This is a genomic window from Chryseobacterium sp. S90 (genome assembly GCF_047444895.1).
In the GTDB taxonomy this organism is placed as follows: Bacteria; Bacteroidota; Bacteroidia; order Flavobacteriales; family Weeksellaceae; genus Chryseobacterium.
The window spans coordinates 115,344-230,686 of record NZ_JBLGCX010000002.1; the positions used below are offsets into that span (position 1 = coordinate 115,344).

Here is a 115,343-nt window from a genome sequence, read left to right on the forward strand (position 1 = left end):
GATGGTGTAGTGATGGTGGCAGCAGATGTATTATTGTTAAAGTTCCAGTAATGAATCAGTGTCTGCCCGAAAAGCCCGCTCTGAAAAAAGAATGCGGCAATCACAGACCCTTTTAATAGGTAGTTGTTGATCATTTTTACTTTAATTAGTTAAATGCAAAAATGAACTTTATGTTTCGCAACTATTTTAATGGAATTTTAAGAAATGTTTAAAAAATAGGTTTGTTTCCGATAAAAGATAGAATAATGTTCAAGTGAGAGATTTGTAGGATGAAATTATTTCCCTGATTTCCCTGAAAAATTTAAAATTGTTCCTGATTTATTCCCTTCCAATGGATGTTTCTGCATATAAAAATATCCTGAAACAGCAGTCACAAGCAAGAGTACAAAAATAACCAGAACAATTCTTCTTAACATGTCTCTCATATCGCTAAATTTTTAATATCTCTAATTTCTAAAGTAGATGTAGGGTACCATTTTTGTGTCACATTGATCATTGCTCTACCCACTTCCTGTAAAGTTAATGATTTTGATTGGAAAAAAATAGGAAAAATCCAAATAAAAGGTTTAAAAAACCATTTTACATTCAATTGACCCTCAACTGGTTTCATAAATCCGGGACGGAAATTGTAAGCACCTTTGAAATTCATCTTTTTCAAATCATTTTCGGTTCTGCCTTTTACCCTTGCCCACATCATTTTTCCACTCTCTGTGCTGTCAGTGCTTGCCCCTGAAACATAGTTGAAAACCATGTCCGGATTTTGGTTCAAAACAGCTTTTGCAAAATGCAGGGTTGTATCGTAAGTGATTTTGGTGTAATCTTCTTCATTCATTCCTATGCTGCTGATTCCTGCACAGAAAAAACAGGCATCATAACCTTTCAGTTTTTCATCATGAATGTCTACGGATAAAAAGTCCGGAACAAGATATTCTTTCAGTTTGGGGTGTGATTTTCCGGAAGATTTTCTGCTTATGCTGAGAATTTCAGAAACATGAGGATTCTCAAGACATTCCATTAAAACGCCTTCGCCTACCATCCCTGTAGCCCCTGTAATAATTATTTTGATTGGGTTCATTACTTTGCTATTGATAATAGTGTGACGGATGGGGATGAGGTTTTACTTTAAAAATTCAGAAAAATTTTATTAAAAGATAAAAGATAAAAGATAAAAGATAAAAGATAAAAGATAAAAGATAAAAGATAAAAGATAAAAGATAAAAGATGTTGTCATTAAAATTCAATAGGGGTGGGTTTTAACCCATCTGATATTAAAAGATTCATCTATTGGCTTTAGCCAAAACTTAATAACAGAAAGAGAATATAGAGATTGCTTTGCTTCGCTCCTCGCAATGACATTGCGGGAAATGGATACCAAAATAAAAAGCCAGCTCAATGGCTGGCTTTACAATATCGTTATTTGCTGTTACTTTTTGTGCTGTAACTGACTGTAAATATTATGGATTAATCCATCTGCAACAGATATTTTAGGAACAAAGATCCTGTTGATATCAGACCAGGACATTACATTATTGAAAATGCTCAGAGCATGTACCAAGACATCGGCACGGTCTTCTCTAAGGTTGTAATTGGTCATTCTTTCTTGTACAGAAAGCTCATTGAATTCTTTATATACCTTTTTCAGGTGGGACAAAGACATTGGTTTTCCGTCTTTGGTTTTGCTCATGGAGAATACTTTATTGATATTTCCTCCTGATCCAATGGCTACAATTGGTTTTTTACTGACGATATTTTTCTTGATTTCGTCCTTCATCTCTTTCCAGTTATCCATCGTAACCAGGTTGTTGAGAAGACGGATTGTTCCGATATTAAACGATTTTTCGTAAACCATTTTCCCGTTTTCGTAGAAAGTAAGTTCTGTAGAACCTCCACCAACGTCGATGTATAAGTAAGCGAATTCTTTGTCAAGACCTTCTGCAACATGATTTTCATAGACCAGCGTGGCTTCTTCATCACCGGAAATAATTTCGATGTTGATTCCTGATGTTTCCTTTACGATGTCAATAATTTCATTACCATTGGCAGCATCACGCATCGCACTGGTAGCACAGGCTCTGTAATGATCTACTTTGTATATTTTCATCAGGTCACTGAAGATTTTCATGGAATCAATAACCATTTTTTCTCTTTCGGGACCTATTTTTCCGATGGTAAAAACATCCATTCCCAGTCTCAGAGGAATTCTGAGAAGGTTGAGTTTGATGAATTCAGGTTTTCTGTTATTAATCTTAACCTCATTGATAAGAAGGCGGGCTGCATTACTCCCTATGTCTATCGCTGCTATCTTCATTTTTTGCTTGTTTTAGCTTTTAAATATTTATAGGTTTCTATTTGTGAACGGCATTCTTTTTTATCATTTCTTATATACTCGTTGCTGAGTTTTTTATCAAGAATTCTGGCTTTTACATTATCCCTAAGCTGAATGTCAAGAATATCTTTTAATTCTTTCTTAAGGATCTTGTCAGTGATTTTAGCCGCAGCTTCAATCCTGTAATCCAGGTTTCTGGTCATCCAGTCAGCGGAAGAAATGTACATGTCTTCTGTTCCTTTATTGTAGAAATACATTACTCTGGTGTGCTCCAGGTATTCATCTACAATACTTATAGCTTTTATTTTTTCTTTAAACTCTTTCTGGTTTACAGCACAATAGATTCCTCTTACGATAAGCCTGATTACCACACCAGCTTTGGCTGCATCATATAGTTTTTCTATCAACAGTCTGTCGCTCATAGAATTTACCTTGATGATGATCTCTGCTTTTCGGCCTGCTTTGGCTTCTTCGATTTCTTTATCAATATGGTGAACAATCTTTTCACGCATAAATTGAGGGCAAACTAATAAATTTTTACAAGTTTTCAAAATCGGAATAAAATCATCCTTCGGTTTTTTCAGCACATTGAACACTTTGTTGATATCTGCCATGATACCGCGGTCGGCTGTAAGGAGCAGATGATCACCATATATTCTTGCTGTTTTTTCATTAAAATTTCCGGTACTTACAAATCCATATTGGATGGTTTTATTATGGGCTCTCTTTTTGATAACACACAGTTTAGCATGTACTTTTTTGTTGGGAATTCCCACAAGAACAGTAATTCCTTCCGGTTCCAGCATATCTTTCCATTTCAGATTGGATTCTTCATCAAACCTTGCCTGAAGTTCCAGCATTACAGTCACTTCTTTACCATTTCTGGCAGCATAGATGAGCGCGTTGATGATTTTTGAGCTGCTTGCCATACGGTAAGCGGTGATCTGTATAGATTTTACATCCGGATCCATTGCTGCTTCACGAAGAAGATCAATCACTGGGTTGTATTTATGATAAGGGAAGGTAAGAAGCACATCTTCTTTTAAAATAACATCCGTTACTCTTTCACCATGTTCAAATGCCTGATGCGTAAACGAGCTTCTTTCCACAGGTCTTTCATACGTTTCAAAAACATCTGGAAAGTCCATAAAATGCTTGAAATTATGAATTTTTCCTCCCGGAATAATACTGTCTTTTTTCGTTAAATTCAGTTTTCTGATAAGGAGCTCTAGTAGTGCTTTATCCATATCTTTATCAAAAACGAAACGGGTAGGCTTTCCTTTTCTTCTGTTTTTGAGTCCTTTTTCTATTTTTTCTGCGAAGTTGGTTCTGATATCATTATCCAGATCAAGTTCGGCATCTTTTGTTACTTTAAAAGCATTGGCAGAAAATTCATCATATCCGAAATAAGAGAAAATGTGTGGAAGGTTAAACGTAATCACGTCTTCCAGTAACATTACATTTTTTTCTTCCGGATCTTCCGTCGGCAGCAATACGAATCTTCCCACAAAACGGGAAGGAATTTCAATAATGGCATAATTACTGGAATATTGCCAATCTTTTTTTCTCATGGCCACTCCCAGATAAAGACTTTTGTCTCTCAGATAAGGCATAGGAGTATTTTCATGAAGAAGAATCGGGATCACATTGGATTCTACCACTTCATCGAAGTATTGTCTGACAAATTCTTTTTGTCCTGCTGTCAGGTTTTTGGCATTTTTAATGAAAACTTTATGATCAGCCATTTCAGTCTGAATCTTTTTCCAGGTTTTATCAAAATTCAACTGCTGTCTCATCACCACTTCATTGATTCTCTGAAGGATTTTGGAGGGCGGCTGGTAGAAAGATTCAGCAATCACTTTTTCCTTAAAATCCATGGCACGCTTTAATCCGGCAACACGCACTCTGAAAAATTCATCTAAATTGTTGGAGAAAATTCCGAGAAAACGTATTCTTAAATGTAAGGGAACTTTTTCATCCATGGCCTCCTGCAAAACTCTTTCATTAAAGGCAAGCCATGTAATATCTCGTGGATTAAAGTGTATTGACATTCTAAATGTGTATATTTTATCAAAAATAATCATTCGTAAAGATTCTTCCTCTATTTCTTAGGTTAAACTTTGATTAATTTTTAAAGGATAGTGAATTAAATTGTTTTGCTGATAACAAGTCTGTTGGTAATCAGTTGGTTTAAGTAAAATTAGAGTTATAATGATTTTACTGTAAATTACTCATTTATTCCATAATCTTGTTGTGAGAATGGTTATATTTGCGGACTATTTATACTATTTAGATGAAAAAAGTTTTACTATTGACAGCCGGCTTTCTGATGGCTAATGCATTTGGTCAGAGAGAATGTGCCACTGATTTGAAAATGAAGGAATTTTATGCAAGAAACCCTCAGGCTCTGGCAAAAAAAGAAGATTTACGAAATTATTTAACCAGTAAAAATGCCGCTGCCAGTACAATGGCTAAAAACGGTCAGACTGTGATTACAATTCCGGTTGTAGTGCATGTTCTTTACGGTAGCGCTGCTCAGAATATTTCTGAAGCTCAGATTGCATCGCAGATTGCTATTTTGAATAATGACTTCAGAAAATTAAATCCTGATTTCAGTTCTGTCGTTCCTGATGCATTCAAGCCTTATGCTGCAGATATGGAACTTACATTTTGTATGGCAACAAAAACGCCTACAGGCGTTGCTACTACAGGTATAGAAAGAAAATCCGTTGCTTCAAATTTTGATTTTGCCAACCAGTATTATCTGGCATCTGGACTTACAGCCTGGGATCCAACTAAATATTTAAATATCTGGGTAGGAAATATGCCTAATCCTTATCTTGGCTGGGCTTATCTACCTGATGCTGCCGGTTTCCCGGAGGACGGACTTGCTATTGGCTATAAATATTTCGGAACTTCAGGAGCAGCTGTGGCTCCTTATAATGGAGGACGAACTGCTACGCATGAGATAGGACATTATTTTGGATTGCTTCACCCATGGGGAGAAGATGGAAGTGCATGTGGAACACCGGATAATGATGATGGTTGTGCAGATACTCCTGCCATTAATGATGCTCATTACGGTGGCAATGTTTTTCCTGACAATGGCTTTATGTGTAATCCTACTGCAAATGGTGCCATGTTCATGAATTTTATGGATTATGTGACAGATACAGAAATGGCATTTTTTACGAATGATCAAAAAACAATCAAAACCAATACAATGGCGGGGCCAAGAGCGAGCCTTCTGAATTCCAATGCATGTGCATTCTTATCTGTAAATGATGTGGAAAAAGTAAACTCTATCAATCTTTTCCCTAATCCTACTACACAGTATATTTCAATTGCTTCTCCTTTAGCACCTATTAATGAAGTAGAGATTTTCAACGCTGAAGGAAGGCTTGTGAAAAAAGCATTTATTAAAAATGAAACAGACAAAATTGATGTGAAAGATTTTGCCAGTGGTGTTTATTATGTAAGAACTTATAATGGCAAAGACTTCGTAAAATCTATGAAGTTTATCAAAAAATAATGAAAATATTTCCATATTAAATGATACAAAGCCTCGATTTTATCGGGGTTTTTATTTTTATTGTGTCATTTTGTCATAATTCTTCGAATGGTACAGATATTGAGAAATTGAGAGTGTAAATTAAATTAAAAATAGAAAAAATATAAAATATTATGAGTAAAATAATTGGAATTGACTTAGGAACAACCAACTCTTGTGTTGCTGTAATGGAGGGTAAAGACCCTGTTGTTATTCCTAACGCAGAAGGTAAGAGAACTACTCCTTCTATTGTAGCTTTTACAGAAGACGGAGAAAGAAAAGTAGGTGATCCTGCAAAAAGACAAGCTGTAACGAATCCAACAAAAACTGTTTACTCTATCAAAAGATTTATCGGAACTCACTTTAAAGATGATGCTTCTGAAATCACAAGAGTACCTTATAAAGTAGTTGCTGGACCAAACGATACCGTAAAAGTAAAAATCGACGATAGAGAATATACTCCACAGGAAATTTCTGCAATGACTCTTCAGAAAATGAAGAAAACTGCTGAAGATTATCTTGGACAGGAAGTAACAAGAGCGGTAATCACTGTTCCTGCATACTTCAACGATGCACAGAGACAAGCTACTAAAGAAGCTGGTGAAATCGCTGGTCTTAAAGTAGAAAGAATTATCAACGAACCTACAGCTGCAGCGTTAGCTTACGGTCTTGATAAGAACCATAAAGATCAGAAAATTGCAGTATATGACCTTGGTGGTGGTACTTTCGATATCTCTATCCTTGATTTAGGAGATGGTGTATTTGAAGTATTATCTACAAACGGTGACACTCACTTAGGAGGTGATGACTTTGATGATGTGATCATCAACTGGATGGCTGATGAGTTCAAAGCTGAAGAAGGTGTTGAATTGAAATCTGATGCGATTGCATTACAAAGATTGAAAGAAGCTGCTGAAAAAGCTAAAATTGAATTATCTTCTTCTCCACAGACAGAAATCAACTTACCATATATCACGGCTACTGCTACAGGTCCTAAGCACTTAGTAAAGACTTTAACAAAAGCTAAATTCGAGCAATTATCTGCTGATCTTGTAAGAAGATCTATGGAGCCTGTTGCTAAAGCATTAAAAGATGCTGGTTTATCAACTTCTGATATTGATGAAGTAATCTTGGTAGGTGGTTCTACAAGAATCCCGATCATCCAGGAAGAAGTAGAAAAATTCTTCGGTAAAAAACCATCTAAAGGAGTGAACCCGGATGAGGTTGTAGCTATTGGTGCAGCAATTCAGGGAGGTGTATTGACAGGTGATGTAAAAGACGTATTACTACTTGACGTTACTCCACTTTCTTTAGGTATTGAAACAATGGGTTCTGTATTCACTAAATTAATTGAGGCGAACACTACGATCCCAACTAAAAAATCTGAAGTATTTTCTACAGCTTCTGACAACCAGCCAGCTGTAAGCATTAGAGTAGGACAGGGAGAAAGATCAATGTTCAACGATAATAAGGAAATCGGTAGATTCGATCTTCAGGATATTCCACCAGCACCAAGAGGAGTTCCTCAGATTGAAGTAACTTTCGATATTGATGCGAATGGTATCCTAAGTGTATCTGCTAAAGATAAAGGAACTGGTAAAGAGCAGTCTATCAAAATTCAGGCTTCTTCAGGTCTTTCTGACGAAGAAATCGAAAGAATGAAGAAAGAAGCTCAGGAAAACTCTGCAGCGGATGCTAAGAGAAAAGAAGAAGTTGAAATCTTCAACAAAGCTGACGGATTGATCTTCCAGACTGAAAAGCAATTGAAAGAATTCGGTGAAAAGCTTTCTGCTGACAAAAAAGCAGCTATCGAGGCAGCTCATGCAGAATTAAAAACAGCTTTCGAAGCTAAAAATGTTGATGACGTAAAAGCTAAAACTGAAGCGTTAGATGCAGCATGGATGGCAGCTTCTGAAGAGTTATATGCAGCGGGTCAACAGCCAGGTGCTGATGCAGGTGCAGGAGCTCAGAATGCAGGTGGAAATGCCGGAGCTGAAGATGTACAGGATGCAGACTTCGAAGAAGTAAAATAATAAATGTAAACACTAACATTTAATTATAAATCAACCCCGCAGTAATTTATTTACTGCGGGGTTTTTATTTAGACTGATATTCAGATTTTATACATCAACTTTTAAAGTATTTTTTTTACTTTCTAAAATGGTTTTGCCCCAATCATTAATATGATTTAACAAAGGAATAAATGATAATCCTAAATCTGACAAACTATATACAACTTTTACGGGAGGCTTTGTTCCAAATACTGTTCGTGTTATTAATTGATCTCTTTCCAATTGTCTCAGCTGAATACTTAAGGTTGTTTCAGTAATAAAAGAAAGCTCTTTTTTTAGTTCACCAAACCTTTTATCACCATTTTTTAAGTGACAGAGAATAACCGCTTTCCATCTTCCTCCAATGAAATCCATAACAAAACTTACTGCACAGGGATATGATTTTTGATCAACATTGATGTATAAGGTCTTACATTCTTTTTCCATCTTTTTTATAGTATCTAAATTGATAGTTATTTTATGCTAATAGTACAAGATCTATTTTTACACAATATTAATCAGAATAAAAGAAATAAAAAAATGTACCAGCTAGCACAAATTAATGTTGCCCGAATGATAGGAGCTAACATAGAAGATCCGGTAATGAATGAGTTTGTCAGTCATTTGGACTCAGTAAACCGATTGGCAGAGGAAAGCGATGGATTTATCTGGAGACTGAAAGACGATGAAAATAATGCTACAAGTTTTAATCCGCTTAATGATGAGAAAATTATTATCAATATCTCTGTATGGAAAGATATAGAATCGTTGGAATATTATACCTATAAGACATTTCACGTTGATTTTGTAAGAAGAAGAAAAGAATGGTTTCAAAAATATGGAAAGGCCTATTATGCTTTATGGTGGATTAAAGATAATGAATATCCAAGTATTGACGAGGCATTAAAACGTTTGGAATATTTGCAGGAAAAAGGTTCATCTTCCTATGCATTTAATTTTCAATCTGTTTTTCAAAAGCCATAGCTAAATATATAATGATAAAAGAGAACAACTTTAATACACTATAAATGCAGTATATTAAAGTTGTATTGTTATTGTATTCTTTATATGAAGAATTAAATGCATATATTTTTTTATTTTAAGTTAAAATAACTTAAACATTTTCAAAAACTTACTTTTTATTTAGAATAATTATAATTAATTTTGCAGTCTAAATATTTTAAGGGTGAAATTATCGTTATTAGCAGGTGCTGTTTTTCTAACAGCAGGCGGATTCCTGTCTGCCCAAAAAGTAGAAATTTTTCACAATGGACAACGCAAAACGGGAGAACTTGTCAGTGGTGGTTTGAAAGAATGTAAACAATTGCATAAAAATGGCAATTCTATGATTCTTAAAGGAAAATGTCAGATCACTTTTCTGAATGACAATAATAGAGAAGAAACCATTATAATAAAAGAAGGGGAGGAACTGAATCTGCAGATTCTATCACCTAAAAGTTCATCTCGTGAAAGATCAGAAATCCGAATCGAAGGTGTACAGCTTACAGCAAGAAAAAAACAATTTTCTGAGATCGTTATTCAACAGGAAGCACTTCAAAACCTCCAGTCATTTTCAATTGGTGACGTATTGCAGCAATTACCCGGTCAATATGTACAGCAATTTGACAATACTCAATTTAAAAATATTGTATTCAGAACTGCCAGTGGACCTTCAATCACAGGCTCCGGAACAGTTCCGGGAGGTGATGATTTTGGAAACAGGGCATTTGGAGTACAGTTGATGGTCAATGATATTGCCTTGTCTAATAACGAAAATATGCAGAGCTATGATTCTGCCAACAGCGGTCCTTTTGGAATAAGCTTTAATACTTCTACCAAAGGAGGAAATTTAATGCCCGGACAGCCTAACTATGGGGTCGATTTAAGAGAAGTTCCTACAGAAAATATAGAAAGTATTGAAGTTATACAAGGAGTTCCAGATGCCAAATATGGTGATTTAACTTCCGGATTAATCAAAGTTACCACAACGGCGAAGGCATCACCATTACGATTGGATGCCTCTCTGAGAGAAGGAACTTATCAGGTTGGCCTTACCAAAGGTTTTAAAATTAATCAGAACAATGCCCTGAATGCTTCCGTTGATTATATGAATTCGCTTTCAGATCCCCGAACCAGTCTTGTAGGGTATGACAGAACAAATGTCAATCTTCTTTGGTCAAGTAATAAAAATGGCTTTAGAAATAAGCTTTCTGCTTCATTTTCTACCAATAGCAGCAAGGGAAAAAGAGACCCGGATGATGTTGACGGAATGATTATCAATGTCGAAAACAAAAGCTTTTCATTAGGAAATAATATCAGCTATTTTTTTGCACAGAATGGTAAAAAAACATTCTTCAAATCAATCAATGTCGATATGGGGATAAGCTATGCAACTCAGCTTACAGAACGCAGATATTGGCTGAACCAGGGAGCCCGGCCGTATGGAAACTCTACGACAGATGGTGTTTATTATGCACCTTATACACCACCAAGTTATGAGAATCAGGCATTTTCGGATGGTAAACCTCTTAATATTTACACCAATTTTAGTATTAACGGAATAAAATTAACTTCTTCGAAATGGGCTCATAACTATAGTATGGGTGCTAACTTCCGCTATGGAGATAACTTTGGAAAAGGAAGATACGGAACTGCAGGTCAGTTTACTACGATAAATGCAGCCGGGCAAGGGTCCAATGGGATGAGAGATTTTAATTACAGGGATAATGTATTTTCCAGTAAACAATATGCACTGTATATTCAGGATAATATTACCAAAGTCTTTGCTAATAAACACATTTTTAAAACAAATCTGGGTCTTCGTTATGATCTGCAGAATTCATATTCTACCTATTCGCCAAGGGTAAACACATCTTATCAGATGGGAAAATTTTCTGTGAGAGGAGGGTTTGGATTAACATCTAAAGCACCTTCACTCAATCAGCTCTATACATCACCGAGATATTTTGACTTTTTGTTAGGGGATTATCGTTTGCCTGGATATTACTCAGCGGCGATTATGCAAACAGTAGTGACTCCAGGAGATAATGCAAGCCTTAAACCTTCAAAAAGCTGGAAAACGGAAATAGGAGTTGATTACAGATTTCCTTTCGCAATAGTTAACCTTACGGCATATTACAATAAGTTGGTTGATGGTTTTACCACATTGAGTGTTCATAAGATTATGGATAAAGCCAAAGTGGATGTCAATATATCCGGAACAAACGTGCCTACTTTTGAAGTGGTAGGAACTGAAAAATTTAATTACCTCCAGAACAGAATTATTAATGGATACCAGTCTTCAGATAAAGGATTGGAACTGATGGCCAGCTTCAAAAAAATAGAAGCTCTTAATCTTGTGATTGGTTTCAATGCCAGTTATGTAGAAACTTCTGGGCAGAAAGACGACGGGCTTTACAAAATCAGTGCGCCGGAGATCATGGATAAGGATTTCCAATACGGGATTTATAATGATATTAAAAATAAAAGATCCATGGCCAGAGCGAGTTTCAGTTTTGATTATCACCTGGCTTCATCAGGGTTAATTATTGGCCTGAGAACGGATCATTTTCTTTCAGACAGATCACTTACAGGAATGAATGACATTTATCCGATAGGATATATAAAACATGATGGAGAAATGCAGATGATTCCTGAAAATGAACGTACCAATCCAAAATACCAGGGATTGTTCCTGAAACCTTCTGAAGAAAAACTTTCAGGGCTATATAACAAAACACTTCATAATGTTCATTTAAGAGTTACAAAAGATTTCTTAAGTGGTTTCAGATTGTCAATATACGTAAGTAATGTTTTCAATTTAAAAGCATATGATGAAAGAGGAAGTGTTTATGGCAACTTTACTTCTACTTCGTTCGGAGGAAATATTTCATACAGATTTTAATAATACTAAAAATAAAAATAATGAAACGATTAATACTATTGTTAATAGTTCCCGTTCTTACTCTTGTTGGATGCAACAGAGATGATGACTTTGGAGGGAATAACGAGATTAAGCCTGTTCCGTTTACTATAAATATTAAATATGATGCTTCCAAATATCCTTCTGTGGCAGATAAAGGAGTAGCGAATGTAACCGTTATTCTGAAAAATACAGCAACAGAAGATCAGATTGTGGGAAAAACAGATGCCAACGGAGAACTGAAATTAGATGCCGTTCTGCCGGGAAGCTACAGTGTTCAGGCTGAGCTTCAACTAAAGCAGAGTGAATATGAACAGCAGCTAGGGGAGGAAACAAGTTATGAAATTGTTCACTTCGGAGGTTTTGATGAAAAAGTAACCATCAATGCCAATACTTCTTCGAAATTGATCAGAATTACCAGTGGAAACCTTGGTGATCTTGTGATTAAACAATATTATTATGCAGGTTCTGATAATAAATTAGGAGCCAATTTCAGAGATCAGTTTATTGAGATCCACAACAATTCAGATCAGACTATTTATGCTGACGGCTTATACCTGGTATTTCTGGAAGGAAATGTGAACAGTAATGTGACGACCTATACTTTATCCAACGGACAGTATGACTGGAGCAAAACTGCTGGAGGAGGTGCATCAGCCAATACAGATTATGTATACTCTAATATACTTATCAAAATACCTGGAAGCGGTAGTCAATATCCTATCTTACCAGGGAAAAGTATTATTGTAGCTCAAACAGCCATTAATCATAAAATGCCTTTCGATGATATTAACGGTACAGGAATAGCGATACAGGAACCTGACAGAACTGTTGACCTGAGCCATGCTGACTTTGAAACGTATATGGGAGATTATAATATAAGTATTGGTAAGAAGCCTTTTGCATGGGATATTCAGAATATTATGGTGCCGGATATGCAGGTTGCTTATTGGAGTATTGCCTCTAATGACTTAATCCTGAATGTGAATTCTATGCTGGGATTGGGAATTCTGAGAGCAACAGATGCAGAAGTGGCAAGCTGGCAAAAAGTAGCAGCTCCTAAAGCGCCTACCGGAACCCTGTTTTTGCAAATTCCTAAAAACTATATCATAGACGGAATAGATATTACAGATAAAGAGCAGAAAGTACCTAAAGATTTCCCTGCAGATATAGATGCTTCAAGAACTTTTATTGTCAACTCACAGGGGCAGGCTGAAGGTACTTTTAGCGGATTTTCTGTCATACGTAAAACGAAGGAAATTATAAGTGGACGCGTGGTATTGCAGGATACAAATAATTCTGCCAATGATTTTGTAACGATTAAAGCAAACCCTAGAGGATATGCGCAATAATAAAAATAAGACAATTAAAGTTTTTCAATACGGAATGTTGGGATTGGCCGTATTAAGCAGCCAGTTTTTCAATGCTCAGACTAGTCATTTAGATAGTATTAACATCAGTTCTGTAGAAAAAGATATTAGAATAAATGATCCCTATATTTCATTTTTCCAGCCTTTGGATTTTTCTCGGACAACTTTTCAGTATTCTTCTGTAAAACAAAATTTTAAAAGAGTACAGACTGCAGGAGAAACAGGCAGTTTTACGTTTCAGTCTGAAGGAGTTTATAAACTGAATAATAAAATTGCCTTATCTGGAAGACTTAGGGCAGACAAAACTACCGAAGAAGACGTTCCCTATATTCTGAGTGATGAAAGAACTACCAATTCTTCTTTTATTTACAATCCTTCGTATTATTGGGTTCCACGTTCGGCAAGATGGCAGAAACAAAACTATTTTATCAATGGACAGTTTGCCTATAATCCTGTAAAACCTGTAATCCTGCAGTTGGGAGGAGAAGGAAGTTATTCCAAATCTTACCGTCAGAATGCAGATCCAAGACCGAAAGTAGATGATTACAAATATAAAGCTTTTGCAAAATTGGGTCTGAAATGGAAGCAGCATGCCATTTTCGGAAAACTGAGCTATGTACATCATTACAAGGGAAATGACATCATGTTTGTCAATATGAAAGGAAATGTACCTGCAAATGACAGCATTTATATCCGTTATAATGAAGGATATGGTAATCAGTATATCGGGAATACCGAGTATAAAACTTCCGAATATAAATTAGGAGGTTATATCTGGGGTGGTGAATATGCTTTTAATAATGAGAATACCCATTTTTCTGCCGGATACGATTATAAAAATCTGATTGAACGTTTTTACAGAGTTTTTGAATATCAGGACGGCAGCTTTAACTGGCATAAAGACTATACAAAATATTCCGGACTGAAAACGGATCTTCACAGTTTCTACCTGAATTTTTTAGGAAATTATAATGGTAAAAAATGGGCTTCCATGATGACCTATCAGGATCAGCTGGATACCAATTACAACTATCCTTTGGAGTACAGATCCTACCGTCTCGAGCAGAAGAATCTTTTCTGGAAGAATAGTGTGGTTTGGTTTAATCATAAAAATGAGGCATTTAAAATTCTTTTTGATGCAGCCTATGGAAAGAATCACGTGAAAGATGCTTCTGTAGTAATGGACAGGAAACTTTCCTTTTTCAATTACCGTTTGGGAGCGGAAAAAGAATTTGCTTTAAAACCTTCCCATAAATTAGCTGTCGGTCTTTCACAAAACTTGTATATTCCATTGGAAAAAGAATTCAATTATCAGCCTTACCAAAGCACAAAAGAGAATATCTTTGCAACTAAAATCGCTCAGCCGGACTTCGCTTATGATGCAACGCCTAAAATTGGTCTTAATTTTAACGCAAGTTATATTTTCGATCAGAATAAAATCAGGTATGAGCTGTTTGGAAGTTTTTCTCAAACCTGGCTGATGAACAGTACATATAAAAATCAAGTGGACTACAATGGCAGAGCTAATCATGTTGCCCTGGTAGGATTGAATGTTTATTATTAAAAAATAAATGAAAGACAGATATCTCGCTTTTCTGGCCATTGCCGGAATAGTATGTTTATTAAGTTATACTTCAAATGACTCTACGGGATATACCGTAGAAGAGCTTCGTACCTTATACAGCAGCGGAGATCAGAACAAATGGCCGGCTGCTCATTTATTTGATGAAGCGAAAGAAGGTTTTCAGGATATAGGACCCTTGTCTAAAATGAAATTTCCTGAAGATAATCCCTATTCCGAAGATAAAATGGAACTGGGAAAAATGTTATTTTTTGATCCGAGATTATCCAAAAGCGGACAGATTTCCTGTGCCAACTGTCACAATCCTGAAATTGGCTGGTCAGACGGAAGCAGAGTTTCCTTTGGGCACGACAGGCAGACGGGAACCAGAAATGCACCTACTTTGGTGAATATCGGATATGCTAAAACATTTTTCTGGGACGGTCGTTCAGCGACTTTGGAGGAACAGGTGAAAGCCCCTATCGAAAATCCGGTAGAAATGAATCTGCATATGTCAATGGCAACAAAAAATATCAGGAAGATTAAAGGTTATAAAACTTTCTTCATAAAAGCTTTCGGGAATGGGGAAGTGACCGAAGAGAAAATTGCAAAAGCTGTTGCTACATTTGAGCGCTCTCTGATAAGTCCGCCATCAAATTTTGACAAATTCGTTACCGGAAAAAAAGATGCTTTAACGGATTCTGAAATTAACGGACTTCATTTATTCCGAACTAAAGCTAACTGTATCAATTGCCACAACACCCCTTATTTTTCTGACCAGAAATTCCACAATTTGGGACTGACATATTACGGAAAGAAATATGAAGATCTGGGAAGATATATCGTTACCAAAAAGAACGAAGATGTAGGAAAGTTCAAAACACCTACGCTGAGAGAAGTTTCTGAGAATAAACCTTACATGCATAACGGACTTTTCCCTGAACTGGCAAACATTGTTATGATGTACAACGCCGGAATGGGAAGGGAAACTCCAAAAGGAGATCAGATCAATGATCCAAAGTTTCCCCACAAATCAGGAATGATAGAAAAACTGAATTTAACAGACGACGAAGTTTTTGATATTGTAGCATTTTTAAAAACCCTAAATAGTTACAAATACAAAATGCGTCCACCGGAATTACCTAAGTCATAATCATTATAATAAAACTCTTCCAGCCCTGGAAGAGTTTTTTATTTCAAAAAATAATAATCGCTGTATTCAATCATAAAACAATTTTCTTAACCGGATATTTCGTTGATAGTAATACTTATTTTGTCAATTTAATATCTGGTTTTGTGTGTTGGATTTGGGTATAAAGTTTGCTTAAAAAGCTCTTTAATTCCATAATAAATATTTAGTTATTAATAATTTATGAAAATTTATTTATGAATTATGAGATGTGATTTTAATTTGTATATTTGATTTTATTTAGAATAAATAAAAATATTGTTTAAAGAAATAATTAATGAATACAATTTTATCCATCTAATCCACAATTTCACTAAAAAAACTATGGAACAACAAAACAAAAGAATCCTCACGCTGGATTTAATAAAAGGTATAAGTGTCATCGGAATGATTATCATACATACCTTGTTGGTGTATGCCAATGTAAAATCACAATATGAAACAGCAATTGGCAGTTTTATTGTTTTTCTCGGAAGAGGAACTTCCATTTTCCTGATCTGCATGGGAATTACCTTTATGACTTCCAGCCATCAAAGTCTTAAGAGTGCTTTGAAACGTGGTGTTTTACTGGTATTTGCAGGCTTGTTTATGAATTTTATGAAGTTTATGATCCCTGTGATTTTTAATTTTGCTCCTGATAATTTTATTCAGAAATATGGATGGCATGCTCCTATAGAGCAGCAATATGTATATCTGGTACAGCTGGGTGATATTTTACAGCTGGCAGGAATGTCTTTGCTGTTTGTCGGGTTTATCAGAGAATATGTTAAAAATAAATACATCATTCTGGCGATAGGTCTGTTCGTTGCATTGATATCCAGAGAAGTTAGTGGAATTAACCTGGACTATCCTGTGATCAATTATATTCTGGATCTTCTTTTTAATACTGACTATCCGGCTTACGTGTATTTTCCTGTTTTTCCATGGATGGCTTTTATCATCATCGGAATGTTTTTCGGAAAATGGTTCCAGGAGCTGAACTACAACAGCAAACAATTATTTAGAAATATGCTGTATGTGGGATTGGTTTTCGTTGCAGTTGGTGCGCCATTGGTTTTTCTGTATGGCGAATACAATTATAACGGTTTCTATCATATGGGACCCGGAGGAGTTGTTTATTTTGCAGGCTGGACGCTGATCTTCCTGTGGATTATCTATACTCTCACGGTAAACAGCAAGGAAAATAAGGCAATTAAAGTTTTAAAATATTGCAGCAGAAACCTGACTTCAATGTATATGATCCAATGGATACTGATCTCATGGGGAAAAGGTATTTTTGGGTACAGACAGCATAGTATTGGTTATGTAATGGTGCTTGTTGTACTGTATATTATTCTCACGTTTTCAGTCCAGACTTTGGTAGATATTGTGAGAAAGAAAAAAACATTAATTGTTTTCAGACCAATGTCAGCGGACAAAACAGTTTTGAAATAATTCCAATCCTTTTTTAATCATAAAAACCACAGTAAACTTACTGTGGTTTTGTTTTGGAATTAAAGAATCTCCACTTCTTCAGGAATTACAAAAAGAATCGTACAACCTTGTTCAGACTTTACTGAATGTTTAAAATTGGGTGGAGTATACAGATAATCTCCTTTTTCAAGTTGGGCTCCTGCAATAGTAGCATCACCTTCCATAATAAAAAGTTCCTCTCCGGCAGGATGATTGTGATAAGGATAGCTGGCTCCCGGTTCAAATTTTAAAAGAATGCTGGTAGAACGGTTTTTCTCCGGATCGAATTTTAAAGATTTTACAAAGATACCTTCATAATGAATTCCTTTTTCAATTAAAGGCTGCCATTCTTTTTGTTCTGTTTTTACGATGTAATCGTGGATGTTGGTGTTCATGATATATAAATTTTAATTGTTATTGTTGTAAAAATTGGTCTAAACTCCATTGATAACGGGAGAAAGTACTCAGGAGAAATGCTCCGGCGCAGAATACAAAAACAGAATAATCTAAAGGCTCTTTAATGCCAAAAGAAATACTCATCGCAACCGCAAAAAATAAAGTAAGAATAGAGGCGCACCGTGCAGTTCCTTTTACCAGATAACCTACAAGAAGCAGAATACCGATTGATAATTCAGCAGCTGTAGACAATACGGCTATTATGGAAGCCCATGACTGCGGTAAAAATGAATTTGTTTCAGCGGTATATTCCACAAACTTTTTCCAGCCTGAAGATTGCGCTCCCCAAAGATTCAGCCTGCTCGCTACGGCAGATAAAAATCCGAATGCCAAAGCTATCCTTAATAAAAAAACGGCGGTGTCCTGTTGCGTTTTCATACTTATAATTTTTAGGTCTTAATTACAGTACAAAGTTCAGGGAAAACCGTTGTCTAAAGAATAGACAATTTTGGGAAAAACATATAATATTTAGAAGGGAGGAGGGAAGTTGGAGGCTGGAAGTTAATATGACGCTGTTGATTTCTTCTTTTAGATTTCCTTTACTGCCTTTTGATAATCTTTAGGGGAACGTGAAGTATGCTTTTTAAAGAAATTTGAAAAGTAGAAAGGATCATTGAAGCCCAGCTGATAAGCAATTTCCTTTACTGATAGTTTTTCATACAGTAAAAGTCTTTTCGCTTCAGAAATAATAAGGCTGTAGATAACATTCTGAGCGGTTTTGCTTGTGTGGAGTTTTGAAACTTCATTCAGTTTGGCTTCAGTAGTTCCAAGGAGATCAGCAAAATGAGAGACCTGATAATTGTTTTTGAAATTCTTTCTGACACTTTCAAGGAATTTTAAGAATAAAGCATCCGGTTTCCAGATTTCATCACCGTTGGCAATTTTACTGCGGTTGATTTCTACCAACAGCAATTCTACCAGAGAATGTGTAGAAATCAGATATTGATAAGGCTGTTCCAGAATTTCTTTTTCAATGGTGTTCAATGTTCCTGAGAAAAATGAAGGATTATGAATCATGATTATCTCATTCATTCCGAAATGACAAAAAAGCCCGTTGTGAAAAATAAGTTCAATATCACTGTCACTTTTAGAAAAGAAGTCCAGAGTAAATTCTAATGCAGTAAGTTCTCCTTGAACTGTTTTTAACTGATGAAACTGCCCTGAAGTAATCGTTACGACCTGATTGGGTTTCAGGATAAAAATATTTTCGTCAATCAAAATTTCAGCACTTCCATGATGACACCAAAATAGCGTGTATCTGATGACGCGTCTTGGCTCAGGATGCCCTGACTGATTAGAATATTTTTTTATTTCAATCATTTTTAAACTTGTTAAAAATTAATGTAACTGAATTGGGTGAAATTTAAATCTATTTGCTATACCAAGAAATTTAGTTTTGTTTTTGATCAATTTTTTTCAAATCTTTCCTTACTAACATGATTTCTTCTTCAGTAAGCTTACCATAACCCATTGCTTTAATTTGCTTAAGTTGTGTTTTTCCTATTTCATCTTGTTTATTATTTTTTAATAACTCATCCCGTAATGAAATATAATCTTGGGCTGAGTAAACTTCATCTTTCAAAAATTCTGCAATATTTTTATTTTTTCCAACACATCCTAGGGTATATTTCATAATTAAAGGATTGCTGGAGTAGAATGTATAGATTTCTAAGAATCTTTTATCATTCCTTTTAAACAGTTCTTTTCCTGAATACACCTTTAGTGCATTACTGCCATTCATCGCAAAATAAAACAGTTCGTCATTAGTCGCTATTTTGGCAACTTTTTTAAATTGATTATAAATTTTACTTTCTTCTCCTCCTGCTCCGATATGAGATGATTCAGCGTAGGAAATATGATCTAAAGGTTTTGCTAGCTTTTTTACCGCATCAGAAACCTGAGCATTATATCCTATACAACTTAAAGTAAGAAGTAAACCGCAAAAATATTTATAACTCATTATTTATATTAATATTTAAAGTTAAATAAAATAACTGAACGATTAAATACCTAAATTCGTGTAGATTTAAACAAAAAATTCAGAATGAAATACTCTAAAATTATTATCGTTGTTACCCTGTTTTTATTTCAGTTAGGTACAGCACAGGAAAAAGCAGATGTAGTTTTAAATACAGCCTTTAAAGAAGCTAAAGCAGGGAAGAAAAATGTTTTACTGATATTCCATGCTTCATGGTGCAAATGGTGCAAGATGATGGAAAAAAATATGGATCTTCCTGAAGCCAAACCTATTTTTGATAAAAGATTTGTCACTGCTTATGTGGATGTTCAGGAAAGGGGCGAAAAGAAAAGTCTTGAAAACCCTGGCGGGCAGGAATTGATGAATAAATATAAAGGTGAAAATGCCGGACTTCCTTTCTGGCTGATTCTAAATCCAAAAGGAGAAGTACTGGCAGATTCTTTTGATGCTAAAGGAGAAAACCTGGGATCACCGGCCACACCGGAAGAAGTAACTGCTTTTATTGCCAAGTTAGGGAAGGCCTCAAAACTGAATAATGAAGAATCGCAGACAATAGAGAAGGTATTTGTAAAGAAATAAAAACTCTTCTATTTATCATAAAAAACAAATCCCCGGAAATATAAGCTCCGGGGATGTATTTTGAATCATTACCAGTGACTATAATTCTTGGTAAGAATATTCAATATTAGTCCATAAAACCTGATCCCCTGATTTTATCATTTCAGAAGGAGTTGTGAAAATATTTCCAAAAATATTTTCGTATTGGGTTGTCCCAAAATGTGCACTTTTAGTAATCAATAGTGCATCATGATCGTTTCTGGGTACTTTTTTAATGTATCTGTAAGTTCTTTTTAAAGTAAACGAAGAGTTACCTTTCTTGAAATCACCAATGTAAGCTGGCTTATTGTTATTCTCTTTGATCAGTACAGAATCATTTACGATTGTAAAACTATAAGTAAAATCTGTAGATGAGGTTTCTGAAATCAATCTGATCGTCTTGTTTTTAAGATCAAGGTTTATTTTTTTCCAGGAAGGTTCCTGGTAGAGGTTCCAGTATTGGCTTAGGTAGGTTTCATCAGGATTAGATTTACTTCCGAATGATCCGGTATAAAGAGTGGTTCCTTTTACCGCATAGCTTTTGAATTCAAACTGATACATTTCTTTATCAATCGGCTTCGGATCATCAATGGTGTTGTCATTATTTCCACATGAGATCAGCGAGAGGCATATCATTGCTGCATAAAAAGGGTACTTCATTGTTATTATTTTTGCAAAAATAGGGGTTTTACACGTATGGGGTGAAATAGAAGAAGGTGTGATTTGTCAGTAACAGAAAGAAAAAGCAAAAAGACGAATTCATTTATTTGCCTTTTTGCTCTTTGTTTTACCTATTATTTTCCAAAATATATCATATCCTGCTTCTGCTGTTCATTATAAATGATCTGGAAGCTTACAGGCATATATTGATAAAGGAGTTTCCAGTGTTGAATCTTTGCGTGTTTCTTGAAACTTTCAAAAGATCTTACAAACAGGTTTTCAATCATGGTTCTTACATAAGAATCCCCATTTTTATAGATTGAGTCCATCAGTTTAAGGTGATGGGCAATAATACTGATTTTAGATTCCTGTAAAAGCTTCTTCAGATAATTCACGGTAGCCTGCATGATTCCAGCGAAATTGTCCTGAACAGACAACTGTGTGATTTCATTGCGAAGTGGCGGATAGAAAAATTTTAAGTATTCAACAGCTATTTTTTGATTAATAGTTTGCATTTGTACTTTCATCATAATTAAGATTTTTCAAACACTTTGTATTGCAGCGAAATGTATACCAAAATTTAAAGGCAGGCTGCAAAAATAAATACGGATACTATCACAGCGATGTGAGTGAGCAATATCTCTGTATTGTGTCTGTTATTCGTGGTTTTCCAGGTTTTCCAGTCTGAAATTCTTCTTATTTTATTTTTCATAATCTATTGATTGTGAGTTATTTTTAATTTTGTTTAATTTAAACACTTTGTAATGAAACGGATAAAAAATGTAATAAAACCTTTATATACCGTGACTGTAAATTTGTCTTGAATATACCTTCTGAAGGTTGGTAGAAATGTGACTAAAAATCACTTTTCTGTATTCTTCACTGCAGAAAGCGGTACAATTGTCCAGAGAATAGATAAAAGTAGTCTCAATTGCATTTTTTAATACAGTATCTCCATCAGTGTAAATTTTGTCCATTTTCTGTAAACTTCTGAACAACAGATTTCTGTCATTCTGACGGATCATATTTTTAATACGTTCTGTAAAAGTGCGGATGATGCTGTATGAATTTTGAATTTTAATTTCTTTCACTTCTTGTTCAAAATCAGGAACCACATCTGTGATTTCCTTTACGGCTTGTAGATAATTCATAATATTATATTTTAATGGTGTTCCAGCATTTTGATAATGGCGCCAAAGATGAAAATGGTTAAAAAAGCAAAAAAGAGCAGATGATAGGGCTTCAGCCACTTTGGCGTTTCAGGTCCTCTGCTTTTTAATCTTCTCAGCTTGTCGAGTCTGTTTAAAGTCTTTAAGTCCATTTTTCTATGTTTTCAAATCATGATGCCAATGGTATTCCGTTGAAAATAAATTTTATTTAAAGTGTTGATAAATAATATTTTGTGATTTTTAAGCTTGATTTTTGAAACAAAAAAGCATGTCAAAATGATAAGGAGTTTATCAATTTGGAAAAATGAAAGGCAAAAATTTTTCTTGCCAGCACAATTACAACGGAATGGCTGAAATTCCCCTCTCTTGGAGGGGTGGCGAAAATTCAAAGAATTTTTGACGGGGTGGTATAAATCTACTTCAATAAAATCTATCTCATCTTATGACATTTTTTAAGTTTCGCAGAAAGAATAAGAATGAATATCTTTGCAGTCCAAATATTCAGAAAAATGTTTTCAAAAATAATAGTACACAGAGTCGGAAATAAGATCAATGGAGATTCCCTGACACTTTCCCAGGAGGAATTGAAACTGGAAGAAGGAATGGCAGAAATGCTTGAAGATTACTTTTTAGGATCTTTTAAATCAGAAGAAACTTTTCATTTTTACAGTGACACTTATCTGGTGAATAATCCGGTTTACAGTGCGGTATCAGAAATTTTTGATGACAAAGCCAAGTTCATCTGGGAATCTGAAAACATTGCAAAACATCTTTTTGAAGCAGCTGAAAACCCAAGAGTTCAGAGTGGAGAACTTTTTATCGTATTTTTTGAAGATGAAAGTGACCGTCCTGATAAAGTGGACAAAATCGGGATCTTCAAAACAGAAAAGAGAGAATCTTTCCTGAAAATCACTCCTTCAGAAGAAACATTTGACATTGAAAAAGATCAGGGAATCGGGCTGTCTAAAATTGATAAAGCTGCTTTGATCTACAACAACAATAAGGAAACCGGATATGTACTTTCTGTAGTTGATAACAACAAAAATGGGGATATGTACTACTGGTTTGAAGATTTCCTTAAAGTGAAACAGCGTGATGATGAATATTTTCACACACAGGAAGCTTTGATGGTGTATAAAGATTATATCACAAAACAGCTTCCTCAGGAATTTGAAGTTTCCAAAGCAGATCAGGCAGATTTCCTTAATAAATCAATTAATTTCTTTAAAGAAAAAGAAGAATTTAAACTTGATGAATTTGCTAATGAGGTATTGGGAGACGAACATGTGATTGAAAGTTTCGTGAACTTTAAAACAGATTACGAACAGGATATGCAGGTGAATATTGCTGAAGAATTCCCGATCAGTGAAGCTGCGGTAAAAAAGACACAAAGACATTTTAAAAGTATTATCAAATTAGATAAAAACTTCCACATTTACATCCATGGAGACCGACAAAAAATCGAAACGGGTGAAGATGATAAAGGGAAATATTACAGACTTTATTTTGAAAAAGAGGTGTAAAAAAGAATTCTCCCATTCAATAATATTATCATAACTTTATCTCACCACACAAAATAATAGTTATGAAATTTATGATCATTTTCTGGGGGATTTTTCTCTTTTTTTTCTGCGTTCCTTTTCCGATTTTCATTTATATGATGAGTGAGGAACTGGCGACAGAACCGAGAAATTCATTAGCTGTGAGCTATGGATATCTCGGTTTTTCTTTGCTCATATGGCTGTATGTTATTGCCTTCTTTGTTAATATCCTTTTTATAAAAACCTTTAAAGAGAAGAATACTATTCAATCCATACTGCGGAACGGAATTCCCAGAGAAGCAAAAATCATCAGCTATAAACTCCTGAAGTATATTCCGAAAACCAATATGAATATCATTCAGATTGTTCTTTCATTTCCTAATCTCAGAAATACCTTGATTGAGCATGAAATGATGTTTCACGATTCTAAACCGCAGCAAAAAAGATTTGATGTCGGAAATAAGGTGAAAGTACTGCTTAATCCCAAAGTTTCACAGGAGCCTTACTTTATTTTAAGTGATCAGAAAGTGGGGTTCAATACCTCAGGAATCGTTTTAAGAATTGTATTTGCTGTATTAATGATTGCTTACATAGGAGGACTCTACTATTACTTCTATATGCGGGAATCTTTTGATTTTGGCTGGAGATTCCTGACCTTCATGCACCCGATTATTTTCAGCGGTGTAATAACGCTTATTTATATATTGGTTTTTCAGTTGCTGATCAGCAAGCTTTTTAAAAATAAAAAAGAAGAACAAATCCTCTTTTCAGGAAGAAATGCTGAAGCCAATATTATCAGCGTAAGCCAGACAGGACTTCTTGTCAATGACCAGCCTCAGATTATGTTTCAGGTAAGTTTTAAAGACTTCAGAGGAACTGAACATATTGCGGTCTACAAGAAAATTGTCAGCCTTTTGAATCTCTCTTCTGTCCCTAAATACGGAACTATTGAAATTATGTATGATGAGAATGATCCAAAGAAGATTATGATCCCTAAAGGGTTTTAGGGCAAAATGAATGAAGTAAAAGCGGAAAAGGATAATAATGTATCGAATTAATCATTTAACATAAACAAAAATAACAAAAAGCATTTTTTAATAAATGCTTTTTGTTATTTAAGTAATATGATAAAACCAATTCAATTTTATACGAAAAATTTTTAAGTGAAAAATATGTTTTTGTCATAAAATCAACGGGTTAACATAATAAAAAATATCTTATAGATATGAGTTAGTTGTATATATTTGAGACCTGATTAAAAAACATATTTTATGAAAAAAATGAAAAAAATGACTCGCGAAGACCTTAAAACTGTAAAAGGAGGAATTAAACAAGTTTGGATTGCAGAATTTTGTGGTCAGACTGCTACTACAACGCAAGATTGGACTCCAGAACAAGCAAATCAGTGGCTTGCTAATCTTGAAGCAAATTACTGTAATTAATATTTGTTTCATATTAATTATTTGCACTTATAACTTTTATTATTAGGTTATAAGTGCTTCTTTTTTTGCAATCAAAAATGATTCTATGTATTACGATAAAAAACTACTCCAATTATTAACCTTATTTTTTAGTGTTTTATTTTTTTCTCAATTACATAAAAAAGATACTCTGCGGGGTGAGTTTACCTATTTATTGAAAGCTAAATTGAATACATCAACTCCTGATTATAGACATGAAGAATTTTTTTCATTACAGATAGATGATAAACGTGCTTTTTTTGCAAGTATTCAATCACTTAAAAGAGATTCAGTATTCCAGGCACTTCCAATAAAAACTTTAGAAAATGGAGCAAAACTGTTAAGCTCGAAAGGAGTGTCAGTTCCAAAAACAAAATTTTCCTTTACCATAATACAATCAAATGAAAATATACAGTATTTTAACTTAGTTGGAATGTCCATACTTACCTATAAAGAGCCGATCATTAAAAATTGGAAATTGAGTAATGATACAAAAATAATAAACACAATTAATTGTAAAAAAGCAGAAGTTACCTTTAAGGGCCGAAATTGGATCGCCTGGTATGCTCCCGAAATTCCTTTACCCTATGGTCCATATAAATTTAGCGGATTGCCTGGATTGATTGTTAAAATAACAGATGATAAAGAAGAGTATGATTTTGAGCTTATAAAATCTATACCTGCATATAAATTAAAAGGTAAGTTAATTAACATAAGAGAAAATCGATATAGTGAAGCTTTTGAAACAACTCGACCGAAATTTGAAAAAGCGTTAAAAGATGCCAATGCGAACTTAATTGGTGTACTTGCAAGTTATGAAACCACTATTATACAAGGGCAGGAAATCATAAGACAAAGACAAAAAGAAAGGGAAGAAAACAAAAAATACGAAAACCCACTAGAATTAGAAAAAGATTAGTCATTACTAATCTTTTTCATTTGTTAATATCTATTCATCTTTTTTGCCTTATTTGCTATCTTTGTTTCCTTAGCTGAATCATATGAAAACAACAATTGTCGATCTGACAAAACCCATCCAATATAATGCAGGTGACCCTTGGTTTATGAGGGTGAAAATCAAACATAAAGCACACCGAAAGTCACATTGGCTGATTCGTTTGGCACTAAGACTTCCAGCAAGGCTTTTTCCTAAAAACTGGACGGGATGGGCAGATGACACGATCAAAAATATGGGTCTGCATGCCACAACTCATATTGATGCTCCATGGCATTATGGTCCTGTTGTGGAAGGAAAACCGGCTAAAACTATAGATCAGATTCCTTTGGATTGGTGTTATGGAGATGGAATTGTGATTGATTGCACTCATAAAGAAGACTTTGTTGCTATCACTGTAGATGATCTGAAAAAAGATCTGGATAAAAACAGAATTACTATAGAGGAAGGAAATATTGTTTTGATCAGAACAGATCGTGACAAGATGATGGGAACCTCAGATTTTGTAGAAAAAGGAACGGGAATGAGCAAAGAAGCTACAGAATGGCTGATTGATCAAGGTGTGAAAGTAATGGGAATTGACCAATGGGGTTGGGATCTTCCACTAAAATATATGGCTCAGAAGGCCAAGGAACTCAATGATCCCGAATTCTTCTGGGAAGGTCATCGTGTAGGCATCGAAAAAGAATATTTACACATTGAACAGCTTACCAATCTCAGTGCATTACCTCCATCCGGATTTAAAATCTGCGTATTTCCGTTAAAAATTGTAGGCGGTTCTGCAGCTCCGGCAAGGGTAGTGGCCATGATGAACGAATAGAAGTAAATTAAAAAAAGAAAGAGCAAACCTGCATGGCAGATTTACCCTTTCAAACATGATCATTTTTAGCGTTCTTCTTTATTGATCTAAGCTTTTTTCCTGAAAAATAGAGCTCTGCTGTACTCAAAATTCATTCTGGCGATATTGAGTACGGAAATTCCTTGCGGGCATTCCACTTCACAGGCTTCCGTATTGGAGCAGTGCCCGAATAATTCTATATCCATCTGAGCCACCATGTCCAGCACTCTTTTGCTTCGTTCTTCTTTTCCCTGAGGCAGAAGAGCCATATGGGTGATTTTTGCTGAGGTAAATAATGCTGCGCTGCCGTTTTTACATGTAGCAACACAAGCTCCGCATCCGATACACGCTGCAGAATCAAAAGCTTCTTCGGCCGTTTGGTGAGTCACCGGAATGGCTGTAGCATCAGGAGCCTGGCCTGTGTTTACCGATACAAAACCTCCTGAAGATATAATTCTGTCAAAGGCAGATCGGTCTACTTTTAAATCTTTCTTCACAGGAAAAGCCTCAGCACGGAAAGGTTCTATCAGAATGGTTTCCCCATCTTTAAAAGACCGTAAATGAAGCTGGCAGGTGGTTGTATTTTTCAGAGGACCATGGGCAATACCATTAATCATCATTCCGCATTGTCCGCAAATCCCTTCACGGCAGTCGTGATCAAATTCTACAGGCTCGCCACCTTCAATGATCAGTTTCTCGTTCAAAGTATCCAGCATTTCTAAGAAAGACATATGAGAATTCAATCCTTTCAGGTCGTAGCCTACCAGTTTCCCTTCACTTTTTCTGTCTTTCTGTCTCCATATCTGAAGATGTAAATCCATAATTTTCTGTTTTTTATTTGTAACTTCTTACCGTTGGCTGAATTTCTTCAAAGGTTAAAGGCTCCTTTATCAGCTCCGGTTCTCCATTTTCACCAGCCCATGCCCATGCAGAAATAAACTGATATTCAGCATCATTTCTCATTGCTTCTCCGTCCGGAGTCTGGAATTCTTCCCGGAAATGCGCACCACAGGATTCATTACGGGTTAAGGCATCGTAGCACATTAATTCTCCTATTTCAAAATAATCGGCTACACGGCCCGCTTTTTCCAGTTCGGTATTCATTTGATCTCCCTGTCCGGAAACTCTTACATCTTTGTAAAATTCCTCCTTCAGTTTTCTGATTTCCTGAATGGCATATTTCAGACCTTCTTCATTTCTGGCCAGTCCGCAATAATCATAGAGAAGTTTCCCTAATGTTTTGTGGAAATAATCAACGGTTTTGGTTCCTTTGATATTGATAAAATCAGTAATCTGGTCTTTAACAGCTTTTTCAGCCTGTTCAAATTCCGGCGTATCAGGAGAAATTTTCCCGGTGTGAATTTCATCTGCCAGATAGTTTGCAATGGTGTAAGGTGCAATGAAATAACCGTCTACAGAAGCTTGTAAAAGAGAGTTGGCTCCCAATCTGTTGGCTCCGTGATCCGCAAAATTAGCTTCACCTAAAGCAAACAATCCCGGAACGGTAGTCATCAACTCATAATCTACCCAAAGGCCACCCATTGAAAAATGGGCAGATGGAGAGATCATCATGGGTTCTTTATAGGCATCGTATCCCGTTATTTTAAGATACATATCAAATAAATTTCCATATTTCTCTTTGATCTTATACTTTCCCTGTTCCTGAATTGCTTTTGAAAAATCAAGATACACCGCATTTTTCAAAGGCCCGATTCCGAAACCGGCATCAATTCTTTCCTTTGCTGCACGGGAAGAAATATCTCTCGGAGCAAGATTCCCGAAAGCCGGATATCTTCTTTCAAGGTAATAATCTCTTTCATTTTCCGGAATATCATTCGGAGGTCTGTTTTCACCTTCTTTTAACGGAACCCAGATTCGTCCGTCATTACGTAGTGATTCAGACATTAATGTCAGTTTAGACTGATAATCTCCGGATTGAGGAAGAGAAGTAGGGTGTACCTGAATCCAGCTTGGAGAAGCCATTAAAGCTCCTTTTTTATGAGCCCTCCAGATTGCGGAACCATTACATCCCATAGCCAGGGTAGACAGATAATAGATTTTTCCGTAACCTCCCGTTGCCAATACTACAGCATGTGCTGCATGTCTTTCAATGTCTCCTGTGTCTAAATTCCTTACAATAATTCCTCTTGCTTTGCCGCCAACGGTGACCAGATCAAGCATTTCATGTCTTGAAAACAATTGTACAGAACCTTTTCCAACTTGTCTCATTAATGCCTGATAAGCTCCCAGAAGTAGCTGTTGTCCCGTTTGTCCTCTGGCATAGAATGTACGGCTCACTTGAACCCCTCCGAATGAGCGGTTGTTCAGATATCCCCCATATTCACGTCCAAAAGGAACTCCTTGAGCTACAGCCTGGTCGATGAGGTTCAGAGAACATTCTGCCATACGGTAAACGTTAGCTTCACGAGCTCTGAAATCTCCTCCTTTCAATGTGTCTACAAACATTCTGTATACACTGTCACCATCGTTTTTATAATTTTTTGCAGCATTTACACCTCCTTGGGCTGCCACAGAGTGCGCTCTTCTCGGGCTGTCCTGGAAACAGAATGATTTGACATTATATCCCATTTCTCCCAAAGAAGCTGCAATAGAACTTCCCGCAAGTCCGGTTCCTACAACAATCACATCCAGTTTTTTACGGTTGGCAGGATTAACGAGTTTTGCTTTCTTTTTATAATTTTCCCATTTATGTTCTAATGGGCCTTGTGGTATTTTTGAATCTAAAATCATGACCGTTCTGTTTAATGATAAGTAAAGAATACATACACCGGCATCAATGCAAAACCTACACAAATGATGATTGAATAGGCGATTCCTATCGTTTTGAACCATTGCACAAACTTAGGATGATAGAGTCCCAGAGTTCTTACAGCACTGTATATTCCATGGATCAGGTGATAGCATAAGGCAATCATTGATAAAACATAAATGATAACATACCACCATTCTTTAAAGACATTCACTACTAAAATGTACAGGTCTTTATTTCCGTTCTCATCCAAAGGCGGATTTCCGAATTTGTAGATATACCAGAAGTTCTGGAAATGAATTACCAGAAAGATCAGAATTAAGGTTCCGAGGATTCCCATATTTCGGGAAGCCCATGTACTGGCTCTTCCACGTCTGTCCGACTGATAACCGCCACCGGACTTTCTGTTTTTTAAAGTAATAATCAGCCCGTCTACAGCATGCAAAATGATACTGGCATACAAAACGTAAGAAACTATTTTGATAATAATATTTCCGGATAAAAAATGCGAATAGGCATTAAATTGCAGGTGCGCCTGTTCTTGTGGCAGAAAAAGCTGAAGATTTCCAAGGAAATGAATCAACAGGAAGAATCCCAGAAAGAGTCCTGTAAGGCACATCAGCATTTTTCTTGACAATGTTGATAACATATTTTTGATTTAAAAAATTAATAATATCCTAAGACTTTCATCCACAATCCTCCTACAACCATATAGATAATTAATAGAACGATTCCTATTTCAAGACCTCTGAGCCACCATGCTTTCAGGTCTACATATCCGCTTCCGAAGAATACCGGAGCCGGACCATGCCCGTAATGGGTAAGTACGCCATAAATAGAACCCATGAAACCCAGCATCATCGCTAACAGCATAGGAGGAATTCCCAAAGAAACACCTACGCCTAGTAATGCTGCATACATGGCCGCTACGTGAGCAGTAGCACTGGCAAAAATATAGTGACTGAAGAAATAGACAACAATAATCACCGGGAAGGCAACCTGCCAGCTCAGACCTCCGATCTGAACTTTGATAAGGTTACTGAACCAGCCAATGAAGCCTAATTCATTTAAAGAACTTGCCATCATTACCAATACGGCGAACCAAACGATAGTATCCCATGCTCCTTTTTCTCCTTTTACATCTTCCCAGGTTAATACTGAGGTCAATAACAATAAAGTTAATCCAATGAAAGCCGTTGTCGTAGCGTCAATAGAAAGAGCTCCACCGAATATCCAAAGGGCTAACAGAATAAAGAATGCTAACAGCATCAGCCATTCATTTCTGGAAATAGGTCCCATTTCTTTTAATTTCTGAGCGGCCATTTTCGGAGCATCTCCTGTTTTTTTCAATTCAGGCGGATATAATTTGTACAATACCAATGGAACGACAAAGAATGCTACTGCACCGGGAATGAAACCTGCTGCAGCCCATGACATCCAGGTAATATCAATACCAAGGTTGGCTGCAAATTTCTGACACATCGGGTTACTGGCAGTTCCGGTAAGGAACATAGAAGAAGCGATGAGGTTCATATAATAGCTATTCAAAGTTAAAAATGAACCTAATTTTCTATGAGTTTCCGGTTTTTCAGGAACGGAATCAAAGCTTATTGCCATAGATTTCATGATAGGATAAATAATCCCACCACCTCTTGCTGTATTACTTGGAATAGCAGGAGCAAGACAAACATCGGCAAGTCCTAATCCGTAAGCCAATCCTAATGAGCTTTTACCAAAAACTCTGATGAATAGAAAGGCAATACGGTTTCCGAGTCCTGTTTTGATAAATCCTCTGGCGATAAAGAATGAAATCCCGATCAGCCAGATTACTTTGTCTCCAAACCCGGAAAGCGCTTTTGTAATAGATTTTCCTGCATCTCCGGGAGCAACTACTTGTGTAAGGGCTGTAAAACCAATGGCCATCATACACATGGTACCCATGGGAGCGGCTTTAAGGATGATTCCTAAAATGGTTGCTGCAAAGATGGCAAACAAATGCCAGGCATTCTCGGCAACACCTTCCGGAGCAGGAATGAACCATATGATCAACGCAACAACAAATGTTATCGCTACGTTTCTGATATTTATTTCTTTCATGATACTAACTATTTAATGGGTTAAAACCTACTTTGCACTTGCACAATGAATAGATTATTGTTGTATTGTGAGGTGTTTTCCACCTGATATTTATAGCGGTCGAACTGAACCCCAAGCTGAATCCTTGCACCATAATTTTTCAGGAATTCCAGTCCGAACATTGGAGTGATCGTTTGTCGTGGATTGGACGCCATTCGGAAATTCGTGTCAAGATATTCATATCGACATGATAGTTCAAAGGCACTGAGATTTTTATGGTTGATTTCATATCTTAAATTCGGAAGGAAATAAGCTCCGCGGATCAGATATTGGTCTGGGTTTTCAGGGCGTAATTCAGGTGCAATAGAATTGTACAGAACATGGTTGGTTGCCTGTTTAGCTTCCAGCTGCATATCAAGACTCCATTTTGGATCAAACTGAATCAATGAACTCAGATCGATTCCCAAAGCATATACTTTTTTGCTGAAAACTTCTCCGGTACCTCCATTCAGACCTACATTGAAGTGATATTTTTTTGATAATCCGAAAACAAGACGGGTAGAATACTGCTTTCCATTATCATTATCGTTGATCTGGTTTTTCCCATTTCCGTTGACTACCGAAACAGCGTATTGGAAGGGAATTTCTCCCAGCTGAAGCTGTCCTGTGACAGACATCCCGATCTGAAAACTCGTCCAGCCCAGTTTTCCGAATTCTGTATACTGATTAGACCAGTCTAAAGATTTAATAATATCAATAGGGTAAGTTTCTTCAATACCAAACCAAGGTCTGAATTGTCCTACTGTAATGGCTAATTTAGGATTGAAAGTATACTTCAGATAAGCATTTTCAAGAACTCTGCTTTTGGGATCATTTTTAAAATCGGCAAGATTGGCCAGGACAACAACTTCTGTGCGTTTACTGATCTGTGCCCGAACCTGAACCCTCATGTATTTAAGCATGAAATTATTATCTGTTCCGGAACCATCCGTATGGTGAAGTCCGTTGACATCAACATCCTTGGACATCCCAACCAGATAACGTGCCTGAAAAAGGCCTTTGATCTGCAGCTGCGGATATTTTACATTGTCTTCTTCCTGTGGAGGAGAGGTGGTCTTCAGAGAGTCCTGATTTTGTGCATAAGCTGATAACCCGCAGGCCAGCATGCACAGGATCAGGCTTTTCTTTTTAATCGAAAAAAAGGCCATATCTATTTTTGTTTTTTTATATTGTAAACTTTACTTTACCACAAGTATCTTTATATGCGCTTGAATGAAAGAAAAGTGTTTTTAACCACCTCTTCAAATCTCTGATTTGACACCCATCCAGGAGAGAGAAATAGTCAAATATTCAATCATAGTTCGTTGATACTTAGTTTTTTTATCTGTAGGGGCAGATTTTTTACTTAAGCATAAGTGGTTTGTGGTGAAATATCTATTTTAATCCTAAGAATGCGAACGGTGCAGATTCTTTAAAATTTGCATTGGATTTACCGTTGTAAGTGTTATTATTACTCAAATCCAGTTTCATCACTTTTCCCTTAGCGCTTAGGTCGAAATCTTTAAGATCTACCCAAAAAGTATTCGGTGTGAAAACCGTTTCAAAATAATATACCAGATTTTTCTGATCAGAAACAGAGCGCCATCTTGTGGATGAAATATTAGGTTCCGTTGCTGAAGTGATTCCGTAAGGCACTGAACAGTTTCTGATGACACTGAAAACACTCGCTATAGCTGTACGGGTATCAGCAGTCTGCGGTATTGCATTCACATAGTAAGAAGCTCTTACAAAGCGGTCTGCAGCACGGTTGGTCCCCGGAAGCATTACCGTTCCCGGAATTCCTTTCCAGTAATTGTTAAGAGCTAACTGTTCTTCAAAAACAGGAGAGTTGGTCATTACCGTATAAGATGGATCATGATGAATAACCAGTTTACCGTCAATATACTCAAATACAGCATTGTCTCCTGAGGCATCGGAAATGGAAAGATGAATTGTCGTAAATCTTTCTGTTCCCGGAATATAATCACTTACAATAACGAATGGCTCTTTTCGTGAAAACTCTACGGCTTCTTTTACTGTGGCGAAATTATCGAGATAATATTGTGCCCATAATGATATGGCAAGTCCCTTTTTACTTCCTTTTCCATCAAACTTTGGATACTGGGATTCTCCTAGCCAAAGAAGGTTGGCAACCAGTCCTTTTTCGTTCATTCCGTCTGCTGATGCAATATCCCATGAAGAGCTGATAAGGCTTCCGTATTTGGAAGACCATTTTACAGATTTAGAGCCTACAAGTCCGTTGCGGTCTATTCCTTTTGGGAAAACCCACAGGTTGGCCGGAATTTCATCACGCCAGTCCATAGAACGGGCTGTAATAACGGTATTCTGAGGACCTTTGTAAACTACTCTTGTACATGCTTCTGATGGATTCCATAATCCTATAGAGAGGACCAGAGAAAATAAAATTAATGGGAACTTTTTCATAATAGTATTATTTGAATTTAAATTTTATATTGAATTTATTGTGAATAATTCAATGAATTTTTGTCATATTCATTATTTGGTGATATAAATTTAGATAAATTTGTTTAAATAAAATAATTATTAAGGTTAATAATGTGTAATTTATGTTATGAATCATGGTTAAAGCTTGATAATTGGATTATTGTTTATTTTTTTGTATATTTTAGAGATATGACACTAAAAGAGGATGAAAATGGAGAATGTTTTAATGTGTTTTTCGACCTTTTCTTTACTTGATTTTTCCCATGAATGCCTGATAGCCTGAAGTTTAAAATAAGGTACCACAAAATAGAAAGCTGTTCGAAAAAAGGCTATATTTGATAGTTAGACTGAAAAGATATATGAATTTTATAGAATGCCATGAAGAGCCTATCCATATTCCGGGTTCTATACAAAGTTTTGGTTATTTGATTGGCATTGATGCAGAGTCCCGTACCATTACTTTTTTTAGCAGGAATATTTCGGATATATTTAAGATCGGGGGTTCTCAGGAACTATTCGGAAGAAAGCTTACTGACTTTCCTGAAAGTTTTCAAAGCATTATTGATTCAGAAATCTATACTTCGCTGGAAAAGTTTACCAGAAGGAAGAATGAAACTTATTTCGATAAGATTTTTATTGGAGATACTGAGTTCCATTTTTCTGTTTTTAGAAGTGAACTCTATATTTTCATGGAGTTTGAAGAGGTTATCATTAATCCCAATAAACGGATTTCGAATAAGTATGATAATTTTTATATCATCGATAATGAAAAGGAGCTCTGGAATCATCTTCTGGAAACCCTGTCGAAGGTTGTGAACTACGACCGTATGATGGTATACAAATTCATGATGGATGGTTCAGGAAAAGTTATCGCTGAAAAGAAAAATGAGAATATGGAAAGTTTTCTCGGACTTCATTATCCGGAATCTGATATTCCCAAGCAGGCACGCGATCTTTATCTGAAAAAAAGAAAAAGAATTTTCAGTAATGTATATGCGGATACAGTTCCTATTTTAAGCAGAAGTCCTGAAAATATTGACCTTACTTTCTCTGCATCCAGAGCAATGTCGCCTGTTCACGGGCAATATCTTAAAAATTCAGGAGCTGCTTCAAGCTTCAGTGTTTCGATTATTATTGATGATCATCTTTGGGGATTGGTAACCTGCCAGAATGTAGAACCTAAACATATTGATCTTGAGGACAGGGTGCAGGCAGGAATTTTCACAGCTCTGGCTGCTAATGCTTATTCCTCTTTTAAATCCAAAAGCGAACTGAACTACCGTTTGGAGCTGAATGAAAAGGTTTCTCAGCTTAAAACGGAGTTTCTAAAACATAATAACCTATTCGACTCTCTTATTGAATGTAAGACGGAAATCAGAAATTTGCCTGAAGCAGACGGGCTTGCTATTGTTTCAGATGAGAATATTATAACAGACGGTAAAACTCCCAATCCGGAAAGTATAAGCCGAATTGTTCAATGGGCACTGGAGAATACCAATGAAAGAATCTATGTGAGCCGTAACTTTCTTAAAGAATATGGTGATCAGTTGGATCTGTCTGAAAATGCTGCAGGAATCGTTATTTATTTTATTGAAAGGGATAAAAATGAAATGTTGATCTGGTTTCGTAAAGAGTTTGATGAACACATCAACTGGGCCGGGAATCCGGAGAAAAAAATAGAGGTCTTTTCTCAGAACGGAGAGGAAAAACAGATGATATCGCCTAGAACTTCCTTCCGTATTTTTACAGAAAATATCAAAGGGAATTCTAAAAGATGGAACTCCAGAAATGTAAGTGCAGTACAGGCCGTAAGGGATTTGATTTTAGAAACCTCTCACAAAAATTATAATGCGATCAAAAGGCTTAATGATGAACTGAAAAAAGTAAATGATGAACTTGACAGTTTTTCTTATACCATTTCGCATGACCTGGGAACGCCTCTTACGGTAATGAAACTGAATGCACAAATGCTTTTGGGAAATCTTGCTGATGATTCCGTGAAAAGCAAAACCAAGATCAATACAATTATTGAGGAAATAGATAATATGGCTGAAATGATGCATGATGTACTGCAGCTCAGTCGTGCCAAACATAGTGAAATACAGCTTGAAAGCCTGAAAACGGCTAATACCATTGAGAAAATATCTCAAAATGCCAAGATGACCTATGGTAGTCCGAACAGTGAAATTATCATTAAGGAATGCCCGGATGTACTGGCTGATAAAACAATGCTTCATCAGGTTTTCCTGAATATCATCAATAATGCTGTGAAATATTCTTCCCATAAAGATCTTCCGAAAGTGGAAATTGAAGGAACGGAAGATGGACAGACTATTATTTACAGGGTTTCGGACAATGGTATTGGTATTCCTGAAGAGGAAAAGCATAAGATGTTTAAAATCTTCAACAGAATGGATAATGCCAAGAAATTTAAAGGAAATGGAGTAGGGCTGTCTATTGTACACCGTATTATGAAAAGGATAGGAGGAAATGTGGATTATGAAAGCAGCAGTGAGGGAACTTCCTTTATTTTAACGTTCAAAAAGCCTTATATTTGAGAAACTTTTAAAACGTTATTATGGTATCAGAATATCTTAAACAGAATACGGCAGAGTATCACGATGCAGCAGAGAAACTTTTTAATTCTGAAAAGATTTTTAATAAAACTTTCACTTTGGAGGATTATAAAAAAATCATTCATACCAATTATCTGATGCTTCTTCACAGTGAAGACAAAATCTTCAGCAGTCTTTCTGATAAGTATGCAGAAAAACTTCAGCTTGAAGGAAGAAAAAAACTTTCCCTTATTGAAAAGGACCTGAAAAGTCTTTCCTTGGAAAATCAATCTGCTTCTCACAACCTTGAATTTAACAATGAACATGAAGCGCTTGGAGCGATGTATGTGATTGAAGGTTCTACGCTTGGAGGAAATGTTATCGCGAAACAGCTTTCTAAAACGGAAGGTTTTGATGAGGTTACTTTCAACTTTTTCGGATGTTATCAGGAAAATACAGGGCCTATGTGGAAAAATTTCAAGGAGGTTCTGGATACGGAAGTCGCTGAAGAAAACTACCATGAAGTGCTTTCTGGTGCGAAAAAGCTGTACACCTTTTTACTGAACGTCAACTAATTTATTTTAATTCTAATTAAATTCCTGAAAAATTGCGCATTTTTTCAGGAATTGTTAAATTTGGGGAGTTTCAAATTTAAACTTAACTAACAAAAAATAATTTTAAAAAGTAACAATATGAAAGTAACTGTAGTAGGTGCAGGCGCTGTAGGAGCAAGCTGTGCGGAATACATCGCAATGAAGAACTTCTGTTCAGAAGTAGTTTTGGTAGACATTAAAGAAGGGTTTGCTGAAGGTAAAGCAATGGATTTGATGCAGACAGCATCTCTTAACGGATTTGATACAAAAATTACGGGTACAACAGGAGATTACAGCAAAACTGCAGGTTCTCATGTAGCAGTAATCACTTCAGGGATCCCAAGAAAACCTGGAATGACAAGAGAAGAATTGATCGGTATCAACGCTGGTATCGTGAAAGAAGTTACTGAAAACTTAGTAAAACATTCTCCAGAAGTAATCATTATTGTGGTTTCTAACCCAATGGATACTATGGCTTACCTTGTACACAAAACTTCAGGTCTTCCTAAGCACAAAATCATCGGAATGGGTGGTGCATTAGACTCTGCAAGATTCAAATACAGATTGGCTGAAGCATTAGAAGCTCCAATTTCTGACGTTGACGGAATGGTAATCGCTGCTCACAGTGATACAGGTATGCTTCCATTATTGAGCAAAGCGACAAGAAATGGGGTTCCTGTAACTGAATTCTTAAGTGAAGACCAACAAAAATATGTAATCGAAGAAACTAAAGTAGGAGGAGCTACTCTTACAAAATTATTAGGGACTTCAGCCTGGTATGCTCCAGGTGCAGCAGTTTCTGTAATGGTTCAGGCAATTGCATGTGACCAGAAGAAAATGATCCCTTGTTCTTTAATGCTTGAAGGAGAATATGGACAAAACGATATCTGCTTAGGAGTTCCTGCTATCATTGGAGCAAACGGAGTAGAATCAATTGTAAACGTAACTTTGACTGCTGAAGAGCAATTGAAATTCGCTGAAGCTGCTAATGCGGTAAGAGAGGTGAATGGAGATCTTAAATTTTAATCATTGCCTGCTTTTAAGCAGGAATTAAAATAGAAAAAAACATGTTGTTCAAAGTGGAAACAGCTTTTTTTGTGGAGGGAAGGTTTTGGAAGGGAGGGAAGGTTTTCGGCGTGTCCTTTGACCGCCCCGAAACTTTTAATTATAAAATTGAGAATACAATATCACTTCGTTATTTTCACAAAGTTGTTGACAGCATTCACAAATTCTTTATTTTTCTCATAATACAAAAGATGTCCGCCATTAATGGAAACTACTTTCTGATTGGGAAATCTGAAGGTTTTATAATGCTGGGTTCCCACTGCTTTATCCTTTTTTCCCGTAATGATAAGAACAGGAACACCAATCTCTTTTGTCATTGGAGCATAATCGGCGTAATATTCCGGAAAATCTTTAGGTTTTGAAATGACGGCCATTCCGAAGTCGATGATACGGGGATGGAGAGAGTCTATTTTATCCGTCTGTTTTATGGTTTCGATATCGTCGGTAAGGAATTTATATCCGATTCTTTTTTTTCTTAGTGCACTGCTTATTTTTGAAAGTTCTGAAGAAAGGCTGTCTTTAGGAACTTCTCTGTTTTTTGCCTGTAAAAGACTGTTTCCATATTCAATCTGTTCTTTGAGAGATTCATCATTCAAAAAATGAAGGGTAACATTGGCAAGGATGAGTCCTTTGGTATGCTGGGGATATTTTTTTGCATAACTGACTGCAATGATTCCGCCAAAGGAGTGAGCCAGCAGGAAAACTCTTTTCAATTTGAGATGCTGTCTCAGTTCTTCAATATCCTGAACCATTTTGTCAAGATGATAATTTTCCGATGTGCCGGATTCCCCGGAACCCCGCTGATCCATATAAACCATCTGCATGTTTTTTTCCAGACTGTTTCCTCCCATCAGCTCAAAAGACGGATAACCCTGCCCGGGACCACCTGGAATATAAATGCACGCTTCTCCTTTTCCGGAGATTTTATATTTGATCTTTACGTGATCTGAGGTTTCATAAAAGCCTTCAGAAGAATTATTCTGAGCTGAAACAACAGTCAGAGTAGTGAAAAAAAAGAGTAGGAGAGCAATTGTTTTCATAGTATTATAACAATTGTAAGGGATTGTTTATTACTAAAATACCAGATTATTTTCCTTTTTTTGCTGTTTCACTTCTTAAGATCATGGTTGATACTGGTCATTGCTGCCAGTTTTCTTTCGGTGTTGATGATTTTATAATGATAGACAATGATTGTTTTACCAGATTGTATAGGCTTTGCATGAGAAGTAATTTTATCTTTTCAGGCTGGGCGAAAAAAGTTAATCTTAAGTTCTATATTGGTAAAGCTTTCTTCTTCATTCATTAATGTAGAGCGGGTTGTTCCGATGACCGTATCTGCCAATTCACAGATTAATCGGTTATGGATAGTTCCTTGCTGATTTTCCTATATTTCACATATGTATTGATGGAGGCTTTAGCTTCTCCCGAAGATCTCGGTTGAAATCCAAGTATTTTTGAAAACTTATCATCATGGACAATTTGATTTTTATATAATAAAGGCTCTCCTGATATTTTAACCCAAAGGATAATAGTTATTAGTATCAATAACTTCAAGTGTAGTACCATTATTCTTATAGCTCACTCTTACACATTTCCTAAATGATCGGTATAATTGTAAATCTACTTATTTTCAGTGAAATCATAACACCCTTCAGAGGAGAATAAGGAGATTACGAATAAATACAGGTTATTAATTTTTTTTTAAAATTATCTAACTTGAACAAGTATATATTATCTTTACCATGGAAAAAGCTTTTATTTGTACTTTCTTTAAAAGAAGAAGAAGAAGAAGAAGAAAAATCTTGATTTACTACCTTTGTTGCTTTATTAAAGCTGTTGAACTTGAAAATATTACTGATCCATAAAAAAATATGAAAAAAATTATCGTACTCTTTTCTCTGTGTAGTATTTCTATTATTTTCGCACAGGTTGGTCCTCCACCGCCATCAATGCCTACCAAAGAAAATGAGGTTCTCATTAATGAACTCATTAAAGTAACTGAGTTTGAAAATTATTTCTACAGCTATTGTAAAAATAAAGTAGAGCAGGTTGCTAAAGAAAACAATTGGGATGATAAGAAAAAGCAAGAAATTATTAAAAGTATAAATTTTGAGAGATTTAAGACAAATACTATTTATAATAATTTTGCTCGTAATACTAAAGAAGATTTGGAAGAGGCTATAACGCTTTTAAAAAAATTAAATCAAAAAAGAAATTTATCTTCTACAAAATTAGTTGTCTCGAATCTTATGATGCAAAGTAATTTAGAAGGATATGTAAAGACTCTTTTAAGAGGAGATTATATAAGTAAAGCTACTCAATAAGTAGCTTTATTTATATAGTTAAAAATAATTCTCCCAGAAATAGCCAGGAGCTGGAATAGAATCTAATTTTCTTTTTACATAAACATTTTTATCAATTTTTTCTTTCAATGTTTTCTCATTATCACTAGAATTTACTGGTATAGAAACATATAATCTATTATTATGTACATTACTATTTAAATATATTACTAAAAATTTTTTATCCATATATTTACTATATTCATCTACAGATAAGTTTCCTGCACTACATACAGATTTATATTTTTTACCTCTAGCATAAAAAGTATAAACAAAATCATGTCCAGATCTTCCAAATGCTTTTATATCCTTCATTGTACCTATCGCGTAATTTCCTTCTTTTTTATACAAATTTTTATAATTATTTATGAAATAATTATTAACTACGTATAGTCCTATGAAGAAAATAAGAAATATTAAAAAAGTATATTTTCTAAAAAAATTCATCGTTATTTCCTTTTTTGTTGATTCTGAATATTACCAGCGTTTATTTCTGAGACTTTATATGCTGTGACGCCAATAAGAAAACTATTAGCATCAACTACTTTCGCGTCTAATCCTGTTGCCCCAGTTTTTGTTATACCATTTAATTTTCCAAATCCTGTTGATAATAAATTAATCGCTGTGGTAGAAGCAGCTTCCTTCACCGACATACTTCCGTCGAAAGCTGTTCTAAAATAAGTAGGATCATTAGTTATAAATTTTTTAACTGAAAACTCGTTCGTTCCTCCAAGAATTTCTCCAATGCCATTTCCCGCAATCATATCACCTGCAACTCCAAACAGATTAACATCCTGACTAGATGTCAACTGTTGTCCTACACTCAATAATCCTTTACCCCAAATAGATGTTCCTCCAGACATAATGTGACCTGGAACATATAATATGGAAGCTAATGCTTTTCCTAACTTATCTGCCTCTTGTGAACTTACATAAGGAGCTTGATCTTTTGCAATAAAAGATTCTCCGTCTACAGTATAATTCCCTCCTTCACCTAAAACAACATCTCTATCCACACCAGTATCTATACCATTACTTGACATTGGTGTTGTATATTTACTATTATCATCCCCACGTCCATTAGCATAACCTACATATCCGGCATCTGAAGCTTGCTGAGCAGATGTTATATCACTTCTGTATTCCCAACCACTCTGACTTGTTCTTTTTACCCAATCTTGTTCTGATCTTCCATCAGGGTCAATAAATCTTATTGGATTATTCACAGCATAGTTGTAAGGTGTAAATCTTCTGTTTTTTTCCGCCAGCGGATCCACCACTCCCCATCTTCCCAAATCAGGCATATACATCCTCGCTCCGTAATCATACATTCCACTTTCCTGCAATTCCTTTCCATTGTACTTGTAATTATACGGAACTCCTCCAAAAGGAACCGGTACAATAGTTCCGTTCTGGTGTTTTAACCCAAAAGGATAGTAATTGTTGGCATCAATAACCTCCAGTGCAGTACCATTATTCTTATAGCTCACTCTTATATTTCCTAAATGATCCGTGTAATTGTAAATATACTTATTTTCCGTAAAATCATAATACCCTTCTGAGGTAGGTACAAATTTCAATACCGGAACGGTGTAAAGAGAGGCTGAAGTATCATAGGCATGTCTGTTATCATACTGGAAACCGTCTAGATAATTGGTTTCTATGGACCCGTTATTACTGTATGTTTTAGAGACTTTTGCTCCGTCTGCCCTGTAGGTGTAGCTGGTTGTAGAGCTATCCATTATCCCTGCATTAACTGCAATACTATTGGGCAGATTCAGGTAATTGTAACTGATCTTCATTTTTTTATCAGGATGATCCGTCATATTCCCATTAAGGTTATAGCCCATGGTTCCCTGCAAAGCATTATATCCTGAACTGTTGTTAATAACACCGGCAGGAAGGGTAATTTTGTCCAGCGTATTACTTTTGTCCCCATTCTGATAATTATAGACCAGATCATCAATCTTCTCTGCGATAGTTCCCCCGGAAACAGGCCATGAAAATCTTTTTAAGGTTTTAATATTTCCATTGAGATCATAAGTAAGCTCTTCATTAAAATAATTATTCTGGGCTACAGAAGAATTGGGCTCGGAATATACTCCTTTTAACATCCTGTTTAAAGGATCATACTGGTAATTGTATCTTTTCAATCCCTCTGCACTGGAAATATTCCAATCAATCTCAGCGATATTTCCATTAAATCTTCCTGTTGACGTATTGGTATACACAGGATTGGTATACTTTATCTCATACCCGAATAACTTCCCGTTCAGGTTGGCAGGATCATTCATTTTGGTCATCCAGCCACGGATATTGTATTGGTAAGCAATGGTCTGTAATGGGGAGGCTGCAGCTGTCCCACCCACTTTCTTAGATTCCAGCTGGGAAAGTTCATTGTATTTGTTTTGAGCAATGTATTCAACTGGATTACTTCCTATCTGATGAGTCTGGGTCAGAAGCCTGTTCTGGGAATCATAGGTGAACTTTTCTACAATGATCTTCTCTGTATCTGTACCAAGCCTTCTATGGTAAGTATTAGTCTGAAGAACAACTCCGGCAAAGTCAAGCTTATTATTAATTACAGTATAGCCTCCAAGATAATTACGACTTCTTGATCCGATATTTCTTCCCTTGGTATCATACCAAAGGAAATTTCTTGTCCAATTGTCATCTTCTATATTTTTTACATAAGAAGCAGTAAGAAGTCCTTTAGTTGTCCTTTCCTGAGCTGGGTCATCCGTAAGAAGAGGCTGGGCAAAGACATTGGTTACCGCTGGAGAACCCGCTGGATAAGTATCATAATAATTAACGCTTAATACCTGGCTAACACTGGTAGGAGTTGAAAGTTTAGTATAATATACTGGCATCCCATTTAAGGTCCATCCTGCTGTAGCAGTTCTGGTTTCATATAAATTAGCATTGGCATTAATACTGTTTTGCATTGATGTCCTGCTGGCAGTATTATTTGTAATCCCAGTGTAAATAGGTCTTCCAAACTGGTCATATTTGGTAAAAAGCCATTGTCCTTTTCCTTTAAGAACTGTATCCTGAGTAAGAATAAGCTGATCAGCTTTATTATACACCATATATTCCCAGCCTTTGCCAGGAAGTTTCTTTTCAACTAAACGATTTCTTCCGTCATATTTATACTGGTAACATAAATCATTAAGAACAGTATTGGGATCTGCTTCTACTGAAGCTTTGGGAGGAATCACATAAGCCAGTTGGTTATAATCATTGTAAACATAATAGGTATCTGCATTGTCTGTAGCACTGATTACTTTTCTGACCAATACCACCTGCCCCTGTCCGTTTTTAAACTCAATGGTTGAGTTGCCATCTTCATCGGTAACCATATTTTTATACAGCTGTCCTATTCCATAGGAGCCGGATAAAGTGAGTTGGGAAGTAAAATTGGTATAATTAAAAGTGGCAGTATATTTTTTAACCCCACCATCGGCATTGGCATCATACCCAAATTTTATAGGCTTGCTATCCCAGGCATTCCCCACTTGTTTCTGCTCCAGAATTCTGTCCAAAGGTGAGTTTTCCAAAACCTTTTCTGAATAGATCTTTTCATTGCCATAGGTGTTAGGATAAACACCCAAAGGCCCTGAATAATAGTTCCCGTTACTTGTGGAAAGTTGGGGAACAGGAAGATAGTCTTTAACCTGTCTTCCGAAAGGGTCATATTCAATATGGGTCACAACGTCTTTTCCCAAAGGTGAAGCTTGTAAGTTGATAATCTGCTTGGGTCTTCCCAATCCGTCAAAATACTGTACCGTTTCTAAGGATTTGGTAGCAGCTGTTCCATTATAATCTAAATATGTTTTGGTCTGAATATAATTTTCATTGCTTGAAATCGTGGAAAGCTGGGCATTGGCTATATTAGATAAGAGCAGGGCTCCTATTAGTATTATGAGTTTTTTCATCAGTTTTAGTTTTTATAATTGTATTTCATCTCTTTCAGCACTTTGCCATTCACATCAATCACTTTTTCAAGCCTGTTAGCCGAATCATAAACATAGCTTTCTCTAATTCCGGATGGTGAAGTGATGCTTCTTACTCCTACTAAAGGATCGTAAGTATAAGTAGTGGCTTGATAACCTGCCATTTCTGGGATATTCCGGAATTGGTCTAGCTTATTAATCAACGTATCTTCTGTATTTGCAGGCTGCAGACCAAACTTTGCAGGATCGGCATCTTTATCAGATGCTAAAATAAGATCATCCAGACCAGGGAATCCTAAGACTTTTCTATAATCAACTCCCTCTATTTTTAGAATAGGCTGGGTTTTATTATACCCCCAAATAATTGTCACAGGCGTACCCTCTTTGGTCGTATATTGTAACACATGTCCTTTTTCATCATACCAGTTATAAGTTATTTCCGTTGATGGTGTATTATTCTCAATATTATAAGCAATTCCCGAAAGAGGTAACAAAAGATACTGGGCTTGTGGTGTTGGGTAATTGTTTTGATCAGGATAAATAGTTTCTGATCTCAAAATCATTTTTCCAGCATCTAAACTGTTAAGCTTCTTTATAATTCTAGTTTCCAGTGGAATACCCACCATATTGGCTTCTATCAATTTCTGATTATTTTTTTCATCTGCATATTGATAAGATGTTTCTAAGATGTTACCTCCCGGCAGTTCTACAGTCTGCTTACTAAGCTGATGATTTTGATTTAAGTAAAAGTTTTTAATATTCTTAACAATAACATTGTTTGGATTGTTAGGGTTTGGAAAATCAATGGTTTTTGTTTCAGATAATAAGGCTTCATTTACCATAGTTGGGTAAGAAGTAATCAGTTTATTTTTAAGTTCATAAGGACCTCCGGTAATTGTAGGGTAAACATCAGACCCTAAAATATTATGTACATTTTTTATCTCACTGAAATTATATTTATTTTCTGTAGTTTTGAGATAATTAACCGAATTGTTTTGTATTTTAAATATTTTATCACTCAGGAGCTTTCCATCTACATTCGGAAAGGAGAAAGATCTATGAAACTTTTTAAGGGTTGATTCTGTCAATGCCGATAAAATCCCTTCATTTTTAATAAAGACTTGGTCGGTACCCAGTTGCGTGAAATTAGGAGAAAATAAATCAAATTCAATATCCGCTCTTTTCTTAATATAATATTTCTTTTCTTCACCCCCTTTTTCAAAATTATCTCCTCCAAAACTTAAAGTTATATTGGAATACATAGGATCATTGAGATTGAAATAATTAGTATCCTCATCATCTTGAGTCAAATCAGAATATTCCAATGAACTCAAATAAGGAGTAGACTTGATATTTTCTACCAATGAGGAAGATCCAGGATAACTTACAGTACCATCATTACAATTAGATCCGGTGTTAGGATTGGGCGTGAGTGATTGCATAAGAAATTGACTTTTAAAATCCGGAACAAAAACCTTATTGTTTTTTCTTATATCAGGAATACTAGAATAATTAGTATAATATACTCTTTTGATATTTGTTACCCCACTCTCACTAATATCATACTGTCTTTTTAAACGTACTCCTGGCCCATTTTCTATATCAAGCTTTTTTAAATTCACTTTTACATCTCCATAACAATTACTGCACAAATTGTCCAAAATTTCTAATGAAAACTTATATTTTTTAGCTGGGTTAAGAGCAAGAGTTCCCTGAGTTTCTGCTTTTAAATCAGTAGTTGCTTTACTAATAGTTAATTGTTGAGAAGTATATACCACATTATTGAATTCATCAAGAACTTTAAATACAGCTCTTGCTTTCATAACGGGGTTACTTATGTTCGGATCCATAGAATAAAGTAAAAAATCATACTGAACACTTCCGCCTAAATATTCGTATGGAAATAAATCTTTAGTATCAGTTCTGTAGCTAGAATCTATAGAAAGAGCAATCGTCGCATTTTTCGGAGCTTCTGTAATCGGCTCATACTCAAATACAGTTTTTCCTTTTGTAGGATAGGTAATGGACATCAAAGTTCCGTATTTGGCTAACTCAGAAAAAGGTCTTCTATCAGCAAAATTATTAAATGCGGAAATACTGTTATTGTCAAATAGATTGGTGTTAGGAATAAGTGTTTGCAAAGAATTGGTTTTCCCATTGTAATATCCGAGATAATCAATTTCCTTGGACATTCGATCAGGTAACACCAAAGGATTGTCATATTCCATTTTGTATTCGTGTGTTACATTTGTTTCATTATTTTCATAAAACCTAACATTGGTCAAAAAATATCTTAATAATTTGTTGTTGGAATTTATTTTATCCAGATAATCAAAACTGTATTTCTTCATCAGTGTATTATTAATATTAAGCTTAATGTTATTGAGCTTATTGTATAATATATAATCGCTTGAATAATCAAAAGAGATAATTTTATCAGCTAAAAGAATTTTTTTTATCCTTTTAGGATCTGAAATTTTAAGAAAAATATTAGTCTGCTTAATCTCACTAGAAGGTGTAGGATGTCCACCGCAGTTAGGTTCTTCTACCACAGTCATATCTGAATTGTAGCTTTCCTGTATATCTGTTTGAACTGATCTTAAAACGCCTATATCTTCATATTCAAATTGAATGGTTTCATTGGTTTTACTACTGGTTATTTCTTTTAAATAAAACGACGTTACCCCAGCGGTTGATGCCTGCTCTTTATTAAATGTCTTTTCAGTAAATCCAGTCCCTCCAAAATGATACACTGTTCCATCATTAGTGATAATTTTAAACTGGTAATTCTGGCTGAATGACCCCACAGTTTCTATCTTACAGTTATTGTCTTTAGTAAGAATTACAGGTTGGAAATTTTGATCCAGAAAAAAACTGCCAGAGTAGTTACCTACTGTAAAATTAAATACATCTGTCTGATGATCCTTATTCTGCAAAACATATACTCCCCAATCTCCGGGATTAGACATATTTATATTTGGAAGCTGTGGGAATAATTCGCGTACTACTTTTTCATCTGCAATATCATTGATTGTCCTTGTTATAATCCCACCTGTATTCAAAACCCAATTAATACCTGTACTATTTGGAATGTCATTTACTTTCACTCCTGCCTTGATGTATTTTAAATCCAATTCAAAAGGAATCCCACCATGATTTATGGAGAACAAGGGAATATTCACCATCGGTTCACCTCTAAAATCGTTAATGTCATTATTTCCAAATTGAGACTTGTAAAAAGATTCGGGTGCCGGCGGGATTATATTGTATGGGAATCTGTAGTATTACTGTAATTTAATTGTCCAGAACAAATGAGATATGAAAAGCTAGAAAGAGTTAATATTATTTTTTTCATTTCAATTATTTCTTAATCAGTTTAGCATTCGCTGTTTTATTCGTATCAGTTTTTATGGTTACCAGATAAGCTCCCTGAACTAAAGCCTGGGTATTAATCTTAGTCACTCTGTTCTTAGTTTTCAGGTTCTGAAGCTGTCTTCCGCTCATATCATACAACAGAATATCAGCCTCTTTGAAATCAAAGCCGATTTCTACGTAAGCATAATCTGATACTGGATTTGGATAGATCTTGATATCGTATTTTTCCATTAATTGATCAACCTGCTTGTCTCCCAGCTTTACAATCTTCCAGTTCTCTTTGCCTAATTCTTCTGCACTTGTTCCTGCCAGAACAATAGAACCATCTCTGTTCAGATTTAAATCTGAAAGTCTTTCTTCTTTTTGTCTGGATTCTCCTTTCACATGCTTTCTCCACTGCTCATTGCCATTCTGATCCAAATATAACATCCAGAAGGTCTCATCATCGGTTTGTATTCTTCCTTCTGCCTGAGTATATCCGCCCAATAAAATCCCTTTGGAAGATTTATCATCTGCAGAATGAAGAACGCTCATTCCCATCAAAATATCACGGTTTTTGAAATTGTAGGATTTCTGCCACTGTTCATCACCTCTTTCATTTAAAGAAATCAGCCAAAGATCTGTTCCTTCTTCAATTCCAACCGTTTTATTTCCTGATCTTTCTGATCTGGATTCTCCACCGATAACAAAACCATTTGAAGTTAATGCCAATGTTCTGATATGATCATCTCCTTTACCTCCAAAGTTTTTTTCCCATTCCACTTTTCCGCTTTTGTCAAGCTTTACAATCCAGTAGTCACCTTCACCGAAATTTTCAGTTTGTTTCGAGTTTCGGGATACGGGATTCGAGTTTTGAACGTTTGACACAGAACCCGCATCTCGCATCTCGGAACTCCTGGAATAAATACCTAATAATGCTCCACCATCTCTCGTTGGAATCATTTTCTCCACTTCATCTAAACCTTTTCCACCTAGAAGTAATTGGGAAAGTTCTTTTCCGTTTTTGTCCAATCTTGTAATCCAGACATCTTTAGAACCGTATCCTTTTGAAGAATTCTGCACATTTCCGGCAACAAAGAATCCTAAGTCTGTGGTTTGGATAACAGCCCTGGTTTCTTCGTCTGAAGAGCTTCCCAAAGTTTTCTGCCATAGTTCATCACCAAATTCATTAATTCTGATCAGCCAGATATCTGATCCTCCTTTAGAATCCTCTTTTTTATCCAATCCCTTTCCTGAATAAGAGGTTCCGGCTAAAAGAAATCCGCCATCCTGTGTTGTGACTGTAGCTGATAAATAATCATGATTTGATCCTGAAAAGTATTTCTCCCAGACTTCTTCTCCCTGCTGATTCAATTTTACAAGGTGGAAATCGTAACCGTTATTCTGCTTACTGCCTGAAGCTTGCTGCTTATCGCTTTGGATAGAGCTTCCCGTAATAAGATACTGCTGATCAATGGTTGTAGTGATCTGGCTTAGAAAATCCTGAGTAGAGGATTTGATGTCTTTCTGCCATACCAATTCCTGGGCAGAGGTACCCAAGATTGTGCATAAAGTGAATGCACCGATATAGAATTTTTTCATTCCAATGTTGTTTTCTGAGTTAGTAATTAGTTTATTGAAACCGCGCGAATTTAACACTTTTTAAGATATGAAAATCACAAAGCTGCGATTTAACATAAATCTTACTATTTATTATTAAATCCACTTTATTTATATTGACATTTGTCTTATTTAAATGCAAAATTATCTACACACAACGACAGAACGTGTCGTGTTATTTTATGGTTATAAAATAATGTTTTAATATTTAAATTAAAAAGACACTTGATCAAGTGTCTGTTAGTTAAATTATTATTAAATGATTTTTCAAAGTTCTATAATTTTCTCAAATAATTCTGGATAGCTGATGACCAATCCACTTTCATCAACTGAAACTTCGGCTGTAAAATCATTTTCAATATTTTCATACAGATAGTGATGGGATGCTGTCCTAGTATATTGCTGTTGCACAGGTCTGATATGCTGGTTGAGTACATCAATGTAAATAACATCTATTTTTTGAGATTTGTTCTCTGAAAGATTTAAATTATTTATAGGCAGCGTATTGGTAAATGGGGTCAAAGAAATATCAATAAACTTGAAATGATTGAATTCCGGATTTATAACATTATTGATTGTCCATTGATACTGAAGCCTTTTTCCTTCTAACGTTGTTTTAACCTTATTGACTTCAGATTCGATCAGGAAATTCTGAACGATCCAGCTTTTATCAATGAACATTCTGTAGTCCACCGTATAGATTTTATCTTTATAACAACCTATGATTCTTGATTCTACAGTATAACCTTTATCATCAGACTGTACATTAAAATATTCAAGGGATTGATAAAGTATTCCTTTCCAGATCAATGTCTTCATATACTATTATTTGGGTGTGATTAGATTTTTTGAATGGATGGGTAGTTTCAACGGATCATCCTTCGTTTCCGGATTCTGCTTAATGTTTCTCTAGCTACTCCCAGAAATGAAGACAGCTGGGTAAGGGATATACGTTGCAGCATTTCAGGATATTTTGCTTCAATATATTCCAGTTTTTCCTGTGCAGTATAGAGTTTGAATAGATTTGAAAATTCCTCCTGCCTGGAGGCAAACTGACGGATACAATGGCGTCCCAACGTTTCAATTTCAGGAGCCTTTCCGGCAGCTTCAAATAACTTTATCTTATCAAAAATAATAGCATTAATTTCTTCACATGCGTTGATATTAAATTCAGATTGCTGTCCGCTTCCAAAACTGCTGATATTGGTTACTATTTCGTTCTCAAAGAAAAATCCGGTGTTTTTTATAACTCCTTCTATTTCGTAATAGCTTTTACAAAACCCTTTATCAATATAAAATAGTGAATGGCAGATTTCACCTTCCTTTAACATCAGTTCATTTTTCTTGTAATGTCTTTCCGAAAGGGCAGGTTGAAGTATATTCCAGCTTTCATCAGAAAAAGGAGTAAGGGACCTGATGTATTTCAAAAGATTTTGCATGATATTGTGTGATCCTGTTTCTGCGAAAGTAATAAAATTGGTGGAGATTACTTGTATGATTAGGTTTTTCCTCGGAAGAGAGTAATAAAAAAAGAGCGGTAAAAACCGCCCTCCACAAGATTTTATCTAACAAAATATATTACATATAAACACAACCGCATCCGGTTTCCCATTCCTGGCAAAGACGCATCGGTTCATTACAGCCAGGGTTGCCACCGCCACCACCGGAAACTCTGTAACAAGTACCATCGTTGCAATAGTATGAACCTACTGTTGGAGGACAATTACCATCCATGTCACATAAAGCATAAGGAGTGTCACCACCACTTATCAGCACAAGCTGGCTTCTCTTTAGTTTTTTTAAATTTTTCATAGTAATAATCTTTAATTTGTTGATTACTAATATATAGAAAAATTAGCACACCGACAAGTGTTTTAAATAACAGAGATTAAATATTTTATAATAATATCTTTTGATCAGGTTTATTCCACATCTAAAGTCATAAAAAGAGCAATCTCGTCCGGATTATTGTATAATCTTGTGTTCAGCCCGGTAATATTGAATCCCATTCTTCTGTAAAACTGAATAGCCGGATAGTTGGTATTCTGTGTTTCCAGTTCAATGACTCTGCAGTTTAATCTACGGGCTTCCTTAATGACACTTTTAATCAGCATAATTCCGATTCCCTGCCGTCTGTGCTTTTCGTCAATCAGTATGTTTTCTATGTATAGGCTGTTGTTCCAAGTTCTGTGCTCACAGATGATCCAGCCTGCAAGATCTTCACCAATGAATGCTCCAAAAGAATTTTCCTGTTCTATAAGACTATTAAGTTCTTCAAATTCTTCAGAAGTAGTCTCCCAGTTTTTAGTATAAGGTAAAGACTTTTCTTTTAAGTTAAACTCGAAAGAACCTCCAAACTCAATAGAGGAAACCGAATAAATTCTGTCCGTTGTATAGCCGTTATGTCCCCAGTTTATACTTGGATCGGCGGTTAGTTTTTGTAATTTTCTTATTTCCACATCAAATGTTTTAAACTTATTGAATTTCAGTACAGATTTCTACCAGGTAATTATTGGGATCTTTGATGTAAGCTGTTTTTTGTCCCCAAGGTTTTACAGCAATATCTTCATACAGTTCAGCGCCATTTTTTATTCCTTTTTCCACCAAAGCTTCTACATCATCAGTAACAAATCCCAGTTCCATTCCAAAAGGTTTGTCTTCCGTTTTTGAAGTTAAGAAACCTTTTTTAATATTAGAACCTGCAAGGTTTACAGCAGCAAATGACAGAGTGGTTTCTCCGGTCAGCAGTTCTCCATAATCTTTTTCAGGAGTGATGAATTTTATTCCAGAACCGAAGGTGTTTTTATAAAAGTTCATAGACTGTTCTACATCTTCCACGTACAGAATGACATATTTGAATTTGATAATAGTATTGAATTAAAATGGTTTATTTTTTATTTAAAATATATTCCTCATCCACCATGAGTTCTACATGAGGACCCCGTAAAGGATATTCTTTAAAGCTTCCGAAGTGTCCGAAATGAAAAGGATATTTCTGAGTAAGCTGCCGCACTTTACTTCCAAAAGAATTGATATCAACCTTTTGAACAGATTCCATTTTCTGTCTGCCATTGGTGAAAAAGAGCATCAGATTACAATGATCTTTAAAATCGAAATCATTATAGTAAAATACATTGAGATTTTCTTCTTTACCTATCCGCGCTAAATCATCAATAAGACTTTGTTTGTATTGCAGAGGCAGATTACAATCAATTCTGGCAGCGTAATTTTCTGCATTGCTTTTCCTGAAGTCAGAACCAACCATCTGAATGAAACGGTGTTCTATATTTTTGAATTCTTCTTTTTCCGGAGCATAACTTTTGCTGGATTGGATGGTAAAAGGAATACTGGAATCTATCAATTCAGCATGTTCGCGAATCAACAGTTCTTCTATTTCTTTTGCCATTTGAAAATGAAAATCAAAGAGCTGATAATCTCCGATATTGATGATCAGCTGGTTTTCATTGATATTCAAGTGCAGATAAGTTTTTTTGAAATGCTCTTTCAATGTTGCCAGCTTTCCGATAAAATCATCCATATTTTCTACCTGAACTCTTGCTGCCAGTTCTGCTGGATTATCAGCATGTCCGCCATATCCCGGATAAAATTTGAAGAATTTAAAGTCATATAAATCATTTGGAAATTTGAAATACCAGTATACGCCTAAAATCATGGAAGATTGATTGATGAATTGTACAATAATCAAAATTAAATAAAATTTCACACTCCAAAACTTTCAAAACCCTTAAATTTGTTGTCAATAAAAATTTACTTGGATGCTTAGGAACATTTCAATTGCGGCAGCTACTTTTTTGTCCGTAGTTACAATCAATGCACAGAAGAACAAAAATACCCAACTGGAAAGACCCAAATTAGTTGTAGGTCTGGTAGTAGATCAGATGCGTTGGGACTATTTATACCGTTTTTATGGTAAATATGGAAATGACGGTTTCAAAAGACTTTTGAATACAGGATATTCTTTAAATAATGTACACATTCCTTATGTTCCTACCATTACAGCTTTGGGACACACGTGTATCTACACAGGTTCAGTACCGGCTATTCACGGAATTGCAGGAAACGACTGGACAGATAAAGAAACCGGGAAAGGAGTTTACTGTACTGCAGACGAGAGCGTTCAGCCAGTGGGAACAACCAATGTAAAAACCGGAAGCCATTCTCCAAAAAATCTTTGGTCTACTACGGTGACTGACGAATTGAGATTAGCAACCAACTTCCAGGGAAAAGTAATCGGAGTTTCTTTGAAAGACCGTGCTTCTATTCTTCCTGCAGGGCATACTCCAAACGGAGCTTTCTGGTTTGATGACAGCACAGGAAATTTCATTACAAGTACATGGTATATGAATGATCTTCCTCAATGGGTAAAATCATTCAACTCTCAGAATCTTCCTGAAAAATTAGTAGCCAACGGTTGGAACACCTTACTTCCAATCAATCAATATACGGAAAGTGCACCGGACAATTCTTCTTGGGAAGGACTGCTGGGAAGTGCAAAAACACCTACTTTCCCCTACAGTAATTTAGCAAAGGATTATCAGGCTAAAAAAGATAATATCCGTTATACACCTTTTGGGAATACGCTGACATTGAAGTTGGCAGAAGCTTCTGTAGAAGGTGAAAAACTGGGTGGAGATAATATCACAGACTTCTTAGCGATCAACCTTGCATCTACTGATTATGCAGGTCATAAGTTCGGACCGAATTCTATTGAGGTAGAAGATGTTTATATCAGATTAGATCAGGATTTAGCAGAATTCTTCAATTATCTGGATGCTAAAGTAGGAAAAGGTGAGTATACGGTTTTCCTTTCTGCAGACCACGGTGGAGCGCATTCTGTAGGATTCCTTAAAGAGCATAAAATCCCGACAGGTTTCTTTGGTGAAGATGCAGAAAAAAATCTGAACCAAAAACTGAAAGATAAATTTGGAGCTGATAAACTGATCAATGCGATTGATAACTATCAGATTTATTTTGACAGAAAAGTATTGGCTGACAGTAAGCTTGAATTGGATGATGTAAGAAACTTTGCTGTAAAAGAAATTGAGAAAGATCCTACGGTTTTATATGCAGTTTCTGTAGATAAAGTTCAGGAGGCAAGTATTCCGGAACCCATCAAACAAAGAATTATCAACGGGATCAACAGACAGAGAAGTGGAGATATCCAGTTGATTTCTCATGATTCTATGCTTCCTCCATATTCAAAAACAGGAACTACCCACAGTGTTTGGAATTCTTATGATTCACATATTCCATTGATCTTTATGGGTTGGGGAGTTAAGCAGGGAGAAAGTAACAAAGCTTATCACATGACAGATATTGCACCTACGGTATCTTCCCTATTGAAAATTCAGTTTCCAAGTGGAAATGTAGGAAACCCAATTACAGAAGTTATTGGTAAATAATTGCATACGATTATTCTATGATACATGGCTGCTTTCAACCGAAAGCAGCTTTTTTTGTGAGTTATTGCTTCAAATTTTCAATCTGATACACTCTCATCTCACTTTTTGGCAAATACATATAAAAAACTATCTTTGCAAAAATTTTGGTTTCCAGTATTTTGGAATGAAAAGGGAATCGGGTGTAACTCCCGGACTGTCCCCGCAACTGTAAATCGCAATAAAAGTTTCTGCAAACAGCCACTGTCTAAAACGGGAAGGAGCAGAATGCGAAAGTCAGGAGACCTGCCGGAATTATAATAAAAAAACATATTGCTTTCGGAGGAAAAGTAAAAGAGTATGGATATAAAAAGATCTTTAGTACTGCTTTTTTCATCTTATGGCTGTTTTCTTTTTGGACAAGAGAAAACCATTGACACTATTTATGTCTTCGACAACCAGATGAATAGGGTGAAACTTTTTCATCCCGTAAAAATAATTTCGGCAGAAGAGGCCGAGAAAAACTCCAGTAATCTTTCTGAACTTCTGAGATTTCAGTCACAGGTATTTATCAAAGAAAATGGCCGTGGAGCTGTTTCTTCACCTTCTTTCAGAGGAACTACTGCCCAGCAGACCGCCTTTGTATGGAATGGGATTAATATCAACTCCAGCTTCTTAGGACAGGGAGATATCAATAATATTGCTTTGTTCGGATATGACCAGATCGGTATAAAAGCCGGCGGAGGAAGTGTAGTCTATGGAAGTGGTGCTATCGGGGGAAGTATTCACCTTAATAATACGCTTGATTTTAATAAAGGCTTCCATGGTTCTTTATTTTCTGAAGTTGCTTCTTTTAATACCTATAATAATTTTGTAAAAGGTTCTTACAGCAATGATAAGTTCAGTTTTAAAGCTTCAGGAAATTATTCTGTAAGCGAAAATAATTATGAGGTAAGTGATCTGAATTACATCAACAGAAATGGGAATTATTACAATACAACCTTCAATGTAGGAGCATCCTATAAATTGACGGATGATCATAAAATTTCGTGGCAGAGCCAGTTCTTTGATTCTTCACAACATTATCCAGTGTATGAAGAAACGGGAACAAAAACAAAATATAAAACACAAAGTATAAGAAGCCTTCTTTCCTGGGACTGGAATAAAACAAAGTTCAGCAACTCTTTTAAAGCTGCTTATACAGAAGAAAATTTTCAGTATTTCGGTTTGCTAAACCTGCCTAAATCCAGTGGCGGAACAGGGAAAAATTACATCTTTAAAAATGATTTCAATTACTTCCTGAATTCTAAGTGGAATTTTAATATTATCGGAGAATTTCAGATCAATAAAGGAGAAGGATATGCGAGCGGAATATCCAATGTCAGCAGAAATGTTGGTTCCGTTTCCGGATTGTTGAGGTATTTTGCAACTAAAAACCTGCGTTTTGAAGGTGGATTCAAGAAAGATTTTGTAGAGGATGTGAAGTCACCGTTTATGTATTCATTCTCCGGAAAATGGAGTGCTGCAAAATGGTATGATGTAAGCGTTAATGTGTCAAAAAACTTCAGATATCCGTCATTTAATGATATTTATTATGAACCGGGAGGAAATAAAGAGCTGAGACCGGAAACCTCTACTCAGGTAGATATGACTAATGAGTTCAAAGTAGGGGATTTCAGACTTACTTTGTCTCCGTATTATATGAACATTACAGATCTTATTGCATGGCTTCCTACGGCCAAAGGATACTGGCAGGCATTCAATGTCAATAAAGTTGAATCTTTCGGATTAGAATCTCAGCTGTCTTTTAGTAAACAATTGGGTAATCATAAATTCAGAGCGAATGCAGGATATTATTATGCAAGATCCATTGATAAAGAAACGCAGCTTCAGAGGCCTTATGTGCCTATGCATAGAGGAAGTGCCAATATAGATTATGAATACAGTTTCTTTAAGTTTTTTGCACAGGGATTACTGAATGGTGTTACCTATACCACAAGTGATGAAAAGAGATCAGATGCCATAGATCCTTATTTTCTTTTGAATATGGGTGTTTCAGCAACTTTAGCGAAAAAATATACCTTAGGATTTAAAGTGAATAATGTAACAAATACCTACTATAAAACGGTTTCTTTTTATCCTTTACCGAAAAGAAATTATAGTGTATATGCAGCAATAAATTTTTAATAAATTAAAATTGAATAAATTATGAAAATAACTAAACTTTTAACTGTACTATTTGCAGTAGTGTTATTATTTAACATGTCTTCATGTACAAGCGATTCCGCTGAATTTGAAGTTTCTCCGATTACTTACCAGAACGGGTATTTCATAGCTAATGAAGGTAACTTCAACAGTCAGGGGGCTAAAGTAACATTCCTGACAAGAGATCTGAGCCTGAAGCAGGATGATGTATATGGTTATAATAACAATAAAGAAATTCTGGGTGATGTTCTTCAGACCATTGGTCTTAACGGAAATAAGGCTTATCTTGTGATAAATAACTCAAACAAAATTGTTGTAGTAGACCGTTATACATTTAAAAAGCTAGCCGTAATTACGGATCAGATTGATAATCCAAGAGGAATTACTTTTGCTAATGGCTTTATCTATGTTTCCAACCTGAACTTCTCTACGAATGCAACAAGCGTAACCAAATATAAAGCTTCTGACAATTCATTTGTAAGCAAAATCACTATGACAGGTGGGGCTGATAAAACAGTAGAAGCAGGTGGAAATGTTTTTGTACAGAATGCTACGTCAGGATTCGGAAATATGATTACCTATATCAATACTTCTAATGACAGTAAGACTGAAATTACGGTTCCGAATGGTAAAATTAACAGTACTATTTCATACAAATCTAATGTTTACACAGTTTCTTCAACAACTGCAAATTCTTATGTCTATAAAATTTCAAGCACAGGAGCAATAACTCCGGTAGTAACACTGACAGGAATTCCAAACGCTACAAACCTTCAGATTGATAATGATAAGATCTACTTCAGTTCTGCAGATAAAGTATATACAACAAGTTTAGCTACACCAACCGTTCCTACAGCTCCATTGTTGACAGCTGCAGATGGTGGCCCTTATTTTACGCTTTATGGATTTAATGTTATTGATGGAAGAATCTTCGCGTCAGATGTTAAGCAATTTACAGCAGAAAGCGAAATGGTAATATATTCAGCAACTACGGGTAGCAAAATGAGTTCTCTTAAAACAGGAGGTCTTGGTGCTAACGGTACTTTTCTGAATCCATAATACTTCACAGTATAAAAAATAATTTTTTTATTTTTCCATTTTTTTTTTTTTTTTCGCGCTGCTTGGAAAAAAACCCGGCTGTTTTTTTTTTCGGGGGAGAAAAAAAAAATGGTGGGGGGAGGAAACCCCCCCCCGCGATTTTTATTATTTATCAATTGAATTATAGTGTCAGTCCCAGTTTTTCCGCCTCAACAATCACAAATTTTGTGGCTTCTTCTTTTTCATTGGGAATTTCGCCTTCAAGAATAGCTTCTTTAACTTTCTCTTTTAAGATACCGATTTCGCGGCCAGGCTTAAGGTTAAACATTTCCATGATCTCTTCACCGGTAATAGGGGGCTGGAAGTTTCTTACCTGATCTTTTTCCTCCACTTCTTTGATCTTCACGGCTACATATTCAAAGTTTCTTTTGAATTTTTCCTGTTTCTTAGAATTCTTAGTCGTAATATCAGCTTTGCAAAGAGTGAAAAGATCTTCCAGATTTTCTCCGGCATCAAATAAAAGTCTTCTCAATGCAGAGTCTGAAGCATCATCAGTAATCAGAGCAATAGGTCGGGATGAAAGCTTTACCATCTTCTGAACATATTTCATGTCACTTCCCAATGGTAACTTCAATCGCTGGAAAAGTGTCTTGGTCATTTTTGAACCTAAAAATTCATGTCCGTGAAAGGTCCATCCTGTTCCTTCTACAAATTTTTTCGTAGGGGCTTTACCAATATCATGAAGCAAAGCAGACCAACGGAGCCAAAGATTATCGGTATTCACAGAAATATTATCTACTACTTCCAACGTATGGTAAAAGTTATCTTTGTGTGTTTGTCCTTCCACTTCTTCCACTCCTTTCAATTCTATCAGTTCCGGAATTATCAGCTTCATAAGACCGGTTTGTTCCATCAGCCTCAGTCCGATAGACGGTTTTTCAGACATCATGATTTTGTTGAATTCTACCATGATTCTTTCCATCGAAACAATCTTGATTCTTTCTGCTTCCTGCTGGATAGCCTGCAGAGAGTTCTCCTCAATTTTAAAATTTAAAGTTGAAGCAAAACGAACGGCTCTCATCATCCTCAACGGATCATCAGAATAGGTTTGAGCAGGCTCTAAAGGAGTCCTTAAAATACCTTTTTCAAGATCATCAACCCCATTGAAGGGATCAATAAGTTCTCCGAAATTATCTTTATTTAAAGAAATAGCCATCGCATTGATGGTGAAATCTCTTCTTTTCTGGTCATCTTCCAGGCTTCCGCCTTCTACTTCAGGTTTTCTGCTGTTTTCAGTATAGCTTTCTTTTCTCGCTCCCACAAATTCCAGATCAAGGTCTTTATACTTGATCATTGCCGTTCCATACGTTTTGAATACGGAAACTTTTAATTTAGGATCTATATCCTGAGCTACACTCTGGGCAAGCTCAATACCACTTTGTTCGGTCACAAAGTCTATATCTGTGGAAGCTTTTCTTTTCATCAGAAGGTCACGAACATAACCGCCCACAATATATACGGACTGGTTATTCCTTTCTGCTGCTTCAGAAATTATTTTAAAAAGTTTTAAATTCTTATTTTGATTAAGATTAATTATCATCGTTAATAATAGTGTCAATTTCTACCAATGTTACTCATTAATCGTAATGAGCGTACATTCTACTAATTTTTCCGTCTTCATTAAAAAACATGACTTCAACAGCATGTTTATCCATGATCGACTTATAAAATAATGCTGCGGAACCTACTCCTGCCGTGGAATGAATAAGATCAAAATGAAGATCCGGAAACTTATCCAGGGCCTTACTCCAATATTCACGGACGGCTTCTTTTCCCTTTAAAGAACTTTCTTTACCTCCTGTAGCCATAGCAATCATGGGAGTTGTAATCTCAATATCATCCGAATAATGGGTGAGAATAGCCTCTAAATCATGAGAATTCCATGCATTAATCCACATTTGAGCAAATTCCTGATGATTCATAGCAAATAATTTATGAGTTGAGTTTGCAAAGATAGAATTAAAAAAAAGAAATCCTGCCGATATGAACTGACAAGACTCTAAAAAAATAAACAGAAAGCTTAAGAATTTCTATTCCCTAAGAACCTTTATTCTGTTGTCATTCCATATTTTGATCACCGAAGAACCAGAATATTTTGAAACTTTTTCTCTGTCTTCTTCCACTGCATAATCTACAAGACTGATCATTTCCTCAGAAATATCAGAGAATTTCAATGGACTTTTCTCACCACTGAAATTGGCAGAAGTAGATACCAAAGGTTTGTTCAGTTTTGTAATCAGTTTTTTGCAGAAATCATTTTTTACAAGACGTATTCCAATACTTCCATCCTCCGCAAGGAGTTCTTTGGGTAAGCCTCTCGGATTTTCATAAACAATAGTTACCGGCTTTTCACTAAGGTCAATAATTTCCCATGCCATTTCTGGAACATCCACCAGATCCTGAAGTCTTTTTTCAGACTCCACAAGGATAATCATAGATTTATTTTTTTCGCGCTTTTTAATGTCAAAAATTTTATTGACAGCTTCTATATTGGTGGCATCACAACCAATTCCCCAAATGGTATCTGTAGGGTAAAGAATTGTTCCGCCGGATCTTAATATTTCGATAATATGTTCCATAATTGTATATGAGTTCAAAGAAGGGATAAAGGTAGAAAATATAAGGATTTTGGGCAAAAAATTAGGAGGGAAATGTGGTTTATTGGTTTGATTATTACCATAAGACATAAAGATTATAATCCGTGAAAAAATGAATTGAAATAAGTGGTTCGCTTAATTGGTTCGATATATTCCGGATGTAGTATTTTTTTGAAATCCCTTTTGGTAAGATGTTGTGAAATTAAAACAGGAAAATTTGATCGTGATCCTTCTTTAATAAGTGTATAAAGTATGGTATTGTCTTTAAAGAAAACAACTGTGGTTTGCTCATAATGTTTTCCCAAGCTATAGAAACCGGCAGTCTCATTAAGAAAAATCAGATTATCAGTAACTTTGGTGATTCTGTAATTGCTTTTTCTTCCGTATTCAATAATTCTTTTTTTTGCTTCTTGTTTATGAATATCAAATGTAATTTCTTTTAAATGCTTTTCTGTGAATTTGCAGTATAGAACATATACACTAAATATGAGGGAACATGTAAGGATAAAATATTCTAAACTATTGTTGAGGGAAGGCTTTATTTCTCTAAGGCAAAGTATCGAGGCACTTGCCAATACTAAAAAACCAAAATAGATCGAAATAGTATCAAACTTATCATATGAACTTTCTTCAAAAACTAATTTTTTAGATTGAATACTTTCAGTGATTCTTAAATTTTTTAGAGATCTCATTGGATATTTAAGATAATGTTTGACTGGTATTAAATTTAGATTTTACGGATAAATAAAATGAGCCAACTACTAAAAAAATAATAGAAACTACCCATAAAAAATAACCTGTTTCTAAACTGTATATTTTTCCCATCCTTCCATTTTCAGCGGCTAAGATTTCCTTCCAGTAAAAAAATGAGACAGCGGGTACTATGGCTATTAGACCGAATATAAGTGATAGTAGAGAATACTTTTTATAACAACATATTACTGAAATGAAAAACCAGATATTGGCAGTCCATACCAAAAACTCAAATATTCCACCGCCCAGAAAACTAATGGGACCTATAAGGAAAGCTTCAAATGATTTATAATTTTTAATCTCTCCCATGTCTTCAATTGTAAAAGCTGTAAAACAAAGGGAGAGTGTAAAGATCAGCATACTGATTAGTGCTGTACGTTTTCCTACATCCATCCCAACTTCGATAAATATCTCTCCTCAATAATATTCAGGTGATGGTAGTTGTGTCCTACAATAAGTTTTCCGATGGTTTCTACAGTAATTTCATGGCCATTGGCTGTACCTGTATTTTGTAAAGCTGAAGGTTGAAGAGTTTCTAATAAAATCTGAGAAGATTTTCTTACCAGTTTGTATTCATCCAAAAGAGATTCAAGTGTCCTTTCACTGGCGAAAGACTGATCGGCATATTCATTTTCATCAAATCCTGGAAGATTGTTTTTCTCTCCTCTTGCGAAAGCTAATATTCTATACTGGAAAACTCTTTCCGTATCTGATAAGTGGAGTAGAAGTCCTTTCAATGTCCATTTTCCTTCAGCATAGGCAAAATTAGACTGTTCTTCGGTAAGGTTAGAATAGATTCCTATGGTTTTATCAGCTGATATTTGCAGTTCGTTGATCCAGTTTCCTGATGGAATCTGATCTAAATATCTTTGAATGTATTTTTGAAAATCAGTCATATTGTTTTTTTGTTTTTATAAATTGATTTTGAGGTGCGGGGTACGAGTTGCGAGTTGCGAGATTCGTGATTCGCATGGTTGAGATAAAGAGTAGGGGTGTTTTTGTTTTTTACAAAACTACTCATTACCTATTGCTCATTACTCATGAATTGCTCCATTCGTAGAAGTTCACAGAGTCATACAATTCAAATCCGCAGGCCGGATAGAGCTGATTCCCGATATTATTGCTTTTTCCTGTTTCTAAAAGGATACCACACGCTTTCGATGAACGGCAGTGTTCTTTGGATTCTTCAATTAATTCTTTAGAATAACCTTTTCCTCTATGGTTTTCATTCACGTACAGATCGTTTAGTAACCAGTAACGCTGCATTCTTGTAGATGAAAATATTGGGTATAATTGTACGAAACCTGTTAGTTTACCATTTTCTTCCGCAACAAAAATTTCAGAATCTTTGTTTTCAAGTCTTTCCTGAAGAAAACTTGTCGCGGCAGGAATATCTGAAGTCTTATGATAAAATATTCTGTACTGGTCAAATAATTTAGCCAGTTGAGGCAAGTCGGAAATTTCTGCTTTTCTTGTGTTTTTCATAGTATTAGGTGGTGGTTATAATAAAATGAGAAGGATTGATTAACCCTTCTCATTTTAGTTTATGTATGTTAAGAAAAAGCTTTCTCAAGATCTGCAATAAGATCTTCTGCATCTTCAATTCCTACGCTTAAACGAACAAGGTCATCAGTGATTCCCAATTCGGCACGTTTTTCTGCCGGGATTGAAGCGTGAGTCATCAAAGCAGGGTGGTTAGCCAAAGATTCTACTCCTCCTAAAGATTCTGCAAGTGTGAATACTCTTACTTTCTCTAAGAATTTAATAGCATCTTCTTTCTTTCCGGATTTAAAAGTAAATGAAACCATTCCTCCAGCTTCCTTCATCTGAGATTTTGCCAATTCATACTGAGGGTGAGATTCTAATCCCGGATAAATTACTTTATCTACAGCAGGATGATTTTCAAGATATTGTGCTACTGCAAGTCCATTGTCTGAATGTCTCTGCATTCTTAATGCCAGTGTTTTGATCCCTCTCAATACAAGGTAAGAATCATGAGGTCCTAAAATACCACCACTTGCAAACTGAATAAAATGAAGTTTTTCTCCCAGTTCAGCATCTTTAGCAATAAGCGCTCCTGCAATCACATCAGAGTGTCCTCCTAAATATTTTGTTGCAGAGTGCATTACAATGTCAGCACCCAAATCAATAGGTCTCTGAATGTATGGCGTTGCAAAGGTATTATCTACTGCTACTAAAATATCTTTTCCTTTCGCAATATCTACAACCGCTTTGATATCTACTAATTTCATCAACGGATTGGTAGGCGTTTCTACCCAGATCAGTTTCGTTTTATCAGTGATGACATCAGCTATTTTAGAGACATCATCAAAATTAACGAACGTAAACTTCAGCTGATATTTTTCAAAAAGTCTTGTAAACATTCTGTAAGTACCTCCATAAAGATCATCTACAGCAATTACTTCATCACCAGGGTTTAATAATTTCAAAACACAGTCGATGGCAGCAAGACCAGAACCGAAAGCTAAACCTCTCGCTCCATTTTCAATACTTGCCAAAGAATCTTCCAATGCCTGTCTTGTAGGGTTGGCAGCTCTTGAATATTCATATCCGGAATGTACTCCAGGGCTTTTTTGTGCAAACGTAGAGGTCAAAAATACAGGAACATTAACAGAACCTGTTGCAGACTCGTGGTGCTGCCCTCCGTGAATTACTTTTGTATTAAAATTCATAATTTTTTGCTTTAGACTTGAGCATTAAGCAATAGAGTATATTACTTTAGCCCATTATTTTATTAAAATTTGCTCTAGCTGAATACAAAAAGCTTACCGCTTACTACTTCCAGCTTATCGCAATTGTAATTTTTTATTTAATGGCAGATTTTACAGCAAACTCTTCTGCAATTTCCTCCATCCATTGTGCTACATCCTCTTCACCTGTCGCTCTCTGATAAGTACTTCCTAAAGATATTAAAATCTGGTGGATAAACATCTTCATTTGGTCTACAGGCATTTCTTTAGTCCAAAGATCAATTCTTAATGCCTCTCTTGTCTTATCATCCCATACAGAAATCATAGTTGCTTTAGTATCTTGTTTGTCAATACCTCCGTCCTGAGCATTCCATGTAATATTTTCAGGCACATGATTTTCATCAAGCTCTACATCTATCGTAATCTGAGTCTTTCTCATTTTTTCTATTTTTCTAAATTCTAAATTTTCTATTGTTTAAGTTTCGGTTTATAACCGGATTCATTAAAAATGGCCGTTGCATCCATTTTCAGGAAAGCTGTAAGTTTTGTCTCAGGTTTTTCCTTAAGGTATGCCTTACAGATCTGCCATCCTGTAAAAATTCCGATTTGTGGTGAAGATTCATTGTCAATCTCCGTATAAAATTTCGAGAATGGTCCGGGCGATATGAAACGTTCTCCCAATCTTGGATCATCACCGAAAATAAGATTGCTTTCTACAAAATAATTCCAGATGTTGGCTTCATTGGCTGTGGCCCATTCATACTGTTTTTTGGTATAATTCATTTTCAGATAATCAGGAACATCAGGAAGAAAAGCATCCTGAAGAATCATTACTTTTCCGTTCAGAATGATCTGATCAATGAACTTCTGATGGTCGGGAGATTCCGTTACAATATTTTCAGCAAAAAGCTGTGATACCTTAGGAACGATATTCTGCGGATTCATTGATTTTTGAAAATACAGCTCCAGTCCTTTATAATTAGGATTTCCATCTCCCATAAAACCGGTAATATCTATAAACAGAAGATTTCCTTTCTGATCATAAAATATAGGATCCTGGATCATCTGTAATGCAGATGAAAATAAATATACTTTGGGGCTTTTGAACTGCGGGAAATAATATTTGATATGCGAAAATAAACTCTTCAGCTCCGTTTGTAATGCAGCCTGATTTATTTTTCCAATAGCTTCCTTGTAGATTTTGATCTCCTCAGTATCCATTCTTCTCTTTTCGAAATCTGCGTCCGAAACACTTCCCTGAAACCATGGAAACTGAGTTTTAAACTGTTCCAGAGGAACATTCGGATTATAAAATTCTTTGGAAATATCTGTTACATCAACTTTTTCGGCAGTTTCTTTAACTTCTACCTTCCATTGATTTTCCGTTTCTTTTTTGCAGGAAACTAATCCGGCAGCTAAAAGAGAAGAAAGCGCAATATATCTGAAAATCTTCATTATTTTTACATGGAATTTAAGTTTACAAAAATAAGGATTAAATACACAATTCATGATGAAAATTAAAATAATTACAACCCTCTGCCTTATTTTGGGACTTTCTTTTTTCTATGGGCAAAAGCTTGAATTTAAAGATAAAAACTTTGAAAAAGCAGTACTTGAAAATTTTGATCTGAATAAAAACGGAATACTTGAACCGTTAGAAGCCGGGACAGTTACGAATCTGTTCCTTGTTCAGAAAGGGATAACTTCAACAGAAGATCTGCACTTTTTTAAAAATGTGAAAATGATTATCCTGGACGATAATGTGATTTCCAATATTGTACTAAACAATCTGGATCTATTGGAATTGTTTTCCTGTACAGGATGTAAAACATCTTCATTCAAAGCAGAAAATCTGAAAAATTTAAGCGCCTTATACTTGGACAATAATCTGTTGGAAGGTATTTCATTGAATGGAATTCCGAAAATTGATCAATTAACATTATCTTTAAATCAATTAAAAACAATTGACCTTACGCAGTGTAAAGCGTTAAGAAAACTGAATGTAGAACATAATAAGCTTCAGAAAATTGATATTTCCGGGAATCCGGCTTTGCAAACCCTGAATGTAATGGGAAATAAAATAAAAGAAACGGATATTAAAAAAGGAATAAAAACAGATGTCACCATTTTTGGAGCGGGAGAGTAAAAACTAATGATATGAAAATAGAAACAAAACGACTGATTTTAAGAAAGCTTGAAGATACGGATGTTGAACGTCTCTTTCTTTTGGATTCCAATCCTGAAGTGATGAAATATATTGGAGTACCGGTATTGACGGATATCAATGAATCCAGAAATGTCATCAGCATGATTCAGAAACAGTATGAGGAAAATGGAGTAGGAAGACTTGGAGTGGTGGAAAAAGAAAGCGGACAGCTGATAGGATGGAGCGGATTGAAATTATTGACCCATGAAACAAATGGTTACCAGAATGTTTTAGAACTTGGCTATCGTTTTCTGCCGGAATCATGGGGAAAAGGATATGCTGTGGAAGCCGGAATAGCTTCTCTTGATTATGGTTTTAATGACTTAAATGCGGACGTTATTTATGCTTATGCACATTCCGGACATGATGCTTCCAACCATATTTTAAGAAAATTAGGGTTTGAAAAAACAAGTGAATTTGAAGAACCTGATGGAATTTGCTTCTGGTATGAGCTGAAGCGTGAAAAATACAGTAAAAAATGATAACAATACGGCAGGAAGAGAAAAAAGACCATCAACAGGTCTTTCAATTGACAGAAGAAGCTTTCAGAGAAATGGAACATAGTGATCATCAGGAACAGTTTCTGGTTGAAAAACTGAGACGATCTGAAGCTTTTATTCCGGAATTATCTTTGGTTGCTGAAAATGAAGATGGAAGAATTGCAGGTCATATCTTATTTACAAAATTAAAAATTGTCAATGGTACAGAATCCTTTGAATCCCTTGCTTTAGCTCCGGTTTCTGTGAAGCCTGAATTTCAGAATCAGGGAATTGGAGGAAGGCTGATTACCACAGGACACCGTATTGCCAGAGAATTAGGATACCAATCTGTGATTCTTATAGGACATGAAAATTATTATCCGCGCTTTGGTTACAAAAAAACAAGTAATTTTGGGATCTCTTTTCCATTCGATATTCCGGAAGAAAACGGAATGGCTGTAGAATTGGTAAAAGACGGATTAAAAAATAAAAAAGGAGTGGTGAAATACCCTCAGGAATTTGGAACAGACTAAAAAAATATAAACGATGCAGACACAAAAAGTGATAGATCATATTGTAAACTGGTTAAAAGATTATGCTGCAAAAGCAAAAGTGAACGGATATGTAATTGGAGTTTCAGGAGGTGTAGATTCAGGGGTTGTTTCTACATTAGCCGCAATGACAGGCCTGAAAACATTACTGATCGAAATGCCAATTCGCCAGAAAGCGGATCAGGTAGGTCGTGCACAGGATCATATGAATGACCTTAAGTCCAGATTCCCTAACGTGGAAACAATGTCTGTGGATCTGACCCCAGCTTTTGAGGAGCTTTACAAAACTTTTGATGTAAAAGATGATCTGTACCCTAACGAAAAACTGGCTTTTGCCAATACAAGAGCACGCCTGAGAATGCTTACCCTGTATTATTACGGACAGCTGAACGGACTTTTAGTGTGCGGGACTGGTAATAAAGTAGAAGATTTCGGAATTGGTTTTTATACAAAATATGGTGATGGAGGGGTAGATGTTTCTCCTATTGCCGACCTTTATAAAACCGAAGTGTATAAACTTGCTCAAGGACTGAATCTGATCAAAAGTATTCAGGAAGCTATTCCTACAGACGGACTTTGGGATGTGGACAGAACAGACGAACAGCAGATTGGTGCCACTTATCCGGAATTGGAGAAAATCCAGAAAGAATACGGAACCAAAACGGCTGATGACTATGAAGGAAGAGATAAGGAAGTTTTCCAGATCTTCGACAGAATGCATAAGGCTGCGAAACACAAAATGGATCCTATTCCGGTTTGTGATATTCCTGAAGAATGGAGAGCATAGTAATGATATTACATTAAATAACAGCTATGAACGGAAAAATAAGATCTGTATTTTTTATCTGTCTGGGACTTCTTTTCGGAATGTCTGTCATGTATGTTTACAATAATTTTATTGCAGATAAAAAAAATCAGCCGGATCCGGTAAAAAAGGAAACGGTGAATTATGGAAGTACCTCCTCGGAAAACCAATATAATACTTCATCTGCCCAGGTTTCTATTGATCAATTGACGGAAGAAAAGACGGTGATCAGCTATGTGAAACAGAATCATAAGCTCCCAGATTATTATATCACTAAAAATGAAGCCAGAAAACAGGGATGGAATCCTTCTAAAGGAAACCTGTGTGATGTACTTCCCGGAAAAGCTATTGGCGGAGATAAATTCGGAAACAGGGAAGGACGTTTGCCTGATGGAGAAAAATATTTTGAAGCAGATGTGAATTATCATTGTGGCGGAAGAAATGCTGACCGTATCATTTATACTCAAAATGGGGAAGTATATCTTACCAAAAATCATTATAAGAGCTTTGAAAAACAATAGGTGTAAATAATAAATGGTTATTGCGAGGAACACAGTGACGAAGCAATCTCTAAAAAATAACCACAGGTGAAAGCAGGTTTTGTGTATAATATTATGAATAATAAGTCGCTTTTGCTTCTCGCAATGACAGTATATAATTTGTATTTAAATCAGAGATAAGGATTAATTTTGAAGAATATTAGCTTTTTTTACTTTACAACAGGCTTACTTCTGACACTTTCATGTTCGGAGAAGAATATTGTAAAAGAAAAAATAGAAAAGCCAGTCGTTACAATACTCATACAGCCATTTAAAGATATTAAAACGGAAACTGTAGCAAAAGTAACCGAAGGAATAAAAAACGTGTACCCGAACGTAAAAGTCCTGAATGCGATAGACTTTCCTGAAAATACTTATTATAAAGAAAGAAACCGGTATAGAGCCGATTCAATCATTAAGTTTTTAAATAAGGAAACAAAAGAAGGGTTTGTTACAATTGGTCTGACTTCAAAAGACATCAGCGCTACCAGAGGAAAGATCAAAGACTTTGGAATCATGGGATTAGGCTATAGACCTGGGAAGGCTTGTGTAGCTTCAAACTTCAGACTGAATAAAGAAAATCGGGATGAGCAGTTTTACAAAATAGCCATTCATGAATTAGGTCATACACAGGGGTTGCCACATTGCCCGGAAAAAATGTGCTTTATGAGAGATGCAGAAGGTAAGAATCCTACTAATGAAGAAACTGATTTCTGCAAAAAATGCAAAACTTTTTTAATCAATAAAAATTGGAAATTTAATTCAATATGAAGACAGTATATATAGATTTTACAGACATAGGTGACTATGAAGATTTTTACGCTCAGTTAAAGGAAAAAGTTAAGCTTCCTGAACATTTTGGCGATAATCTTGATGCACTTTTTGATACCATCACCGGAGATATGGAAATGCCGCTCCACCTGGAATTCGTAAACATGACGGTAGATCAGCTGGAGATTTTTGAAGATCTGCTGACTACTTTGGAAGATGCGGAAGAAGAAGTTGAAGAATTTAGTTTTAGCTACTATCTCGAGCAATACGAAGACGAAGATGAAGAGGATGTAGAATCTGAAGAATAATAAAAAGGCTGTTTCCACATATGAAACAGCCTTTTTTTATGCTGATTACCCTTCATTACCCATGTCAAGGTTTTAAACCTTGACATGGGTAGAAATCTCGCATTTTTGCAAATTTACTATTCTGCTACCATTACAAGAATGAAGAATCAAAATAAAAAGGAAGCAGATCCTTCACCGCATGTACTTTTACAACCTCTTCATTCATGCTTGAGAAATAAAGATCTATATCTTCATGCTGTTTGGTCTCATATTCTATCAGACTCTGACGGCATGCTCCGCAAGGAGGAATCGGTGGATTCTTTTCATGAAATTCTTTAGGACCTCCTACCACGAAGATCTTTTTTATTTTCACATTCGGAAAGTTGGCGGCCACCCAAAAAAGAGTTGTTCTTTCTGCACAGAGTCCGGATGGATACGCTGCGTTTTCCTGATTGTTCCCGGAGTAGATTTCTCCGTTTTCCAATAATACAGAACATCCCACCAGAAACTGGGAGTAAGGTGCGTAAGCATTTTCACGAGCTTCTTTGGCTCTTTCAAATAATTTATTTTCTATATCGCTCAGTTCACTGCTATTTTTAAAATATTCGTAACTGATCTGTAGGTCTTTTTTCATATATTGTCAACTAAAAAAGGGGGGTAAAATTAGTTCTTTTTAATGAAGTGGGCAATATTTTATTCTCCTGGTAAAAAGTTCAATTTTTTAAAGAATACAATGTTATATACACCAATAAAATTCAGGAATGTAGAGTTGAAAAACAGATGGGTAATGTCACCCATGTGTATGTATTCATGTGAAAACGGAGAAGCTAACGACTTCCATTTTGTACACTACGGAAGCAGATCACAGGGCGGTACAGGTCTGCTGATTGTGGAAGCTACAGGAGTAGTACCCAAAGGAAGAATCACCAATCACTGCATGGGAATCTGGAATGATGAACAGGCAGAGAAATTACAAAGAATTGTAGAATTTGTTCATAAAAATTCAGAAAGTAAAATAGGAATCCAGCTGGCTCATGCCGGAAGAAAAGGTTCAACATGGAATAACCTGCAGATTTCCATTGAAGAAGGCTGGGAAACCGTTGCTCCAAGTCCTATTCCTTATCACCCGACAGAAAGAATTCCGCATGTTTTAAGTACTGATGAAGTAAAAGAGCTGGTTCAGGACTTTAGAAAAGCGGCCAGGAGAGCAGTGGAGGCTGGTTTTGATATTATTGAAATTCATGGGGCACATGGATATCTGATTCATCAGTTTCTGTCACCACTTTCCAATATCAGAACAGACGAATATGGTGGGAGCTTTGAGAACAGAATCAGGTTTCTGGTTGAAATTGTAGATGCTGTTAATGAAGAATTGAGTGAAAATACAGCCCTTTTTGTAAGAATTTCCGGAACGGAGTATGCTGAGAACGGCTGGGATATTCAAAGCAGTGTAGAATTAGCAAAAATTTTAAAAGAACACGCAGTAGACCTTGTTGATGTATCAAGCGGAGGAAATATCCATGGTGCAAAAATTTCGGTTTTCGATGGTTACCAGGTTCCTTTTTCATCACAGGTGAGAAATGAAGCCGGTGTAAAGACAGGAGCTGTAGGATTAATAACCAATGTGGAGCAGGCTGAAGAAATCCTTCAGAAAGGCGATGCCGACCTTGTTTTTGTAGCAAGAGAGATTCTTAGAAATCCATATATTGCCGTTCAGGGGGCTTTTGAAATGAAAGCAGACTGCTTTTTCCCCCATCAGTATACCAGAGCCAAAATCTCTTCTTAGGTAATGGAAAACTCATAAAAACTCAGAAATGGATATTGATGATTTTATGCTTACCTGCCCCAGTAAAAAATTCCTTGGCATAGAATGCCTGGGATGTGGTGCTCAGAGAGCAATTGTACTGGTATTTGAAGGGAAGTTTTATGAAGCTTTTCAGATGTATCCTGCTGTGTATACTTTATTGCTGTTCCTTCTTACTCTTGGTTTGAGCTTTATAGATAAAAAAAGAAAATACAGCAATATTTTAATGATTATGGTTGTAATTAATCTTATTATTATGATCATTGGATACATATATAAACATTATTAATTAAGAAGAGAGGAGCAACGTTTGATAGTGAGTTGGATGTGTGGATGGATTTCTTTTGTGTCCTGATTTACATAGGGTTGTGTAGAAAAATTTCAATAAAAAATGAAATTTATTAGATTAAAATTCTTATATTATTTTGTCGTATAGAATTTTTAAAATGTCGTAGAACTACTACAATTTATCAAACTGTTATCCAAAAACTTTTTAAATTAGAACATGAAGTCTATCTTTGTTATATAAATCCTATATCTGGGAACAGTTGTTAATGATTAAAATTTAAGAATATGGCAGGAAATTCAAGAGGAATCTTAAAATTCAATGGAGGAGAAGGTCAGAAGTTATTAAAGCTTAACTACAGCGTATCAAGATCTACGGACATTTCAGGACGTGTAGCATCTGATCCGTCAAACGCACTAATTAAAGTAACTATTGAAGCAACAGAAAAATCTGATGTTTTAGAAAGTTTACTAAACAGCAAATATAAACCTACCAACGGAGAAATAAACTTTAATAAATCTCACGAAGAAGGAACACTGATCTCTTTAAAGTGGGAAAACGGATATGTTATCCAGCATGAAGTAGACTTTGATGCGGTAGACAGCAACAATATGCTCATCAGCTTTGTAGTAAGCGCTGAAAGCATTACGTATGGAAACTCATCTTATGACGGACTTTGGCCAATGAGCTAAGTCTTTCATGAGCAAAAAATAAAAGACTGTCCTTAATAAGACGGTCTTTTTTTACCTTAGACTATATTCAGCAGGCGCTTTTGTTTTTATTTTTAAATTCCCGGCCCGTTGAATAATCGTTTAGAAAACTAATCAAATCACTTAAAAATATGTCAAATACACCTGGAAAATTACAAGCGACGTCTTTTCGTCCGACGCAGAATGCAGATGGTATTTCCGAAAACCATCATACAGGTATCAACCGCTTGGTGAAGCTTTCTCTTGTCATAGAAGGGAAAATTATCAAATATTATAAGCATTTTAAGCTTAAACAAAGCACCAGACGACACCACGAATTTACGCTGACACTGGCACACGATACCCTGGGAGACAGACAGACTCATTCATTGGAAGAAGCCAATAAGTTTCTTGGAAAAAGGCTTACCGCTGTTATTTCTTATAAAGATATAGACAACAGCCCGGAAAGAACCTTTGTAGGAGTGATTACAGGAGTAGGATTCAGCCAGGAACAAATGAGCCTGGGAAATATTGTCCTTACCGGATACAGTCCTACCATTCTCCTTGATGGAGCACCACATATCCAGAGTTTTGGAGGTGCGCAGTCTGTAAATGTAGGAATTATTGCAGAAGAAGTGATCAAGCAGGGAATTGACAAAAGCCGTTTTGATATCAGGGTAGATGCCAATAACTTTTCCCAGATCATCTACAGCAGCCAGTATGATGAAACCCATTACAACTATCTGGCAAGAATGGCTGAAGCATATGGTGAACAGTTCTATTATGACGGTGAAGTCTTACACTTCGGAAAACTTCCTGCTCAGAATAAACCAATAACCCTTACTTACGGAAGCAGTGCCAATGATATAAAAGTGGAATTGAAAGCTGTACATACCAAACCACAATTCTACGGATACAACAGCAATAAAAATGAAAGACTGACTTCTGGTTCAACACCAATCAAACATGTGGGTGATCTGGCAAAAACAGCATACAGTCATAACGAATCTATTTATAAAACGCCGGCTTTACAGATGGCTCCCATCAAAGCTACCACACACCTTGACGTTGAATATTCTCAGAAAAGTGCCTCCGGAAGCGAAGCTGTCAACGTTTTTTCCGTTTCAGGAAATACAACAGTTCCTTTCCTGCATCCAGGTTGTGTAGCGGATGTGCAGATGCGTAAACAGGATTCCAATGAAACCTCTTATTTCACAAGGATTATGATTACGGAAGCAGAACATGAAATTGACACCATAGGTCATTATAACGGAAGCTTCATAGGAATAGCGGCAGATACAGGATTTCTTCCAAAGCCCGAATACACCATTCCAAAGGCTGAGCCGCAAACCGCAACGGTAATTTCCAATACAGATCCCGAAGGACAGGGAAGAGTACAGGTAAGATTTGACTGGCAGACCAATGATACTACTCATTTTATCCGCATGATGAGCCCTGATGCGGGAGGAACAGACCAGATTACCCAAAACCGTGGGTATGTAGCCATTCCGGAAGTAGGAGATCAGGTGATGGTCAACTTTGTTCACAGCCATCCGGACAGACCTTTCGTAATGGGAGGAATGTTCCATGGAGGTATTGCGTTAGGAGGAGGAGTAAACAATCACCTTAAGTCTATTCAAACCAGAAGCGGGATCAGAATTCTAATGAATGATGAAGAAGGTAGCGTAACGATTCTTGATCCGAGTGGAAATACTTATTTCATGGACGGACAGGGCAATATCAGCATGAAAGCGCCTAAAAACTTTACTTTAAATGCAGGGGATAATATCAATATCACAGCCGGAAAAGAAATTTCAATAGGAGCAGGGGCAAGTATTACCAGTACTGCAAACGACAATATTGTTTCCATTGCAGGAAAAGATATGAAACTTACGGCTTCAGGAGATATTACGGAAACTTCCGACACTAGAACAGAAATGATTGAAAAAGAATTCAAGAGACAATCTGAAACATCCAACGAAATAGCAGGTGAAATTTCTATGTTCAGCGAACTGGAAAATATGACCATGCAGAGCGGAAAGATAGTAGAATTCAACAGTGCTGAAAAATCAAAACTTTTCTGATATGGCCATCATAAAAACAGCAACCAATCTGCGCATCACAGTTAAAGATTCTTACCATCTGAGCGTAGGAAAAAAGGTTGAAAAAATAGCAAAGAAAATCAATGTGGAAGCACACAGAGATAATCTGGTTTTAGCGAGTAACAAGAAGATTATGTCCCATGGTCATAAGTAAATATAACATACTGATTCTTTTTATAGTATGCTGTTTCTCATTAACGAATTGTCAGAATAAAAAAATGGAAGAAAAATACAATTGGCTGGGAACCGTTTCTGCCCCACAGGAATATCCGATGGAAGTATATGAAGGAGCTATTGTGGCTGATGATTTCACTTACGCTTTTGATGCAATCTGGGGAACACAGAATACAGGATGGGGAAAAGAAGGAGGTACGATGAATGTGACCACCGAAAGAATGGACGCACCTCATCAGCTGGAATTCACATGGTATTCTTTAGTAGAGAAAAAATTCTATACCGGAAAATGGAATCTGGATAAAGAAAAGATCAAAAACCTTTTTGACGAAGGATTTGTAGATCAGGACACGAAAAAGAAATCTACCTACAGCTCATTTGTCGTAGGATTGGCTCCGCAGGGCAGAGTAGTTCTTTGGATGAAAGGAGCCGGGAATCAGAAAGAAATAGGAGCTTTTCAGGCTCATGATACAGTTATTACCAAAGAAAAAGCATACGATAATGCTCAGTACATGCTGAACGAAGGTTTTGCAGACAGAATGCTGAAAGATCCATCTTATAAGACATTCAAGCCGGAAGTGCGCGAAAAAATTGAAAAAGAAGGATATCCTGCAGCAGATATTTATAATGTATATAGAGAAAAATACAACTGGAAACCTTCAGTAGTTCTTCCTGAAGGAGCAACATGGATAGATTTCGGTTTTACCAATTATAACGGAGAACAGGAAAATCTTTTTGATCAGAGCTTGAAAGACAATACCTATAAAAACCGTGCTGTTCCAAGCTTCTGCGGTTTTTACTGGAAAGATAAAAATAATAACAGGTATGCAGTATGGATAGACGCTTTTGATGATAAAGAAATATTTGATCTATTTCAAAAATTAGGTAAGGATAAAAACATTGATCTTATCATTAAAGTCAATGAAGACAATACCAAAGTTTTAATATCCTTAGAATCTGAAAAAGAAAAACTAGCTGTTACCAAAGCAAAAATCAGGGTATCCCGAAAGATAGAATCATAGTATTCACTCAGTCAATTTAAAAACAAGAACTATGCACAACAATCAATTTGGAAGTTATACACCATCTGTATCCAAAGAGGAAGTACTGGATATTACCATTGGGATTTTTTTTGACGGAACCTTGAATAATAAGACCAATACCGACGAAAGAAAAAAAGGTACAGAGGCCCATAAAAAACATGGTGGCAAATCTTCAGACAACACAAGCTACAACAATGATTGGAGTAACGTGGCCCGTATGTGGGATAATTATGATAAAAACTTCGGCATTTATATAGAAGGTATTGGTACAGAAGACAAAGAAGGAGATGCTACATTGGGATACGCTTTTGGAACAGGAGAAACCGGTATCAGATCGAAAGTAAGAAAAGGCTGTGAAGAAATTGTAAAAAAAGTGAAGACCATTAAAGCAGAAAAGAAAGCTGATAAAATTGCCGTGCTTACTTTTGATGTATTCGGTTTCAGCCGTGGAGCCGCTGCAGCCCGTAATTTTGTATATGAAATTGGAAAATCAAAATATAAAGCTACTTCACGCACAGTTGCCAATGAAGCCGTTTCGGTGACCACTTACTCAGATGATGACGGAAAAGGTGTTGCCTCAGAAGAACTTCCAAAGTGGGGACATCTTGGCCTTAAGCTCGAAGAAGCAGGATTAAAGGTAGATGTTTTGAAAGTAAGATTTCTGGGAATCTACGACACCGTTTCTTCCTATTCAAAATACCTGTCACCAGTACCCAATTTCAGCAATGACGTTGAAGAATTGAGCCTTAATGATATCGGAAAAGCCCAGACTGTAGTTCATTTCATTGCAGAAAACGAGCATAGAGAAAACTTTGACCTGACAAGAGTGCATATCGGAACTGAAAAAACATTCCCCGGAGTACACTGTGACGTAGGTGGAGCTTATGAAAATGGGGAGGAAACATGGGAAGAAATTGAAACATCGTGGACTACCAGCTCCAAATTAGAAGCATTAAAAGCAGAACTTGTATCAGAAGGATGGTATGAAAAAGATAAGCTTACCATTACTCCCGGATTCTATTTATCATTGAGAGGAACCCGATATCTGCTGAAAACTTTCAGCTATATTCCCTTACATTTTATGGCGGAATATGGCATCGATAAAAATCTTCCTATCACCTTAAAAAAAATGACAGATGATAAATATTCCATTCTGAATGATCAGTTTTTAATAGGAATAAAAGACCGTCTCAGAACTTATGTGATGGGAGATGGCAAACCTTATGCCTTCAAACATTTTAAAGCGCTGCGGGATGCTTATGGTGGAAACGAAGTCCCGGAAGACCGTCAGGATGCTTATCAGAAAGAAGTAAAAGAACAGAATGATTTGAGATTCCTTCGTCTTCATTACCTTCATTGGTCAGCAAGAAGAGAAAAAATAGGGATGGATCCTAGGCCGAATAGAACAAGAGTTATTCATTAAAATTACATCCTTAATAATAAGACGTCATATACAAATAAAGAAATTGAAGCAGGAACTTTTTTATGCGGAAATATAACAAACATACCGTTCAGAAAGATGAAACTTTAAAAAGTATAGCCTCGCTGTACGGGTTGGATAAAGATGCATTAAAACTCTTCCATAATAACCACTGCGCTGTTAAGGATATGATCCTGATCAATCTTAACGGGCAGAAAGAACTTTTTGTTCCGAGAACGGCAGTTGCTGATAAAAATAGCCTGGTAAAATTCGGAAGAGGAAACAGCCTTGTTTTTCAGCCGGAAACTTCGGTGCGGAAATACAGTGTTGTCATTACCATTGAAAAAGGAGAAAATAAAAGCGAATTAAAATATGAAACATCAGTTCGCTGGCTGAAAACAGAGAAAGGACACCATATTTTTGAAATAGACAGAACATCAAACCTTTATCTCAATGAAGAAGAAGTCAATGAAATTGCAGACCTACTGGCTTACAGGACTTCTAAGATTTTATACCCTCTACAGATCAGTACCGATGAACAGGGGAAGTTTGAAGCAGTAGAAAATGCTGAGGTATTTATCAAAAGATGGCCGGCCGTAAAAGAAGAGTTGTATAAAGAATTTGATGGTCAAACCGTAGACGAATACTGTGGAAAGATTGAAAAAGTAATCAGTCAGCCTGAAGCAATAGATCTTTACCTTAGAAATGATTATTTCATCCGGGCTCTGTTCTTTGGGATATACCAACGTTTCGGACCGGATTATACAACAGAAATAATGACCTCTTTTCCGGTAACAGATAATGCGATTGAACCCAAATACAAGATAGCATTACAAACAGATCCGTTAAAAGGAGAAACAGGGCTGATCACTGTAGAAGGATCGGGCAAATTATATGAAGAAAGAGATATTGATGATTTTATAAGAAGATCACCTTTTTCATTGATTATAGAAGACGAACCTGTGATGAATGAAGAAGGAACTTTCAGACTCATAAGCTATATGAAAGGAGAAACTTCGCTTCCGGAATCTCTTTACCTGGAATGCAGTATCATGCTGCAGGAAGAGAAAAAGATTTCAGTATCAGTTTCAGGAATTGATAAAAACTAAATTACCATTTCACTAAAGATAAAATTAATATGGCAGAAAAACATATTGTAGTACAGGGCGCCATGTGCAAATGCCAGTTCGGGCAGGTTCCGGACAAGCTGAAAGTACTTACACACCAAAAAGAATATGCCAATGATAAAAGCGCTTCCAAAAAACTGATCGTTACCACGAAAGAAATAGGAGCAGCCACATTTGAAAAAAATACATTCGGAAACTGTACAAAAATGGGAGTTCCGCCGCCACCTTGCAAGATCATGGTTACAGAATGGCAGAAGTTTTATGATAAAGTACAGCTCAGCAATGGCGGATATATCATTGTAGAAGACAGCAAAGCCGTATGTGCCATTGCCGGAACTCCATGCATTGAGATTATAGACCACGGGCAGAGAGCAGAAGCCAGCCAGCAGAATTTTAAAAATGCAGATAAAGACGTCCAGCAGCAGATTAATCCGTTGGTGGATTCTGAAGAAATGTATAACGAACAGCCTTCAGGAGGAGGTCAGGATGGTGCAATCTAAATGATAAAACAATGGCAAAAGGCGTAAAAAAAATAAAAGTTGTAAGCGGACTGTATTATCCAAAAATGTCTGTATTAGGGCAAAGGGTAACAATAAAACCTGACCAATGGGTGCAGTTTGGTATTGACGAATGGCTGCCGGGTACTACAGATGCAGACAAAAAGAAACCTCTCACCTGGATGAGGCAGAACAGCAGCAAAAAAATTATTATCAATCAGATAACTTCTGCTACCGGATATAAGTTTTTAATAGGAAAACAGTTCTGTGGAAGTTATCAGTTTTATATTGAAGCCAGTCTTTCAGGAGTAAGAGATCCTAAAGGCAATACAGGAATATATGTAAAAGGCTGGTGCGATCCTAAAATTGTCAGCAGCAAATGGTCTACCCAAAAGAACAGCAAAAGCATAAAAAACAATAAAAAGACCGAGTTTATATCTTATGGACATATTGTTCACCTGAACCTGATGACAGAAGGTCTGAATGGAAATACAGTCAGTATTGAGCTTTGGAACCAGCAGTATGCCAAAAAAGATAAACTGGTGCATACCTACAATAATGTACAGGTAATAGATGGTGAAGTCAATCTGAAAATAGAAAATACATTTGCATGGATGGCCTATGTAGACAACATTCAGAATGTAGAAGAATTTTATGTTAAAGTAAAAGATACAGCATCAAAACAATACATCAAAGATAAAATTGGTGATGATCTTCATGCTATCTATCTGAATGTAAAAAATAAAATAGTTACCACCAATACCAACGGAGCCCAAAACCAGACGCCTACCAAAGTATATAAGCCGGATGTAAGTTCTGTAAGGCTTGAGCCATGCAAGTTTGAAGTCATCAAAATCACTGAAAATGAAACAAAAGACGGAAAAGCCAACAATACAATAGCTACAGTCTTTAAAAACGGAGATGGTATAAAACAGATAAAATCTGCAGCATTACAGGAACATATTCAGAGAACCATCTTCTATAAATTTGATTCTACGGTCATTGATAAAGATGGCGTTGCAATCCTGAATAATGTACTCAAATTCCTTCTTGAGCACAAAGATTCCACAATGAATCTCAGTGGCTATGCCTGTGTTATAGGAAAAGAAAATTATAACAGAGGGCTTTCTCAAAGAAGAGCAGATGTTGTCAAAAAATTCTTTGCAGACGGTGGATTAGATCCCAGAAGAATCATTTCTGTAGGAAAAGGAGAAGTAGATCCTACAGATGATAAAATGGGAAGAGATAATATCAAATACAAAAACGAGAAAGACTACGAAAACAACCGTAGAGTAGATATCTCATTTGTATTTAATGCCCATGATGCCCAGACCATTCACTATGCTGTAGTCGCGCCTACTTCAGCTACAAAAAAAGAGCTTATTATTGATGTTACAGGCTTTGACACCAACAGCTGTTTCAGAGATACCAAAAACAAACATAAAAAAGAAATTTATATAGTAGATGTAGGGCAGTCAATAGATAAAGGAGATACCAAGAAAAGCTTTCAGACCCCCACATTCCCTTACGAAGTCTATGCTCCGCTGAGCAGATATAATTTTGGTGGTGGAGTTGGGTTTGATGCCCAATCAATGACGCTTATGCAGTATATTTGGCCCGCATCTTCCAGTCCGAATCAGTTTCACATGCATGTGCACACCTGCAGATATTACAGCAATGAGAAGCGGACTACTGTATTAATAAAAGCTTATCCGGATATAAAATGGAGATTTGCCTTCTTTATCAACCTGAGCAACAGCTTAAGTATAAAATGGCAGAAAATGACTCCCGAAAAGCATAAAGAACTTCGAAGTAAAGCATTAAGCCTTGCCAATGAAGAAAAAGGAAAATATACAGATGTAGAATTCGGGGTAGAACTTAAGGCTTCTTATGATAAACAAAAAGATGGAAGCTATTACTGCAAACCGGAGCTTACCCTGAAATATAAAGATAAGATCAGTAAACTGTTCTCTATTATTTCTTCCGTGAAAAAAATGTCTCAGGGGATTACCTCACAGACAAAAGGAGTAGTATCCAAAGGAGTAGGAAGAAAATTGCCATTTGATATAAGATTAAATGCACCCGCACTATATTTCGGAGCAGAATGGGAAGCTGATGTCAATGAGGCACATTCAGACATAGGAACCAAGCTGATGCTCTTCATTGAAGCTAAGCCTTTGGTTGAGCTGGCTATTGTTTTTGACCTTTTGGCTTTAATTGTTCAAGCAGGAGTGGCAGTAGCTACAGCAGGAACAGGGAATGCACTGGCTCTGGAAATTTTCAATATGGTCAGAGAATGGGCAAGTAAGGGATATGAAACAGAAAAGGTAGTTATCAACTTTAAAATGTACATTGATCTTGAAGTAAAAGGAAAAGTAGATGGTGTTATTGACGGCTCCTTCAGTACTGTCAAGGATGGCGCAGAAGTGAATTTTGATCTGAGCTCAAACATCACTGTTGAATTAAAATCAGGACTTGAGTTAAAAGGAATGTTTGTGGTTATTGGTACAGCAAAAAAACCGGAACTGGAAGGACATGTTGAAGGAAAATTAACCGCAGGGGCTACAATGGGAATTACGTCAGGTCATAAATTAAAATATGATTCCACTGCAGGAATTTATTATATTCCGAGTTTAAGCATAGATCCATGTGTGGGAACAGTCGTGATCATGGTAAAAGCAGGGTTTACCTATAAAAAAGTAAGCTCGGACTGGACTCCGGTGAACTATAACAGAACCCGTACATTTTTTGACGGATTCGATATTATGAAATATTTAGCAGAACTAGCAGGTTATGACAACAAAATGTTACTTTGGGAAAAAAAGAAAAAATAAAAATATGTTTCTACTTTTAATAATGTCATTGTTTATATCATGCAGTACGGCAAAGGAGGATTTGTCTGACGTTCTTTTTCCTGTAAAAAAAGAAAAGGTTTTAAATAATATTGACTATACAGAGAAAAAATCTATTTTGGATGAAAATCTTAACGCCTACCAGGTAAAAGATATGAATTCCTTTAGCCTTTATGGACAGTACTTTGCCAATGAAATAAAAAGTAATGCAGCAACGTATGCCGGGAAAAATTATCTTGAACTTTTAGGAGATTCAAAAGAAATTAACGGATATAAAATCCATTTATATACCCGGAAAGAAAGTGAAAAACTGGAAAAATTACTTCTTGAAAAATTAGGAAAACCAGCTTTTGATAAAGGAAATGAAGTAGAAAGAAATATCATATGGGAAAAATCCGGAAAGATTTTTATTCTCAATAACGGAGATGCCGAAATACAAGGAGAAAAAACAAAAGAATCAGATTTGTTATGTTTAAATACTAACTTTACAACACTGATCATAAATGCTACGCAGACTACAAAGTATTCCGAATACTTGAAATTCAGAATAAAAAACAATAAAAAGGTAGAAAATTATCCCTATAGTCTGTACGATAAAGAAGAAAATTAAATAAAAAATTGCATGAAAAAGATTGTTATATGCCAGATCGCGTTAAGTTTTGTTTTAATGAACTGTCAGGAAAAAGGAAAAGAAAAATCAGTTTCACAGGCAGAGAAAACAAACGTAACTAGTAAAACAGTAAATCAAACCCAGGGAAAAATGGATTTTAAAGATCTTAAATTCGGAACCAATGGAGAAGACTTGCTCAAAGGAATTGGATTAACTGTTAATGACAACGCTTCAGGGGATTTTAATACCTCAGTGGATTATGTTGAATTTCAATTTCCAAAAGATAAAAATCTGAACCTGTCATTATTTAATAACACCTTACAGTCTTCTACAGATGATGTATCCGTTTTTTATTCAAAAAATGATAAAAAAGTATGGTGCTACGAAATGGTACTGCAGAACAATCCAAATACAGATGCCATTCTGAGTGCAATTGAAAAAAATGCAGGCCATAAAGCCGACTTTTCAGATAAAAAAGTAAATACAAAAGAAAGACCCATTTTCCTTGATGAAAACGGAGAATTCAAAACAGATCACATAGAAGAAACAATACAGGTTTGGGAAGATAAAGAAGCAAAAACAACTTTCTTCACCATCCACACCGTTAATCTTTCTAAGAAACCCAATGAAAATACATTGAAGATCTTTGCCTTAGATAAAACCAGCCCGAAATATAAAGAATGGGTTTCCTACCGCAGTCTGGATATGTTTTACAACAAATAACAACAATAATGGCTAAAGAACCTTACTATACTATAGATTTTACCGCTGTTTATTGCAAATTTGAAGTGTTGGTTAATGACATTCCCGTTATTGCGATGGAAGCTGAAGGGCAAATGTCTCCCAATATTCCCGTTAACTTTGGAATAAGCAGCTCCGGTGAACAAAAACTTGAAATTAGACTGCTGCCGGTTGCAGGAGAACAGTATATAGATTCAAGAACAGCATTTCAATATACCATCAAGTTATTTGATGTGCTTAACGATAAGTTTGTTCATGAAAAAGACTGTGGCAATTTTCAGTTTTCAGAAAAGGAAACTGCAAAAAAATTACCTTCATTAACTCATAAATCATCCTTTCAGGCTGAAATTCCTTATGAGATGATGACATGGGAACAGAGCCGTGATCTACTGTCCATTTCAAAAGATAATTCTTACCTTGGCACCAGACTGGATCTGGCATACAGAAAAATAAGCGGTCTTATCAGCTCAAAACAATATGAATCTTACTTTGAAATGATCAGGAATCGCGAAAAAAATATGGCTGTATCCATGTATTTAAGCGATGAAGATTCAAGAGCAAGATTAAACAGTTTACTGGAAGATTTCAATAATGGCTTTAAAATGATGCCGTTGCCGGAAGACAGGGTTTTAAAAATCTATGGTAACGGAAAGCTGGCAACCTATAAAAAATTAAACGGAGAACCCGCATTTTTCCTTTATAAAAAAGAAACCGGTGAAGAGCTGATGCTGGAGCTGATGTTTCATATTCCCACGGGGAAAGAAGAATTTGAAGTTATTTAGAAAAGAAAAAATAATACCGGAATAATATATTAAATACGATACTTTACAAAGTATTTATCGGATTTTTGAAAAGTAAAGTGTTCAGACGAAGCATATGGGAGGTAATAAAGGAAGATCATATACAGTATATATTATTCTGGGAATAATAGCATCATTTTTTATTTATTTTATATTATGGATCATCTTCAAAGAAAAAATGCCCTTGCATGAATATGCATATGAAATTGCCAATAACTATGACAGCTATGCGGAAAAGGCAATCATTCTAATTCCCTTGGCGGTTTTTATTCTCATCTTTATCACTTTAATGAAACCTAATGGTGCAAAACGGTTTTTACGTCTGCAGTCATCACTTCCCACCTCAAAAATTCATTCAGTTGCAAAAGGTCTGGCAGAGATTGAAGGGACATTGGTGATGAAAAATCCTTTATTCTCCCCGGTAAAGAACGAAGTTTGTATCGGATATTACTATACCATTGAAAATATTGACAGAGATTCGGATGGTAAAGAAACGTACAGAACCATTCATAGAGAAACACAGTGCAATGTCTTTCAGGTTAAAGATAATACAGGAACAATTGAAATAGAGCCGGAAGGAATAGAACTGGTTTTATTAGAAGAAACCAATATAAGCAGCCACGGTGGTAAAAGATACAAAGAAACCCTTTTAAAAGATGGTCAGAAGATGTTGTTGGTAGGATATGCCGATTCTAGGAACGGAGTGCCCTTCATAAGAAAAGATGATTATTATAAAATTCTGGGGATTACTTCATCATCAGGAATCAGTGTCTGGAACAAATATCAGCCGTTGCTGAGATCATTTATGTTTACCTGCTCCGTTATCCTGTTAATAATTATTTATATACTCATACAATAATGAATCAGACTGTCGCAATCATATTACTTATCCTGCTGGGGGTAGTTATTATCAGTTTTTTGATCAATCTGTACAACAAATTGGTCATGCTTAAATTTAACGTTGACAAAGCATACGGGAATATTGATGTGGTGCTGAAACAACGTGCAGATGAAATTCCCAATCTGGTAACGGTAGCCAAGCACTTTATGAGCTATGAAGAAAAGCTGCTTACACGTCTTACGGAGCTCAGAACTTTTTATAATAACACTATAGATGCAGACCAAAGAACAGCCCTAGCCAATGAAACTTCAAAGGCCTTGTCTTCATTCTTTGCCGTTTCAGAAAACTACCCCGAACTGAAATCCAATACTAATTTTCTGGAGCTTCAGAAGAGAGTTTCCGAGTTGGAAAACAAAATAGCAGACAGAAGAGAATTTTTTAATGACAGTGTTAACCTTTATAACATAGGAATTCATGAATTTCCAAATGTTATATTGGCAAAAATACTTGCATATAAAGACAAAACATTACTGGAAATAACAGATTCTGAAAAACAATATAATGGAGTTCAGTTTTAATACTTTTTTCGGATTGGAAAGCAAAATGGCAGACTTCCCCGAAGTTACCATATTTGGAGCTATGTTTCTGCCCCTGCTGCTATTTATTCCGGTTGCATTGATAAGCTGGATATTCAGAAAGCTTAAATTCAATATGTACATCATTCATGTATTGATGTATACATTGCTTTTTACATTTATATTGGGTGCTATTACCATATTTGTACTTTTCTTTATTACAGACAAAAATGGAGTGAAACTAGCATATTGCTGGCTTACGGTCTTTACTGGAATGTTCATTTTCAGTTTAATCAACGCCAATACTATTACTAAAATGTTTACCGATTGGTCGAAAATAATTAAAGACAGACAGAATCAGTAATTTTAGAAAAAAATACTTGATAGGATGAAAATAGCAAAAGTTATGATACTGTTTTTTGTAGTATTGATCAATGTCTGTTGTGGAAATAAATCATTTGATCTTTCATCAGTTGCATTAGGTGATGATGCAAAGAAGTATGACTTTGAAAACAAAGATTTATTTATGAAAGATACCGCAAAAGCAGATATCATTCAATACTATGCTGATGAAAACAAAGGAGTAACCTACGGAAATATACCCTTAGACAATATGATGGGTACAAGAATTACAGTATACAAAGGGAAAGTAGGAGCTGTAGATACCAATGCTGCTGAAAAATACTCTCTGGAATTTGTAGAAAAAATAATGAAAAAACATGGAAATCCTACAGCTTCCATCACTGATAAAGCAACCGTAGATGCCAAACTTGTAAAGTCAATTTTTGAAAAGCTTAAAAAACTTTCTCCTGAAAAAGTTTCATGGGATCAAAATCAAAAAAATGCCTTTACTTATCCAACTTCTTTCTTCTGGGATGACGGAAAAAATTATTCCATATTGAGTATCTCTATTGAAGATGATGGAAAAATAAGAAATAAATACATTTCCGTTACGAAAGATGCGTATCGTAATAATGCCGTATTTGGATTGAAATATCCAACACCTCCGGCTTCTCCGTGGTATAAGTATATGAAGTAAAATGTGTACCCAAAGAAGAAAAAGGAAATAGAAAAACAGGAATATGATAAATAAAAATCAGGTTTCAAATACTTGAATCGCTTTTTTTCTGTTGTATTCTTATAATCAGGTACTAACACTAACATTATGAAAAAATTGAAATATGTATTAATACCAGTAATCTGCCTGGGGCTTATATCATGCAACCAGCAGAAAAATAAAGATACTGAATTGGTGCTTGAAATGAAGGGAAGTACTCAGACGGAACCATTTAATCTTGCTCAACTTAAAACCGGGCAAAACATTAATGAAATTTTAAAATCTGCCGGAGCAACAGCCAAAGAAGCAGTACGTACCAGTGAAGTGACCCTTATCGGAAATGAAAAACTTGCTTTTTCATCAAAAGAACTATTACACTTCAATGGAATAGATCTGGAGGGAAAGAATAATAAAAATACCAATAAAGTAATTTTACACTTTGGAAAAGTAGATCAGGAAATTGGTCCTCTTGCCAATGAAAAAGAAGACGAATTGGGAATGTATCAGCTTGATATTTATACAGAACAGGAAAAAACGGCCCTTCTGGATAACTTAAACAAAACACTTCAGAAACCCAGTTTTGATACCATACATGAAGGTTTTGAATCAGAAGTTAAAGATAATGAGATCATCCAGACTCAAAATAAACTAAGACAGGAAGTGGCTATATGGAGAAACAAAGATATGCTCTATTATTATTGCGAAACCAAAATAGACAACAGACCTGACGAATACCGCTGTAATCTTTTCGTTTTCAAAAATAAAGAATGGAAAGACCTTTTAAAAGGATCAGGATACCCGGATCTGGATAAAATCTCTTTATAATATTCGCTTAGTCCATAAGCTTGCTGATCCTTCTTTGCTTTCTAAAAATGTAAAGCAGTAAGATAAATCTTTGTGTTAAAAATCTACTCAATTAAAGTTTTAAAAATAATAAATGCCGGTCTCAAAAAGACCGGCATTTTATATGAAGTTGATATCTGAATTATTTTACCAAAAACTGCATCGTGGTCTGATCCAGTTTCAAAATGTAAATTCCCTGACCAAGATTTCTTGTTTTGATAGAATTTCCATCTCTGAAAGGCTGATCAATCGTCTGAAGAACTTTCCCCTGAAGATTATAAATTTCAGCTTTTTTAACTTTCTGAAGATCTCCTTTTACAAAAATCTCCTGATTAGTAATTGGGTTAGGAGAAATTTTAAAACTCTTTGCTGAAGTTTCCAAAGCTGTAGCTTGTGCCATTCTTGCAGATGTTCCCGGATAACATGTCCAGGCAAGATCATCAATAGCAACCCTGTTACTTGAAGAATTGTTAACTAGGCTTACCACTACATTTCCGGAAATATTGATATTGCTGATGGTAGTCGTTGTAGATGAAGTACTGTAAGGAATAGTTCCTACGCTTGTTCCGTTTACTTTTACATCAAAAGTATCATTCGTTCCTGAGAATTTAAGCTGTGTAGTTACAGTTAAAGAACCAATACCGTTTGCAGAAGTACTGGAAGTTAAAGAACCGTTTCTTACCGTAATAGCTTTATTGTTAATAGTCTGATCAGTTCTTGCATCCGTTGCTGTCCATGAGATTCCTCCATTGCTCCATGTTCTCGTTGTGTAAGTAGAGTTGGCCGCAGGAATGGTTTCAAAAGTTTCATTAGCACAATTAGTCGCTGGAGTGGTGCCTCCTGAATTGGTAGTACCGGAAACTACAGAACTGTTTGATGACGAATTTCCTGCCGCATCCTTCGCTACAACATAGAAGCTGTACGTAGTAGAAGGAGCAAGTCCTGAAATAGTCGTTGAAGTTGAACTTACTGTAGTGGCCAGATTTCCGTCCATGTAAACATTGTAAGCTGTTACTCCTACATTATCCGTAGAAGCATTCCACGCAAGAGAAATACTGTTGGAAGTCTTTCCTGAAACATTAAGCCCTGTTGCTGTGGTCGGAGCCTGAGTATCACCAGAAGGCTGCTGAGAACCCCAGATAAGATTTACATAATTCGGGTTATCAATAAATGGATTTCTGTTCCCCTGGAAAGTATAAGAAGCATTATTTCTTTTGATCTCAGCCTGAGAAACCGGATCCTGATTATGCCATGCCAGAAGAACATTCAGTTCCCATGTCTGCAATCCCGGGAATGTAGAACTTCCTAACATGTTTCCTGATGAGAAAGTAGAAAGTTTACTCTGGTAACGGGTTACAAAATAGAAAATCATACGCGCCACATCACCTTTAAACTCATCAATCGGCTCGAAAACCGTCCCCGAATATCCTGAAGAAGCTGACGTTCCAAGCTTTGATCCATTCTGTGAAGTAAACGAAGCACTTCCTACCTTTCCGAAAGGATAATTACTTCTCATTCCGTTTACTTTTCCATCTGTAGCTCTGATAAAATGAATATCAGCAACCATCGGAGAAGCTTGATTGAAAAGACTTTGAGGAACAATGTGTTCTCTGTTGTAGCAATTTCCTTCCGTAGAATAAGTTCCACACTGGTTGGTTCCCGGAGTGTACTTATAAGGATCTGCACCTAAAGGCTTTTCAGAATAGATATCAAGGATAGAACCATCATTTTCATAATCCTTATCAATATCAGTGGTTTTGTAAGCAGTCCACAGTCCACTGTAACCTTTGTCCATATGTCCGTTGGTGATAATGCTGCTTAATTCCGTTTTCAGTGCTGCGCCACTCAACCCGTTGGCAGAATTGTAGTATCCTGCAGGTGCCTGAGCGTAGGCAAGTCCCGCAAATAGAGAAAATAAAATAACTTTTTTCATATAATATTAAGTTTAAGCAAGAATAACACATTTTTGTGAATAAAAAATTAAGTAAGCGTTAATTTTAAATGTACTGCATGTAAGAAGTTGTGAATGACTAGGTTTTGGTTTCGTGATTCGAGCTTTGAGGTTCGGGATTCGTGTTTCGTGTTTCGGGGTTGTAAGTTTGGATCCGGGTAATGAATTTCAATATTCAATAGGGACGGGCTTTAGCCCGGTTTAAAATAAAACGTTTCCTTTTGGCTTTAGCCAAACTTAAAAATTAAAATGTTTTTTGTAAAACTCTGTGTTATCTATGGAAAAGCGGAATAATTATCCATAAAAAAAGCCAGTACAAAAATACTGGCTTATATAATGGATGACTTAAATTTATTTTCTTTGTGGCGGATAATTTTTCATAATCTCAGCCATGATTTCCGGAATCTGTCTCTGTTTCGCTTTTGGAGAATCTACAGAAATTCCGCTTCCGATACCCTGCCAAACCAATTTGTTGGTTTTTGCATCAATAAGGTCTACAATCAGTGCACCTTCATTATAATTTGAGGTCCATGTTCTGCTCATTCCAACGCCCCATCCGAATGGTCCGCCCCATCCCCACATTCCGTAAGGTGAAGAAGAATTGATATCCGTAACCTTTTTATGGTTAGCTTTTACATTGATAATCAAATCAGGATTTTCTCCGGATTGAAGCCCTTTGCTTTGAAGCTGTCTCGACAGTTCATTCAGGACTCTGTCTTTATCAATATCATTCAATTTTAGATCATCAATTCTTATTTTATACGTTTTGAAAGAATTGAAATTGGCGGTTTCAGCATAATCTGAACGTACCTGAAAAGGGCTACAAGAAGTTAATCCTAAAGTAGCAGATGCCAACAAAATAAAAATATATTTTTTCATTTTATTTATTTTTTTTATCATTTTTAATGAATGTATCAGTCTTTTTATCGTACCCGTAAGGACAGTGCCTGCAGCCGCTTTTACAGCAATAGCCTCTTTTCAGATGAAATTTTTCTGTAAAAACCTTGTACCCCTGTTCATTATAGTAGAAGTCTTCACCTTCTTTGATGTCATAATGGGCCATAAGTTAAATGCTAGTCAAAAAACTTTTTATATTTGTTACTATGATAATTGTATGCCAAAAGCCTTTAAAAAAATTAAAAATTAATGGCATTGCTCTCTTTCCCTTTATCTTCATTAGGAAACCCGAAGATAAGGAAAATAATGTATTGATCAATCACGAAAAAATCCATTTACGCCAACAGCTGGAAATGCTTATCATTTTCTTCTATATTTTTTATGTTATTGAATATTATTACTGGGTCTTCAAACTGAAAAACGGTTATCTGGCTTATAGAAGAATCTCCTTTGAAAGAGAAGCGTACGCTAATGAAAATAACCTGAATTATCTGCAAAAAAGAAAATTCTGGAACTTCAGGAAATACCTTTGAAATGATGAATGATGAGTTTCGGGATTCGGGATTCGAGTTTTGTGAGCTTGGTTTTGGAATTTTATATTTTTAGATTTTAACTTCAATATTCTCTATATTCAACATTTAATATTCAATAGGAACGGGCTTTAGCCCGTTTATTAAATAACTCTAAATTCATTCGGCTTTAGCCAAAATTTACAATTAAACAGTTCATATATAAAATCAAAAAAAGACATCTGTGAAAATCTGCGTTATCTGTGGTAGCAAAGAAAACCCTCACAACACTAAATCTTTTCCTATTTTTGTAAAGAATAAACCTTGAGCTGCTAAAAACTGAAATGCTATTACAACTTCCCACAGAACCTGTTTCCATTCAGGAAATTCCCATTCATAAAAACGTAAAACTTTTCATTAAAAGGGAAGATCAGATTCATCCACAGATTTCAGGCAATAAATACTGGAAACTGTTTTACAATGTGAACCACTATCTGGAAAAAAATCCGGAGAAACCCTATATTATTACTTTTGGCGGAGCCTTTTCCAACCATATCGCTGCGGTCTCAGCAGTAGGAAATCTGGCTGGTATTCCAACATTGGGAATCATCAGAGGAGAAGAACTGCAGCATAAGTGGAGGGATAATCCTACTTTACTTTTCGCCAAAAGAAATGGCATGAACCTGAAATTTGTCACTCGTGAAGAATACCGTCATAAAGAAAAACTGACAGAATTCCTTCATCAGGAGTTTCCCGAGGCTTTAATAGTACCTGAAGGAGGGACCAATGAAGAGGCTGTGGAAGGGGTGAAAATGATGCTCAATGAACAAACAAAAGATTTTGACTATCTTTGCACCGCAGTTGGAACCGGAGGAACCATTGCAGGAATTTCAAAATTTAGTGAAGACAATCAGAAAGTTATAGGATTTAACGTGGTTAATGATACTTCACTGGAAAATAAAATTTTTGAATTAACTTTAAGACATAATTTTAATCTAATAGATTCATGTTTTGGAGGTTACGGTAAAATAAATGATGAAAACATTCGTTTTATCAATGATTTCAAAGAAAAATATGGTATTCCTTTAGAACCGATATATACAGGAAAAATGATGGAGAAAGTTTTTGAACTGATTGAAGATGATTATTTTCCTGAAAACAGCAGGATTTTATGCTTTCATACTGGTGGATTACAGGGAATTGAGGGCGCTAATCTGCTTTTAGAAAAACAGAATAGAAATTTAATTATATAAGTAAAATTGAAAAACATGAAACACTTAGTGTTCCATCTTTCATTTTAAAACAATAAAAAATATAAGATGAAAAGACTTTTCCTATCCATAAGCCTTTTAGTTTTATCAAAATTTTCTGCCCAGACCTGGGCAACCGAAGATCAGTATATTCAGAAGTTTGCTAAATATGCCGTAGAAGAAATGGAAAAATATAAGATTCCGGCTTCTATTACGCTTGCACAAGGGTTGTTAGAAACCGGAGGAGGGCAAAGCAGATTAGCACAGGAAGGTAAAAACCACTTCGGTATAAAATGTAAAGAAGACTGGACCGGTAGAACGATGAAACATACCGATGATGCACCTAACGAATGCTTCCGTGTGTATGATGATCCAAGACAGTCTTATGAAGACCATTCTATATTTTTATCCACAAGAAAATATTACGCAAACCTTTTCAAGCTGGACATGAGGGATTACAGAGCATGGGCTACAGGTTTAAAAAAAGCAGGCTATGCTACCAACCCACGTTATGCTTCAATTCTTATTACCAAAATTGAAAAGTACAGGCTCTATGAATTTGACAATACCAGTTCAAATGAGGTACTGTATGCCGTACTTAAAATGTATCCGGATCTGAAAGATGACAGAACTTTCATGGCACAGCTGGAGCCTTCAAAAGGATTTAAAAAAGCTAAAGACCCGGTTACTGTAGAAGTTCCTTACAAACAGACTTCTTACGCACAACAGCAAAAAAGAGTGGAAAGAATTAAAACGAAAGCTGAAATTCTTAATTCCATTCTTATCAAAAGCCACCCGAATGACGGTCTGAAATATATCGTAATTCCTGAAGATACTGATGTGAAATTCATCGCCAATAAATTCAAAGTCAGTGAAAGCAGACTAATAAAGTGGAATGAATTGGAAGGTGAAACCTTAAAGAAAAATGATATTGTTTTTCTGGAATCAAAAAATTCTACAGGAAATACAGCTACTTATAAAGCAGAATCCGGAGAAGATATGCATGATATCGCTCAGAAATTCGGAATCAAATTAAATAAATTGTATGCTAAAAACAGAATGGATGAAGGACAACAGCCATCTGCAGGACAGCTGATTTATTTAATAGACAAAAAACCACGAAACTAATTTAATTTTTTGTTGAGAGTTTACCGTTGACAGTTAAATGCCAACAAGCAACTGCCAACAGCAACTAAGTATATATGAAGTATCAAAGAAGTTCGGCTTTGTTTGATGAAGCCTACAAATACATTCCGGGAGGCGTAAACTCTCCGGTAAGAGCATTCAAATCCGTAGGAGGAGTGCCTGTTTTTATGAAATCGGCAAAAGGGGCTTACCTTACCGATGCAGATGACAATACTTACATCGATTATATCAATTCATGGGGCCCGGCCATTTTAGGACATACACATCCTGAAGTACTGGAAGAACTGAAGATCCAGGCAGAAAAAGGATTCTCTTTCGGAGCTCCTACAGAACTGGAAACGGAAATTGCAAAATTCATTATTGATAATGTCCCGAATATTGACCAGATCAGAATGGTTTCTTCAGGAACAGAAGCATGTATGAGTGCAGTAAGACTAGCCAGAGGATACACAGGAAGAGATAAAATTGTAAAATTTGAAGGTTGTTATCATGGACATTCAGATTCATTCCTTATTAAAGCCGGAAGTGGTGCTGCTACATTCGGAAATCCAAATTCTCCGGGAGTAACAGCTGGTACTGCGAAAGATACATTATTAGCACGCTATAACGATTTTGAACAGGTTGAGGATTTATTCCGTCACAATCAGGGAGAAATTGCAGCGGTAATTATAGAGCCGGTTGCAGGAAATATGGGTTGTGTACTGCCGGAAAATAACTTCTTACAAAATCTGAGAAAGATCTGTGATGAAAACGGAGCTTTATTAATTTTCGATGAGGTAATGACCGGTTTCAGATTGGCTTTTGGTGGTGCTCAGGAACTTTTCAATGTAAAAGCAGATTTAGTAACCTACGGGAAAGTAATCGGTGGGGGTCTTCCGGTAGGAGCTTTTGCAGGAAGAAATGAAATTATGGATCACCTGGCTCCAAAAGGAGGAGTATATCAGGCAGGAACATTAAGTGGAAATCCTTTAGCAATGAGAGCCGGATTAAAAACTCTTCAGCTTATTAAAAATGATCCTGAATTTTTCAACAGATTGCATAAGACGACAGAAACATTGGATTTTGAAATCGGAAAAATTTTAAACGAAAAAGGAATTGCTCATAAAATCAACAGAAAAGGTTCTATGATGTCTGTTTTCTTCCATATCAACAGAGTTTCAAACTTTGATGAGGCTCAGGAAGCCAATCATTCATTGTTTAATAATTTCTTCCACCAGATGCTGCAGAATGGAGTGTATTTACCACCAAGTGGATACGAAACGTACTTCATCAGTGATGCCATCAAGGATAAAGAAATTGATATGACACTGGAAGCAGTAAGAAAATTTGAATATTCCAATAAATAATAATGAGACCGGATTTTAGATCCGGTTTTTTTATGCAGAATGATTTGAATTGGAAAGTCTGCAGATCAATAAAAAACTCTACGCAATCAAAGTTATCCGCAAAGTTTGTCACTCCGTAGGAGTCTCAACAGAGTAAGCAGCATAATTAGATTCCTACGGAATGACAATTGTGATGGATATCTTCCTTATTGTAGTAAAGAAAAATTAACCGGGGATTTTAAATACACAATCAACACAAAGCATAAATCATACAGATTTTGTAATAAACCATACACTTTGATCAGAACACTTCTTTTTAATTTTGTCATAAATAGATTGGAAATGAAGACCTCAGACAATAATATGTCCCGCAAAGATTTTATCCGGAATTCAGCTTTGGCTGTAGCGGGATTAACTTTAATACCTAATATCATGACTGCATCACCTTTCCTGGATGAAAATAATAGTTTGGCAAAAGGAAAAATGAGTCTTAAAAATGTTCGTCTGGAAACAGGGTTTGAATATCAGGATGGGGAAGTGGCTTCTACCAAAACAGATCTGTTTTATGTGGAGGTTGAAAACGGAAAAATTACAAAGATTGCTCCGAACCAGCCTAATTCTAAAGCAATAGATGCAAAGGGATTATTGATGCTTCCTGCATTCAAGGATATGCACATTCACCTGGATAAAACTTTTTATGGAGATCAATGGCAGGCTGTTAGAAAAAGAACCGGAGGAATTAAAGGAATGATAGAGTTGGAGCAGAAAATGCTTCCTGAGATGCTGAAAAACTCGACCTTCAAGGCGGAGAAACTGATCGAACTGTTACAGTCAAAAGGAACTTCCTATGCAAGAAGTCACGTGAATATTGAACCCACTTCAAAACTTCAGTCATTAAAAAATCTGCAGAAAGCTTTAGAAAATAAAAAGAAAAGTTTCGGAGCCGAGTTGGTAGCATTCCCGCAGCATGGCGTTTTCTATACAGATTCCGTACCTTATCTGAAAGAAGCAGCGAAGATGGATATTGATTTCATCGGAGGAGTAGACCCGTTTAACATAGACGGAGATATTGAAAAAGTGGTAGATTTCACTGTTCAGCTGGCTTTGGATAATAAAAAAGGAATAGATATTCACCTGCATGAAACCGGAGATTCAGGATTAAAGACCGTTGAATATCTTATTAAAAAAGTAAATGAAAACCCTTCTCTGAAAGGAAAAACTTATTTAAGCCACTGTTTTATTCTGGCTAAATTAGAAGCTGCAAAACAGGAAGAAATCGCCGAGAAATTAGCCGAAGCCCAAATCGGAATTGTTTCAACAATCCCTTTCGGAAGGCTGATCATGCCAATACCAACGCTTTACAAACATAATGTAACCGTGTTGACGGGAAATGACAGTATCATAGACCACTGGAATACTTTTGGGACAGGAAGCGTACTTCAGAAAGCCAATTTAATGGCCCAATTGTACGGATATTCAACAGAATTTTTATTGTCAAGAAGCTTAAAACTGGCAACAGGAAATATTCTTCCGCTGGATGATAAAGGAACTCAGCAATGGCCGAAATCCGGAGATAAGGCAGACTTTGTACTCATCAATGCAAGCTGTTCAGCAGAAGCCGTATCAAGAATTTCAGAAGTGGAATCATTGGTGCATGATGGAAATGTTATCTTTTAGACCCAGCGATATAATTGTTTACAAATTTATATATATAATTTAGTTGTGTTTTTTTTAACCACAAAGGGTATAAACGTTTTACAGGAAAGCCTGAAAATTTATTGAAATTTTTCAGAAACAGCCATTGAATGCAGAGAGAAACTGAAGTAGAAGTGGTGTAGGTAAAGGTTTTGTCCCGTTTGTGGTTATTTTAGTTTCTTCTCACAAATTTTAGTAATTTTAGGAGAAAATCAGATAGAGTGGGCTATCATACGGATCATTTTCCAATTTTAGGAATTCAGGAATTTAGTGAGAATCAGCTGAACGGCTGTAATCTGCTGTTTAATGAACTTTACGGGGCACGCTCCATTGATGATCCCCATAAGCATGATTTTTTTATCATCAATCTTTTTGAGCACGGAGTTGGCTCACATACCATAGATTTTACAGAATATCAGGTGAAAGACCATCAGATTCATCTTGTTTTTCCGGATCAGGTGCATCAATGGGTGATTGAAAAAGAAACTATAGGTTATCAGTTGATGATAAGCAGAGACTGGTTTGAAAGTTTTCTGCCGTCATTAAGGTTCTCTGCCTCTTATTATCAGAATCATCCGGTTATCAATCTTTCCCCGGAAGTTTTTGCCACATTTCTTTATGAATTCCAGGAAATCCAGAAAGAGCTGAATGCCGAAAAGGTATTCTGGGAACTCATTCAAAAAAGAAGTGAATTGATTGGTCTGCTGGTAAGCAAATCTGTGGAAGGAGCTTTTAAAGATTTTGAAGTCTATAACTCAAACCCAATTATCTCAAAGTTTCTCCATCTTATTGATGAACATTTCAAAACAGAAAGATCGGTTTCTTTTTATGCAGATAAACTCAATATTTCTGCCAACTATCTGAATATTGTGTGCAAGAAAAATCTCAATGCTTCGGCTTCATCTCTTATTCAGAACCGTATTTTATTGGAAGCTAAAAGGCTTTTAAAAGTTTCTGAAATGTCAGTAAAAGATATTGTTTATGATCTTGGTTTCTACGATCATGCAAGTTTTTCCAAATTCTTTAAAGCACAGACGGGAATGACACCTTCCCAATTCAAAGAATAATCTGTACAAAACAAGACATAATTGATACACCGGTTTTCCCCTTAAGCCGGCTTAATTTTGTATTGTTAAAATTTTAAATCATGCAATTTCCCTATCAATTAGCTGCAAAAGGAAAATATTCCCTTAAAAATGTCCGCCTGGAAACAGGTTTTGAATACGAAAATGAAGAGGTAACCGGAACAACAACTGACCTTTTCAGTATTGAAATTGAAGACGGAAAAATAAAAGCAGTAAAAGCCAATGATCCTGCTTCCAAAGCGATTGATGCTAAAGGATATCTGATGCTTCCTGCATTCAGAGATATGCACATTCATCTGGATAAAACATTATATGGTCTTCCATGGCAGGCTCTTTCTCCAAAAAGAAGAACAGTGAAAGATATGATTGCGTATGAGCAGGAAATCATTCCTGAACTGTTGAAAACTTCCGTAAGCAGGGCAGAACAGCTGATCAGCCTGCAGCAGCATTATGGAACTCATTTCGTAAGAACGCATTTCAATATTGATCCTACCTCGGGACTGAAATCTCTGGAACATCTTGAACAGGCTCTTGAAAATAAAAAAGGCTCTTTTAAAGCAGAATTGGTTGCTTTCCCGCAACATGGAGTTTACTATACAGAAACAGCTCCATTGATGAAAGAAGCAGCCCAACTGAAAAATGTAGGATTTATCGGTGGATTGGATCCATTAAGTATTGACGGAAGCATTGAAAAAGTGATGGATTTTACTGTTCAACTGGCTTTAGATCATAATAAAGGAATTGATATTCACCTGCATGAAACAGGAGAATCCGGAATGAAAACAATCAATTATCTGATTGATAAAGCGATCGAAAATCCAGCACTTCAAGGAAAAACATTTGTAAGTCACGCATTTGCATTAGCTCATCTCTCTCCAAAAGAAGCAGAACAGATTTCAGAAAGACTGGCTGCCGGAAAAGTAGGAATTGTTTCTTCTGTACCTTTTAAAGGAACGGTAATGCCTATTCCAACTTTGAAAAAATATGGGGTGAATGTGTTAATAGGAAATGATAATGTACAGGACTATTGGAGTACTTTCGGATCAGGAAGTATGCTGCAGAAAGCCAATCTGATTGCCGAATTGTATGGTTATGCTACAGAATATGCATTGTCAAGAGCCCTGCAGTTTGCCACTCAAAGTATTCTCCCATTGGATGAAAAAGGAAAACAGCAATGGCCTAAAGCTGGTGATGAAGCTGCCATTGTTCTTACAGATGCTTCATGTTCCGCAGAAGCAGTTTCCAGAATGTCTGAAATAAAAGCCCTGATGAATGACGGGAATTTATTCTGGAGAAATTAATTGAAGTATATATATTTTTTATACACTTGTTTTTTGTGAATGCCATCGGGAGTTTTCCTGGTGGCGTTTTTTTGAATTATAAATTATGAGTTGTGAGTTTCGGGATCCGGGTTTCGGGCTTTGGTGCTTTTCTTTATCAATAGGAACGGGCTTTAGCCCGTTTATTAATATATAAATACATTCGTTCGGCTTTAGCCAAAACCTAAGAATAAACCCGTGGTAAATAAGAAAAAAACTGTTCAAATTATTGTTATCTGTCGTAGAATATCTTCTTTGCTTTATCAATAGGAACGGGCTTTAGTCCGTTTATTAATATGTGAATACATTCGTCCGGCTTTAGCCGAAACCTACCAATAAACCCCATGATCAATTAGAAAAATAACTGTTCATATTGCTTTTTCTGTTTATACAATATGAACACCTCTTAATATTGATTTAGACAGACAGTCATACTATCTGAACATAACAATAAAAAAAGCCCTCGGAAATATTCCGAAGGCCTTCTATTTGAAATTAAATCTAAGTACTTATATAATGTTATAAGTTGAAGTTTGTCCATCCAGCATACCAGGTATCTGTAGCATCTTTTACCGCACCTTTGTAAGTTACCTGTGTAAACCAAGTAGCTAATTTAGGGTTAGTAAATGCACCTCCAGTTAATAATGGAGAACCTGCAGTAGGAGTGAAGTTTGGTGTAGTTCCTGCAGGAGCCCATGCACCGGCAAGTTTTACATCAGCAGTAGAAGCAAGGATTGTGTTTCCTTTAGCATTAAACCAAGTCGTAAGATCGTTCAATGTATACGTTGTCGGAGTAGAAGTAGATGGTCCGAATTTTAAAGGAGTTTGCATTCCTGCTAAAACGTTGTTTTCAAAGAATAATTTGTTACCTACGATATTGTTATCCGTTGGAGCACCTTTTGTTGCATCGATGAATAAACCAACAGGGAATCCTGTAAATACAGAGTTGAATACAGAGATAGAAGAGTTTCTTCTGATCTGTAATGCATTCTGGAATAATGCGTTGATTGATCCTGGAGCCACAGAGTTGATTGGCCCGATAATCGTCATGTTAGAGAATGTAGCTGATGTCTGAGGTGTCAAAGTAGAACCGTTGGCATCATTATCAGATTCAAATGCGTTAGAACCTGAAACGTCTGCTATCTGAGAATCTCTTACCGCGATACCAAACTGTACATTTCCTGAGAAACCGTTATCCGTATCGAAATCATCATCAAGACCTTTGTAAGAAATAAGGTGAGAACAGTTTACCGTTCCTCCGAACCATTCAAAACTATCATCATTAGCATAAGCAACCTCTACGTAATCTACTGTAGTTCCGCTACCTACACCACCGAACGTAAGTCCGTTGATCTCTTTATCCGGTAAGAATGCATATCCTGCATATTCTATTCTTACATATTTTAATACACCACTGTTATCAGCAGCATTGTTTCCACCATAAAGTCCAAGACCTTCAGAGTTGTTGATTCCTCCTTCAATCTCTCCAACTCCGTTTGCTCCACCGAAAGAAGCATTAGTAGGAGCATTTCCTAAAATTACTACACCTGCCCAGTCTCCTCTTTTAGGACTTGGTTTTTCAGAAGTGAAGATAATAGGATTGGCAGCAGTTCCTTCTGCCATGATTTTACTTCCTTTTGTAATGATCAAAGCTCCGTTTTTATCAGCTTCACCTACGATCTTTGTACCTGGCTCGATAGTTAAAGTAGCTCCGTTAGTTACATATACTAGTCCTCTTAGCTTATAAATTTTGTTAGCTTTAAGCGTCATGCTGGAAGTGATCTTTCCTGAAAGAATAAGGTTTTCAGTTTCTCCGTTTCCGTTGCCTCCATTTTGAATAATGGTAGGTCCATCTTCTTCTATATTTCTACAAGCGGTAGTTGATACTATAGCGCCAAGCATTAAAGAATATAAAACGAACTTTTTCATGTTATAAAGAATTAAATTATTTATTAGATTATTTGTTGAGTGAATTAAAAATTGTATCCCAGTGTTAAACTGATATTGGTTCCCGAAAGTCTTTCAATAGCAAGAGCGTCTTTGCTGTCATACTTACCGTTGTCGTTCAGGTCATGGTAGAATTTAGCACGACGGTTCAGAATATCTGAAACATTCAGCTTGATTTCTCCTTTGTTGCTCCAGATTTTTTTAGCAAGCTGGAAATCCAGAAGAGGTCTTGGCGCTTCCCAGATTGGTGGTACCTGATCGTTTCCTACATAAAGGATTCTTCTTCCGATCATATTGAATAATACTGTAGAAGACCATCCTGATTTTTCAGTATCATACTGAAGACTTACGTTTACTGTATATGGAGACTGACCCTGCATTGGTCTGTCAATCTTAGTAGCTTCGTCTGTTACTTTGTTTTTAATTAAAGCTACGTTTCCACCCAGTGTAAAGTTTTTAAGAGCACTTACAAAATCAAGTTTTTTTCTTACTTCAAATTCCACCCCATAAGCATCAGCTTTATCTACGTTAAGGTAGTTGAAGGTATTACTCGTTCCTACCCCGGATTGGTTGAAGTATAATTCGATTGGCTTTTTGAAGTTTTTATAGAAAGCTGCCACAGAGAAGATCTCTCCGTTTCTTGGGTAATATTCCCAACGAACATCGGCACTCGTGATTTTAGTTCTTTCAATTGATTTGTTACCAATTACAGTAGCTCCAAGATCAAAATCATAATATGCTAAAGGAGAAACCTCTCTAAATTCCGGTCTAACAACAGTTTGTGAACCTGCAACACGGATGTTCATTTTAGGATTCACCTTGAATGTCAAGTTTACAGCAGGTAAGAAATCTGTAACACGTGTGTTAACAAAACGGTCATCACTTTTTTTCGTGCTTCCTACCAATTGATCAAAGTTTTCAACTCTTAATCCCCAAACCGCTCTTAACCATGGTGTAAAGTTATTGTCAAACTGTAAATACCCAGCGTTAAGGATTGTATTGGCAATATATCTGTACTGGTTTCCTGCAATCTCGTCAAATGTAAATCCACCGTTACCTCCGAAGTTTTCAGGATTGAAGATCGTTTCGAAAGGCTGAGAAAGTAATCCCTGATTGAATTTCTCAAGTCTTACAGAGAAAGGTCTTGAGTTGTAGATTCTGTCTTTTATCTGGAATAAATAACCTCCTTTGATCGTTTGTTTTTGTCCAAATAATGTAAATGTTTTAGAGATATCACCTCCTGCGTTATATAAATAATCGTTTAACGTAGAATAGAATACACTTCCTGACTTTTGCGAAAGACCATTAGAAATTAATGCTAAATAAGGGCTTCCTTCGATGTTTGTGTATTGGTTATACTGCAAACGCTGTAGCAAAGGAATATATTGATCCAGGATCCCGAAACTTCCGTACCAGTTTACGGTAAATCCACCCAGAGCATCTATTTTATGGGTACCGGTAAGGGTAGAGTTGTAGAAAGTAGTTTCTTTAAAACCTATTTCCCTTGCCATAATGTTTGTCCCGTTGATCGGGTCAAATTCAAAATCCTTTCCTGTTCTGAAGGACATATGGTTCACCGTATTATTGGTGATGATATTCTTTAAGGAGATTTTGTTGTTGCTGTTGAGCTTTAAAGAAAGGTTCAACATTCCTCCTAAGATAATATCATTGCTGTATTTTTCTGTAAAATAATCGAAGTTGGTATCAGCAAGTTGATCGTTGATGGTAAAGAAACGGTTGGTAGACTCAGTTCTTCTTTTGTTGTTACTGTAGTTTAAAACAGCAATTACCCCTAAATCCTTTCCGAATAATTTCGTGTTGAAACCTCCATCAAGCTGTAAACTTAAGTTTTCAGGATAACCGATACTGTTGTATCCTAAATTCTTTGTAAACCCTTTACCAATATTGGTTTTCTGACCTTCATCCAAAATACTGAATGCATTTTTTGCAGGCATATTGGTTGGCAGCTTTCTGTAACCGTCATCAATTCCTAAAAAGTCCCATTTTCCACCTTTCTGCATATGGAATTCCTGCCCCATAGTAGCAGTATTTCCTCCTACACCTACCTGTACGTTGAAGAAGTTTTTATTAGGAATATCCTTTGTATTTACCTGAATCAATGCTCCTCCCCATTCACCTGTATATTCCGGAATGAAAGTTTTGTTGATAACAAGGGTTTCGATAACGTTAGCCGGGAAAAGGTCAAAAGAGAAAGTCTTTCTGTCAGGCTCCGTACTGGATAACTGAATACCATTCAGCATCGCCTGGTTGTAACGGTCTGATAAACCTCTTACTACAATATATTTTCCTTCAGATAAACTCACCCCGGAAACTCTTTTCAGAACTTCCCCAGTGTTTCTGTCCGGACTTCTTTTAATAGCTTCAACTCCGATAACCTGAGAAACTACACCGGCATTTTTCTGTAGTCCGATGGTAGAGGCTATGGTTTCTTTTCTTGCGTTTGATTTTATGACAACTCCCTCAATTTCTTTTTCCTTGGTAGAGGGCTTGTCCATTACGATATCAAGATGAGTATTACCTTCATTTTTGATAATCACCTCACTGATCTCTTTTCTGTTATACCCATTGGAGCTTACCGTTACAATGTAATTGGTGCCGGGGGACAGGTTGATAGAGTAGTATCCGGAAATGTCAGTCGTTGCCTCCTGTCCATTTACTTTTACCTTTACTCCTTCTATAGGAGTGTTATCTTTCTCGTCCAATACCCTACCTTCCAAAATCTGACTTTGTGCAAAAGCATAGCCAGCAGAAAACAAGGCAAGTAGCATGATGCTCTTGTGGAGTTGTTTTTTCATTTTACTTCTTTTACTTCTTTTTCAAGGGCAAAATAAAGGCTAAGTTTTTAAGAAAACTTTAGGAGAATCTTAATTAATTGTGAAGTTTGTATTAACACATGAACGAAATTTATAGTTATTGATGTTTAATTTATATAATTGTATTTTTTGTTTTAATTTTAATTTTTGTTTCGTATATTTGATTTATGTGTATTTAATGTTTAATTTTTTTATTGATTTTGTAATTTGATGTTAAAATGTATTTTTTTAATAATTAGTTAACATTTGGCAGATAGATGAAATCAATGGAAATAATTAATTTTGTGGGAATTCTTAAACTAGAAGATGAGCAAAAAAATTCTTTTAATAGACGATGAACTGGACATTTTAGAGATTCTGTCTTACAATTTGGAAAAGGAAGGGTATGATATCTATACGGCTACTAATGGTAATGAAGGTATAGAAAAAGCAAAGGAGATTGTTCCGGACCTTATCTTATTAGATGTCATGATGCCTGAAAAAGATGGTATAGAAACCTGTCAGGAACTTCGTAAAGTGAAAGAACTTCAAAAAACACTTATTGTGTTTCTTTCTGCAAGAAGCGAAGAATTTTCTCAGCTAGCAGGTTTTCAGGCGGGTGCCAATGACTACATCGTAAAACTGATCAAACCAAAAATCCTTATCTCTAAGGTAAACGCATTATTACAGTTGACCTCGCAGGTTTCTGACAATGCAAAACTAATCGAAATCGGAGACCTTGTTATCGACAAAGATAATTTCAGAGTTTCCAAAAGCGGACAGCAATTTCTTCTTCCTAAAAAAGAGTTTGACTTGCTTTACCTTTTGGCTTCCAATACTGAAAAGGTTTTCAAAAGAGAAGAAATTCTTGAAAAGGTTTGGGGGAATGATGTGATTGTTGGTGAAAGAACGATCGATGTACATATCAGAAGGTTGAGAGAAAAATTAGGAATCAATACGATTCAGACATTAAAAGGGATTGGGTACAAACTGATCGTTTAATTATTTTAGAATCTTAACTTTACGTTCAATCATTAAAACGTTGTAAAATTGAAATTTTACAGACTTACTCTCGTTGCCTCTTGTCTGCTGACACTGGTGATGCTTCTTTTGGTGGTCGTCTTTGATTCACTGAAAGATATCTATTATAAGACCCCTTTGTTTAAAACGGGTCTTTTCATCTGTATTATCCTGATCTTTATGATCAATTGTGTGGTATTGGAACTTCTTTTCAATTACTACAGCAGAAAACAGGTAAAAGGTCTATCCGGATTTTTACCTCAGGAAATTGTTCAGAACCAGGATGAAAATATTACCATCAAAGAATTAGGAGAAAGGTTTTCAGATCTCAATCAGCAGCAGGTATCAGAAATTGATATGATGAAAGAGATGGAAAGCTACCGTAAAGAATACATCGGTAATGTGTCTCACGAACTGAAAACGCCTTTGTTTTCTATTCAGGGATATGTAGAAACCTTAAGAGACGGCGGCGTAGATAATCTTACCATAAGAGATAAGTATCTGGAAAGAATAGACATATCTGTAGAAAGATTGATTGCCATTGTAAAAGATCTGGATATGATCAACAGACTGGAAGCAGGCGAAATTAATCTTACCGTTTCAAAATTTGATGTCAATCTTCTCATTAAAGAGATTTTCGATCTGCTTGATCTTGAAGCTGAAAAACGAAATACTACATTACAGATCCAGACCCTTCATCCACAGATTTTTGTGGAAGCTGATAAACAGAAAATTTCTCAGGTTTTTATTAATCTTATTTCCAATGCGATCCATTATGCCAACAGACAGGAAGCCAAAGTGATTGTAAAGACCAGTGTCCTCAAAAATAAGGTGCTGATTGAAGTAATAGATAACGGAATGGGAATCAAGTCTGAGATTCTTCCAAGGATATTTGAAAGATTTTACCGTGTGGAAACCAGCAGAAGCAGAAGAGAAGGAGGTTCCGGACTGGGATTAGCCATTGTAAAACATATCCTTGAGGCACATAACGAAAATATTACTGTAGAAAGCGTATACCTTGAAGGGACGAAGTTTAGTTTTATGCTGGAAAAAAGTAAATAATTCCGGCAAAATGTAAGGAAAAAAAATAATTTAAAAAATCCTGAAATATTTTTTTGTCACATGTCATTTATTATATATTTGCACCAGAGATTTATCATAATTATAAAGGCAAAAAAGTAATTTAAGAAACTGATATGGTTTACAAAATCCGCGTAATATTAGATGCGAAAGAAGATATTTTCCGTGATGTAGAAGTTAAGGGAAAACAAACGTTATGGAACTTACACTTAGGAATTAAAAGTGCATTCAGTCTGCAGGGAGATGAGCTTTCTACTTTTAATCTGTTAGAAAATGACGGAACAATCGTAAAAAGTGTCCCATTGGAAGATATGAGTGATGATGGTGATGGTGAGATTATGTCAGATGTTTACATTGATGAAGCTTTTGAAAGTGTAGGCGACAAAGCACAGTTCCAATACGGGCTTCTTGACCTTTGGGAATTCTTCTGTGAACTTGTAGAAGTAATTGAAGAAACAAAAGGGGTTAATTATCCTATCACAGTATACAGATTCGGAAACGTTCCGTTAAAGGCACCTAGCAAAAACGGAAGTGCCGGAGGATCTAAAAAGAAATCAGCAATGCCTTTGGCAGATGATGAATTTGGTTTCGATGAAGACTTTGGTTCAGGAGGAAATTTTTCAGATGAAGACGACAGCTTCGATGACGAGGAAGAAGAAGACTACAATGACGATGTCTTTGATGATGAAGATGACAATGATGACGAAAGATAGTCAACACAATATACTGGCCCTGGATTTTAATCCGGGGCTTTTTTTTGCAAAAGTGCTAAGAGATTTATTTAAAAACAGCCTCATTTGAGGTTTTGAAAGTATATTTTAAGGTCTTGAAGTGCTCATTTAAAGTCTTAGGTTCGGCTTATGAGTTTGGAATGTCAGATTTCCGGTTGAGGACCGCAAAAGAAGGGTTATCAATAGATTCAGATGAGTTTATAACCTTGAAAGAATATTCTCATACCGTAAAAGAAGACTTATATTAAAAGACGGAATGCTGTTTTTACCCATAATGTTTGAGTTTTATGAAAATCCAACTGAAACCATCAAAAAGTCTGTTCATCTGTCCGTAAATTTTGCCTTTTCCCAAAAAAACAATCCTTACTTTTGTTAAAAATAGTTTAATGAAAAAATTAATTTTGTTAGCTGTAATTGGTCTGGGAATTGTTTCCTGTACCACTCGAAAAAATACCAGGAAAATGACAGAACTGCCAAAAGATTGGAAACATAATACGAATATCTACGAAGTAAACATAAGACAATATACTCAGGAAGGAACTTTCAAAGCATTTGCAAAAGAAATGCCCCGCCTGAAATCTATGGGAATAAAAACCCTTTGGTTTATGCCCATTACACCCATTGCCCAGCAGAATAAAAAAGGAAGTCTGGGAAGTCCTTACGCCGCTTCAGATTATACTTCTATCAATCCTGAATTCGGGACGCTGCAGGATTTTAAAGATATGGTGAATGAGGCACATAGACTGGGATTTAAAGTAATTATAGATTGGGTAGCCAATCATACAGGATGGGATCATGTATGGACGAAAACTCATCCCGAATTTTATCTGAAAGATCCGGATGGAAAATTCCATATTGCTTCCGGAATGGATGATATTATTGAACTTGACTATAAAAATCAGGAGATGCGCCATGCGATGATAGATGCCATGAAATTCTGGGTGCAGGAAACTGGTATTGATGGTTTCAGATGTGATCTCGCTTCATGGGTAGAAGTAGATTTCTGGGAACAGGCGCGCCCCGAAGTGGAAAAAATAAAACCTCTTTTCTGGCTGGGAGAATTTGATGAGCTGGAAAGCCCTGAATACGGTAAAGTTTTCGATGCCAGCTATTCCTGGAAATGGATGCACAAATCTGCCGATTACTATAAAAAGAATGAACCTCTTCAGGAATTAAAAGATCTTCTGAGACAATATTCCAATATCGGAGATGCTTCAATGAGAGCATGGTTCACCACAAACCACGATGAAAATTCATGGAACGGAACCGAATATGAAAAATATGGAGTCATCACAAAACCTATGGCAGTATTCTCTGCAACATGGAATGGTGTTCCGCTATTTTACTCAGGGCAGGAACTTCCGAATATGAAAAGACTTGAGTTTTTTGAAAAGGATGTCATTAAATGGACCAATACCTATCAGGTTGCCGATTTCTATAAAACCTTATTAGATTTAAAAGCTTCCAATCCAGCTCTGAGAGGAGGAGATGCTAACGTAACGACTTATCTTCTCAACACTACAGCCAATGATAAAATTCTGGCCTACGTAAGAAAAAATGGAAACGACGAATTGTTGGTGGTTTTGAATATGTCGAAAGAACCTGTTAACTTTTCAATTGAAGATGAACATGTATCCGGAACATTCAGAAATGTTTTTGATAAAACCAAAAGAGATTTCAGTCATGGAAAAGACTTTAGTTTTAAGATATCTGATTATGCCGTATTTGAAAAATAATATTTAAATCTTCGGTTTATATTTTATCTCTTAATCAATAGCGACTAAGCAGTACCCAATTCCCCTCCGCTGGAGGGGTGTCAAAATCTATGATTTTGACGGGGTGGTTTTATCTGCCCAACAATAAAATCCGTCATTACAATGAACAAACAGGAAATAATCAATATAATTAAAACAAAAGCATCCGGTAAAATCCAGTATTTTGAAAACCTTATCGCAGAAACACGGGCTTCCAATAACGATACGAAAAGTTCGATGGGTGACAAATACGAAACCGGAAGAGAAATGCTTCAGCAGGAAATTAATAACCTGCAGAGACAGCTTAACGAAGTGTTGAATCAGCAGGCTGTTTTACAGAAAATAACTTCGGACCCCTCAGAAAAAGTTCAGAACGGAGCTTTGGTGAAAACCAATAAAGGATTGTTTTATATTGCTGTTTCCATGGGCGAAATTGTTTCAGAGAAGCAGAAAATCATGACGGTCTCTGCAGAATCTCCCTTGGTGAAAGTGATGTATGGTAAAAAAGCAGGAGAGTCATTCACCGTAAACACCATTCATCAGACCATTGAAAATATATGGTAAAATTAATATAGGTTAGATGACAGATATACAGTTGTTTAATAGAAAATAGACATCAGTCCTATAAAAAGCATTCATAAAAATGAGTGCTTTTTTTGATGGTTTTTACTAAATTTGGAACTTAAAATCTCATTCAAAATGCAAAACTACCTGGACCTTTTACAGCATATTTTAGACAACGGAACTGATAAAACCGACAGAACAGGCACTGGAACAAGAAGTGTTTTCGGATATCAGCTTAGATATGATCTGTCTAAAGGATTTCCTTTGGTAACGACAAAAAAAGTGCATTTGAAATCAATTATCTACGAGCTTCTTTGGTTCCTGAAAGGAGATACCAATATCAAATACCTTAAAGATAACGGAGTAAGCATTTGGGATGAATGGGCTAATGAAAATGGAGATTTGGGACCGGTTTACGGAGCGCAGTGGAGAAGCTGGAGCGGTGCAGACGGAAAAGTTGTGGATCAGATTACAGAAGTAATTGACCAGATTAAAAAGAACCCGGATTCCAGAAGACTGATTGTTTCCGCCTGGAATGTTGCAGAAATCCCCAATATGGCTTTGGCGCCTTGTCATGCCCTGTTTCAGTTTTATGTAGCAGATGGTAAACTTTCCCTGCAGCTTTACCAGAGAAGTGCTGATGTTTTCCTTGGAGTACCCTTCAATATTGCAAGCTACGCATTGCTGTTGATGATGGTAGCACAGGTTTGTGATCTGGAAGTGGGAGATTATGTTCACAGTTTCGGAGATGTTCATATCTATAATAATCACTTCGAGCAGGTAAACAGACAGCTGGGACGAGAGCCGAGAGCGCTTCCGACAATGAAACTGAATCCGGAAGTTAAAAATATATTTGATTTTGATTTTGAAGACTTCAGTCTGGAAAATTACGATCCACACCCGGGAATCAAAGCTCCTGTAGCGATTTAATACCCTTATATCACTTTAATTTTTTATTTACTTCTATTATTTTAGCATTAATAGATGTCATTATCTGTACTCATAAGTTTGGGAATCAGAATATAAATCCTTTAGTACACTTTCTTTGGCAATTGTTTCTTAAATTTGAAAGAACAACTCCTGCCCATTTAATCCTTAAAAAATGAGATACAAGGCGGGCGGTAGATCATCAATTTCAAATGCTTAAAAAGTACATCATGAAGTATTTAAAAATAAATATTGAAGAAAATGCAGACATTGAAGCCCTGAAAAATGCAGTACTTCAATTGAAAGGAGTCGCTTCAGCAGAAATAGTGGATGATGAAAATCCGGAAAGCGAACTGAAAAAAGCTTTTGCAAAAACGAAAGAACAACTTCAAAAAGGGGATTATGAAACCTTAGTGAATGATATTTTCGACATAATCATTAAAAAATAATTCTAAAAAATAATAAAGTAGACAGATGAGAAAGGCCATTTTATCAATTGCTATACTCGGGATTTTATTTTCCGCCAATGTATCAGCACAAACCGAAACTTCAGGAAGGGAAAAAGTATACAGAGCTACTCCCACCAAAGTAACGGAACTTAAACACACAAAGCTGAAAGTAAATTTCGATTATCAGAAAGAACAGATGAATGGAGAAGAATGGCTTACTGCTTCACCTTACTTTTATGCTGCCAACGAACTTACACTTGATGCAAAAGGAATGCTGATTCATGAAGTAGCTCTTGATAATAACGGGAAGAAATCTCCTTTGAAATATGATTACAAAGATGATGTTCTTAAAATCAGCCTTGATAAAACATACCAGAAAAATCAGGAATATACAGTTTACATCAAATATACATCCCGTCCGAATGAAGTAAAACAAGAGGGAAGTATGGCTATCAATGATGCAAAAGGACTTTATTTCATCAATCCTCAGGGAACAGATCCGGATATGCCTACACAAATCTGGACACAGGGAGAAACAGAATCTTCTTCCGCATGGTTTCCCACCATTGATAAACCCAACCAAAAGACAACGCAGGAAATCTATATGACGGTTCCTGATAAATATGTAACCCTTTCCAATGGTCTTTTGAAAGAATCTAAAAAGGAATCTAACGGTCTCAGAACAGATCATTGGGTGATGGATAAAAGACATTCTACTTATCTTTTCTTCATGGGAGTAGGAGAATATGCCATTGTAAAAGACAAATGGAAAAATATTCCGGTTGATTATTACATCGAAAAAGAATACGAGCCTTACGCTAAGCAGATCTACGGAAATACTCCGGAAATGATCGAATTTTTCTCCAAAAAACTGAACTATGATTATCCATGGGCAAAATATGCGCAGATTTCAGGCAGAGATTATGTAAGCGGTGCGATGGAAAATACCACGGCAACCCTTCACGGAAGTGATATCCTTCAGAAACCGGGGCAGCTTATCGATGAAAATACATGGGAAGATACTATCGCTCATGAATTGTTCCATCATTGGTTTGGAGATTTGGTGACAGCAGAAAGTTGGAGTAACCTTACAGTCAACGAATCTTTTGCCAACTACTCCGAGTATCTTTGGAATGAATATAAATACGGAAAAGATCAGGCAGATTATCACCTGATGACCGATGTGAATAATTATCTTCACAATCCGTCTGACTTTAATAAAAATCTGGTAAGGTTCAATTATGAATCCCGTGAAGATGTTTTTGACCTGGTAACCTATCAGAAAGGAGGAGGTATTTTAAATATGCTGAGAAACTATCTTGGAGATGATGCCTTCTTTGCAGGAATGAATGATTATTTGAAAACCAATGAATATCAGAATGCAGAAGCTCATCAGCTGAGACTGTCTTTTGAAAAAGTATCCGGGAAAGATCTGAACTGGTTCTTTAACCAATGGTATTTTGGAAGCGGAAACCCGAAGATTAATTACACCACTACATTTGAACCTGTGAAAAAGCAGGTTGCTGTTACGATAAATCAAACCCAGGAAAAACCATTTGAATTTCCTCTGGCTATAGATGTATATGACAATGGAAAACCTAAAAGATATAATGTTTGGGTAAATGCAGAAGCAAAGAATACATTTAATTTTGATGTTTCTAAATCTCCTGATCTGGTAAATATTAATGCAGACGGTGTTTTATTGGCCGAAATCACTGATACAAAAACTCCTGAACAGAATCTGGTGCAATTTACAAACTCTAAAGAGTTTAAAAGCAGATATCTTGCTTTAACAGGAATCAAAGATCAGGCTGGAAAAAGCCCTGCAGCAGTAAAACTATTGGCTGCCGCATTGAAAGATCCTTTCTTCAGAGTAAGAATAAAAGCTTTAGGTTTAATAGATCTTACCAATCCTGAACAGATGAAGGCATTAGGTGCCGAAGTTGAAAAACTGGCTTCCAATGATCCTAAAACATTAACTCAGGCTGCAGCGATTACAGCTTTAGGAAAAACAAAAGATAAAAAATATCTCCCATTATTTGAAAAAGGGATCAACGCGGTTTCAAATGCTGTGAAAGGAAGTTCAATGAGTGCACTTCTTACCATTGATCCTTCAAGAGCAAACGGACTGGCTGATAAAATTGATATGAAAGGTGCATCGGATGAACTGCGGGCACAGTTGCTTCCAATTATTGTAAAGAACAAAATTACTTCTCAGATAGAGAATATTGCACCTCTTGCCACTTTTTATCCATTTATTAAATTCCAGAACCCGGAATTAGGAAAATCAGCAGAAGACGGTTTCAACTGGATCATGACTTCCGATAATCTGAAAGCAACGGAAAGCATCACGAAAATTGCAGGATATGCCAAGAATCAGATGGCAGACAATCCACAGGCTAAAATGATGATGGTTCAAATGTTAAAAGATGGCTTAAGCAAAAAAATGGAACTGCTGAAAAAGAATCCACAAAATGCAGCGAGCATTAATAAACAGATTGATGTCCTCAATAAAGCTATTGAGAATTATAAATAAGTAGATAAAGCCGGCAGAACTGTCGGCTTTATTTTTTTCTTTATTCGGCTAATAGATTGAAATATATTATAAAACGTACTGCATTTTGATAATATTGTAAAAATTGGCATTTTTCACAGTTGTTTTTTGCATTATCTTTCATAAATTCGTTTAAAATTTAGACAATTATGAGTTTTGGAATTGAAGCAGCGGGCTATTACGTGCCTGGTTTATATTTGGAGATTAAGGATTTAGCGGAAAAAAGAGGAATAGAACCGGCGAAATTGGAAAAAGGCTTAGGTCTTCATAAAATGGGACTTTCTGATGTTCACGAAGACGCAGTAACTTTTGCAGCAGAAGCATTACTGAAGCTTATACAAGATTATACTATCAATCCTAAGGAAATAGCCAGAGTTTATTTGGGAACAGAAAGTGCTGTAGATGCAGCCAAACCTACGGCATCTTATGCCGTGCAAATGGTAGAGCAGGTGTTGGAAGAGGAATTTGGAGCCAGATGTTTCAGAAACTGTGATGTGCTGGATATGACTTTTGCGTGTGTAGGAGGTGTAGATGCACTGCACAACGCCCTTGATTTTGTAAGGGTGAATCCTGATAAAAAAGCAGTAGTGATTGCCAGTGATTATGCTAAATATGAATTGGCTTCTTCAGGTGAATATACGCAGGGAGGAGGAGCGGTAGCTCTCCTGATTTCTTCAAAGCCGGATCTTCTTGAAATTGAAAATAACTGGGGAGTCGCTTCAGAAAGTGTCTTTGATTTTTTCAAACCGAGAAGAACCTATAATAAAGAGGACCTGAAGGGTGCTCCGGAAACATATCCTGAAAAAGTTGAAATTTTTACGGATGAGCCTGTTTTTGACGGACAATATTCTAACCAATGCTATCAGGACAGAATAAAAGAAGCTTACCATCATTATAAAGAAATAACAGGACAGGAAAAACCTTATGAAAACTGGAAGTATATTATTTTCCATCTTCCGTATGCTTTTCATGGGAAAAGAGTGTTTACTGAAATCTACAGTTTGGAGAATGGTCTGTCCTATGAAACAGCAGAGGAACAGAAAGCCGTTGCAAAATCTGAAGACTATTTAAAATTAATCAGCCAAAAAATAGAAAAGACCCAGAGAGCTTCTTCGGAAATAGGAAATATGTACACAGCTTCTATTTTTATGGCATTTCTTTCGGCATTACAAACTTCTTTTAACGAAAATGAAGAACTCTCAGGGGAAGAAATTGGCTTTGTAGGCTATGGAAGTGGATCGAAATCAAAAGTGTTTGCTGGAAAAGTTTCTGAGAACTGGAAAAAAGTAGTAGAAAAATGGAATGTATTCGAAAATTTGAATCAGAGAAATGCTGTAGATTTTGAAACTTATGAAAAACTTCACAGAAAACAACTGAGAGAATCTGTAAACAAAGATTATAAAGGATTCGGACTTGTTTCTGTAGAGACGGAAAATCCTGTATTAATTGGAGCCAGATATTACAGTTATCAGAAGTAAGATTATTATCATTTTAATATATATAGCATCTCATAGTATGGGATGCTTTTTATTTTTATCACTTTAAAATGGTTTGAGTTCTCGTCATTTTTATAGTTGATTTATTTTTAAATGTTAGGGTAAAATAGTTAGAAAAAGACAGGGAATATCGATGAAAATTTTACAGACTTCAACCGATTTAGGAATATAATATATTAATAGTTTTTTAATCTTAATCTCAGCGAGGCTATCTTAAAATAGGGGTTGTCTGCTTGTGAAGGTGTATTTTTTTTATAAAATTTAAGAAAATGAGGCGTTTTTTTCTCGATTTTCAATAAAATCAAGAATGAATTTGTTTTATTATTTTCGTAAATAATAATATTTTCGTTTATTTTTTTAACCATTTGTTTCAAATGCGTGTAAATTGATTTTAATTTTAAAATTTATTAAAATTCCGTTAATGTTTAAATTGACTTATTTTTTGTTAATTTTTTAAATACAATTAAAATAATTCTCCATCATTTTTTTAAGATCAATGTGAATCTCTCCGTTCTGGAAGCCTGTTTTCAGAGTTTATTGAATTGATGTTACAGATATTTATTGACATATTTGTCCCTTGAATATATTAAAATCTGTTAATATGAATGTGAAGTTACATGTATTAAGTGCAGGAGCTTTGTTTTTTTTAGGACAAGCTGCTTTTGCGCAAAAATCTAAGAATGATTCTGTTCTGAAGGAGAATAAGATCGATGAAGTAATCGTTACTGGATACCAGAAGAAAAAAGCAGATGAAATTACCCAGGCTCAGGCTGTTGTTGGTGGTGATGAAATCAGAAGAAACTCTCCTACAACATCTATCGGTAACTCTTTACAGGGTAGAGCTTCAGGGGTATTTGTACAAAGTACTACCGGGCAGCCTGGTGCTGCTGCTACAATTCAGGTAAGAGGGGTTGCCGGTGTTGGTGGTTCTTCAGAACCTACTTATGTAGTCAACGGGATGTATATGACTGCAAGACAGTTCAGTGCAATTAACCCTGCAGACGTAGAGTCTATTTCAATTCTTAAAGATGCGGCTGCTACAGCACAATATGGTGCGAGAG

111 protein-coding genes and 1 riboswitch (2 of these 112 cut by a window edge) are annotated in these 115,343 nt (G+C 35.9%); of the genes, 63 read left to right on the forward strand and 48 right to left on the reverse strand.

The window, feature by feature from the left end; translation table 11 throughout:
- From ACLMCG_RS08265 to ppk1, 5 genes are all read right to left on the reverse strand, one after another.
- Positions 1-134: the 5' end (the start) of a choice-of-anchor I family protein gene (locus ACLMCG_RS08265; RefSeq protein WP_413961063.1), read on the reverse strand. The gene continues 2,905 nt to the left of window position 1, outside the view; the window shows 134 of its 3,039 coding nt (coding positions 1-134); its start codon is at positions 132-134; its stop codon lies off the left edge, out of view.
- 141 nt (positions 135-275) lie between these two features.
- Entirely contained in the window at positions 276-425 is a 150-nt protein-coding gene (locus ACLMCG_RS08270) for a hypothetical protein (RefSeq protein ID WP_167510664.1), read from the reverse strand.
- The gene (locus tag ACLMCG_RS08275; RefSeq protein ID WP_413961062.1) at positions 422-1,075 is read right to left on the reverse strand and encodes an NAD-dependent epimerase/dehydratase family protein; all 654 of its coding nucleotides are present in this window, start codon (positions 1,073-1,075) and stop codon (positions 422-424) included. The genes ACLMCG_RS08270 and ACLMCG_RS08275 overlap by 4 nt, the downstream gene beginning before the upstream one ends.
- 348 nt (positions 1,076-1,423) lie before the next feature.
- Complete coding sequence (locus tag ACLMCG_RS08280) at positions 1,424-2,308, reverse strand: exopolyphosphatase (protein WP_223599169.1); 885 nt, start codon at positions 2,306-2,308, stop codon at positions 1,424-1,426.
- Positions 2,305-4,377 carry a polyphosphate kinase 1 gene (ppk1, locus tag ACLMCG_RS08285; protein ID WP_413961061.1) on the reverse strand — a complete coding sequence of 691 codons (2,073 nt, stop codon included), beginning with the start codon at positions 4,375-4,377 and terminating at the stop codon, positions 2,305-2,307. Before ppk1 ends, ACLMCG_RS08280 begins: the two co-directional genes overlap by 4 nt.
- A 242-nt stretch (positions 4,378-4,619) precedes the next feature.
- On the opposite strand from ppk1, the gene ACLMCG_RS08290 reads away from it, so the two are divergent.
- Together ACLMCG_RS08290 and dnaK are read left to right on the forward strand one after the other, a co-directional pair.
- Positions 4,620-5,858, forward strand: coding sequence for a T9SS type A sorting domain-containing protein (locus ACLMCG_RS08290; protein WP_413961060.1), 1,239 nt, complete (start codon positions 4,620-4,622; stop codon positions 5,856-5,858).
- 152 nt (positions 5,859-6,010) lie between these two features.
- Entirely contained in the window at positions 6,011-7,909 is a 1,899-nt protein-coding gene (gene dnaK, locus ACLMCG_RS08295; protein WP_047378697.1) for a molecular chaperone DnaK, read from the forward strand.
- An 87-nt stretch (positions 7,910-7,996) separates the two neighbouring features.
- Here dnaK and ACLMCG_RS08300 read toward each other — a convergent pair whose 3' ends face one another.
- Positions 7,997-8,374 (reverse strand): winged helix-turn-helix transcriptional regulator, encoded by a 378-nt coding sequence (locus tag ACLMCG_RS08300; protein WP_413961059.1) that lies wholly within the window; start codon positions 8,372-8,374, stop codon positions 7,997-7,999.
- A gap of 93 nt (positions 8,375-8,467) precedes the next feature.
- On the opposite strand from ACLMCG_RS08300, the gene ACLMCG_RS08305 reads away from it, so the two are divergent.
- From ACLMCG_RS08305 to ACLMCG_RS08330, 6 genes are all read left to right on the forward strand, one after another.
- Positions 8,468-8,911, forward strand: coding sequence for a DUF3291 domain-containing protein (locus tag ACLMCG_RS08305; RefSeq protein ID WP_413961058.1), 444 nt, complete (start codon positions 8,468-8,470; stop codon positions 8,909-8,911).
- Positions 8,912-9,113: 202 nt separating this feature from the next.
- Positions 9,114-11,831 (forward strand): TonB-dependent receptor plug domain-containing protein, encoded by a 2,718-nt coding sequence (locus ACLMCG_RS08310; RefSeq protein WP_413961057.1) that lies wholly within the window; start codon positions 9,114-9,116, stop codon positions 11,829-11,831.
- Between the two features lie 20 nt (positions 11,832-11,851).
- Positions 11,852-13,201, forward strand: a complete 1,350-nt coding sequence (locus ACLMCG_RS08315; RefSeq protein ID WP_413961056.1) for a DUF4876 domain-containing protein — start codon at positions 11,852-11,854, stop codon at positions 13,199-13,201.
- Positions 13,191-14,783 carry a DUF6850 family outer membrane beta-barrel protein gene (locus ACLMCG_RS08320; RefSeq protein ID WP_413961055.1) on the forward strand — a complete coding sequence of 531 codons (1,593 nt, stop codon included), beginning with the start codon at positions 13,191-13,193 and terminating at the stop codon, positions 14,781-14,783. The genes ACLMCG_RS08315 and ACLMCG_RS08320 overlap by 11 nt, the downstream gene beginning before the upstream one ends.
- Before the next feature lie 7 nt (positions 14,784-14,790).
- Positions 14,791-15,933, forward strand: a complete 1,143-nt coding sequence (locus tag ACLMCG_RS08325; protein WP_413961054.1) for a cytochrome-c peroxidase — start codon at positions 14,791-14,793, stop codon at positions 15,931-15,933.
- A gap of 360 nt (positions 15,934-16,293) precedes the next feature.
- Entirely contained in the window at positions 16,294-17,403 is a 1,110-nt protein-coding gene (locus tag ACLMCG_RS08330; RefSeq protein WP_413961053.1) for a heparan-alpha-glucosaminide N-acetyltransferase domain-containing protein, read from the forward strand.
- Positions 17,404-17,462: 59 nt separating this feature from the next.
- Here ACLMCG_RS08330 and ACLMCG_RS08335 read toward each other — a convergent pair whose 3' ends face one another.
- From ACLMCG_RS08335 to ACLMCG_RS08350, 4 genes are all read right to left on the reverse strand, one after another.
- On the reverse strand, positions 17,463-17,816 hold the full coding sequence (locus tag ACLMCG_RS08335) for a cupin domain-containing protein (RefSeq protein WP_142717602.1): 354 nt from the start codon (positions 17,814-17,816) through the stop codon (positions 17,463-17,465).
- Positions 17,817-17,835: 19 nt separating this feature from the next.
- Positions 17,836-18,255 carry a DoxX family membrane protein gene (locus ACLMCG_RS08340; RefSeq protein WP_413961052.1) on the reverse strand — a complete coding sequence of 140 codons (420 nt, stop codon included), beginning with the start codon at positions 18,253-18,255 and terminating at the stop codon, positions 17,836-17,838.
- A gap of 150 nt (positions 18,256-18,405) precedes the next feature.
- Complete coding sequence (locus ACLMCG_RS08345) at positions 18,406-19,197, reverse strand: helix-turn-helix domain-containing protein (RefSeq protein ID WP_413961051.1); 792 nt, start codon at positions 19,195-19,197, stop codon at positions 18,406-18,408.
- A gap of 70 nt (positions 19,198-19,267) precedes the next feature.
- Positions 19,268-19,837: a hypothetical protein gene (locus tag ACLMCG_RS08350; RefSeq protein ID WP_413961050.1), complete on the reverse strand. Its 570-nt coding sequence runs from the start codon at positions 19,835-19,837 to the stop codon at positions 19,268-19,270.
- Positions 19,838-19,921: 84 nt separating this feature from the next.
- On the opposite strand from ACLMCG_RS08350, the gene ACLMCG_RS08355 reads away from it, so the two are divergent.
- On the forward strand, positions 19,922-20,434 hold the full coding sequence (locus tag ACLMCG_RS08355) for a thioredoxin family protein (protein ID WP_413961049.1): 513 nt from the start codon (positions 19,922-19,924) through the stop codon (positions 20,432-20,434).
- A 78-nt stretch (positions 20,435-20,512) separates the two neighbouring features.
- Here the strand turns inward: ACLMCG_RS08355 and ACLMCG_RS08360 are convergent, their stop codons facing one another.
- The 5 genes from ACLMCG_RS08360 to ACLMCG_RS08380 all read right to left on the reverse strand — a co-directional run bounded on the left by ACLMCG_RS08360 (position 20,513) and on the right by ACLMCG_RS08380 (position 22,433).
- Complete coding sequence (locus tag ACLMCG_RS08360) at positions 20,513-21,112, reverse strand: hypothetical protein (RefSeq protein WP_223599182.1); 600 nt, start codon at positions 21,110-21,112, stop codon at positions 20,513-20,515.
- Between the two features lie 134 nt (positions 21,113-21,246).
- Entirely contained in the window at positions 21,247-21,642 is a 396-nt protein-coding gene (locus ACLMCG_RS08365; RefSeq protein ID WP_047420913.1) for a hypothetical protein, read from the reverse strand.
- 50 nt (positions 21,643-21,692) lie between these two features.
- Positions 21,693-21,824 carry a hypothetical protein gene (locus tag ACLMCG_RS08370; RefSeq protein ID WP_413961048.1) on the reverse strand — a complete coding sequence of 44 codons (132 nt, stop codon included), beginning with the start codon at positions 21,822-21,824 and terminating at the stop codon, positions 21,693-21,695.
- 82 nt (positions 21,825-21,906) lie between these two features.
- The gene (locus ACLMCG_RS08375) at positions 21,907-22,263 is read right to left on the reverse strand and encodes a hypothetical protein (RefSeq protein WP_318846878.1); all 357 of its coding nucleotides are present in this window, start codon (positions 22,261-22,263) and stop codon (positions 21,907-21,909) included.
- A gap of 11 nt (positions 22,264-22,274) precedes the next feature.
- A complete protein-coding gene (locus ACLMCG_RS08380; RefSeq protein WP_413961047.1) occupies positions 22,275-22,433 on the reverse strand; it encodes a hypothetical protein in 159 nt (52 codons plus the stop codon).
- A 357-nt stretch (positions 22,434-22,790) separates the two neighbouring features.
- Here ACLMCG_RS08380 and ACLMCG_RS08385 point away from each other — a divergent pair, with 357 nt between their 5' ends.
- From ACLMCG_RS08385 to ACLMCG_RS08405, 5 genes are all read left to right on the forward strand, one after another.
- Complete coding sequence (locus ACLMCG_RS08385) at positions 22,791-23,804, forward strand: nucleoid-associated protein (RefSeq protein ID WP_413961046.1); 1,014 nt, start codon at positions 22,791-22,793, stop codon at positions 23,802-23,804.
- A 62-nt stretch (positions 23,805-23,866) separates the two neighbouring features.
- The gene (locus tag ACLMCG_RS08390) at positions 23,867-24,829 is read left to right on the forward strand and encodes a hypothetical protein (RefSeq protein ID WP_413961045.1); all 963 of its coding nucleotides are present in this window, start codon (positions 23,867-23,869) and stop codon (positions 24,827-24,829) included.
- 264 nt (positions 24,830-25,093) lie between these two features.
- Positions 25,094-25,264, forward strand: a complete 171-nt coding sequence (locus tag ACLMCG_RS08395; protein WP_413961044.1) for a bacteriocin-like protein — start codon at positions 25,094-25,096, stop codon at positions 25,262-25,264.
- An 85-nt stretch (positions 25,265-25,349) separates the two neighbouring features.
- Positions 25,350-26,201, forward strand: a complete 852-nt coding sequence (locus ACLMCG_RS08400; protein ID WP_413961043.1) for a GLPGLI family protein — start codon at positions 25,350-25,352, stop codon at positions 26,199-26,201.
- 82 nt (positions 26,202-26,283) lie between these two features.
- Entirely contained in the window at positions 26,284-27,057 is a 774-nt protein-coding gene (locus ACLMCG_RS08405; RefSeq protein WP_223599187.1) for a cyclase family protein, read from the forward strand.
- Positions 27,058-27,143: 86 nt separating this feature from the next.
- Here the strand turns inward: ACLMCG_RS08405 and ACLMCG_RS08410 are convergent, their stop codons facing one another.
- From ACLMCG_RS08410 to ACLMCG_RS08435, 6 genes are all read right to left on the reverse strand, one after another.
- Entirely contained in the window at positions 27,144-27,896 is a 753-nt protein-coding gene (locus ACLMCG_RS08410) for a succinate dehydrogenase/fumarate reductase iron-sulfur subunit (protein WP_413961042.1), read from the reverse strand.
- Positions 27,897-27,909: 13 nt separating this feature from the next.
- Entirely contained in the window at positions 27,910-29,826 is a 1,917-nt protein-coding gene (locus ACLMCG_RS08415; protein ID WP_413961041.1) for a fumarate reductase/succinate dehydrogenase flavoprotein subunit, read from the reverse strand.
- An 11-nt stretch (positions 29,827-29,837) separates the two neighbouring features.
- Positions 29,838-30,494, reverse strand: coding sequence for a succinate dehydrogenase cytochrome b subunit (locus tag ACLMCG_RS08420; protein ID WP_413961040.1), 657 nt, complete (start codon positions 30,492-30,494; stop codon positions 29,838-29,840).
- A gap of 17 nt (positions 30,495-30,511) precedes the next feature.
- On the reverse strand, positions 30,512-31,942 hold the full coding sequence (locus tag ACLMCG_RS08425; RefSeq protein ID WP_213280353.1) for an anion permease: 1,431 nt from the start codon (positions 31,940-31,942) through the stop codon (positions 30,512-30,514).
- 20 nt (positions 31,943-31,962) lie between these two features.
- A complete protein-coding gene (locus ACLMCG_RS08430) occupies positions 31,963-33,129 on the reverse strand; it encodes a porin (protein ID WP_413961039.1) in 1,167 nt (388 codons plus the stop codon).
- Between the two features lie 226 nt (positions 33,130-33,355).
- Complete coding sequence (locus tag ACLMCG_RS08435; protein ID WP_413961038.1) at positions 33,356-34,405, reverse strand: linear amide C-N hydrolase; 1,050 nt, start codon at positions 34,403-34,405, stop codon at positions 33,356-33,358.
- Between the two features lie 380 nt (positions 34,406-34,785).
- On the opposite strand from ACLMCG_RS08435, the gene ACLMCG_RS08440 reads away from it, so the two are divergent.
- The 3 genes from ACLMCG_RS08440 (at position 34,786) to ACLMCG_RS08450 (ending at position 38,600) form a co-directional block, all read left to right on the forward strand.
- Complete coding sequence (locus ACLMCG_RS08440; RefSeq protein WP_413961037.1) at positions 34,786-36,984, forward strand: ATP-binding protein; 2,199 nt, start codon at positions 34,786-34,788, stop codon at positions 36,982-36,984.
- Positions 36,985-37,004: 20 nt separating this feature from the next.
- Positions 37,005-37,556, forward strand: a complete 552-nt coding sequence (locus ACLMCG_RS08445) for a biliverdin-producing heme oxygenase (protein ID WP_223599194.1) — start codon at positions 37,005-37,007, stop codon at positions 37,554-37,556.
- A 117-nt stretch (positions 37,557-37,673) separates the two neighbouring features.
- A complete protein-coding gene (locus ACLMCG_RS08450) occupies positions 37,674-38,600 on the forward strand; it encodes a malate dehydrogenase (RefSeq protein WP_045500033.1) in 927 nt (308 codons plus the stop codon).
- A gap of 161 nt (positions 38,601-38,761) precedes the next feature.
- On the opposite strand, the gene ACLMCG_RS08455 is transcribed toward ACLMCG_RS08450, so the two are convergent.
- Positions 38,762-39,679, reverse strand: coding sequence for an alpha/beta fold hydrolase (locus tag ACLMCG_RS08455; protein ID WP_413961036.1), 918 nt, complete (start codon positions 39,677-39,679; stop codon positions 38,762-38,764).
- Positions 39,680-40,510: 831 nt separating this feature from the next.
- On the opposite strand from ACLMCG_RS08455, the gene ACLMCG_RS08460 reads away from it, so the two are divergent.
- Complete coding sequence (locus tag ACLMCG_RS08460; protein WP_413961035.1) at positions 40,511-40,963, forward strand: hypothetical protein; 453 nt, start codon at positions 40,511-40,513, stop codon at positions 40,961-40,963.
- Positions 40,964-40,981: 18 nt separating this feature from the next.
- On the opposite strand, the gene ACLMCG_RS08465 is transcribed toward ACLMCG_RS08460, so the two are convergent.
- The 10 genes from ACLMCG_RS08465 to ACLMCG_RS08510 form a co-directional block, all read right to left on the reverse strand.
- On the reverse strand, positions 40,982-41,428 hold the full coding sequence (locus ACLMCG_RS08465) for a hypothetical protein (protein ID WP_414136872.1): 447 nt from the start codon (positions 41,426-41,428) through the stop codon (positions 40,982-40,984).
- Between the two features lie 2 nt (positions 41,429-41,430).
- On the reverse strand, positions 41,431-44,916 hold the full coding sequence (locus tag ACLMCG_RS08470; protein ID WP_413961033.1) for a DUF6443 domain-containing protein: 3,486 nt from the start codon (positions 44,914-44,916) through the stop codon (positions 41,431-41,433).
- 5 nt (positions 44,917-44,921) lie between these two features.
- A complete protein-coding gene (locus tag ACLMCG_RS08475; RefSeq protein WP_413961032.1) occupies positions 44,922-48,119 on the reverse strand; it encodes a hypothetical protein in 3,198 nt (1,065 codons plus the stop codon).
- A gap of 175 nt (positions 48,120-48,294) precedes the next feature.
- Positions 48,295-49,890 carry a T9SS type A sorting domain-containing protein gene (locus ACLMCG_RS08480; RefSeq protein ID WP_413961031.1) on the reverse strand — a complete coding sequence of 532 codons (1,596 nt, stop codon included), beginning with the start codon at positions 49,888-49,890 and terminating at the stop codon, positions 48,295-48,297.
- Positions 49,891-50,175: 285 nt separating this feature from the next.
- Positions 50,176-50,727, reverse strand: coding sequence for a putative glycolipid-binding domain-containing protein (locus ACLMCG_RS08485; protein WP_413961030.1), 552 nt, complete (start codon positions 50,725-50,727; stop codon positions 50,176-50,178).
- Between the two features lie 47 nt (positions 50,728-50,774).
- Complete coding sequence (locus ACLMCG_RS08490; RefSeq protein ID WP_414136873.1) at positions 50,775-51,335, reverse strand: Crp/Fnr family transcriptional regulator; 561 nt, start codon at positions 51,333-51,335, stop codon at positions 50,775-50,777.
- Between the two features lie 151 nt (positions 51,336-51,486).
- Positions 51,487-51,720: a hypothetical protein gene (locus ACLMCG_RS08495; RefSeq protein WP_223599200.1), complete on the reverse strand. Its 234-nt coding sequence runs from the start codon at positions 51,718-51,720 to the stop codon at positions 51,487-51,489.
- Between the two features lie 110 nt (positions 51,721-51,830).
- Positions 51,831-52,367, reverse strand: coding sequence for a GNAT family N-acetyltransferase (locus ACLMCG_RS08500; RefSeq protein ID WP_223599201.1), 537 nt, complete (start codon positions 52,365-52,367; stop codon positions 51,831-51,833).
- 16 nt (positions 52,368-52,383) lie between these two features.
- Positions 52,384-52,776 (reverse strand): VOC family protein, encoded by a 393-nt coding sequence (locus tag ACLMCG_RS08505; protein ID WP_414136878.1) that lies wholly within the window; start codon positions 52,774-52,776, stop codon positions 52,384-52,386.
- Between the two features lie 19 nt (positions 52,777-52,795).
- On the reverse strand, positions 52,796-53,581 hold the full coding sequence (locus ACLMCG_RS08510) for a hypothetical protein (protein WP_414136874.1): 786 nt from the start codon (positions 53,579-53,581) through the stop codon (positions 52,796-52,798).
- A 103-nt stretch (positions 53,582-53,684) separates the two neighbouring features.
- On the opposite strand from ACLMCG_RS08510, the gene pafA reads away from it, so the two are divergent.
- From pafA to ACLMCG_RS08525, 3 genes are all read left to right on the forward strand, one after another.
- Entirely contained in the window at positions 53,685-55,331 is a 1,647-nt protein-coding gene (gene pafA, locus ACLMCG_RS08515) for an alkaline phosphatase PafA (protein ID WP_413961027.1), read from the forward strand.
- A 127-nt stretch (positions 55,332-55,458) separates the two neighbouring features.
- Positions 55,459-55,636, forward strand: a riboswitch (cobalamin riboswitch).
- A gap of 31 nt (positions 55,637-55,667) precedes the next feature.
- Positions 55,668-57,494, forward strand: a complete 1,827-nt coding sequence (locus tag ACLMCG_RS08520; protein ID WP_413961026.1) for a TonB-dependent receptor plug domain-containing protein — start codon at positions 55,668-55,670, stop codon at positions 57,492-57,494.
- Between the two features lie 21 nt (positions 57,495-57,515).
- Positions 57,516-58,571, forward strand: coding sequence for a YncE family protein (locus tag ACLMCG_RS08525; protein ID WP_413961025.1), 1,056 nt, complete (start codon positions 57,516-57,518; stop codon positions 58,569-58,571).
- 160 nt (positions 58,572-58,731) lie between these two features.
- On the opposite strand, the gene ACLMCG_RS08530 is transcribed toward ACLMCG_RS08525, so the two are convergent.
- The 10 genes from ACLMCG_RS08530 to ACLMCG_RS08575 all read right to left on the reverse strand — a co-directional run bounded on the left by ACLMCG_RS08530 (position 58,732) and on the right by ACLMCG_RS08575 (position 66,126).
- Positions 58,732-60,150, reverse strand: coding sequence for a CCA tRNA nucleotidyltransferase (locus ACLMCG_RS08530; RefSeq protein ID WP_413960628.1), 1,419 nt, complete (start codon positions 60,148-60,150; stop codon positions 58,732-58,734).
- Positions 60,151-60,187: 37 nt separating this feature from the next.
- On the reverse strand, positions 60,188-60,532 hold the full coding sequence (locus ACLMCG_RS08535) for a nuclear transport factor 2 family protein (protein ID WP_413960627.1): 345 nt from the start codon (positions 60,530-60,532) through the stop codon (positions 60,188-60,190).
- Positions 60,533-60,640: 108 nt separating this feature from the next.
- A complete protein-coding gene (locus ACLMCG_RS08540) occupies positions 60,641-61,189 on the reverse strand; it encodes an L-threonylcarbamoyladenylate synthase (RefSeq protein ID WP_413960626.1) in 549 nt (182 codons plus the stop codon).
- A gap of 113 nt (positions 61,190-61,302) precedes the next feature.
- Positions 61,303-61,899 (reverse strand): hypothetical protein, encoded by a 597-nt coding sequence (locus ACLMCG_RS08545; RefSeq protein WP_413960625.1) that lies wholly within the window; start codon positions 61,897-61,899, stop codon positions 61,303-61,305.
- A 7-nt stretch (positions 61,900-61,906) separates the two neighbouring features.
- Positions 61,907-62,353, reverse strand: coding sequence for a hypothetical protein (locus ACLMCG_RS08550; RefSeq protein WP_413960624.1), 447 nt, complete (start codon positions 62,351-62,353; stop codon positions 61,907-61,909).
- Positions 62,344-62,856 carry a DinB family protein gene (locus ACLMCG_RS08555; protein ID WP_413960623.1) on the reverse strand — a complete coding sequence of 171 codons (513 nt, stop codon included), beginning with the start codon at positions 62,854-62,856 and terminating at the stop codon, positions 62,344-62,346. Before ACLMCG_RS08555 ends, ACLMCG_RS08550 begins: the two co-directional genes overlap by 10 nt.
- Before the next feature lie 142 nt (positions 62,857-62,998).
- The gene (locus ACLMCG_RS08560; RefSeq protein WP_413960622.1) at positions 62,999-63,445 is read right to left on the reverse strand and encodes an N-acetyltransferase family protein; all 447 of its coding nucleotides are present in this window, start codon (positions 63,443-63,445) and stop codon (positions 62,999-63,001) included.
- Positions 63,446-63,513: 68 nt separating this feature from the next.
- The gene (locus ACLMCG_RS08565) at positions 63,514-64,653 is read right to left on the reverse strand and encodes a cystathionine gamma-synthase (RefSeq protein ID WP_047387216.1); all 1,140 of its coding nucleotides are present in this window, start codon (positions 64,651-64,653) and stop codon (positions 63,514-63,516) included.
- Between the two features lie 133 nt (positions 64,654-64,786).
- Positions 64,787-65,110, reverse strand: coding sequence for a gliding motility protein GldC (gene gldC, locus ACLMCG_RS08570; RefSeq protein ID WP_034695059.1), 324 nt, complete (start codon positions 65,108-65,110; stop codon positions 64,787-64,789).
- Between the two features lie 29 nt (positions 65,111-65,139).
- The gene (locus ACLMCG_RS08575) at positions 65,140-66,126 is read right to left on the reverse strand and encodes a gliding motility protein GldB (RefSeq protein WP_413960621.1); all 987 of its coding nucleotides are present in this window, start codon (positions 66,124-66,126) and stop codon (positions 65,140-65,142) included.
- Positions 66,127-66,178: 52 nt separating this feature from the next.
- On the opposite strand from ACLMCG_RS08575, the gene ACLMCG_RS08580 reads away from it, so the two are divergent.
- From ACLMCG_RS08580 to ACLMCG_RS08610, 7 genes are all read left to right on the forward strand, one after another.
- Positions 66,179-66,817: a leucine-rich repeat domain-containing protein gene (locus ACLMCG_RS08580; RefSeq protein ID WP_413960620.1), complete on the forward strand. Its 639-nt coding sequence runs from the start codon at positions 66,179-66,181 to the stop codon at positions 66,815-66,817.
- Between the two features lie 11 nt (positions 66,818-66,828).
- A complete protein-coding gene (locus ACLMCG_RS08585; protein ID WP_413960619.1) occupies positions 66,829-67,359 on the forward strand; it encodes a GNAT family N-acetyltransferase in 531 nt (176 codons plus the stop codon).
- Complete coding sequence (locus ACLMCG_RS08590) at positions 67,356-67,889, forward strand: GNAT family N-acetyltransferase (RefSeq protein ID WP_413960618.1); 534 nt, start codon at positions 67,356-67,358, stop codon at positions 67,887-67,889. Before ACLMCG_RS08585 ends, ACLMCG_RS08590 begins: the two co-directional genes overlap by 4 nt.
- Before the next feature lie 13 nt (positions 67,890-67,902).
- The gene (nadE, locus tag ACLMCG_RS08595) at positions 67,903-68,694 is read left to right on the forward strand and encodes an NAD(+) synthase (RefSeq protein ID WP_413960617.1); all 792 of its coding nucleotides are present in this window, start codon (positions 67,903-67,905) and stop codon (positions 68,692-68,694) included.
- Positions 68,695-68,720: 26 nt separating this feature from the next.
- Positions 68,721-69,233: a ribonuclease domain-containing protein gene (locus ACLMCG_RS08600; protein WP_413960616.1), complete on the forward strand. Its 513-nt coding sequence runs from the start codon at positions 68,721-68,723 to the stop codon at positions 69,231-69,233.
- 168 nt (positions 69,234-69,401) lie between these two features.
- Positions 69,402-70,022, forward strand: a complete 621-nt coding sequence (locus tag ACLMCG_RS08605) for a Zn-dependent protease (RefSeq protein ID WP_413960615.1) — start codon at positions 69,402-69,404, stop codon at positions 70,020-70,022.
- Positions 70,019-70,330, forward strand: a complete 312-nt coding sequence (locus ACLMCG_RS08610) for a barstar family protein (protein WP_413960614.1) — start codon at positions 70,019-70,021, stop codon at positions 70,328-70,330. Before ACLMCG_RS08605 ends, ACLMCG_RS08610 begins: the two co-directional genes overlap by 4 nt.
- 130 nt (positions 70,331-70,460) lie before the next feature.
- Here the strand turns inward: ACLMCG_RS08610 and cdd are convergent, their stop codons facing one another.
- The gene (gene cdd / locus ACLMCG_RS08615) at positions 70,461-70,943 is read right to left on the reverse strand and encodes a cytidine deaminase (protein WP_413960613.1); all 483 of its coding nucleotides are present in this window, start codon (positions 70,941-70,943) and stop codon (positions 70,461-70,463) included.
- A 99-nt stretch (positions 70,944-71,042) separates the two neighbouring features.
- On the opposite strand from cdd, the gene namA reads away from it, so the two are divergent.
- From namA to ACLMCG_RS08705, 18 genes are all read left to right on the forward strand, one after another.
- Positions 71,043-72,095, forward strand: a complete 1,053-nt coding sequence (gene namA / locus ACLMCG_RS08620; RefSeq protein ID WP_413960633.1) for an NADPH dehydrogenase NamA — start codon at positions 71,043-71,045, stop codon at positions 72,093-72,095.
- Between the two features lie 28 nt (positions 72,096-72,123).
- A complete protein-coding gene (locus ACLMCG_RS08625) occupies positions 72,124-72,402 on the forward strand; it encodes a DUF2752 domain-containing protein (RefSeq protein WP_223599222.1) in 279 nt (92 codons plus the stop codon).
- 284 nt (positions 72,403-72,686) lie between these two features.
- Entirely contained in the window at positions 72,687-73,091 is a 405-nt protein-coding gene (gene tssD / locus ACLMCG_RS08630) for a type VI secretion system tube protein TssD (RefSeq protein WP_047378640.1), read from the forward strand.
- A gap of 149 nt (positions 73,092-73,240) precedes the next feature.
- Positions 73,241-75,172: a type VI secretion system Vgr family protein gene (locus ACLMCG_RS08635; protein WP_413960612.1), complete on the forward strand. Its 1,932-nt coding sequence runs from the start codon at positions 73,241-73,243 to the stop codon at positions 75,170-75,172.
- A gap of 1 nt (position 75,173) precedes the next feature.
- Complete coding sequence (locus ACLMCG_RS08640; RefSeq protein ID WP_156106421.1) at positions 75,174-75,344, forward strand: hypothetical protein; 171 nt, start codon at positions 75,174-75,176, stop codon at positions 75,342-75,344.
- 64 nt (positions 75,345-75,408) lie between these two features.
- Positions 75,409-76,386, forward strand: coding sequence for a DUF2931 family protein (locus tag ACLMCG_RS08645; RefSeq protein ID WP_413960611.1), 978 nt, complete (start codon positions 75,409-75,411; stop codon positions 76,384-76,386).
- 31 nt (positions 76,387-76,417) lie between these two features.
- The gene (locus ACLMCG_RS08650; RefSeq protein WP_413960610.1) at positions 76,418-77,830 is read left to right on the forward strand and encodes a T6SS phospholipase effector Tle1-like catalytic domain-containing protein; all 1,413 of its coding nucleotides are present in this window, start codon (positions 76,418-76,420) and stop codon (positions 77,828-77,830) included.
- Between the two features lie 62 nt (positions 77,831-77,892).
- Positions 77,893-78,936: a hypothetical protein gene (locus ACLMCG_RS08655; protein ID WP_413960609.1), complete on the forward strand. Its 1,044-nt coding sequence runs from the start codon at positions 77,893-77,895 to the stop codon at positions 78,934-78,936.
- A gap of 29 nt (positions 78,937-78,965) precedes the next feature.
- Positions 78,966-79,454, forward strand: a complete 489-nt coding sequence (locus ACLMCG_RS08660) for a DUF4280 domain-containing protein (protein WP_047387258.1) — start codon at positions 78,966-78,968, stop codon at positions 79,452-79,454.
- A gap of 11 nt (positions 79,455-79,465) precedes the next feature.
- A complete protein-coding gene (locus ACLMCG_RS08665) occupies positions 79,466-82,285 on the forward strand; it encodes an OmpA family protein (RefSeq protein ID WP_223599228.1) in 2,820 nt (939 codons plus the stop codon).
- Between the two features lie 4 nt (positions 82,286-82,289).
- Complete coding sequence (locus tag ACLMCG_RS08670) at positions 82,290-82,913, forward strand: hypothetical protein (protein WP_413960608.1); 624 nt, start codon at positions 82,290-82,292, stop codon at positions 82,911-82,913.
- Positions 82,914-82,925: 12 nt separating this feature from the next.
- Entirely contained in the window at positions 82,926-83,636 is a 711-nt protein-coding gene (locus ACLMCG_RS08675) for a hypothetical protein (protein WP_413960607.1), read from the forward strand.
- Between the two features lie 8 nt (positions 83,637-83,644).
- Positions 83,645-84,436 (forward strand): hypothetical protein, encoded by a 792-nt coding sequence (locus ACLMCG_RS08680; RefSeq protein WP_413960606.1) that lies wholly within the window; start codon positions 83,645-83,647, stop codon positions 84,434-84,436.
- Positions 84,437-84,530: 94 nt separating this feature from the next.
- Complete coding sequence (locus tag ACLMCG_RS08685; protein ID WP_413960605.1) at positions 84,531-85,313, forward strand: hypothetical protein; 783 nt, start codon at positions 84,531-84,533, stop codon at positions 85,311-85,313.
- On the forward strand, positions 85,313-85,873 hold the full coding sequence (locus tag ACLMCG_RS08690; protein WP_413960604.1) for a LemA family protein: 561 nt from the start codon (positions 85,313-85,315) through the stop codon (positions 85,871-85,873). Before ACLMCG_RS08685 ends, ACLMCG_RS08690 begins: the two co-directional genes overlap by 1 nt.
- Positions 85,857-86,234: a hypothetical protein gene (locus ACLMCG_RS08695; protein WP_413960603.1), complete on the forward strand. Its 378-nt coding sequence runs from the start codon at positions 85,857-85,859 to the stop codon at positions 86,232-86,234. The genes ACLMCG_RS08690 and ACLMCG_RS08695 overlap by 17 nt, the downstream gene beginning before the upstream one ends.
- Before the next feature lie 24 nt (positions 86,235-86,258).
- Positions 86,259-86,909, forward strand: coding sequence for a hypothetical protein (locus ACLMCG_RS08700; protein ID WP_413960602.1), 651 nt, complete (start codon positions 86,259-86,261; stop codon positions 86,907-86,909).
- A 126-nt stretch (positions 86,910-87,035) separates the two neighbouring features.
- Positions 87,036-87,752, forward strand: a complete 717-nt coding sequence (locus ACLMCG_RS08705) for a hypothetical protein (protein WP_223599236.1) — start codon at positions 87,036-87,038, stop codon at positions 87,750-87,752.
- Between the two features lie 160 nt (positions 87,753-87,912).
- Here ACLMCG_RS08705 and ACLMCG_RS08710 read toward each other — a convergent pair whose 3' ends face one another.
- The 3 genes from ACLMCG_RS08710 to ACLMCG_RS08720 all read right to left on the reverse strand — a co-directional run bounded on the left by ACLMCG_RS08710 (position 87,913) and on the right by ACLMCG_RS08720 (position 90,784).
- Positions 87,913-89,703 (reverse strand): endonuclease, encoded by a 1,791-nt coding sequence (locus ACLMCG_RS08710; protein WP_413960601.1) that lies wholly within the window; start codon positions 89,701-89,703, stop codon positions 87,913-87,915.
- A 369-nt stretch (positions 89,704-90,072) separates the two neighbouring features.
- Positions 90,073-90,600, reverse strand: coding sequence for a DUF4136 domain-containing protein (locus ACLMCG_RS08715; RefSeq protein ID WP_047420971.1), 528 nt, complete (start codon positions 90,598-90,600; stop codon positions 90,073-90,075).
- 1 nt (position 90,601) lies between these two features.
- Entirely contained in the window at positions 90,602-90,784 is a 183-nt protein-coding gene (locus tag ACLMCG_RS08720; protein ID WP_007842321.1) for a DUF5522 domain-containing protein, read from the reverse strand.
- 40 nt (positions 90,785-90,824) lie between these two features.
- Between ACLMCG_RS08720 and ACLMCG_RS08725 the strand changes: the two genes are divergently transcribed.
- The 7 genes from ACLMCG_RS08725 (at position 90,825) to ACLMCG_RS08755 (ending at position 98,929) form a co-directional block, all read left to right on the forward strand.
- Positions 90,825-91,151, forward strand: a complete 327-nt coding sequence (locus ACLMCG_RS08725) for a hypothetical protein (RefSeq protein ID WP_223599238.1) — start codon at positions 90,825-90,827, stop codon at positions 91,149-91,151.
- A 320-nt stretch (positions 91,152-91,471) separates the two neighbouring features.
- Positions 91,472-92,380, forward strand: a complete 909-nt coding sequence (locus ACLMCG_RS08730) for a 1-aminocyclopropane-1-carboxylate deaminase/D-cysteine desulfhydrase (RefSeq protein ID WP_413960600.1) — start codon at positions 91,472-91,474, stop codon at positions 92,378-92,380.
- 66 nt (positions 92,381-92,446) lie between these two features.
- Positions 92,447-93,505: a glucosaminidase domain-containing protein gene (locus ACLMCG_RS08735; protein ID WP_223599240.1), complete on the forward strand. Its 1,059-nt coding sequence runs from the start codon at positions 92,447-92,449 to the stop codon at positions 93,503-93,505.
- A gap of 74 nt (positions 93,506-93,579) precedes the next feature.
- Complete coding sequence (gene hemL / locus ACLMCG_RS08740; RefSeq protein WP_047420975.1) at positions 93,580-94,869, forward strand: glutamate-1-semialdehyde 2,1-aminomutase; 1,290 nt, start codon at positions 93,580-93,582, stop codon at positions 94,867-94,869.
- Between the two features lie 321 nt (positions 94,870-95,190).
- A complete protein-coding gene (locus ACLMCG_RS08745) occupies positions 95,191-96,525 on the forward strand; it encodes an amidohydrolase (protein ID WP_413960599.1) in 1,335 nt (444 codons plus the stop codon).
- Positions 96,526-96,764: 239 nt separating this feature from the next.
- Positions 96,765-97,610, forward strand: a complete 846-nt coding sequence (locus tag ACLMCG_RS08750) for an AraC family transcriptional regulator (protein WP_413960598.1) — start codon at positions 96,765-96,767, stop codon at positions 97,608-97,610.
- Between the two features lie 80 nt (positions 97,611-97,690).
- Positions 97,691-98,929 carry an amidohydrolase gene (locus tag ACLMCG_RS08755; RefSeq protein ID WP_413960597.1) on the forward strand — a complete coding sequence of 413 codons (1,239 nt, stop codon included), beginning with the start codon at positions 97,691-97,693 and terminating at the stop codon, positions 98,927-98,929.
- Between the two features lie 537 nt (positions 98,930-99,466).
- Here ACLMCG_RS08755 and ACLMCG_RS08760 read toward each other — a convergent pair.
- On the reverse strand, positions 99,467-100,876 hold the full coding sequence (locus ACLMCG_RS08760; protein WP_413960596.1) for a hypothetical protein: 1,410 nt from the start codon (positions 100,874-100,876) through the stop codon (positions 99,467-99,469).
- A gap of 44 nt (positions 100,877-100,920) precedes the next feature.
- A complete protein-coding gene (locus ACLMCG_RS08765) occupies positions 100,921-103,710 on the reverse strand; it encodes a TonB-dependent receptor domain-containing protein (RefSeq protein WP_413960595.1) in 2,790 nt (929 codons plus the stop codon).
- A 324-nt stretch (positions 103,711-104,034) separates the two neighbouring features.
- Between ACLMCG_RS08765 and ACLMCG_RS08770 the strand changes: the two genes are divergently transcribed.
- The 10 genes from ACLMCG_RS08770 to ACLMCG_RS08815 all read left to right on the forward strand — a co-directional run.
- On the forward strand, positions 104,035-104,709 hold the full coding sequence (locus tag ACLMCG_RS08770) for a response regulator (protein ID WP_002977493.1): 675 nt from the start codon (positions 104,035-104,037) through the stop codon (positions 104,707-104,709).
- Positions 104,710-104,757: 48 nt separating this feature from the next.
- Entirely contained in the window at positions 104,758-105,789 is a 1,032-nt protein-coding gene (locus ACLMCG_RS08775; protein WP_223599247.1) for a sensor histidine kinase, read from the forward strand.
- Between the two features lie 134 nt (positions 105,790-105,923).
- Positions 105,924-106,520 carry a plasmid pRiA4b ORF-3 family protein gene (locus ACLMCG_RS08780; protein ID WP_223599248.1) on the forward strand — a complete coding sequence of 199 codons (597 nt, stop codon included), beginning with the start codon at positions 105,924-105,926 and terminating at the stop codon, positions 106,518-106,520.
- Positions 106,521-106,924: 404 nt separating this feature from the next.
- Entirely contained in the window at positions 106,925-108,274 is a 1,350-nt protein-coding gene (locus ACLMCG_RS08785) for an alpha-amylase family glycosyl hydrolase (protein ID WP_413960594.1), read from the forward strand.
- A 141-nt stretch (positions 108,275-108,415) separates the two neighbouring features.
- Positions 108,416-108,856 carry a hypothetical protein gene (locus tag ACLMCG_RS08790; RefSeq protein WP_413960593.1) on the forward strand — a complete coding sequence of 147 codons (441 nt, stop codon included), beginning with the start codon at positions 108,416-108,418 and terminating at the stop codon, positions 108,854-108,856.
- 135 nt (positions 108,857-108,991) lie between these two features.
- Complete coding sequence (locus ACLMCG_RS08795; RefSeq protein ID WP_047378610.1) at positions 108,992-109,786, forward strand: thymidylate synthase; 795 nt, start codon at positions 108,992-108,994, stop codon at positions 109,784-109,786.
- Between the two features lie 227 nt (positions 109,787-110,013).
- Entirely contained in the window at positions 110,014-110,232 is a 219-nt protein-coding gene (locus tag ACLMCG_RS08800) for a hypothetical protein (protein ID WP_149833180.1), read from the forward strand.
- A 25-nt stretch (positions 110,233-110,257) separates the two neighbouring features.
- Complete coding sequence (locus ACLMCG_RS08805; RefSeq protein WP_413960592.1) at positions 110,258-112,768, forward strand: M1 family metallopeptidase; 2,511 nt, start codon at positions 110,258-110,260, stop codon at positions 112,766-112,768.
- 167 nt (positions 112,769-112,935) lie between these two features.
- Entirely contained in the window at positions 112,936-114,264 is a 1,329-nt protein-coding gene (locus ACLMCG_RS08810) for a hydroxymethylglutaryl-CoA synthase family protein (RefSeq protein WP_413960591.1), read from the forward strand.
- A 619-nt stretch (positions 114,265-114,883) separates the two neighbouring features.
- Positions 114,884-115,343, forward strand: partial view of a SusC/RagA family TonB-linked outer membrane protein gene (locus ACLMCG_RS08815; protein WP_413960590.1) — the 5' portion only. 2,336 nt of this gene lie beyond the right edge of the window; only the first 460 of its 2,796 coding nucleotides appear in the window; it begins with the start codon at positions 114,884-114,886; its stop codon lies beyond the right edge, outside the window.

Excerpts from the sequence above, each read along its gene's own strand:
- ACLMCG_RS08270 (WP_167510664.1), bottom strand. The coding sequence starts at position 425 with ATGAGAGACATGTTAAGAAGAATTGTTCTGGTTATTTTTGTACTCTTG.
- ACLMCG_RS08275 (WP_413961062.1), bottom strand. The coding sequence starts at position 1,075 with ATGAACCCAATCAAAATAATTATTACAGGGGCTACAGGGATGGTAGGC.
- ACLMCG_RS08280 (WP_223599169.1), bottom strand. The coding sequence starts at position 2,308 with ATGAAGATAGCAGCGATAGACATAGGGAGTAATGCAGCCCGCCTTCTT.
- ppk1 (WP_413961061.1), bottom strand. The coding sequence starts at position 4,377 with ATGTCAATACACTTTAATCCACGAGATATTACATGGCTTGCCTTTAAT.
- ACLMCG_RS08290 (WP_413961060.1), top strand. The coding sequence starts at position 4,620 with ATGAAAAAAGTTTTACTATTGACAGCCGGCTTTCTGATGGCTAATGCA.
- dnaK (WP_047378697.1), top strand. The coding sequence starts at position 6,011 with ATGAGTAAAATAATTGGAATTGACTTAGGAACAACCAACTCTTGTGTT.
- ACLMCG_RS08300 (WP_413961059.1), bottom strand. The coding sequence starts at position 8,374 with ATGGAAAAAGAATGTAAGACCTTATACATCAATGTTGATCAAAAATCA.
- ACLMCG_RS08305 (WP_413961058.1), top strand. The coding sequence starts at position 8,468 with ATGTACCAGCTAGCACAAATTAATGTTGCCCGAATGATAGGAGCTAAC.
- ACLMCG_RS08315 (WP_413961056.1), top strand. The coding sequence starts at position 11,852 with ATGAAACGATTAATACTATTGTTAATAGTTCCCGTTCTTACTCTTGTT.
- ACLMCG_RS08320 (WP_413961055.1), top strand. The coding sequence starts at position 13,191 with ATGCGCAATAATAAAAATAAGACAATTAAAGTTTTTCAATACGGAATG.
- ACLMCG_RS08325 (WP_413961054.1), top strand. The coding sequence starts at position 14,791 with ATGAAAGACAGATATCTCGCTTTTCTGGCCATTGCCGGAATAGTATGT.
- ACLMCG_RS08330 (WP_413961053.1), top strand. The coding sequence starts at position 16,294 with ATGGAACAACAAAACAAAAGAATCCTCACGCTGGATTTAATAAAAGGT.
- ACLMCG_RS08335 (WP_142717602.1), bottom strand. The coding sequence starts at position 17,816 with ATGAACACCAACATCCACGATTACATCGTAAAAACAGAACAAAAAGAA.
- ACLMCG_RS08340 (WP_413961052.1), bottom strand. The coding sequence starts at position 18,255 with ATGAAAACGCAACAGGACACCGCCGTTTTTTTATTAAGGATAGCTTTG.
- ACLMCG_RS08345 (WP_413961051.1), bottom strand. The coding sequence starts at position 19,197 with ATGATTGAAATAAAAAAATATTCTAATCAGTCAGGGCATCCTGAGCCA.
- ACLMCG_RS08350 (WP_413961050.1), bottom strand. The coding sequence starts at position 19,837 with ATGAGTTATAAATATTTTTGCGGTTTACTTCTTACTTTAAGTTGTATA.
- ACLMCG_RS08355 (WP_413961049.1), top strand. The coding sequence starts at position 19,922 with ATGAAATACTCTAAAATTATTATCGTTGTTACCCTGTTTTTATTTCAG.
- ACLMCG_RS08360 (WP_223599182.1), bottom strand. The coding sequence starts at position 21,112 with ATGAAGTACCCTTTTTATGCAGCAATGATATGCCTCTCGCTGATCTCA.
- ACLMCG_RS08365 (WP_047420913.1), bottom strand. The coding sequence starts at position 21,642 with ATGATGAAAGTACAAATGCAAACTATTAATCAAAAAATAGCTGTTGAA.
- ACLMCG_RS08370 (WP_413961048.1), bottom strand. The coding sequence starts at position 21,824 with ATGAAAAATAAAATAAGAAGAATTTCAGACTGGAAAACCTGGAAAACC.
- ACLMCG_RS08375 (WP_318846878.1), bottom strand. The coding sequence starts at position 22,263 with ATGAATTATCTACAAGCCGTAAAGGAAATCACAGATGTGGTTCCTGAT.
- ACLMCG_RS08380 (WP_413961047.1), bottom strand. The coding sequence starts at position 22,433 with ATGGACTTAAAGACTTTAAACAGACTCGACAAGCTGAGAAGATTAAAA.
- ACLMCG_RS08385 (WP_413961046.1), top strand. The coding sequence starts at position 22,791 with ATGTTTTCAAAAATAATAGTACACAGAGTCGGAAATAAGATCAATGGA.
- ACLMCG_RS08390 (WP_413961045.1), top strand. The coding sequence starts at position 23,867 with ATGAAATTTATGATCATTTTCTGGGGGATTTTTCTCTTTTTTTTCTGC.
- ACLMCG_RS08395 (WP_413961044.1), top strand. The coding sequence starts at position 25,094 with ATGAAAAAAATGAAAAAAATGACTCGCGAAGACCTTAAAACTGTAAAA.
- ACLMCG_RS08400 (WP_413961043.1), top strand. The coding sequence starts at position 25,350 with ATGTATTACGATAAAAAACTACTCCAATTATTAACCTTATTTTTTAGT.
- ACLMCG_RS08405 (WP_223599187.1), top strand. The coding sequence starts at position 26,284 with ATGAAAACAACAATTGTCGATCTGACAAAACCCATCCAATATAATGCA.
- ACLMCG_RS08410 (WP_413961042.1), bottom strand. The coding sequence starts at position 27,896 with ATGGATTTACATCTTCAGATATGGAGACAGAAAGACAGAAAAAGTGAA.
- ACLMCG_RS08415 (WP_413961041.1), bottom strand. The coding sequence starts at position 29,826 with ATGATTTTAGATTCAAAAATACCACAAGGCCCATTAGAACATAAATGG.
- ACLMCG_RS08420 (WP_413961040.1), bottom strand. The coding sequence starts at position 30,494 with ATGTTATCAACATTGTCAAGAAAAATGCTGATGTGCCTTACAGGACTC.
- ACLMCG_RS08425 (WP_213280353.1), bottom strand. The coding sequence starts at position 31,942 with ATGAAAGAAATAAATATCAGAAACGTAGCGATAACATTTGTTGTTGCG.
- ACLMCG_RS08430 (WP_413961039.1), bottom strand. The coding sequence starts at position 33,129 with ATGGCCTTTTTTTCGATTAAAAAGAAAAGCCTGATCCTGTGCATGCTG.
- ACLMCG_RS08435 (WP_413961038.1), bottom strand. The coding sequence starts at position 34,405 with ATGAAAAAGTTCCCATTAATTTTATTTTCTCTGGTCCTCTCTATAGGA.
- ACLMCG_RS08440 (WP_413961037.1), top strand. The coding sequence starts at position 34,786 with ATGAATTTTATAGAATGCCATGAAGAGCCTATCCATATTCCGGGTTCT.
- ACLMCG_RS08445 (WP_223599194.1), top strand. The coding sequence starts at position 37,005 with ATGGTATCAGAATATCTTAAACAGAATACGGCAGAGTATCACGATGCA.
- ACLMCG_RS08450 (WP_045500033.1), top strand. The coding sequence starts at position 37,674 with ATGAAAGTAACTGTAGTAGGTGCAGGCGCTGTAGGAGCAAGCTGTGCG.
- ACLMCG_RS08455 (WP_413961036.1), bottom strand. The coding sequence starts at position 39,679 with ATGAAAACAATTGCTCTCCTACTCTTTTTTTTCACTACTCTGACTGTT.
- ACLMCG_RS08460 (WP_413961035.1), top strand. The coding sequence starts at position 40,511 with ATGAAAAAAATTATCGTACTCTTTTCTCTGTGTAGTATTTCTATTATT.
- ACLMCG_RS08465 (WP_414136872.1), bottom strand. The coding sequence starts at position 41,428 with ATGAATTTTTTTAGAAAATATACTTTTTTAATATTTCTTATTTTCTTC.
- ACLMCG_RS08470 (WP_413961033.1), bottom strand. The coding sequence starts at position 44,916 with ATGAAAAAACTCATAATACTAATAGGAGCCCTGCTCTTATCTAATATA.
- ACLMCG_RS08475 (WP_413961032.1), bottom strand. The coding sequence starts at position 48,119 with ATGGTGAATATTCCCTTGTTCTCCATAAATCATGGTGGGATTCCTTTT.
- ACLMCG_RS08480 (WP_413961031.1), bottom strand. The coding sequence starts at position 49,890 with ATGAAAAAATTCTATATCGGTGCATTCACTTTATGCACAATCTTGGGT.
- ACLMCG_RS08485 (WP_413961030.1), bottom strand. The coding sequence starts at position 50,727 with ATGAAGACATTGATCTGGAAAGGAATACTTTATCAATCCCTTGAATAT.
- ACLMCG_RS08495 (WP_223599200.1), bottom strand. The coding sequence starts at position 51,720 with ATGAAAAATTTAAAAAAACTAAAGAGAAGCCAGCTTGTGCTGATAAGT.
- ACLMCG_RS08510 (WP_414136874.1), bottom strand. The coding sequence starts at position 53,581 with ATGATTTTAGGCGTATACTGGTATTTCAAATTTCCAAATGATTTATAT.
- pafA (WP_413961027.1), top strand. The coding sequence starts at position 53,685 with ATGCTTAGGAACATTTCAATTGCGGCAGCTACTTTTTTGTCCGTAGTT.
- ACLMCG_RS08520 (WP_413961026.1), top strand. The coding sequence starts at position 55,668 with ATGGATATAAAAAGATCTTTAGTACTGCTTTTTTCATCTTATGGCTGT.
- ACLMCG_RS08525 (WP_413961025.1), top strand. The coding sequence starts at position 57,516 with ATGAAAATAACTAAACTTTTAACTGTACTATTTGCAGTAGTGTTATTA.
- ACLMCG_RS08530 (WP_413960628.1), bottom strand. The coding sequence starts at position 60,150 with ATGATAATTAATCTTAATCAAAATAAGAATTTAAAACTTTTTAAAATA.
- ACLMCG_RS08535 (WP_413960627.1), bottom strand. The coding sequence starts at position 60,532 with ATGAATCATCAGGAATTTGCTCAAATGTGGATTAATGCATGGAATTCT.
- ACLMCG_RS08540 (WP_413960626.1), bottom strand. The coding sequence starts at position 61,189 with ATGGAACATATTATCGAAATATTAAGATCCGGCGGAACAATTCTTTAC.
- ACLMCG_RS08545 (WP_413960625.1), bottom strand. The coding sequence starts at position 61,899 with ATGAGATCTCTAAAAAATTTAAGAATCACTGAAAGTATTCAATCTAAA.
- ACLMCG_RS08550 (WP_413960624.1), bottom strand. The coding sequence starts at position 62,353 with ATGGATGTAGGAAAACGTACAGCACTAATCAGTATGCTGATCTTTACA.
- ACLMCG_RS08555 (WP_413960623.1), bottom strand. The coding sequence starts at position 62,856 with ATGACTGATTTTCAAAAATACATTCAAAGATATTTAGATCAGATTCCA.
- ACLMCG_RS08560 (WP_413960622.1), bottom strand. The coding sequence starts at position 63,445 with ATGAAAAACACAAGAAAAGCAGAAATTTCCGACTTGCCTCAACTGGCT.
- ACLMCG_RS08565 (WP_047387216.1), bottom strand. The coding sequence starts at position 64,653 with ATGAATTTTAATACAAAAGTAATTCACGGAGGGCAGCACCACGAGTCT.
- gldC (WP_034695059.1), bottom strand. The coding sequence starts at position 65,110 with ATGAGAAAGACTCAGATTACGATAGATGTAGAGCTTGATGAAAATCAT.
- ACLMCG_RS08575 (WP_413960621.1), bottom strand. The coding sequence starts at position 66,126 with ATGAAGATTTTCAGATATATTGCGCTTTCTTCTCTTTTAGCTGCCGGA.
- ACLMCG_RS08580 (WP_413960620.1), top strand. The coding sequence starts at position 66,179 with ATGATGAAAATTAAAATAATTACAACCCTCTGCCTTATTTTGGGACTT.
- ACLMCG_RS08585 (WP_413960619.1), top strand. The coding sequence starts at position 66,829 with ATGAAAATAGAAACAAAACGACTGATTTTAAGAAAGCTTGAAGATACG.
- ACLMCG_RS08590 (WP_413960618.1), top strand. The coding sequence starts at position 67,356 with ATGATAACAATACGGCAGGAAGAGAAAAAAGACCATCAACAGGTCTTT.
- nadE (WP_413960617.1), top strand. The coding sequence starts at position 67,903 with ATGCAGACACAAAAAGTGATAGATCATATTGTAAACTGGTTAAAAGAT.
- ACLMCG_RS08600 (WP_413960616.1), top strand. The coding sequence starts at position 68,721 with ATGAACGGAAAAATAAGATCTGTATTTTTTATCTGTCTGGGACTTCTT.
- ACLMCG_RS08610 (WP_413960614.1), top strand. The coding sequence starts at position 70,019 with ATGAAGACAGTATATATAGATTTTACAGACATAGGTGACTATGAAGAT.
- cdd (WP_413960613.1), bottom strand. The coding sequence starts at position 70,943 with ATGAAAAAAGACCTACAGATCAGTTACGAATATTTTAAAAATAGCAGT.
- namA (WP_413960633.1), top strand. The coding sequence starts at position 71,043 with ATGTTATATACACCAATAAAATTCAGGAATGTAGAGTTGAAAAACAGA.
- ACLMCG_RS08625 (WP_223599222.1), top strand. The coding sequence starts at position 72,124 with ATGGATATTGATGATTTTATGCTTACCTGCCCCAGTAAAAAATTCCTT.
- tssD (WP_047378640.1), top strand. The coding sequence starts at position 72,687 with ATGGCAGGAAATTCAAGAGGAATCTTAAAATTCAATGGAGGAGAAGGT.
- ACLMCG_RS08635 (WP_413960612.1), top strand. The coding sequence starts at position 73,241 with ATGTCAAATACACCTGGAAAATTACAAGCGACGTCTTTTCGTCCGACG.
- ACLMCG_RS08640 (WP_156106421.1), top strand. The coding sequence starts at position 75,174 with ATGGCCATCATAAAAACAGCAACCAATCTGCGCATCACAGTTAAAGAT.
- ACLMCG_RS08645 (WP_413960611.1), top strand. The coding sequence starts at position 75,409 with ATGGAAGAAAAATACAATTGGCTGGGAACCGTTTCTGCCCCACAGGAA.
- ACLMCG_RS08650 (WP_413960610.1), top strand. The coding sequence starts at position 76,418 with ATGCACAACAATCAATTTGGAAGTTATACACCATCTGTATCCAAAGAG.
- ACLMCG_RS08655 (WP_413960609.1), top strand. The coding sequence starts at position 77,893 with ATGCGGAAATATAACAAACATACCGTTCAGAAAGATGAAACTTTAAAA.
- ACLMCG_RS08660 (WP_047387258.1), top strand. The coding sequence starts at position 78,966 with ATGGCAGAAAAACATATTGTAGTACAGGGCGCCATGTGCAAATGCCAG.
- ACLMCG_RS08665 (WP_223599228.1), top strand. The coding sequence starts at position 79,466 with ATGGCAAAAGGCGTAAAAAAAATAAAAGTTGTAAGCGGACTGTATTAT.
- ACLMCG_RS08670 (WP_413960608.1), top strand. The coding sequence starts at position 82,290 with ATGTTTCTACTTTTAATAATGTCATTGTTTATATCATGCAGTACGGCA.
- ACLMCG_RS08675 (WP_413960607.1), top strand. The coding sequence starts at position 82,926 with ATGAAAAAGATTGTTATATGCCAGATCGCGTTAAGTTTTGTTTTAATG.
- ACLMCG_RS08680 (WP_413960606.1), top strand. The coding sequence starts at position 83,645 with ATGGCTAAAGAACCTTACTATACTATAGATTTTACCGCTGTTTATTGC.
- ACLMCG_RS08685 (WP_413960605.1), top strand. The coding sequence starts at position 84,531 with ATGGGAGGTAATAAAGGAAGATCATATACAGTATATATTATTCTGGGA.
- ACLMCG_RS08690 (WP_413960604.1), top strand. The coding sequence starts at position 85,313 with ATGAATCAGACTGTCGCAATCATATTACTTATCCTGCTGGGGGTAGTT.
- ACLMCG_RS08695 (WP_413960603.1), top strand. The coding sequence starts at position 85,857 with ATGGAGTTCAGTTTTAATACTTTTTTCGGATTGGAAAGCAAAATGGCA.
- ACLMCG_RS08700 (WP_413960602.1), top strand. The coding sequence starts at position 86,259 with ATGAAAATAGCAAAAGTTATGATACTGTTTTTTGTAGTATTGATCAAT.
- ACLMCG_RS08705 (WP_223599236.1), top strand. The coding sequence starts at position 87,036 with ATGAAAAAATTGAAATATGTATTAATACCAGTAATCTGCCTGGGGCTT.
- ACLMCG_RS08710 (WP_413960601.1), bottom strand. The coding sequence starts at position 89,703 with ATGAAAAAAGTTATTTTATTTTCTCTATTTGCGGGACTTGCCTACGCT.
- ACLMCG_RS08715 (WP_047420971.1), bottom strand. The coding sequence starts at position 90,600 with ATGAAAAAATATATTTTTATTTTGTTGGCATCTGCTACTTTAGGATTA.
- ACLMCG_RS08720 (WP_007842321.1), bottom strand. The coding sequence starts at position 90,784 with ATGGCCCATTATGACATCAAAGAAGGTGAAGACTTCTACTATAATGAA.
- ACLMCG_RS08725 (WP_223599238.1), top strand. The coding sequence starts at position 90,825 with ATGATAATTGTATGCCAAAAGCCTTTAAAAAAATTAAAAATTAATGGC.
- ACLMCG_RS08730 (WP_413960600.1), top strand. The coding sequence starts at position 91,472 with ATGCTATTACAACTTCCCACAGAACCTGTTTCCATTCAGGAAATTCCC.
- ACLMCG_RS08735 (WP_223599240.1), top strand. The coding sequence starts at position 92,447 with ATGAAAAGACTTTTCCTATCCATAAGCCTTTTAGTTTTATCAAAATTT.
- hemL (WP_047420975.1), top strand. The coding sequence starts at position 93,580 with ATGAAGTATCAAAGAAGTTCGGCTTTGTTTGATGAAGCCTACAAATAC.
- ACLMCG_RS08745 (WP_413960599.1), top strand. The coding sequence starts at position 95,191 with ATGAAGACCTCAGACAATAATATGTCCCGCAAAGATTTTATCCGGAAT.
- ACLMCG_RS08755 (WP_413960597.1), top strand. The coding sequence starts at position 97,691 with ATGCAATTTCCCTATCAATTAGCTGCAAAAGGAAAATATTCCCTTAAA.
- ACLMCG_RS08760 (WP_413960596.1), bottom strand. The coding sequence starts at position 100,876 with ATGAAAAAGTTCGTTTTATATTCTTTAATGCTTGGCGCTATAGTATCA.
- ACLMCG_RS08765 (WP_413960595.1), bottom strand. The coding sequence starts at position 103,710 with ATGAAAAAACAACTCCACAAGAGCATCATGCTACTTGCCTTGTTTTCT.
- ACLMCG_RS08770 (WP_002977493.1), top strand. The coding sequence starts at position 104,035 with ATGAGCAAAAAAATTCTTTTAATAGACGATGAACTGGACATTTTAGAG.
- ACLMCG_RS08780 (WP_223599248.1), top strand. The coding sequence starts at position 105,924 with ATGGTTTACAAAATCCGCGTAATATTAGATGCGAAAGAAGATATTTTC.
- ACLMCG_RS08785 (WP_413960594.1), top strand. The coding sequence starts at position 106,925 with ATGAAAAAATTAATTTTGTTAGCTGTAATTGGTCTGGGAATTGTTTCC.
- ACLMCG_RS08790 (WP_413960593.1), top strand. The coding sequence starts at position 108,416 with ATGAACAAACAGGAAATAATCAATATAATTAAAACAAAAGCATCCGGT.
- ACLMCG_RS08795 (WP_047378610.1), top strand. The coding sequence starts at position 108,992 with ATGCAAAACTACCTGGACCTTTTACAGCATATTTTAGACAACGGAACT.
- ACLMCG_RS08800 (WP_149833180.1), top strand. The coding sequence starts at position 110,014 with ATGAAGTATTTAAAAATAAATATTGAAGAAAATGCAGACATTGAAGCC.
- ACLMCG_RS08805 (WP_413960592.1), top strand. The coding sequence starts at position 110,258 with ATGAGAAAGGCCATTTTATCAATTGCTATACTCGGGATTTTATTTTCC.
- ACLMCG_RS08810 (WP_413960591.1), top strand. The coding sequence starts at position 112,936 with ATGAGTTTTGGAATTGAAGCAGCGGGCTATTACGTGCCTGGTTTATAT.